The 94300-nt window shown below is 71.7% G+C and carries 95 protein-coding genes and 2 pseudogenes (1 of these 97 cut by a window edge); 19 read left to right on the top strand and 78 right to left on the bottom strand.

Annotated features, from left to right (window positions below; all coding sequences use genetic code 11):
* The 6 genes and pseudogenes from ACFQRI_RS20655 to ACFQRI_RS20630 form a co-directional block, all read left to right on the top strand.
* A pseudogene (locus ACFQRI_RS20655) lies at positions 1 to 151 on the top strand (transaldolase); the annotation flags it as partial.
* Between the two features lie 103 nt (positions 152 to 254).
* Complete coding sequence (locus ACFQRI_RS20650) at positions 255 to 1877, top strand: glucose-6-phosphate isomerase (RefSeq protein ID WP_380671092.1); 1623 nt, start codon at positions 255 to 257, stop codon at positions 1875 to 1877.
* The gene (gene zwf / locus ACFQRI_RS20645) at positions 1874 to 3403 is read left to right on the top strand and encodes a glucose-6-phosphate dehydrogenase (RefSeq protein ID WP_380671090.1); all 1530 of its coding nucleotides are present in this window, start codon (positions 1874 to 1876) and stop codon (positions 3401 to 3403) included. The genes ACFQRI_RS20650 and zwf overlap by 4 nt, the downstream gene beginning before the upstream one ends.
* Complete coding sequence (locus tag ACFQRI_RS20640) at positions 3400 to 4404, top strand: glucose-6-phosphate dehydrogenase assembly protein OpcA (RefSeq protein WP_380671088.1); 1005 nt, start codon at positions 3400 to 3402, stop codon at positions 4402 to 4404. Before zwf ends, ACFQRI_RS20640 begins: the two co-directional genes overlap by 4 nt.
* Complete coding sequence (gene pgl, locus ACFQRI_RS20635; protein WP_380671086.1) at positions 4401 to 5153, top strand: 6-phosphogluconolactonase; 753 nt, start codon at positions 4401 to 4403, stop codon at positions 5151 to 5153. Before ACFQRI_RS20640 ends, pgl begins: the two co-directional genes overlap by 4 nt.
* Before the next feature lie 262 nt (positions 5154 to 5415).
* Entirely contained in the window at positions 5416 to 6546 is a 1131-nt protein-coding gene (locus ACFQRI_RS20630; RefSeq protein WP_380671084.1) for a glycoside hydrolase family 10-like protein, read from the top strand.
* Here the strand turns inward: ACFQRI_RS20630 and tcuA are convergent.
* The 6 genes from tcuA to ACFQRI_RS20600 form a co-directional block, all read right to left on the bottom strand.
* On the bottom strand, positions 6540 to 7988 hold the full coding sequence (gene tcuA, locus ACFQRI_RS20625) for an FAD-dependent tricarballylate dehydrogenase TcuA (RefSeq protein WP_380671082.1): 1449 nt from the start codon (positions 7986 to 7988) through the stop codon (positions 6540 to 6542). The two genes, ACFQRI_RS20630 and tcuA, sit on opposite strands and share 7 nt — an antisense overlap.
* A 107-nt stretch (positions 7989 to 8095) precedes the next feature.
* Positions 8096 to 8761 carry a potassium channel family protein gene (locus ACFQRI_RS20620; RefSeq protein WP_380671080.1) on the bottom strand — a complete coding sequence of 222 codons (666 nt, stop codon included), beginning with the start codon at positions 8759 to 8761 and terminating at the stop codon, positions 8096 to 8098.
* Positions 8754 to 8876: a hypothetical protein gene (locus ACFQRI_RS20615; protein WP_380671078.1), complete on the bottom strand. Its 123-nt coding sequence runs from the start codon at positions 8874 to 8876 to the stop codon at positions 8754 to 8756. The genes ACFQRI_RS20620 and ACFQRI_RS20615 overlap by 8 nt, the downstream gene beginning before the upstream one ends.
* Complete coding sequence (locus tag ACFQRI_RS20610; RefSeq protein WP_380671076.1) at positions 8858 to 10114, bottom strand: TrkH family potassium uptake protein; 1257 nt, start codon at positions 10112 to 10114, stop codon at positions 8858 to 8860. The genes ACFQRI_RS20615 and ACFQRI_RS20610 overlap by 19 nt, the downstream gene beginning before the upstream one ends.
* A 43-nt stretch (positions 10115 to 10157) precedes the next feature.
* On the bottom strand, positions 10158 to 10631 hold the full coding sequence (gene rraA, locus ACFQRI_RS20605; protein ID WP_380671074.1) for a ribonuclease E activity regulator RraA: 474 nt from the start codon (positions 10629 to 10631) through the stop codon (positions 10158 to 10160).
* A 67-nt stretch (positions 10632 to 10698) separates the two neighbouring features.
* A complete protein-coding gene (locus ACFQRI_RS20600; RefSeq protein WP_380671072.1) occupies positions 10699 to 11496 on the bottom strand; it encodes an alpha/beta fold hydrolase in 798 nt (265 codons plus the stop codon).
* Between the two features lie 26 nt (positions 11497 to 11522).
* Between ACFQRI_RS20600 and ACFQRI_RS20595 the strand changes: the two genes are divergently transcribed.
* The gene (locus ACFQRI_RS20595; protein WP_380671070.1) at positions 11523 to 12011 is read left to right on the top strand and encodes a MarR family winged helix-turn-helix transcriptional regulator; all 489 of its coding nucleotides are present in this window, start codon (positions 11523 to 11525) and stop codon (positions 12009 to 12011) included.
* Positions 12012 to 12094: 83 nt separating this feature from the next.
* On the opposite strand, the gene ACFQRI_RS20590 is transcribed toward ACFQRI_RS20595, so the two are convergent.
* From ACFQRI_RS20590 to ACFQRI_RS20540, 11 genes are all read right to left on the bottom strand, one after another.
* Positions 12095 to 12439 (bottom strand): RNA polymerase-binding protein RbpA, encoded by a 345-nt coding sequence (locus tag ACFQRI_RS20590; RefSeq protein WP_380671068.1) that lies wholly within the window; start codon positions 12437 to 12439, stop codon positions 12095 to 12097.
* Positions 12440 to 12493: 54 nt separating this feature from the next.
* Positions 12494 to 12727: a preprotein translocase subunit SecG gene (gene secG / locus ACFQRI_RS20585; RefSeq protein WP_380671067.1), complete on the bottom strand. Its 234-nt coding sequence runs from the start codon at positions 12725 to 12727 to the stop codon at positions 12494 to 12496.
* Between the two features lie 218 nt (positions 12728 to 12945).
* Positions 12946 to 13731: a triose-phosphate isomerase gene (gene tpiA / locus ACFQRI_RS20580; protein WP_380671065.1), complete on the bottom strand. Its 786-nt coding sequence runs from the start codon at positions 13729 to 13731 to the stop codon at positions 12946 to 12948.
* Positions 13731 to 14933, bottom strand: a complete 1203-nt coding sequence (locus tag ACFQRI_RS20575) for a phosphoglycerate kinase (RefSeq protein WP_380671063.1) — start codon at positions 14931 to 14933, stop codon at positions 13731 to 13733. Before ACFQRI_RS20575 ends, tpiA begins: the two co-directional genes overlap by 1 nt.
* A gap of 242 nt (positions 14934 to 15175) precedes the next feature.
* Positions 15176 to 16186: a type I glyceraldehyde-3-phosphate dehydrogenase gene (gap, locus tag ACFQRI_RS20570; RefSeq protein WP_380671061.1), complete on the bottom strand. Its 1011-nt coding sequence runs from the start codon at positions 16184 to 16186 to the stop codon at positions 15176 to 15178.
* A gap of 322 nt (positions 16187 to 16508) precedes the next feature.
* The gene (gene whiA, locus ACFQRI_RS20565; protein WP_380671059.1) at positions 16509 to 17495 is read right to left on the bottom strand and encodes a DNA-binding protein WhiA; all 987 of its coding nucleotides are present in this window, start codon (positions 17493 to 17495) and stop codon (positions 16509 to 16511) included.
* The gene (locus ACFQRI_RS20560) at positions 17486 to 18442 is read right to left on the bottom strand and encodes a gluconeogenesis factor YvcK family protein (protein WP_380671108.1); all 957 of its coding nucleotides are present in this window, start codon (positions 18440 to 18442) and stop codon (positions 17486 to 17488) included. Before ACFQRI_RS20560 ends, whiA begins: the two co-directional genes overlap by 10 nt.
* 8 nt (positions 18443 to 18450) lie before the next feature.
* Positions 18451 to 19329 carry an RNase adapter RapZ gene (gene rapZ, locus ACFQRI_RS20555; protein WP_380671057.1) on the bottom strand — a complete coding sequence of 293 codons (879 nt, stop codon included), beginning with the start codon at positions 19327 to 19329 and terminating at the stop codon, positions 18451 to 18453.
* Positions 19330 to 19331: 2 nt separating this feature from the next.
* Complete coding sequence (gene uvrC / locus ACFQRI_RS20550) at positions 19332 to 21332, bottom strand: excinuclease ABC subunit UvrC (protein ID WP_380671055.1); 2001 nt, start codon at positions 21330 to 21332, stop codon at positions 19332 to 19334.
* A 121-nt stretch (positions 21333 to 21453) separates the two neighbouring features.
* Complete coding sequence (locus ACFQRI_RS20545; RefSeq protein ID WP_380671053.1) at positions 21454 to 22533, bottom strand: glycoside hydrolase family 172 protein; 1080 nt, start codon at positions 22531 to 22533, stop codon at positions 21454 to 21456.
* Between the two features lie 70 nt (positions 22534 to 22603).
* On the bottom strand, positions 22604 to 23626 hold the full coding sequence (locus tag ACFQRI_RS20540) for a beta/alpha barrel domain-containing protein (RefSeq protein WP_380671051.1): 1023 nt from the start codon (positions 23624 to 23626) through the stop codon (positions 22604 to 22606).
* A 130-nt stretch (positions 23627 to 23756) separates the two neighbouring features.
* On the opposite strand from ACFQRI_RS20540, the gene ACFQRI_RS20535 reads away from it, so the two are divergent.
* From ACFQRI_RS20535 to ACFQRI_RS20525, 3 genes are all read left to right on the top strand, one after another.
* The gene (locus tag ACFQRI_RS20535) at positions 23757 to 24512 is read left to right on the top strand and encodes a DeoR/GlpR family DNA-binding transcription regulator (protein ID WP_380671049.1); all 756 of its coding nucleotides are present in this window, start codon (positions 23757 to 23759) and stop codon (positions 24510 to 24512) included.
* Positions 24505 to 25668 (top strand): MFS transporter, encoded by a 1164-nt coding sequence (locus ACFQRI_RS20530; RefSeq protein WP_380671047.1) that lies wholly within the window; start codon positions 24505 to 24507, stop codon positions 25666 to 25668. The genes ACFQRI_RS20535 and ACFQRI_RS20530 overlap by 8 nt, the downstream gene beginning before the upstream one ends.
* A gap of 79 nt (positions 25669 to 25747) precedes the next feature.
* Positions 25748 to 26122: an FKBP-type peptidyl-prolyl cis-trans isomerase gene (locus tag ACFQRI_RS20525; RefSeq protein ID WP_380671045.1), complete on the top strand. Its 375-nt coding sequence runs from the start codon at positions 25748 to 25750 to the stop codon at positions 26120 to 26122.
* A gap of 50 nt (positions 26123 to 26172) precedes the next feature.
* Here ACFQRI_RS20525 and ACFQRI_RS20520 read toward each other — a convergent pair whose 3' ends face one another.
* From ACFQRI_RS20520 to ACFQRI_RS20460, 13 genes are all read right to left on the bottom strand, one after another.
* Positions 26173 to 26607, bottom strand: coding sequence for a PH domain-containing protein (locus tag ACFQRI_RS20520; RefSeq protein ID WP_380671043.1), 435 nt, complete (start codon positions 26605 to 26607; stop codon positions 26173 to 26175).
* Entirely contained in the window at positions 26604 to 27104 is a 501-nt protein-coding gene (gene ribH, locus ACFQRI_RS20515) for a 6,7-dimethyl-8-ribityllumazine synthase (protein WP_380671041.1), read from the bottom strand. Before ribH ends, ACFQRI_RS20520 begins: the two co-directional genes overlap by 4 nt.
* Positions 27101 to 28399, bottom strand: a complete 1299-nt coding sequence (locus ACFQRI_RS20510; RefSeq protein WP_380671039.1) for a bifunctional 3,4-dihydroxy-2-butanone-4-phosphate synthase/GTP cyclohydrolase II — start codon at positions 28397 to 28399, stop codon at positions 27101 to 27103. The genes ribH and ACFQRI_RS20510 overlap by 4 nt, the downstream gene beginning before the upstream one ends.
* Positions 28399 to 29052: a riboflavin synthase gene (locus ACFQRI_RS20505; protein ID WP_380671037.1), complete on the bottom strand. Its 654-nt coding sequence runs from the start codon at positions 29050 to 29052 to the stop codon at positions 28399 to 28401. The genes ACFQRI_RS20510 and ACFQRI_RS20505 overlap by 1 nt, the downstream gene beginning before the upstream one ends.
* Positions 29053 to 29091: 39 nt before the next feature.
* Positions 29092 to 30114, bottom strand: a complete 1023-nt coding sequence (gene ribD / locus ACFQRI_RS20500; RefSeq protein WP_380671035.1) for a bifunctional diaminohydroxyphosphoribosylaminopyrimidine deaminase/5-amino-6-(5-phosphoribosylamino)uracil reductase RibD — start codon at positions 30112 to 30114, stop codon at positions 29092 to 29094.
* A gap of 7 nt (positions 30115 to 30121) precedes the next feature.
* Entirely contained in the window at positions 30122 to 30802 is a 681-nt protein-coding gene (gene rpe, locus ACFQRI_RS20495; protein WP_380671106.1) for a ribulose-phosphate 3-epimerase, read from the bottom strand.
* A gap of 194 nt (positions 30803 to 30996) precedes the next feature.
* Positions 30997 to 32382 (bottom strand): amino acid permease, encoded by a 1386-nt coding sequence (locus ACFQRI_RS20490; RefSeq protein WP_380671033.1) that lies wholly within the window; start codon positions 32380 to 32382, stop codon positions 30997 to 30999.
* 141 nt (positions 32383 to 32523) lie between these two features.
* A complete protein-coding gene (locus tag ACFQRI_RS20485) occupies positions 32524 to 32916 on the bottom strand; it encodes an OsmC family protein (RefSeq protein ID WP_380671031.1) in 393 nt (130 codons plus the stop codon).
* 174 nt (positions 32917 to 33090) lie between these two features.
* Positions 33091 to 34500: an RsmB/NOP family class I SAM-dependent RNA methyltransferase gene (locus ACFQRI_RS20480; RefSeq protein WP_380671029.1), complete on the bottom strand. Its 1410-nt coding sequence runs from the start codon at positions 34498 to 34500 to the stop codon at positions 33091 to 33093.
* Positions 34497 to 35420, bottom strand: coding sequence for a methionyl-tRNA formyltransferase (fmt, locus tag ACFQRI_RS20475; protein WP_380671027.1), 924 nt, complete (start codon positions 35418 to 35420; stop codon positions 34497 to 34499). Before fmt ends, ACFQRI_RS20480 begins: the two co-directional genes overlap by 4 nt.
* Positions 35420 to 35965: a peptide deformylase gene (gene def / locus ACFQRI_RS20470; RefSeq protein ID WP_380671025.1), complete on the bottom strand. Its 546-nt coding sequence runs from the start codon at positions 35963 to 35965 to the stop codon at positions 35420 to 35422. The genes fmt and def overlap by 1 nt, the downstream gene beginning before the upstream one ends.
* 97 nt (positions 35966 to 36062) lie before the next feature.
* Positions 36063 to 37853: a gamma-glutamyltransferase gene (gene ggt / locus ACFQRI_RS20465; protein WP_380671023.1), complete on the bottom strand. Its 1791-nt coding sequence runs from the start codon at positions 37851 to 37853 to the stop codon at positions 36063 to 36065.
* Between the two features lie 237 nt (positions 37854 to 38090).
* The gene (locus ACFQRI_RS20460; RefSeq protein ID WP_380671021.1) at positions 38091 to 39554 is read right to left on the bottom strand and encodes a putative glycoside hydrolase; all 1464 of its coding nucleotides are present in this window, start codon (positions 39552 to 39554) and stop codon (positions 38091 to 38093) included.
* A gap of 282 nt (positions 39555 to 39836) precedes the next feature.
* Between ACFQRI_RS20460 and ACFQRI_RS20455 the strand changes: the two genes are divergently transcribed.
* A complete protein-coding gene (locus tag ACFQRI_RS20455) occupies positions 39837 to 40859 on the top strand; it encodes a polysaccharide deacetylase family protein (RefSeq protein ID WP_380671019.1) in 1023 nt (340 codons plus the stop codon).
* 13 nt (positions 40860 to 40872) lie between these two features.
* On the opposite strand, the gene ACFQRI_RS20450 is transcribed toward ACFQRI_RS20455, so the two are convergent.
* A complete protein-coding gene (locus tag ACFQRI_RS20450) occupies positions 40873 to 42897 on the bottom strand; it encodes a primosomal protein N' (protein WP_380671017.1) in 2025 nt (674 codons plus the stop codon).
* 114 nt (positions 42898 to 43011) lie between these two features.
* On the opposite strand from ACFQRI_RS20450, the gene ACFQRI_RS20445 reads away from it, so the two are divergent.
* Complete coding sequence (locus ACFQRI_RS20445) at positions 43012 to 43467, top strand: tRNA (cytidine(34)-2'-O)-methyltransferase (RefSeq protein ID WP_380671015.1); 456 nt, start codon at positions 43012 to 43014, stop codon at positions 43465 to 43467.
* Here ACFQRI_RS20445 and ACFQRI_RS20440 read toward each other — a convergent pair.
* The 17 genes from ACFQRI_RS20440 to ACFQRI_RS20360 all read right to left on the bottom strand — a co-directional run bounded on the left by ACFQRI_RS20440 (position 43452) and on the right by ACFQRI_RS20360 (position 58957).
* The gene (locus ACFQRI_RS20440; protein WP_380671013.1) at positions 43452 to 44147 is read right to left on the bottom strand and encodes a YwaF family protein; all 696 of its coding nucleotides are present in this window, start codon (positions 44145 to 44147) and stop codon (positions 43452 to 43454) included. The genes ACFQRI_RS20445 and ACFQRI_RS20440 overlap by 16 nt on opposite strands.
* 75 nt (positions 44148 to 44222) lie before the next feature.
* Positions 44223 to 45419 carry a methionine adenosyltransferase gene (gene metK / locus ACFQRI_RS20435; protein ID WP_380671011.1) on the bottom strand — a complete coding sequence of 399 codons (1197 nt, stop codon included), beginning with the start codon at positions 45417 to 45419 and terminating at the stop codon, positions 44223 to 44225.
* A gap of 46 nt (positions 45420 to 45465) precedes the next feature.
* Positions 45466 to 46710 carry a bifunctional phosphopantothenoylcysteine decarboxylase/phosphopantothenate--cysteine ligase CoaBC gene (coaBC, locus tag ACFQRI_RS20430; protein ID WP_380671009.1) on the bottom strand — a complete coding sequence of 415 codons (1245 nt, stop codon included), beginning with the start codon at positions 46708 to 46710 and terminating at the stop codon, positions 45466 to 45468.
* Positions 46707 to 47000, bottom strand: a complete 294-nt coding sequence (gene rpoZ, locus ACFQRI_RS20425; protein ID WP_380671006.1) for a DNA-directed RNA polymerase subunit omega — start codon at positions 46998 to 47000, stop codon at positions 46707 to 46709. Before rpoZ ends, coaBC begins: the two co-directional genes overlap by 4 nt.
* A gap of 70 nt (positions 47001 to 47070) precedes the next feature.
* Positions 47071 to 47679 (bottom strand): guanylate kinase, encoded by a 609-nt coding sequence (gene gmk / locus ACFQRI_RS20420; RefSeq protein ID WP_380671004.1) that lies wholly within the window; start codon positions 47677 to 47679, stop codon positions 47071 to 47073.
* On the bottom strand, positions 47676 to 47993 hold the full coding sequence (gene mihF / locus ACFQRI_RS20415; protein ID WP_344129846.1) for an integration host factor, actinobacterial type: 318 nt from the start codon (positions 47991 to 47993) through the stop codon (positions 47676 to 47678). Before mihF ends, gmk begins: the two co-directional genes overlap by 4 nt.
* Positions 47994 to 48450: 457 nt before the next feature.
* Positions 48451 to 49224: an ESX secretion-associated protein EspG gene (locus ACFQRI_RS20410; RefSeq protein ID WP_380671002.1), complete on the bottom strand. Its 774-nt coding sequence runs from the start codon at positions 49222 to 49224 to the stop codon at positions 48451 to 48453.
* 79 nt (positions 49225 to 49303) lie between these two features.
* On the bottom strand, positions 49304 to 50539 hold the full coding sequence (locus tag ACFQRI_RS20405) for a PPE domain-containing protein (protein ID WP_380671001.1): 1236 nt from the start codon (positions 50537 to 50539) through the stop codon (positions 49304 to 49306).
* Positions 50540 to 50553: 14 nt separating this feature from the next.
* Positions 50554 to 51120, bottom strand: a complete 567-nt coding sequence (locus ACFQRI_RS20400; RefSeq protein WP_380670999.1) for a DUF3558 domain-containing protein — start codon at positions 51118 to 51120, stop codon at positions 50554 to 50556.
* Entirely contained in the window at positions 51117 to 51518 is a 402-nt protein-coding gene (locus ACFQRI_RS20395; protein WP_380670997.1) for a hypothetical protein, read from the bottom strand. Before ACFQRI_RS20395 ends, ACFQRI_RS20400 begins: the two co-directional genes overlap by 4 nt.
* A gap of 475 nt (positions 51519 to 51993) precedes the next feature.
* On the bottom strand, positions 51994 to 53298 hold the full coding sequence (locus tag ACFQRI_RS20390; protein ID WP_380670995.1) for a WXG100 family type VII secretion target: 1305 nt from the start codon (positions 53296 to 53298) through the stop codon (positions 51994 to 51996).
* A gap of 5 nt (positions 53299 to 53303) precedes the next feature.
* Complete coding sequence (locus ACFQRI_RS20385) at positions 53304 to 53600, bottom strand: type VII secretion target (RefSeq protein WP_380670993.1); 297 nt, start codon at positions 53598 to 53600, stop codon at positions 53304 to 53306.
* A 24-nt stretch (positions 53601 to 53624) separates the two neighbouring features.
* Positions 53625 to 54044 carry a YbaB/EbfC family nucleoid-associated protein gene (locus ACFQRI_RS20380; protein ID WP_380670991.1) on the bottom strand — a complete coding sequence of 140 codons (420 nt, stop codon included), beginning with the start codon at positions 54042 to 54044 and terminating at the stop codon, positions 53625 to 53627.
* Between the two features lie 23 nt (positions 54045 to 54067).
* Positions 54068 to 54994: a DUF6346 domain-containing protein gene (locus tag ACFQRI_RS20375; protein ID WP_380670989.1), complete on the bottom strand. Its 927-nt coding sequence runs from the start codon at positions 54992 to 54994 to the stop codon at positions 54068 to 54070.
* 1330 nt (positions 54995 to 56324) lie between these two features.
* Positions 56325 to 56942, bottom strand: a complete 618-nt coding sequence (locus ACFQRI_RS20370) for a hypothetical protein (RefSeq protein ID WP_380670987.1) — start codon at positions 56940 to 56942, stop codon at positions 56325 to 56327.
* A 597-nt stretch (positions 56943 to 57539) separates the two neighbouring features.
* Complete coding sequence (locus tag ACFQRI_RS20365) at positions 57540 to 57887, bottom strand: hypothetical protein (protein WP_380670985.1); 348 nt, start codon at positions 57885 to 57887, stop codon at positions 57540 to 57542.
* Positions 57884 to 58957, bottom strand: a complete 1074-nt coding sequence (locus ACFQRI_RS20360; protein WP_380670983.1) for a serine/threonine-protein kinase — start codon at positions 58955 to 58957, stop codon at positions 57884 to 57886. Before ACFQRI_RS20360 ends, ACFQRI_RS20365 begins: the two co-directional genes overlap by 4 nt.
* Before the next feature lie 248 nt (positions 58958 to 59205).
* Between ACFQRI_RS20360 and ACFQRI_RS20355 the strand changes: the two are divergent.
* Together ACFQRI_RS20355 and ACFQRI_RS20350 are read left to right on the top strand one after the other, a co-directional pair.
* Positions 59206 to 59493: pseudogene (locus tag ACFQRI_RS20355) on the top strand (esterase-like activity of phytase family protein); the annotation flags it as partial.
* Positions 59414 to 59887, top strand: a complete 474-nt coding sequence (locus ACFQRI_RS20350) for an esterase-like activity of phytase family protein (RefSeq protein WP_380670981.1) — start codon at positions 59414 to 59416, stop codon at positions 59885 to 59887. The pseudogene ACFQRI_RS20355 and the gene ACFQRI_RS20350, both read left to right, overlap by 80 nt.
* 148 nt (positions 59888 to 60035) lie before the next feature.
* Here the strand turns inward: ACFQRI_RS20350 and pyrF are convergent, their stop codons facing one another.
* The 7 genes from pyrF to pyrR all read right to left on the bottom strand — a co-directional run bounded on the left by pyrF (position 60036) and on the right by pyrR (position 68845).
* Complete coding sequence (gene pyrF / locus ACFQRI_RS20345) at positions 60036 to 60881, bottom strand: orotidine-5'-phosphate decarboxylase (RefSeq protein ID WP_380670979.1); 846 nt, start codon at positions 60879 to 60881, stop codon at positions 60036 to 60038.
* Positions 60881 to 64195 (bottom strand): carbamoyl-phosphate synthase large subunit, encoded by a 3315-nt coding sequence (gene carB, locus ACFQRI_RS20340; protein WP_380670977.1) that lies wholly within the window; start codon positions 64193 to 64195, stop codon positions 60881 to 60883. The genes pyrF and carB overlap by 1 nt, the downstream gene beginning before the upstream one ends.
* 139 nt (positions 64196 to 64334) lie before the next feature.
* Positions 64335 to 65462 carry a glutamine-hydrolyzing carbamoyl-phosphate synthase small subunit gene (gene carA, locus ACFQRI_RS20335; protein ID WP_380670975.1) on the bottom strand — a complete coding sequence of 376 codons (1128 nt, stop codon included), beginning with the start codon at positions 65460 to 65462 and terminating at the stop codon, positions 64335 to 64337.
* Positions 65459 to 66022: a PH-like domain-containing protein gene (locus ACFQRI_RS20330; protein ID WP_380670973.1), complete on the bottom strand. Its 564-nt coding sequence runs from the start codon at positions 66020 to 66022 to the stop codon at positions 65459 to 65461. Before ACFQRI_RS20330 ends, carA begins: the two co-directional genes overlap by 4 nt.
* Positions 66022 to 67320: a dihydroorotase gene (locus ACFQRI_RS20325; RefSeq protein ID WP_380670971.1), complete on the bottom strand. Its 1299-nt coding sequence runs from the start codon at positions 67318 to 67320 to the stop codon at positions 66022 to 66024. Before ACFQRI_RS20325 ends, ACFQRI_RS20330 begins: the two co-directional genes overlap by 1 nt.
* Positions 67317 to 68249 (bottom strand): aspartate carbamoyltransferase catalytic subunit, encoded by a 933-nt coding sequence (locus tag ACFQRI_RS20320; RefSeq protein WP_380670969.1) that lies wholly within the window; start codon positions 68247 to 68249, stop codon positions 67317 to 67319. Before ACFQRI_RS20320 ends, ACFQRI_RS20325 begins: the two co-directional genes overlap by 4 nt.
* Positions 68249 to 68845, bottom strand: a complete 597-nt coding sequence (gene pyrR, locus ACFQRI_RS20315) for a bifunctional pyr operon transcriptional regulator/uracil phosphoribosyltransferase PyrR (protein ID WP_380670967.1) — start codon at positions 68843 to 68845, stop codon at positions 68249 to 68251. Before pyrR ends, ACFQRI_RS20320 begins: the two co-directional genes overlap by 1 nt.
* 288 nt (positions 68846 to 69133) lie before the next feature.
* On the opposite strand from pyrR, the gene bldD reads away from it, so the two are divergent.
* On the top strand, positions 69134 to 69622 hold the full coding sequence (bldD, locus tag ACFQRI_RS20310; RefSeq protein ID WP_010311046.1) for a transcriptional regulator BldD: 489 nt from the start codon (positions 69134 to 69136) through the stop codon (positions 69620 to 69622).
* 195 nt (positions 69623 to 69817) lie between these two features.
* Here bldD and nusB read toward each other — a convergent pair whose 3' ends face one another.
* The 3 genes from nusB to ACFQRI_RS20295 form a co-directional block, all read right to left on the bottom strand.
* Positions 69818 to 70270 (bottom strand): transcription antitermination factor NusB, encoded by a 453-nt coding sequence (nusB, locus tag ACFQRI_RS20305; protein ID WP_380670965.1) that lies wholly within the window; start codon positions 70268 to 70270, stop codon positions 69818 to 69820.
* A gap of 51 nt (positions 70271 to 70321) precedes the next feature.
* Positions 70322 to 70888 (bottom strand): elongation factor P, encoded by a 567-nt coding sequence (gene efp / locus ACFQRI_RS20300; RefSeq protein ID WP_380670963.1) that lies wholly within the window; start codon positions 70886 to 70888, stop codon positions 70322 to 70324.
* Positions 70889 to 70970: 82 nt separating this feature from the next.
* Positions 70971 to 72077 carry a M24 family metallopeptidase gene (locus ACFQRI_RS20295; RefSeq protein WP_380670961.1) on the bottom strand — a complete coding sequence of 369 codons (1107 nt, stop codon included), beginning with the start codon at positions 72075 to 72077 and terminating at the stop codon, positions 70971 to 70973.
* 119 nt (positions 72078 to 72196) lie between these two features.
* Here ACFQRI_RS20295 and ACFQRI_RS20290 point away from each other — a divergent pair, with 119 nt between their 5' ends.
* Positions 72197 to 72718: a methylated-DNA--[protein]-cysteine S-methyltransferase gene (locus ACFQRI_RS20290; RefSeq protein ID WP_380670959.1), complete on the top strand. Its 522-nt coding sequence runs from the start codon at positions 72197 to 72199 to the stop codon at positions 72716 to 72718.
* Here the strand turns inward: ACFQRI_RS20290 and ACFQRI_RS20285 are convergent.
* The gene (locus ACFQRI_RS20285; protein ID WP_380670957.1) at positions 72650 to 73348 is read right to left on the bottom strand and encodes a spermidine synthase; all 699 of its coding nucleotides are present in this window, start codon (positions 73346 to 73348) and stop codon (positions 72650 to 72652) included. The two genes, ACFQRI_RS20290 and ACFQRI_RS20285, sit on opposite strands and share 69 nt — an antisense overlap.
* 54 nt (positions 73349 to 73402) lie before the next feature.
* Positions 73403 to 74695 (bottom strand): MFS transporter, encoded by a 1293-nt coding sequence (locus tag ACFQRI_RS20280; RefSeq protein WP_380670955.1) that lies wholly within the window; start codon positions 74693 to 74695, stop codon positions 73403 to 73405.
* A 165-nt stretch (positions 74696 to 74860) separates the two neighbouring features.
* On the opposite strand from ACFQRI_RS20280, the gene ACFQRI_RS20275 reads away from it, so the two are divergent.
* Entirely contained in the window at positions 74861 to 75577 is a 717-nt protein-coding gene (locus ACFQRI_RS20275; protein ID WP_380670953.1) for a DUF4232 domain-containing protein, read from the top strand.
* 3 nt (positions 75578 to 75580) lie between these two features.
* Here the strand turns inward: ACFQRI_RS20275 and ACFQRI_RS20270 are convergent, their stop codons facing one another.
* From ACFQRI_RS20270 to ACFQRI_RS20235, 8 genes are all read right to left on the bottom strand, one after another.
* Entirely contained in the window at positions 75581 to 76957 is a 1377-nt protein-coding gene (locus ACFQRI_RS20270; RefSeq protein ID WP_380670951.1) for a glycoside hydrolase family protein, read from the bottom strand.
* Between the two features lie 29 nt (positions 76958 to 76986).
* Positions 76987 to 77421 carry a type II 3-dehydroquinate dehydratase gene (gene aroQ, locus ACFQRI_RS20265; RefSeq protein ID WP_380670949.1) on the bottom strand — a complete coding sequence of 145 codons (435 nt, stop codon included), beginning with the start codon at positions 77419 to 77421 and terminating at the stop codon, positions 76987 to 76989.
* Positions 77418 to 78527, bottom strand: a complete 1110-nt coding sequence (gene aroB / locus ACFQRI_RS20260; RefSeq protein ID WP_380670947.1) for a 3-dehydroquinate synthase — start codon at positions 78525 to 78527, stop codon at positions 77418 to 77420. The genes aroQ and aroB overlap by 4 nt, the downstream gene beginning before the upstream one ends.
* Positions 78528 to 78554: 27 nt before the next feature.
* Positions 78555 to 79061: a shikimate kinase gene (locus tag ACFQRI_RS20255; RefSeq protein ID WP_380670945.1), complete on the bottom strand. Its 507-nt coding sequence runs from the start codon at positions 79059 to 79061 to the stop codon at positions 78555 to 78557.
* Positions 79061 to 80266 carry a chorismate synthase gene (gene aroC, locus ACFQRI_RS20250; protein WP_380670943.1) on the bottom strand — a complete coding sequence of 402 codons (1206 nt, stop codon included), beginning with the start codon at positions 80264 to 80266 and terminating at the stop codon, positions 79061 to 79063. Before aroC ends, ACFQRI_RS20255 begins: the two co-directional genes overlap by 1 nt.
* Positions 80267 to 80338: 72 nt before the next feature.
* Positions 80339 to 80959: a prepilin peptidase gene (locus tag ACFQRI_RS20245; protein ID WP_380670941.1), complete on the bottom strand. Its 621-nt coding sequence runs from the start codon at positions 80957 to 80959 to the stop codon at positions 80339 to 80341.
* A 130-nt stretch (positions 80960 to 81089) separates the two neighbouring features.
* Positions 81090 to 81545: a PTS sugar transporter subunit IIA gene (locus ACFQRI_RS20240; RefSeq protein WP_380670939.1), complete on the bottom strand. Its 456-nt coding sequence runs from the start codon at positions 81543 to 81545 to the stop codon at positions 81090 to 81092.
* On the bottom strand, positions 81542 to 81826 hold the full coding sequence (locus ACFQRI_RS20235; protein ID WP_380671104.1) for a PTS sugar transporter subunit IIB: 285 nt from the start codon (positions 81824 to 81826) through the stop codon (positions 81542 to 81544). Before ACFQRI_RS20235 ends, ACFQRI_RS20240 begins: the two co-directional genes overlap by 4 nt.
* 218 nt (positions 81827 to 82044) lie before the next feature.
* On the opposite strand from ACFQRI_RS20235, the gene ACFQRI_RS20230 reads away from it, so the two are divergent.
* Together ACFQRI_RS20230 and ACFQRI_RS20225 are read left to right on the top strand one after the other, a co-directional pair.
* Positions 82045 to 83307: a PTS transporter subunit EIIC gene (locus ACFQRI_RS20230; protein WP_380670937.1), complete on the top strand. Its 1263-nt coding sequence runs from the start codon at positions 82045 to 82047 to the stop codon at positions 83305 to 83307.
* 34 nt (positions 83308 to 83341) lie between these two features.
* A complete protein-coding gene (locus ACFQRI_RS20225; protein ID WP_380670935.1) occupies positions 83342 to 83605 on the top strand; it encodes an HPr family phosphocarrier protein in 264 nt (87 codons plus the stop codon).
* 71 nt (positions 83606 to 83676) lie between these two features.
* Here the strand turns inward: ACFQRI_RS20225 and ACFQRI_RS20220 are convergent, their stop codons facing one another.
* The 10 genes from ACFQRI_RS20220 to ACFQRI_RS20175 all read right to left on the bottom strand — a co-directional run.
* Entirely contained in the window at positions 83677 to 84657 is a 981-nt protein-coding gene (locus ACFQRI_RS20220; RefSeq protein ID WP_380670933.1) for a glutathione S-transferase family protein, read from the bottom strand.
* Between the two features lie 50 nt (positions 84658 to 84707).
* Positions 84708 to 85562 carry a shikimate dehydrogenase gene (locus tag ACFQRI_RS20215; RefSeq protein ID WP_380670931.1) on the bottom strand — a complete coding sequence of 285 codons (855 nt, stop codon included), beginning with the start codon at positions 85560 to 85562 and terminating at the stop codon, positions 84708 to 84710.
* The gene (mltG, locus tag ACFQRI_RS20210; protein ID WP_380670929.1) at positions 85552 to 86754 is read right to left on the bottom strand and encodes an endolytic transglycosylase MltG; all 1203 of its coding nucleotides are present in this window, start codon (positions 86752 to 86754) and stop codon (positions 85552 to 85554) included. The genes ACFQRI_RS20215 and mltG overlap by 11 nt, the downstream gene beginning before the upstream one ends.
* Positions 86751 to 87224, bottom strand: coding sequence for a Holliday junction resolvase RuvX (gene ruvX, locus ACFQRI_RS20205; RefSeq protein WP_380670927.1), 474 nt, complete (start codon positions 87222 to 87224; stop codon positions 86751 to 86753). Before ruvX ends, mltG begins: the two co-directional genes overlap by 4 nt.
* Positions 87225 to 87226: 2 nt before the next feature.
* Positions 87227 to 89893 (bottom strand): alanine--tRNA ligase, encoded by a 2667-nt coding sequence (alaS, locus tag ACFQRI_RS20200; protein WP_380670925.1) that lies wholly within the window; start codon positions 89891 to 89893, stop codon positions 87227 to 87229.
* An 80-nt stretch (positions 89894 to 89973) separates the two neighbouring features.
* The gene (locus ACFQRI_RS20195) at positions 89974 to 90267 is read right to left on the bottom strand and encodes a hypothetical protein (RefSeq protein WP_380670923.1); all 294 of its coding nucleotides are present in this window, start codon (positions 90265 to 90267) and stop codon (positions 89974 to 89976) included.
* The gene (locus ACFQRI_RS20190) at positions 90264 to 90671 is read right to left on the bottom strand and encodes a DUF948 domain-containing protein (RefSeq protein WP_380670922.1); all 408 of its coding nucleotides are present in this window, start codon (positions 90669 to 90671) and stop codon (positions 90264 to 90266) included. The genes ACFQRI_RS20195 and ACFQRI_RS20190 overlap by 4 nt, the downstream gene beginning before the upstream one ends.
* A 192-nt stretch (positions 90672 to 90863) precedes the next feature.
* Complete coding sequence (locus ACFQRI_RS20185) at positions 90864 to 91829, bottom strand: 2-hydroxyacid dehydrogenase (protein ID WP_380670920.1); 966 nt, start codon at positions 91827 to 91829, stop codon at positions 90864 to 90866.
* Positions 91830 to 91884: 55 nt separating this feature from the next.
* Entirely contained in the window at positions 91885 to 93240 is a 1356-nt protein-coding gene (locus ACFQRI_RS20180; RefSeq protein ID WP_380670918.1) for a replication-associated recombination protein A, read from the bottom strand.
* Between the two features lie 184 nt (positions 93241 to 93424).
* Positions 93425 to 94300: the 3' portion of a SulP family inorganic anion transporter gene (locus tag ACFQRI_RS20175; RefSeq protein ID WP_380670916.1), read on the bottom strand. It continues 624 nt past the right edge of the window; only the last 876 of its 1500 coding nucleotides appear in the window; its start codon lies beyond the right edge, outside the window — the gene reads right to left on this strand; the stop codon is at positions 93425 to 93427.

The following is a 94300-nucleotide window of genomic DNA, read 5'->3' as shown; positions in this document are numbered from 1 at the left end:
GGCCCAGCAGGTCTTCGACCAGCTCCGCGAGGCCGGTATCGACCTCGACGACGTTTTCGCCGTGCTGGAGGCCGACGGAGTCCAGAAGTTCGAGAAGTCCTGGACCGAACTCCTCGACACCGTCGCCCAGCAGCTCGAGCAGGCCGAGTAAGGCCTCGTGGCAGCGCATCCGGGCCGGTGTGGCAGTTCGCCGCACCGGCCCGGATCGGCGAGAATCTGATCGAATCGCATACTCACGAGCCTGAAGGATCTTCATGGCAACCGATGTTTCTGTCCGTATTGCCGATGTGGCGCTGGAGGCCGAGGCTCGGCCGCTGGCCGAGCAACTGGCCGCTGACGCGGTTGCCGGCAAGCTCGCCGCCCAGGACGCCACGCTGTGGGGTCCCGACGCCGAACCGGAATCCTCGATCCGGCTCTCCTGGACGACGCTGCACGAGAGCTCCCGCCCGCTGCTGGCCGAGATCGACGCGCTGCGCGCCGAGCTGGAGGCCGAGGGCCTGGACCGCATCGTGCTCGCCGGCATGGGCGGCTCCTCCCTCGCACCAGAGGTCATCACCGGCACCGCCGGTGTCCCGCTGACGGTCCTCGACACCACCGACCCCGGCCAGGTCGCCGACGCGCTGGCCGGAGACCTGGAGAACACCGTGCTGGTGGTCTCCTCCAAGTCCGGCACCACCGTCGAGACCGACTCCCACCGCCGGATCTTCGAGGCGGCGTTCCGCGCGAACGGAATCGATCCTGTGAGCCGGATCATCGTGGTCACGGATCCGGGATCGCCGATGGAGGCCGCCGCCAAGGACGCCGGCTACCGCAAGGTCTTCACCGCCGACCCGCACGTGGGCGGCCGCTACTCCGCGCTGACCGCCTTCGGCCTGGTCCCGGCCGGACTGGCGGGCGCCGACATCGCCGCGCTGCTCGACGACGCCGCGGCCGCGTTCCCCGCGCTGAAGGCCGACCGGGCCGACAACCCGGCGATCCAGCTGGCCGCCGCGCTCGGCGCCGCGCACGCCAAGGGCGCCGAGAAGGTCGTCTTCGCCGACACCGGGTCGGGCATCGCCGGCTTCGGCGACTGGGTCGAGCAGCTCGTCGCCGAGTCCACCGGCAAGAACGGCACCGGCCTGCTGCCGGTCGTGGTGGACCGCCCCGAGTCGCCGGGCTTCGCCGACGCGGGCGGCGACGCCACCGCCGTCGCGATCGGCCCGGCCACCGACGCCGCGCGCATCGCGACCAACGGCCCGCTGGGCGGCCAGTTCCTGCTGTGGGAGTTCGCCACCGCGCTGGTCGGTCGCCTGCTGGGCATCAACCCCTTCGACCAGCCGGACGTGGAGGCCGCCAAGAAGGCCGCCCGCGCGCTGCTGGACGCGCCCACCGGTGCTCAGCAGTCCGCCCCGGCGCTGACCGAGGGCGCCGTCGAGGTCCACGCGAGCGGTGCGTGGTTCTCCGGTGCGAGCAACCTGGTCGAGGTGCTGCGCGCGTTCACCGGCGCCGCGCCGCAGGCCGGTTACCTCGCGGTGCAGGCCTACCTGGACCGCCTCGACGACGCGTCCGCCGCGGTGCTGCGCACCGAGCTGGCCAAGCGCACCGGGCTGCAGACCACCTTCGGCTGGGGTCCGCGGTTCCTGCACTCCACCGGCCAGTACCACAAGGGCGGCCACCAGAACGGCGCGTTCCTGCAGATCACCGGCGACGCCGAGGAGGATCTGGACGTTCCGGAACGGCCCTACGCGCTGTCCGGGCTGCAGCGCGCGCAGGCGCTGGGTGACGGCCAGGTCCTGGCCGATCACGGGCGCCCCGTGCTGCGGCTGCACCTCACCGATCGCGCGGCCGGACTGGTCCAGCTGGTCAAGGCCGCGCAGGAGCTGGAGGCTCGGCAGTGACTCCCGAATGGCAGAACCCGCTGCGGGATCCGCGGGACAAGCGGCTCCCCCGGATCGCGGGCCCGAGCGGACTGACGATCTTCGGCGTCACGGGTGACCTGTCCCGCAAGAAGCTGATGCCGGCGATCTACGACCTGGCCAACCGCGGTCTGCTGCCGCCCGGCTTCGCGCTGACCGGCTTCGCCCGGCGCGACTGGGCCGACCAGGACTTCGGCCAGGTCGTCTACGACGCGGTCAAGGAGAACGCGCGGACCCCGTTCCACCAGACGGTCTGGGACCGGCTGGCCGAGGGCATCCGGTTCGTGCCGGGCTCCTTCGACGACGACGCGTCGTTCGACCAGCTGGCCTCGACGATCAAGCAGCTCGACACCGAGCGCGGCACGGGCGGCAACCACGCCTTCTACCTGTCGGTGCCGCCCTCGGCGTTCCCGACCGTGCTCAAGCAGCTGTCCCGCTCGGGGCTGACCGAGCCGACCGACGACAACTGGCGGCGCGTGGTCATCGAGAAGCCCTTCGGGCACGACCTGCAGAGCGCCAAGGAGCTCAACCGCATCGTCAACGACGTCTTCCCCGAGGAGTCGGTGTTCCGCATCGACCACTACCTCGGCAAGGAGACGGTGCAGAACATCCTGGCGCTGCGCTTCGCCAACCAGCTGTTCGAGCCGTTGTGGAACGCCCACTACGTCGACCACGTGCAGATCACCATGGCCGAGGACATCGGCCTGGGCGGTCGCGCGGGCTACTACGACGGCATCGGCGCGGCGCGCGACGTCATCCAGAACCACCTGCTGCAGCTGATGGCGCTCACCGCGATGGAGGAGCCGGTCTCCTTCTCGCCGGACGACCTGCGCGCCGAGAAGATCAAGGTGCTCTCGGCGACCAAGCCGGTCGGGCCGTTCGACCAGACCACCGCGCGCGGTCAGTACACCGGCGGCTGGCAGGGCGGTTCCCTGGTGCCGGGCCTGCACGAGGAGGGCGGTTTCGCCTCCGACTCGATCACCGAGACCTACGCGGCGATGACCCTGGAGGTGGAGAGCCGCCGCTGGGCCGGCGTGCCGTTCTACCTGCGCACGGGCAAGCGGCTGGGCCGCAGGGTCACCGAGATCGCGGTGGTGTTCAAGCGGGCCCCGCACCTGCCGTTCGACTCCACCATGACCGAGGAGCTGGGTCAGAACGCCCTGGTCATCCGGGTGCAGCCGGACGAGGGCGTGACCATGCGCTTCGGCTCGAAGGTCCCGGGCACCTCGATGGAGGTGCGCGACGTGACCATGGACTTCGGCTACGGCCACGCCTTCACCGAGTCCTCCCCGGAGGCCTACGAGCGGCTGATCCTGGACGTGCTGCTGGGCGAGCCCTCGCTGTTCCCGGTCAACGAGGAAGTCGAGCTGTCCTGGGAGATCCTGGACCCGGTGCTCAAGCACTGGGAGGCCCGCGGCAAGCCCGAACCGTACAAGGCCGGTACCTGGGGTCCGTCGTCGGCGGACGAGATGCTGGCCCGCACCGGACGCGTCTGGAGGCGACCGTGATCATCGACCTGCCGTCGACCACCACTTCGAACGTCAACAAGAAGCTGGTGGAGCTGCGCGAGTCCGGTGGCGCGGTCGCGCTCGGCCGGGTGCTGACGCTGGTGATCGTCACCAGCGACGGCTCCGAGGTCGAGCAGGCCGTGCAGGCCGCCAACGACGCCAGCAGGGAGCACCCCTGCCGGGTGATCGTGGTCGCCAGCGGTGCGCGCCAGGCGGCGCCCCGGCTGGACGCCCAGATCCGCATCGGCGGTGACGCCGGTGCCTCCGAGGTCGTCGTGCTGCGGCTCTACGGCCCGCTGGCCGACGAGGGCGCCGGCGCGGTCGTGCCGCTGCTGCTGCCGGACGCCCCGGTGGTGGCCTACTGGCCCGGCCAGGCCCCGGAGATCCCGGCCAAGGACCCGATCGGGGCGCTGTCGCACCGCCGGATCACCGACGCCGCGGCCGAGCCGAACCCGATAGCCGCGCTGCACAAGCGGGTGAAGTCCTACGTCGCCGGCGACACCGACCTGGCCTGGACGCGCCTGACGTCCTGGCGGGCGATGCTGTCCTCGGCGATGGACCTGCCGCCGCACGAGGCCGTCACCGCGGCCACCGTGCGGGGTGCTGCGGACTCGCCGTCGACCGACCTGCTGGCCGCCTGGCTGGCGGACTGCCTGAACGTCGAGGTGCTGCGCGAGGACCACCCGCGCGAGGGCTCGGGCATCTACTCGGCGGTGCTGGAGCGGCCGTCGGGCAACATCGAGATCGTCCGCCCGGACGGCAAGGTCGGTTCGCTGACCCAGCCGGGCCAGCCGGACCGGCGGATCGCGCTGCAGCGCCGCGAGATCCGCGACTGCCTGAGCGAGGAGCTGCGGCGCCTCGACCCGGACGAGATCTACGAGGCCACCCTGGGCGGCCTGCACCGGATCTCCCGGGCCGCCGACCGGCCGGAGGCCGAGACCGATGCCGAGCAGCCCGCCGAGCAGGAGGGCGGCGAGGCCGGGAAGGGGAAGAAGTCGTGACCCAGCAGGTGCTGGTGCACCGGGGCGCCGAGGTGCTGGCCGCCGCGGCCGCGGCCCGGCTGATCACCCGGATCGCCGACGCGCAGGCCGCGCGCGGTTCGGCCTCGGTGGTGCTCACCGGTGGCCGCACCGGCATCGGCGTGCTCGAGCAGGTCCGCCGCTCCCCCGCGCTGGACGCGGTGGACTGGTCGGCCGTGGACGTCTACTGGGGCGACGAGCGGTTCCTGCCCTCCGGCGACCCGGAGCGCAACGAGACGCAGGCCCGGCAGGCGCTGCTGGACCACGTCGAGCTCGACCCGAACCGGGTGCACCCGATGGCTCCCTCGGACGGCAAGTTCGGCCAGGACGCCGACGCCGCGGCGGCGCACTACGCGGAGGTGCTGGCGGCGACCGCGGCCGCCGAGACCGACATCGCGGTGCCGCACTTCGACGTGCTGATGCTGGGCGTCGGCGAGGAGGGGCACACCGCCTCGCTGTTCCCGGAGACCCCGTACGTCGCCGAGGAGAGCAAGACGGTGGTGGGCGTGCACGACTGCCCGAAGCCGCCGCCGACCCGGATCTCGCTGACGCTGCCCGCGATCCGGGCGGCGTCCGAGGTGTGGCTGATGACCACCGGCAAGGCGAAGGCCGAGCCGATCGCCGCCGCGCTCGGCGGGGCGAAGCCGGTCGACATCCCCGCGGCGGGCGCCACCGGCCGCGAGCGCACCCTCTGGCTGCTCGACACCGACGCGGCCAGCGACCTGCCGTAACCGGCCACCGGACCGCGGAGGGCCTGGACTCGGAACGCGCGAGTCCAGGCCCTTCGCCGTCCGCGCGGCCTCACCCGGGCGGGCGCCGGCGGAACCGGCGACACCCCCGTTCGGTGAGCAGTTGACGCCAATCCCGCGCGTTGCCGGCCCGCGGGCGAGGTGTTCGCCCTAAGCTCGCGCTCGCCACGACCGCTGCGGCGAAGGGGACGTCATGGGGCCGCGGAAGACGCGCCGAATCGGCAGGTTGGGAGTCGCGCTGGCGATGGCCACCGCGTTGACCGGGCTACTCGCGGGCTCCGGCGCCGCCTCGCCGGAGTCGACCGAGATGCGCGGGGTGTGGATCGCGAGCGTGGCCAACACCGACTGGCCCACCGAGCCCGGCCTGTCCGCGCAGCAGCAGAAGGACGAGTACCGCGAGCTGCTGGACCAGGCCGCGGCCAACGAGATGAACGCGGTGTTCGTGCAGGTCCGCCCCAGCGCCGACGCGTTCTGGCCCTCGCCCCACGAGCCCTGGTCGCGCTACCTCACCGGCGAGCAGGGCGGGGACCCCGGCTACGACCCGATGCGGTTCCTGGTCGACGAGGCGCACGCCCGAGGTCTGCAGTTCCACGCCTGGTTCAACCCCTACCGGATCGGCGACCCGAGCGCGCTGACCCCGGACCACCCGGCCAACCAGCACCCGGAGTGGACCTTCGACTACGACGGCCAGCGCTACTACGACCCGGGCGTGCCGCAGGCGCGCGAGTTCGTCACCAACGCGATCATGGACGCCGTCCAGCGCTACGAGGTCGACGGCGTGCACCTGGACGACTACTTCTACCCCTACCCGGTCGACGGCGCGTCGATCCCCGACGAGCGCACGTTCGAGCTGCACGGCAAGGACTTCGACAACATCGAGGACTGGCGCCGCGACAACGTCAACGACCTGGTGTCCGAACTGGACCGCCGGGTGCACGAGGCGCGGCCGGACGCGCGCTTCGGGATCAGCCCGTTCGGGATCTGGCGCAACGCCTCCAGCGACCCCGCCGGGTCCGACACCAGCGGGCTGGAGTCGTACTCGGCGATCTACGCCGACACCCGCAGGTGGGTGCGCGAGGGCTGGGTGGACTACATCGCCCCGCAGGTCTACTGGCCGATCGGGCACGACTCCGCCGACTACGCCGCGCTGATCCCCTGGTGGTCGCGAACCGTCGCGGGCACCGGAGTGGAGCTCTACATCGGACAGGCCGCCTACAAGATGGGCGAGCAGGGCTGGAGCGACCCGGGACAGCTCAGCAGCCACCTGACCTTCAACGCGCGGCACCAGGTCTCCGGCGACATCTACTTCAGCGCCACCTCCCTGGCCACCAACGCGGCCGAGGCGATCGCCCGGGTCGTGGCCGACCACTACTGAGCCGCGGCGCCCGTTCCAGCGAGCCGGCCGAACACGGCACCGGAGGTCAGCCCGCTGCCGCCGGGGTAGTTGCCGGAGAAGAGCCCGCCGACCATCTCCCCGCAGGCGAACAGCCCGGGGATCGGGCGGCCGCCGGCGTCGAGCGCGCGGGCGCTGGGGTCGACGCGGATGCCGCCGAAGGTGAAGGTGATGCCGCAGCCCACGGCGTAGCCGTAGTAGGGCGGCGTGTCCAGCGCCTGCGCCCAGTTGGACTTGGGCGGGCGCACGCGCGCGGCGCGGCCGTCCTTGACCGCCGGGTCGAAGGGCGCGTCGGTGATGCCGGCGTTGAACTCCGCGACGGTGCGGGCCAGGCCGTCGGGATCGATGCCCAGCCGCGCGGCGAGCTCGTCGAGGGTGTCGGCCCGGGCCCCGGCGATCGGGCGCGAGTCGTACTCCTCGGCGCGCAGCAGCGGACGCGTCTTGGCGTCGAAGAGCTGGAACGCGCGGCCACCGGGCTGGCGCAGGATCTCGGCGCCGTACTTGGCGTAGGTGTAGTTGCGGAAGTCCGCGCCCTCGTCGACGAACCGCTCCCCGGCGTCGTTGACCACCACGCCGATGGGGTAGCTCTGCCGCGTGAGCCGGTTGGTCAGCTCGCGGTCGCCGCCCGCCCGGTCGGCGTCGGCATCCCAGGCGGTGCTGTGGCAGGTCGCGTAGTCGCCGTGCGGCGCAGCTCCGGCCGCGATCGCCAGCTCGATGACCTCACCGGTGTTGGTCGGCGTCCCGCGCACGTGCGCGCGCTCCCACTCGGGGCCGAGGTGGCGGGCGCGCCGCTGCGGGGAAGCCTCGAAACCGCCCGCGGCCAGCACGATCGCGCCGGTCGAGATCCGCTGCTCGCCCCCGGCGGTCCGGTAGGTCACGGCGTCGCGGCGCAGCCCGGAGACCTCGGCGCCGTAGCGGATCTCGACTCCGGCCGCGCGGGCGGCCGCGGTGTGCGCGGCGATCAGCCCCTTGCCGCCGCCGACGGTGCCGACGTGGAGGCCGCCGGAGAACACCCACTTCCCGCCGGAGAGGTAGGCCTGCCGCTCGTACATCAACCGCCAGCGCAGCCCCTTCCCGGCCAGCCACCGCACGGTCTCGGTGGACCGCGCGATCAGCGTCGCGGTCAGCTCCGGATCGCAGCGCCCCGAGGTCACCCGCTCCATGTCGGCGGCGAAGTCCTCGGCGGTGTAGGGCGGGACCACCGAGTGGGCGATCCGCTCGTCGGGCTCGATCAGGTCCAGGATCTCGTCGAGGTCGTCGAGGACGAACCGGAACGCGCCCGCGGTGTAGAACGAGTTCCCACCGGACTCGGCCTCCGGCGCCTTCTCCAGCACCAGCACTCGCGCCCCGCGCTCCGCGGCCGCGTGCGCCGCGCAGAACCCCGCGTTGCCACCACCGACGACCACGACGTCGAAATCGCTCATCTGCCCAACCTAGGCGCCCGAACGCGCGCGGAGCGCCTTCCCCCTTCATCAGCGGTCCCCGAGCTCTTGGCACTCGGGGACCGCTGGAGGCGGAAGGGACGGGGAGGTCACACCCGTTCGGCGAAGCGCTCGACCTGGGTGGTGGTGCCCGCGACGACGAGGATGTCGCCCTCCCCGATCTCGGTGTCGGCGGTGGCGTAGGTGAAGTCCGAGTCGGGGCGCTTGATGCCCACGACGGTGACGCCGTACTTCGAGCGCAGCTTGAGATCGCCCAGCGTGCGGCCGTGCGCCTCGGCGGGCGCGTGCGTCTTGATCAGCGCGTAGTGCTCGGCGAGCTCGATGTAGTCCAGCATCCGGCCGAACACCAGGTGCGCGACCCGCTCGCCCATCTCGTGCTCCGGCAGCACGACGTGGTGCGCGCCGACCCGCTGCAGGATGCGGCCGTGCTGCCTGCTGGTGGCCTTGGCCCAGATGTTGCCGATCTCGAAGTCGGCCAGCAGCGAGGTGGTCAGGATGCTGGCCTCCAGGTCGGTGCCGATGGCCACCACCGCGCGGTGGAACTGGTGCACCCCCAGCTGCTTGAGGCTCTCCCGGTCGGTGGTGTCGGCGACCGCGGTGTGGGTGATCTCGTCGGCGTGCCGCTGCACCACGTTGGGGCGCGAGTCGATGGCCAGCACCTCCGACCCGCGCCGCACGAGCTCGCCGGCCAGCGAGCTGCCGAACCGGCCCAGGCCGATGACCACGATCTGGTTCGCCGCGTCGTTCTTAGCCAACGATCGGTCGCTCCTCAGGTAGTTCGTAGCGCCTGCTGCGCTCCCGCAGCGCGAGCGCCGAGGCGAGGGTGATCGGGCCGAGCCTGCCGATGAACATCAGCCCGACCAGCAGCACCTGTCCGAGCGCGGGCAGGTCCCCGGTGATCCCGTGGACAGCCCGACGGTCGCGAACGCCGAGATGGCCTCGAACATGGTCTGCTCCAGCCCGAAGGGGGTGAGGGCCAGCAGCGCCAGCGTGGCGGCGACCACCGCGCCGACCCCGATCAGCACGATGGTCAGCGCCTGCCGCTGCACGGTGGTGGGCAGCTTGCGACCGAACACGTGCACGCTGGGCTCACCGCGGATCTCGGCGAAGATCACGAAGGCCAGCAGCGCGAAGGTGGTGACCTTGATCCCGCCCGCGGTGCCGGCGCTACCGCCGCCGATGAACATCAGGATGTCCTGCACCAGCAGCGAGCTGTGGTTCATGGCTCCGATGTCGACGCTGTTGAACCCGCCGGAACGCGGCATCAGCGCGGTGAAGAACCCGACCAGCAGCTTCGACGGCCAGGACATCGGTTGCAGCGTCTCCGGGTTGTTCCACTCCGCCACGGTGAGCGCCAACCAGCCCCCGACGATCAGCACACCGGTGGCCAGCAGGGTGACCCGCACGTGCATGTTCATCCGGTGCGGACCGCGCAACCGCCGGAACAGCTCGATCCACACCGGGAAGCCGAGCCCGCCGGCGAACACCGCCAGGCAGATCGGCAGCATCAGCCACGGGTCGGTGGCGTAGCGCATCAGGCTGTCGCTGTGCAGGGCGAAGCCGGCGTTGTTGAACGCCGAGACCGAGTGGAAGAGCCCTTCGTAGAGCGCTCGGCCCAGCGCGAGGTCGTACCCGATGATCAGTCGGCTGGTGAGCATGACCAGCACGACCGACTCGAACACGAAGCTGAGCAGCACGATGCCGCTGACCATCCGCCGCACGTCGCCGATTCCCAGGGCCTTGGTCTCGGCCTGGGCCGTCAGCCGCAGCCGCAGCCCGAAGCGGCGGAACATCAGCAGGCTCAGCGTGGAGGCGACCGTCATGATGCCCAGGCCGCCGAGCTGGATCAGCCCGAGGATGACCACCTCGCCCGCGGTCGACCAGTACGTGGGCGTGTCCACCACGATCAGACCCGTCACGCACACCGCGGAGGTCGAGGTGAACAGCGCGGTGACGAGGTCGGCGCCCTCGCCGGACTCGCTGGAGAAGGGCATCGCCAGCAGGGCGGTGCCGATGCCGATCAGACCCGAGAAGCCGAAGACGATGGGGAGCGCTGGCCGGCGCAGGACGACGGCCAGCGCTCGGTTCAGCCCCGGGTGGACACGCACGAGGAGGAACTGTACTGCGAACTCGTGCGCGATTAACGGTGGGTCACGGTTCAGAAATCACGACTACCCCATCGTGGTCTGCGCAAACGTACTCGCCCGGCACGAACCGGACACCGCCCAGCTCCACCACGTCATCGACCTCACCCTCGCCGGTCTTGGTCGACTTGCGCGGATTGGTCCCCAGCGCCTTGACGCCGAACTCCATCTCGGCGAGCACCGCGGAGTCGCGCACCGCGCCGTTGACGATGATGCCGCTCCAGCCGTTGGACCGGCCGAGCTCGGCGATCAGGTCGCCGACCAGGGCGGTGTGCACCGAACCGGCCCCGTCGATGACCAGCACCGCGCCGTCGCCGGGCTCGGAGAGCACCTTCTTGAGCAGCGCGTTGTCCTGGAAGCAGGTGACGGTGCGGATGCGGCCCTCGAAGGCCACCTTCCCGCCGAGGTCGCGGAACTGCACGTCGCAGCTGCGCACCTCCGGGCCCTCGCGGTCCGCCAGATCAGCCGTCGCCCAAGCCATGGGTATCCTCCCGGTCGTGGTTTGCGCCGGATGCTACCCATCGGTAACAACGGGCGCCACCCCCCGGTCAGCGCAGGAATCCGCGCAGCAGCCGGTTGAACTCGCCCGGTTTCTCCATGCCGGACATGTGCCCGACGCCGGGGATCACCTCCAGCCGGACGTCCGGCATGCCGTCGACCAGCAACCGCGCCATCCGCCACAGGTCGTCGGCCTCCAGCTCGCCGAGCACGACCAGCGTCGGCACGTCGATCTCCGCCAGCCTCGAGCGCACGTCGGCCTCCAGGATGGCCCCGGTCGCGGTGTGGTGCGCCCGGACCGTCGCCGCGAACATCTCGCGGCAGCGCTCGCGGGTGGCGCCGAGGACGTCGCCGGGCCCGCGGTGCGGGCCGTCGACGGCCATGCGCAGCATCGAGGAGATGTACCGGTCGGCGTCCACCGCCTCGATCGCGGCGGCCTGCTCGCGGTGCTCGGCCCGGATGAACGGGTCGTGGAACTCCACCGGCGGCACTCCCGGACCCGCCAGCGCGAGCCGATCCACCCGGTCCGGGTGGCGCAGCGCGAAGGCCAGCGCGGTCGCGCCGCCCATGGAGTTGCCCACCAGCGCCGCCTTCGGGATCTCGAGGTGGTCGAGCACCGCGAGCAGGTCGTCCTCCAGCCGGAAGTCGGCGATCGCCGTGCTGGACCGGCCGTGCGAGCGCGCGTCGTAGCGGACGATCGCGCGCTCGTCGGCGAACTCCACCTGGTCGTCCCACATCTGCGCGCCCAGACCGCCGGCGTGCAGCATCACCACGGGCGACCCGTCGCCGGCGATCTCGGCGCGGATCTCGCCATCGGCGACCGGGATCCCGACCTGCTCCAGCTCCATGACAACCAAAGTGTCATAATGACACCATGGTTGACAAGTCTGATCCGCTTCCGCCCGACGAGCTGGGCCCGCGGCTCGCCGAGGTCTACGCCGTCGTCGGACCGCTCTACCGGCGCGCCGCGCGCGTGGTCGAGCAGCAGACCCCCAGCACCGGGCTCTCGGTGGGCGTGCGCGCCGTCCTGGAACGCCTGGAACTGGCAGGCGTCCCGGAAACCGTTCCGCAGATCGCCCGGAACCTGGAGCTGAGCAGGCAGTTCGTGCAGCGCATGGTGAACGAATCGCTCGAACGCGGCTTCGTCGAGCTCGACACCAACCCGGCGCACCGGCGATCCTCGCTGGTCCGGCTGACCGAGCCGGGCCTGGCGGCGATCCGCGCGGTGCAGGCCGGCGAGCACGAGGCGATGGGAGCGGTCGCCGGTGGCATCACCGGCGCCGAGGTGGACACGACGCTGCGCGTGCTCCAGCAGATGCTGACCGCGCTGGAACGACGAGAACCGGGCCAGGATTCCTCCTGACCCGGTTCTCCCGAGCGGCGCGGCCGCTCCTCAGCTTCCCCCACCTGCACCGACGAACGAGGTGCCCACCGGCGGCAGAGCTCTCAGCGACCCTTGCGCTCGCGGAGCTTCGCCAGCGCCTCGTCCAGGATCGCCATGCCGTCCTCGTCGCTGCGGCGCTCCTTGACGTAGGCCAAGTGGCTCTTGAACGGCTCGTTGCGCCGGGCGGCGGGCGGGTTGTCCTGATCCTGCCCGGCCGGCAACCCGCAGCGCGGGCAGTCCCACTCCTCCGGGACCTCCGCGTCCAGCGCGAAGGACGGCGTGCTGTGGTGCCCGTTCGAGCACCAGTAGTCGACCCGCTTGCGCGGGGCCGATTCCCCCCGTTCCGCTTCGCCTACCGTGGGGCCGGAGCCCACACGAGTGCCGCGAATGGCGTTACCACCAGTCATCCATCCTCACCCACCAAGCGGCCGAGGTCGTCGACCGGCCCGTGCGCCGGTCGATCAACCGATCTTGATCAACAGGCCGACCGCCACGATGCAGATGACCCACAAGGCCAGGACGAACAACGTCATCCGGTCGAGGTTCTTCTCCGCCACGCTGGAGCCGGCCAGGTTGGACTGCACACCGCCGCCGAACAGCGAGGAGAGTCCGCCGCCCTTGGCCTTGTGCAGCAGCACCAGCAGCACCAGCAGGACACTCGTCACGATCAACATGATCTGCAGGAAAAGATTCATTTCTTCCTCGTTCGCACAGCGGTTCGCAACACAGCGTACCGGCCCGCCGACCCCCAGTTGACCAGTGCACCGATTTCCGTAGCCAACGTTCTCACACCCCGACCTCGGCAATTCCCGCGGGCGAGTTCCGGCCACCGGCGAAGCATCGGGACTTCCGAGCGCAGAATCACCTGAAAGCACTACGCGTGCGGGGCGCCGCAGCGCCCCGCACGCGCGCGTCACGGCAGCGGGCCGCCCGCGGCCATCGCGGAGAGCTTGGCGAACTCGTCCCCGTTCAGGCTCGCGCCGCCCACCAGGGCGCCGTCGACGTCGGTCTGACCGACCAGCTCGCCGATGTTGCTGGACTTGACCGAGCCGCCGTAGAGCACGCGCACCTCGTCGGCGATCTCCTTGCCGTACTTCTCGTCGAGCGCACCGCGCACCGCCGCGCAGACCTCCTGCGCGTCGGCCGCGGTGGCCACCTTGCCGGTGCCGATGGCCCACACCGGCTCGTAGGCGATCACGACGTCGCGCACCTGCTCGGCCTTGAGCCCCTTGAGCCCGTCGATGACCTGGGTGGTGCAGTGCTCCACGTGCCCGCCGGCCTCGCGCACCGAGAGGTCCTCGCCGACGCACAGGATCGGCGACATCTCGTTCTTGAGCACCTGCCGGACCTTCTTGTTGACCAGCTCGTCGGTCTCGCCGTGGTGCTCGCGCCGCTCGGAGTGGCCCACGGTGACGTAGCTGCAGCCGAGCTTGGCCAGCATCGGCGCGGAGACCTCGCCGGTGTAGGCGCCCGAGTCGTGCACCGAGACGTCCTGCGCGCCGTGCTTGATGCGCAGCTTGTCGCCGTCGACCAGCGTCTGCACGCTGCGGATGTCGGTGAACGGCGGCAGCACGGCCACCTCGACCTTGCTGAAGTACTTCTCCGGCAGTGCGAAGGCCAGCTTCTGCACCAGAGCGATGGCCTCGAGGTGGTTGAGGTTCATCTTCCAGTTGCCCGCGATCAGGGTCTGTCGAGCCATCAGGACCTGCCCTCCAGAACCGTCACGCCCGGCAGGTCCTTGCCCTCGAGGAACTCGAGGGAGGCGCCACCACCGGTGGAGATGTGCGAGAAGCCGTCCTCGGGCAGGCCCAGGGTGCGCACGGCGGCCGCGGAGTCACCGCCGCCGACGACGCTGAACGCGTCGCCGTCGACGATGGCCTGCGCGACGGCCTTGGTGCCCTCGGCGAAGGCCGGGAACTCGAACACGCCGGCCGGGCCGTTCCAGAACACCGTGCTGGCCGTGGCCAGGGTCTCGGCGAACAGCTCGCGGCTGCGCGGGCCGATGTCCAGGCCCATCAGGTCCGACGGGATGGCGTCGGCCTCGACGACCTGCGGCTCGGCGTCGGCGGCGAAGCGGTCCGCGGCGACCACGTCGACCGGCAGCACGAGCTTGTCGCCTGCGTCGGCCAGCAGCTGCTTGGTGTTGTCGATCTGGTCCTCCTGCAGCAGCGAGGTGCCCACGTCGTGGCCCTGCGCGGCCAGGAAGGTGTAGGCCATGCCGCCGCCGATGACCAGCTTGTCGACCTTGGGCAGCAGCGCCTTGATCACGCCGAGCTTGTCGGAGACCTTGGAGCCGCCGAGCACGACGACGTAGGGGCGCTGGGGGTCACCGGTGAGGGTGCGCAGCACCTCCACCTCCGCCAGCACCAGGCCGCCCGCGTAGTTGGGCAGCTTCCGGGCGACGTCGTAGACCGAGGCCTGCTTGCGGTGCACCACGCCGAAGCCGTCGGAGACGAACGCCGCGTCCTCGCCGACCAGGGCGGCGAGCTCGGCGGCCAGCGCCTCGCGCTCGGCGTCGTCCTTGCTGGTCTCGCGGGCGTCGAAGCGCACGTTCTCCAGCACCGCGACCTGGCCGTCGGACAGGCCGGCGACGGTGGACTTCGCGGACTCGCCGACCAGGTCCCCGGCCAGCGCGACCTCGGTGCCCAGCAGCTCGCCGAGCCTGCGCGCCACCGGCGCCAGCGAGAACTGCGGGTCCGGCGCGCCCTTCGGACGGCCCAGGTGCGCGGTCACCACGACCTGCGCACCGGCCTCGGCGAGCTTCTGGATGGTCGGCAACGAGGCGCGGACCCGGCCGTCGTCGGTGATGGTCTCGCCGTCCAGCGGCACGTTGAGGTCCGCGCGCACCAGCACGCGCCGACCGGAAACGCCCTCGGACAGCAGATCGTCGAGGTTCTTCACGCTCTGCTCCTACGTGAGAGGGGAAGACCCGCACGAGTCACGCGTGCTGCAGCGGATCGTGCGGGTCTCATTGCTTCTTCGGTTCGCCCCTCGCAGCCGGCACCGCCGCGGGTTCTCAGACGCCCTCCGGGGAGGACAGCCGTAGCGCCGTGCATCGGTCATGCATCAGTCCCGGATCCCGGAGCCGGAGGGCGTCTGAGGTTCCGCTACCCGCACCGCTTCGCGAACCGACCGGGGAAGGCTTACGCCAGCTTCTCGCCGACCAGGGCGGTGAGGTCGGCGAGCCGGTTGGAGTACCCCCACTCGTTGTCGTACCAACCGACGATCTTGACCTGGTTGCCGATGACCTTGGTCAGCGGCGCGTCGAAGACCGTGGAGTGCGGGTCGGTGACGATGTCGCTGGAGACGATGGGGTCCTCGCTGTACTTGAGGATGCCCTTGAGCCGGCCCTCGCCCGCGGCGGTCTTGAAGGCCTCGTTGACCGCCTCGGCGGTGACCTCCTGGCGCACGGTGGCGGTCAGGTCGGTGACCGAGCCGGTCGGGGTCGGCACGCGCATGGCGTAGCCGTCGAGCTTGCCGTTGAGCTCCGGCAGCACCAGGCCGATGGCCTTGGCCGCACCGGTGGAGGTCGGCACCACGTTGACCGCGGCGGCGCGGGCGCGGCGCAGGTCCTTGTGCGGGCCGTCCTGCAGGTTCTGGTCGGCGGTGTAGGCGTGCACCGTGGTCATCAGGCCCTGCTCGATGCCGAAGGCGTCGTTGAGCACCTTGGCCATCGGCGCCAGGCAGTTCGTGGTGCAGGAGGCGTTGGAGATGATGGTCTGCGTGCCGTCGTACTTGTCGTCGTTGGCACCCAGCACCACCGTCAGGTCCTCGCCCTTGGCCGGGGCGGAGATGATGACCTTCTTGGCCCCGCCCTCGTCGACGTGCTTGCGCGCGTCGGCGGCGTTGGTGAAGAAGCCGGTGGACTCGACCACGACGTCCACGCCCAGGTCGCCCCACGGAAGCTTGCCCGGGTCCTTCTCGGCGAGGATCTTGATGAGCTTGCCGCCCACCTCGATGCCCTCGTCGGTGACCTTGACCTCCTGGTCGAGGCGGCCCAGGATGCTGTCGTACTTCAGCAGGTGCGCCATGGTCGCGAGATCGCCCAGGTCGTTGGCGGCCACGATCTCGATGTCGTGATCGCTGGCGAGCGCCGCGCGCCAGAAGTTCCGCCCGATCCGACCGAAGCCGTTGATGCCTACGCGAACGGTCACGCCGATCTCTCCTCGTGACTGACCCGACCGACGACATCGGCGGGTGAGTTGATGGTCTCGGGGCTCACCCTATCGCCCGGCGAGCGGTCCGCGCGGGGCCCGGCACGAGCGCTGACGGGGTGAAGCCGACCCGATCCTACTCACCGGCGGCGGAATGTCGATGGATTCGGGGTCTTGCCTGATCAGAAAGCCTGAATCGTGCACGCCCAGAGGGGTCCGATCAGGTGATCGACTTCATCTTCACCGGTTCGGCGAGCCCTGGCGGTTCGGCCCATAACCGCACGCCTCGTGGCGTGCGGTTATGGGCCGAACCGCCAGGGCTTCACGCCTCGGCTTCGAGCATCTCCGCGGTGACGGCGGACTCGGTGTCGGGCAGGCCGAGCTCGCGGGCGCGCTTGTCGGCCATCGCCAGCAGCCGGCGGATCCGCCCGGCCACGGCGTCCTTGGTCATCGGCGGGTCGGCCAGCTGGCCGAGCTCCTCCAGCGAGGCCTGCCGGTTGGCCAGTCGCAGCCGCCCGGCCAGGGTGAGGTGCTCCGGCGCGTTGGGCCCCAGCAGCTCCAGCGCCCGCTCGACGCGCGCGGCCGCGGCCACCGCCGCGCGGGCGGACCGGCGCAGGTTGGCGTCGTCGAAGTTGGCCAGCCGATTGGCGGTGGCCCGCACCTCGCGGCGCATCCGGCGCTCCTCCCAGGACAGCACGCTGGAGTGCGAGCCGAGCCGGGTCAGCAGCGCGCCGATGGCGTCGCCGTCGCGCACCACCACGCGATCGGCGCCGCGCACCTCGCGCGACTTGGCCGACACCCCGATCCGCCGGGCCGCGCCGACCAGCGCCAGCGCCGCCTCCGGACCGGGGCAGGTGACCTCCAGGGAGGACGACCGCCCGGGCTCGGTCAGCGAGCCGTGCGCCAGGAACGCACCGCGCCAGGCCGCCTCGGAGTCGCAGGCCCCGCCGGAGACCACGTGCGCGGGCAGCCCGCGCACCGGACGTCCGCGCGGGTCGAGCAGCCCGGTCTGGCGGGCCAGGCTCTCGCCGTCCTTGACCACGCGCACCACGTAGCGGGTGCCCTTGCGCAGCCCGCCCGAGGTGATCACGTGCACGTCGGAGTGGTGGCCGAACAGGTCGTGGATCTCCTTGCGCAGCCGCCGCGCGGTGGAGCCGCTGTCCAGCTCGGCCTCTATCACGACTCGGCCGGCGACGATGTGCAGTCCGCCGGCGAAACGCAGCAACGACGAGACCTCCGCCCGCCGGCAGCACGTCTTGCTCACCGGCAGCCGGCTCAGTTCGTCCTTGACCGCCGCGGTCATCGCCACTGGTCAGTCCTCCTCTCCAGTGCGGCCTGCAGGCTCGCCGCTAGTGCCTGCGGGTCGTGTCGTCCCGCTACCCCGGGATCCGCGATCGTGTCCAGCAGTGTTCGCGCACCCATCCCGGCGGCGGCCGCGCGCAGCCGGTCCGGCGTGGGCACGGAGTCCGCGTCCGCCAGCACCGCGTCGACCCGCAGCCGGGGTGCGTGCTGCGAGAGTACGTCTAGATGTTGTTCGGGCGAGAAGCCCGCTGTCTCCCCCGGTTGGGGGATCAGGTTGAGCACGACGACCCGCTGCGCCGACGTGCCCACCAAGGCCTCGTGCAGCTCCGGGACCAGCAGGTGAGGCAGCACGCTGGTGAACCAGGAGCCGGGCCCCAGGAGCACCAGGTCGGCCTCCTCGACGGCCCGCACGGCCTCCGCGCAGGCGGCCGGCGGCTCGGTGCCGTTGGCGTGCAACCGCACCTGTTTCACCCGACCGGGTGTACTGGCGATGGCGACCTGCCCGCGAATGGTCCGCACGGCCTCCGGATCCGAGTCCAACCCGACCACGTCGGCGGCCATGTCCAGCGGTACGGTGGACATCGGCAGCACCCGCCCGCGCACCCCCAGCAACCGGCAGGCGCGGTCGAGCACCTCGACCGGGTCGCCCAGCACCTCCAGCAAGCCGGCCATCAGCAGGTTGCCCACCGCGTGCCCGGCCAGCGCACCGCTGCCGCCGAAGCGGTGCTCGAACACCGTGGCCCACAGCCTGCCGTCGGCGTCCGAGTCGGACAGCGCGGCCAGCGCCTTGCGCAGGTCGCCGGGCGGCAGCAACCCGAGCTCGCGGCGCAGCCTGCCCGAGGAACCTCCGTCGTCGGCGACGGTGACCACCGCCGTGACGTCGTCGGTGAGCCGCCGCAGGGCGGCCAGGCTGGCCTGCAGGCCGTGCCCGCCGCCCAGGGCGACCGCGCGCAGCGGGCCCGTCACTCGCGCCCCAGGTCCCGGTGGACCGTCTTGACCATCATCCCGTCGTCCTCGGCGAGCCTGCGGGCCAGCTCCTCGACCAGCGCGACGCTGCGGTGCTTGCCGCCGGTGCAGCCCAGCGCCAGCGTCAGGTAGCGCTTCCCCTCGCGGTGGTAGCCCGCGCCGACCAGGCGCAGCAGCTGGTGGTAGTTCTGCAGGAACTCGTCGGCGCCCTCCTGGCCGAGCACGTAGTTGCGCACCTCCTCGTCGAGGCCGTTGAACTCGCGCAGCTCGGGGATCCAGAACGGGTTGGGCAGGAACCGGCAGTCCATCACCAGGTCGGCGTCCATCGGGAGCCCGTACTTGTAGCCGAAGGACAGCACGGTCACCCGGGTGCGGGTGCTGGCCTCGGTGCCGAAGGCGTCCTCGATCTTGGAGCGCAGCTGGTGCACCGACAGCCCGCTGGTGTCCACGATCAGGTCGGCCTCGGAGCGCAGCCGGGACAGCAGCGAGCGCTCCGCGGCGATGCCGTCGGCCAGCCTGCCCTCGCCCTGCAGCGGGTGCCCGCGCCGGACCTGCTCGAAGCGGCGGATGAGCTCCTCGTCGGTGGCCTCCAGGAACAGCACCCTCGGCTTGTAGCCGCGGGCGTCGAGGTCCTTGATCACCGAGCCGAGGTCCTCGGTGAAGGCGCGGCTGCGCACGTCCATGACCACCGCCACGCGGGTGATCTGGCCGCTGGAGCTGGCCCCGAGCTCGACCATGGTGGCGATCAGCTCGGGCGGCAGGTTGTCCACCACGAACCAGCCCAGGTCCTCCAGGCACTTGGCCGCGGTGGAGCGGCCCGCTCCGGACAGGCCGCTGACGACCGCGACCTCGATGCCCGAATGCTCGTCAGTCACTGCTAACCCCTTGTCGTGTTCTCGGCGGAGTCGGCTCCCTGCCCCGGCTCCGCCTGTCCCCCGTCGCCCCCGGCCCCGTGCAGGGCCTCGTGGACGATCTCCGCCGTGCGACGGCCGATCCCCTTGACCGCGGCGATGTCTTCGACCGTGGCCTGGCGGAGCTTCTTCACCGAGCCGAAGTGCTTGAGCAGCGCCGCGCGCCGAGTCTCGCCGAGCCCGGGGATCCCGTCCAATGTGGAGCTTGTCATGCGCTTGCCACGCTTCTGCCGGTGGTAGCTGATCGCGAACCGGTGCGCCTCGTCGCGGACCCGCTGCAGCAGGTACAGCGCCTCGCTGGTGCGCGGCAGGATCACCGGGTCGGGGTCGGCGGGCAGCCAGACCTCCTCGAGCCGCTTGGCCAGGCCGACGACCGCGACGTCGGTGACGCCCATCTCGGTGAGCGCGTCGGACGCGGCGTTGGCCTGCGGCGCTCCCCCGTCGATGACCAGCAGGTTCGGCGGGTAGGCGAACTTGCGCGGGCGCCCGGTCTCCGGGTCGGTGCCCTGCTCGGCGTCCCCGCCCTCGGCGCTCTCCTGCCGGGTCTCGCTGAGGTAGCGGGCGAAGCGGCGGCGCACCACCTCGTCGATGGAGCCCACGTCGCCGCCCTCGGCGCCCTCGCGCACCTCGAAGCGGCGGTACTCGGACTTGCGCGGCACGCCGTCCTCGAAGACCACCAGCGAGGCCACCACGTCGCTGCCCTGCACGTGGCTGACGTCGATGCACTCGATGCGCAAGGGCGCCTCGTCGAGCTCCAGGGACTCCTGCAGCTCCTGCAGCGCGGCCGACCTGGCGGTCAGGTCGCCGGCGCGGCGCAGCTTGTACTGCTGGAAGGCCTCCTTGGCGTTGCGCTCCACGGTCTCCATCAGCGCGCGCTTGTCACCGCGCTGCGGCACCCGCAAGCTCACCCGGCTGCCGCGCAGCTCGCCGAGCCATCCCGCGATCGTGTCGGCGTCCTCGGGCAGCTGCGGGACCAGCACCTCGCGCGGCACCGGGCTGCCGCCCGCGTCGGCCTGGTCGGCCAGGGCTGCCTGCTCGCCGTAGAACTGGGTGAGGAACTGCTCGGTGAGCGCGGAGGTGTCGGTGTCCTCGACCTTGTCGATGACCCAACCGCGCTGGCCGCGCACCCGGCCGCCGCGGATGTGGAACACCTGCACCGCCGCGGCCAGCTCGTCCTCGGCGAACGCGGCCACGTCGGCGTCGGTGCCGTCGCCGAGGACCACGGCCTGCTTCTCCATCGCGCGGCGCAGCGCTTCGAGGTCGTCGCGCAGCCGGGCGGCGCGCTCGAACTCCAGCTCGGCGGAGGCCTCCTGCATCTGCTTGTCGAGCTTGCGCATCAGCTGGTCGGTCTGGCCCGCCAGGAAGTCGCAGAAGTCGTCGACGATGCTGCGGTGCTCCTCGGCGCTGACCCGGCCCACGCAGGGCGCGGCGCACTTGCCGATGTAGCCCAGCAGGCAGGGCCGCCCGATCTGCGAGTGCCGCTTGAACACCCCGTTCGAGCAGGTGCGCGCGGGGAACACCCGCAGCAGCAGGTCGAGGGTCTCGCGGATGGCCCAGGCGTGCGCGTACGGGCCGAAGTAGCGCACGCCGCGCTTGCGCGGGCCGCGGTAGACGAACAGCCGCGGGTGCTCCTCGTGGAGCGTCACGGCGAGCACCGGGTACGACTTGTCGTCGCGGTAGCGGACGTTGAACCTCGGGTCGTACTCCTTGATCCAGGAGTACTCCAGCTGCAGCGCCTCGACCTCGGTGCCCACCACGGTCCACTTCACGCCGGTGGCGGTGGTGACCATCTGCCGGGTGCGCGGGTGCAGCCCGGCCAGGTCGGCGAAGTACGAGGACAGCCTGCTGCGCAGGCTCTTCGCCTTCCCGACGTAGATCACGCGCCCGTTGGCGTCGTGGAAGCGGTAGACGCCCGGGGCGTCCGGGATCGTCCCTGGTGCAGGTCGGTAAGTGGACGGATCGGCCACGCCCCCACCCTACGTCCGCGGCCGGACGACCCCCGACGCGCGGGTGGCCTACGGCTTCGCCGGGACCCCCGGACGAAGCGGGCGCGATCGCGCGATGGTTCCGGGTGGAACCGCGCGGGGGTCACAGGGGACGCGGGATCCTCTCGGCCACCGGGGCGAGCGTGACCGGCAGCGCCGGGAGGGTCTGGTACCAGTAGGCCACCGAGGACACGTCGTCGCGGCGCTTGTTGGCGTGCCCGTGCTCGATCGTGGCCCGGATGGACCGCTCGAAGACGATCGGGTCCTCGACGTGGAAGCGGTAGTAGGACACCTGGCCGCTCCAGTTCTCCCCGCCCGCCAGCGTCAGCCCGTGGTAGGGCGCCTGGTAGGGCTGGGTGGGGCACCAGGCGGTGTTGAAGTAGTCCTCGGTGCCGGTCCCGTGCAGCCGCGGGGGCCAGGGCTCGCCGTCGATGAAGAACATGTCGTCGCCCTCGCCGTACCAGTTCCACTCGCCGGTCTCGCGCAGGTTCTGCACGTTGAGCACGGTGCCCACGTAGTGCCCGCGCCCCTCGGCCTCCAGCAGCACGAAGTTGCCCGCGCCGTCGGTGTTGCTCCCGCCGTGCAAGTACTCGTGGTTGGACTGGTCGCCCTGCTCGATCCCGTCGGTGGGGTTCTGCCGCCGCCACTGCGCGTGGAAGTAGGCCAGCTCCGGGTCCGGTTCGGGGTAGGTCTCGTAGTCGACGTAGAAGTAGAACGTCACCGGCTTGACGCTCATCTCGCTGACCAGCTCGATCCGCGCGCGCCCCGCGAAGGGCATCGCGAACCAGCAGTTGAAGCCCTTGCCGTCCTGCGGGCTCATCTGCAGCGGCGCCGAGGAGTGGTTGAGCGAGCGGGCGTGCCCGACGCCGAAGAAGTCCCCGAGCGGCACCAGCACCGCGGCGTGCGGCTGGTCGTCCCAGGTGATCCGCAGCACCAGCCTGCGCAGGTGGTCGGCCTCGACCTCGGGAGGGCGGCCGGCGTGATCGAGCGCGACCGTGCACCAGATGTGCGTGATCACCCCGGGGCCCGGGATGTCGGCGAGCGTCCGGGCCTCACCGGGCCGGATGCGCACGTTGTCGGCGTTGCCGCCGGTGCGGTCCCAGCTCGACACCCGCCCTCGGCGGGTCGCGCGCAGGCGCGGCAGATCGCGCAGGCTGCTCCCGAAATCCCCGTACCCGGCCAAGGCGGCCTCCCCAGCGGCAGACGACGGCGTCCACTCCGATCACCTGTCTACCACCGGGCGGCAGCGCCCGTCAGCGGGCCGGCGGGGTGTAGCGCTCGACGCGCTGCAGCACCTTCCGGATCCGCACGCCGTGCAGCGGCGAGAGCGCGTACCCGGGGTAGCTGGCGAACCAGCTGGCGCTGCCCAGGCTGACCGCGTCGGCCCCGGCCCAGAAGTACTCGCGGCAGTCGTCGAAGTTGCGGATGCCGCCGGTGGCGATGATCGGCAGCGTCACGCCCGCGTCGCGCAGCTCCTTGACCACGCGCAGCCCGATCGGCTTGATCGCCTTGCCGGACAGCCCGCCGAAACCGTTCTTGAGCAGCGGCGTCCCGGTCTCCGGGTCCAGCCGCAGGCCCTTGACGGTGTTGATGGCGGTCAGCGCGGACACCCCGTGCTGGGCGGCCAGCCGGGCGTGCGCGAGGTAGTCGTAGTCCGGGCTGAGCTTGAGGATCACCGGGTGGTTGCTGCGCGGCACCGCCTCGGCCAGCACGTCCTCGATGATCTGGTTGAAGTCGAAGTTGACGTTGTGGCAGGAGACGTTGAACTCCACCGCGGCGATCTCGCCGGCGGGAACCGCGGCGTTGACCTTGTCCACCAGCGTCACGAACTCCTCGGCGGAGAAGCCGCCGACGGAGATGATGGTGTTCTGCTCGCGGGTGCGCGGGTAGTAGTCGCGCAGGTAGGCGTCGATGCCGACGTTGCACCAGCCGAAGGCGTTGAGCCAACCGCCGTCGACCTGCCGCAGGGCCTGGCCGTAGCGCTTGAGCAGGCCGGGCAGCTCGCTGAGGGCCCAGTCGTCGCGGGTGGTGAAGTGCCCCTCGCGCGGCTCGACGGTCACGGTGCGGGTGGTGATCGCGCCGAAGCGCTCCAGCGGCACGAAGTTCGAGATCGGGCTCATCCCGTAGGCCATCACCTTGGCGTTGGACACCCCGTAGCCCAGCAGGCTCGACGAGGTCACCAGCCGGTTGCGCAGCCGGATGTCCCCGAGCCGCACCCCGGTCTCGTCCGACACGTCCCGCACCACGCGGAGGTTGCGCTCCTGGGCCAAACTCACGATCTCCTCCTACCCGCAGACCACCTCCCATTGTCCCCCACCGGGCCGGCCCTCCCCATGCGGGCTCACCCACACCGGAGGGGACCCGCACCCCTTGCGCTTCGAACAGCGATCTTGTTCGATTGAACGCGTGGACAGTTCGCAACGCACCAGAACAATCATCGAGCAACTGCGCCAGGCCGAGCGCGTCGGCGTCGCCGAGCTCGCCGCGGCGACCGGCTGCTCGGAGATGACCATCCGCCGCGACCTGGACCAGCTGGCCGAGGAGGGCCTGCTGCGCAGGGTGCGCGGCGGCGCGGTGAGCTTCCTGCGCGGCCAGTCGGCGCCGTTCTCGGTGCGCGAGCGCGACGCGATCGAGGTCAAGCGGCGGCTGGCCGCGGAGGTCGACGCCCTCATCGCCGACGACGAGTCGGTGATCCTCGACAGCGGAACCACGAACCTGGAGGTCGCGCGGCTGCTGGCGCAGCGCAGGCTCACCGCGGTTCCGCTGGACATGCACGCGGCCAACGCGCTGAGCAACGCCCCCGAGGTCGACCTGCTGCTGCCCGGCGGCAGGGCCAAGCCGGGCGAGCTGTCGTTCACCGGCCACCTGGCCGAGGCCACGCTGCGCGCGCTGCGGGTGGACACCGCGGTGATCGGCGTGTGCGGCCTGTCGGCCGAGCGCGGCCTGACCGCCCACGACCTGGAGGAGGTTCCGATCAAGAAGACGGCGGTGTCGGCCACGCAGCGGGTCATCGCGCCCTGTCACGGCGCGAAGTTCGCCCGCACCGGGCTGGGCTTCGTCTGCCCCGTGACCGACCTGGACGTGGTGATCACCGACGACAGCGCACCCGAGGAGCAGGTCACCGCGTTGCGGGCGGCCGGGGTCGAGGTGCGCGTTGTCTGAGGCGCTCGTCGAGAACACCGAGGTCGAACGCCGGGCCCGCTGGGGAGTCACCGGGTACTTCGTGGCCACCGGGGCCGCGCTGGGCACCTGGACGGCCCGGATCCCGGCGGTGAAGCAGGACCTCGAACTCACCGACGCGCAGGTCACGATCGGCCTGTTCGCGATCGCGGTCGGTTCGGTGCTGGCCATGCAGGTCGTCGGGCACCTCTCGGACCGCTTCGGCAGCGCGCGGGTGATGGGTCCGGCCGGTCTGCTGATGGCCGGCAGCCTGCTGCTGCCGGGGTTCGCCGGAACGCTCCCGGTGCTGGTGGGCGGGCTGCTGGTGTTCGGCGCCGGCCACGGCACGGTCGACGTGGCGATGAACAGCCACGCGCTGCAGGTGCAGCGGCGCTACTCGCGGCCGATCGTGATCACCTTCCACGCCCTGTTCAGCGTCGGCGGCCTGCTCGGCTCCGGGATCGGCGCGCTGGCCGCGCAGCTGGGGGTGCCGGTGCCCTGGCACTTCGCGCTGGTCGCCGCCGCGCTGGCGGCGCTGGTGACCGCCTCGCGCCGGGTGCTGCTCCCCGCCGAGACCAGCGCCGCGGAGCGGGCCGGCGGCCGTCCCCGCGGGATCTCCCCGGCCATCCTGCTGCTGGGGATCGTGGCCTTCAGCTGCTCGCTCGGCGAGGGCGCGATGGCCGACTGGTCCCCGCTGTACCTGCACGACGTGCTGCTGACCAGCCCGGCGGTGGCCGCGGTGGGCTACGCGGTGTTCTCCACGGCGATGGCGGTCTGCCGCTTCCTCGGCGATCACCTGGTCGCCCGCTTCGGCCCGGTGGCGCTGGTGCGCACCTGCGGACTGGTCGCCGGCACCGGCATGGGGCTGGGCCTGCTGCTGCACCACCCGGCGGCCGCCATCGCCGGGTTCGCGCTGTTCGGGATGGGGCTGTCCTGCATCATCCCGCAGGTCTTCAGCGCGGCGGGCAGTCGCGACCCGGAGCGCAGCGGGCGGGACCTCGCCCAGGTCAGCACGCTCGGCTACGGCGGGCTGCTGGCCGGCCCGGTGGTCATCGGGCTCGTCGCGCACTGGACCGGTCTCACCGCGGGCCTGGCCGTCCCGGCCGCGCTGGCGCTGCTGGCCGCGCTCGCGGCGCCGCTGGTGCGACCCGCCCGGTGATCGGCGGGTCCCGTCGCGCGCGGCGAAGCGCGCCGACCACAATGGCCGGTGACCGAGCACCGAAACGAGGAGTGGATTCGTGAACACCGAGAAGCCCGTCGTCGAGGCCCCGTCCGGCGAGCCGCCGGCCGACCTGGTGATCGAGGACCTGGAGATCGGCGACGGCGCGGAGGCCAAGGCCGGGGACACCGTCGCGGTGCACTACGTGGGCGTGTCGCACTCCACCGGCGCCGAGTTCGACGCCAGCTGGAACCGCGGCCAGCCGCTGCGCCTGCAGCTGGGCTCGGGCATGGTCATCGAAGGCTGGGACCGCGGGCTGCAGGGCATGCGCGTCGGCGGCACCCGCAAGCTGTCCATCCCGCCGCAGCTGGCCTACGGCGACCGCGGCGCGGCAGGCGTCATCAAGCCGGGCGAGACCCTGGTCTTCGTCTGCGACCTGGTCGCGGCGGAGTAGCAGTTTCGGGCCGGGAACCCCGTCCGCGGAGGGGTTCCCGGCCCGAACCGTCACGCCTCGACCTGCCTGCGGAGCTCGCGGAGCTCCCGCATCGCCACCACGGCGTGCTGCCCGTCGGTGGCCTGGATGGCCATGATCGGCACGTACTCGTCGTGGGCCATCTCGACCCGCGCCCACGGAGCGCCGTCCGGGAAGGTGATCCCCTCGACCTGGTCCCAGGACAGGCGCGTGGTGCCGATGATGTTGCGCACTTCCAGCCCGTCGGCGTCGGCGCGCAGCCGCGGCCGGGCGAGCAGCAGCGCACCGGCGGCCAGCAGCACGCCCAGCAGCCCCATCGCCACCTGGTCGGACACCGAGAAGTACACCCCGGTCGGCGTGTTGCGCAGCAGCACCGCCACCACCGCGAACACGACGACCAGCACGACCGCGACCGGATAGGCCGTCCGGCGGAGCTTGACCGGCTTGGCCACCACCTGGGCGCTCACAGGAACCCCTGCTGCCCGTCGTAGTCGCCGCGCAGCTCGCGCAGCGTCAGCGCGGTCTCCAGCGCCGCCGCGGTCGCCTCGAAGCCCTTGTCCTCGACCGAGTCCTCGAAGCCGGCACGAGCCAGCGCCTGGTCCATGTCGTCGCAGGTCAGCACGCCGTTGCCGACCGCGGTGGACTCGTCCAGCGAAACCCGGGTCAGCCCCTGGGTCACCGAGTCGCACACGTACTCGAAGTGCGGGGTGCCGCCGCGCACGACCACGCCCAGCGCCACCACCGCGTCGTGGCCGTGCGCCAGCTGCTGGCAGACCACCGGCAGCTCGACCGAGCCCGGCACGCGCGCGATGGTCGGCTCGGCGATGCCGGCCTGCCTGGCCGCCTCGACCGCCCGGGCGAGCATCTGGTCGACCAACCGCTCGTGCCAGCGGATCGCGGCGATGCCCAGCCGCAGTCCACCCGCCTCGGGCACGCTGACCCGCGGCCTTCCTTCGCCACTCATGCCGTCACTCCCGTGTCACCGCTGATCGACGAGTCCTCGCCGTCGTCGAGATTGTCCAGCACGTGGCCCATCCGGTCGCGCTTGGTCCGCAGGTAGCGGATGTTCTCCGGGTTGGGCCGGATCGGCAGCGGAACCCGGTCGACGATGCGCAGGCCGTAGCCCTCCAGGCCGACCCGCTTGGCCGGGTTGTTGGTCAGCAGCCGCATCGACTTGATCCCCAGGTCGCAGAGGATCTGCGCGCCCTGCCCGTAGTCCCGGCTGTCCACCGGCAGGTTGAGCTCGACGTTCGCGTCGACGGTGTCCGAGCCGTTGTCCTGCAGCTGGTAGGCCTGCAGCTTGTGGATCAAGCCGATGCCGCGGCCCTCGTGGCCGCGCATGTAGAGCACCACGCCGCGCCCGGCCTCGGCGACCTTGGCCATGGCCGCGTCCAGCTGCGGCCCGCAGTCGCAGCGCAGCGAGCCCAGCACGTCGCCGGTGAGGCATTCGGAGTGCACCCGCACCAGGATGTCCTCGCCGTCGCCGATGTCGCCGTAGACCATCGCGAGGTGCTCGATGCCGTCGAGGGTGCTGTCGTAGCCGACGGTGCGGAACTCGCCGTGCACGGTGGGGATGCGGGCCTCGGCCACCCGCACCACCTGCTTCTCGAACCGGCGGCGGTAGGTGATCAGGTCGGCGATGGTGATCAGCGCCAGGTCGTGCTCGTCGGCGAAGACCTCCAGCTCGTCGCGCTGGGCCATGTCGCCCTCGGACTTCTGGCTGACGATCTCGCACAGCGCACCCGCGGGGCGCAGCCCGGCGAGCCGGGCGAGGTCGACGGAGGCCTCGGTGTGCCCGGGGCGGCGCAGCACGCCGCCGTCGCGGGCCCGCAGCGGCACCACGTGCCCCGGGCGGGTGAGGTCCTCGGGCTCGGCGTCCTCGCGCGCGAGGACCTGCAGCGTCCTGGCGCGGTCGGCGGCCGAGATGCCGGTGCTCACGCCCTCGGCGGCGTCCACGGTGACCGTGTAGGCGGTGCCCTTGCGGTCCTGGTTGCTGTGGTACATGGGCGGCAGGTTGAGCCGGTCGCAGTCGTCACCGGGCATGCCGACGCAGATGTAGCCCGAGGTGTAGCGGACCATGAAGGCCACCAGCTCCGGCGTGGCCTTCTCCGCGGCGAAGATCAGGTCGCCCTCGTTCTCGCGATCCTCGTCGTCGACGACGATGACCGGGCGCCCGGCCGCGATGTCGGCCAGCGCGCGCTCGATGCTGTCGAACTTTTTCGTGGTCACCGTCTCCGACACCTCGTCCTCGGGGTTCATCAGCGCGCCTCCCTGCTGCCGCCATTGTCCTCCGAACCGGCGGTGGCACCACGGCCGGCGCCGCCCAGCTGCGCTGCGGAGAGCCGTTCCAGGTGCTTGGCCAGCACGTCCACCTCGATGTTCACTTCGTCACCCGGGCCCTTGCGGCCCAGGGTGGTCAGCTCCTTGGTGGTGGGGATCAGCGCGACGGAGAACCGCGCCGGCTCGCCGTCGACGACCTCGGCCACCGTCAGCGACACGCCGTCGACGGTGATCGAGCCCTTCTCCACCAGGTAGTGCGCGAGGTGCCCGGGCAGCTCGACGGAGGTCAGGTCGCCACCGGTGTCGCGCAGCACGCCGGTGCCGTCCACGTGCCCCTGCACGATGTGCCCGCCGAGGCGGTCTCCCAGCGCCATCGCCCGCTCGAGGTTGACCCGCTCACCAGCGGCGACCTGCTTGAGGGAGGAGCGGCGCAGGCTCTCGGCGACCACGTCGACGGTGAACTCGCCCTCGGCGGCGGTGACCACGGTCAGGCACACGCCGTTGACCGCGATCGAGTCGCCGTGCTTGGCGTCGCCGGTGACCACCGGCCCGGCGATGGTCAGCCGAGCGCCGTCCTCCAGCGGCTCCACGGCCCGGACGGTTCCGAGTTCCTCGACGATCCCGGTGAACAACTGCTGCCTCCTACTTCCCGGCCGGGCGCTGCCGGCGTCTCACCGGTCACGCGGGACCGCGCTGATGCGCAGGTCCGGGCCACTCATCGTCGTATCTTCGATCCACAACCGCCACGCCTGCGAGATGCTTCCCACGCCCGCGTCGCCGAGCGCGGCCGGACCGGAGCCCAGCAGCACCGGCGCGACGTAGGCCAGCACCCGGTCGACCCGGCCTGCCGCCCAGAAGGCCCCGGCCAGGGTGGGGCCGCCTTCGAGCAGCACGTCGACGGCGCCCCGCTCGGCCAGCGACCGCAGGACCGCGTCCGGGTCGCCACCGGGCAGCCGGAGCGTCTCGGCGGCGTCGTCGAGCACCCGCGCCGTCGCGGGCAGCTCGCGATCGCCCACCACCACCCGCAGCGGCTGCTTCGCGCGCAGGTTCCCGTCCGGATCGCGGGCGGTCAGCTGCGCGTCGTCGACGAGCACCGTGCCCGTCCCGACGACGATGGCGTCCATCGCGGCCCGCACGCGGTGCACCTCGGCGCGCGAGGCCGCCGAGCTGATCCACTTGCTGGTGCCGTCGGCGGCCGCCGAACGACCGTCCAATGTGGCCGCGTACTTCCAGGTTACATGCGGACGTCCGGTGTGGACGAAGTGCAACCACGCGCGCAGCGCACCCTTTTCGACCTCCTCGGCCAGCAGGCCGCCGCGAACCGCCACGCCCCGGGCGCGCAGCTCGTCGGCGCCGCCCGCCGCTTGCGGGTTGGGATCGGAGACCGCGTGCACCACCTCGGCGATCCCCGCCTCGCTCAGCGCCTGCGCGCACGCGGGCGTGCGGCCGGTGTGCGCGCAGGGCTCCAGGGTGACCACCGCGGTCCCCCCGCGGGCGCGCTCCCCCGCCTCGCGCAGCGCCACCACCTCGGCGTGCGGTCCGCCCGGCGGCTGCGTGGCGCCCACCCCGACGACGCGGCCCTCGGCGTCGAGCACGACGCAGCCCACCGGCGGGTTGGGGCTGGTCGTGCCGCGCACGTCCTCGCCGGCCGCGATGGCCGCGCGCATCGCCCGATCCACGACGTCGGCGGCCATGGCGCGATCAGCCGTGCGCGGCGTTGAAGGCCGGAGCCGCCTGGTCGCGCAGCGCCTGCACGGCCTTGGCCGGGTCCTCGGCGTTGTAGACGGCCGAGCCGGCCACGAAGCAGTCCACGCCGGACTCGGCGGCCTGCTCGATGGTGTCGGCGTTGATGCCGCCGTCGATCTCGACCAGGAGCTTGAGGTGCCCGGTGTCGACGAGCTCGCGGGCCTTGCGGGCCTTGGGCAGCACCTCGGACATGAACTTCTGGCCGCCGAAGCCGGGCTCGACCGACATGACCAGCAGGGTGTCGTAGTGCTTGAGCACCTCGAGGTAGTCGTCGAGGTCGGTGCCCGGCTTGATCGACAGGCCGGCCTTGGCCCCGGCGGCGCGCAGGTCCTTGGCGATGGCGATCGGATCGGCGGCGGCCTCGGCGTGCACCGTGACGTTGTGCGCGCCGGCCTCGGCGTAGCCGATGGCCCAGCGGTCCGGGTTCTCGATCATCAGGTGGCAGTCGATCGGGATCTCGGTGGTCTTGAGGATCGACTCCACGACGGGCAGGCCGAGGGTCAGGTTCGGCACGAAGTGCGCGTCCATCACGTCGACGTGCAACCAGTCGGCCCGCTTGCCGGGCTCACCGCCGACGGCGTTGATCTCGTCGGCGAGCCGGGCGAAGTCGGCGGACAGGATGGAGGGCGCGATCATCGGCTGGTTCGACACATGCGGGAGTCTAAATCCCGCGGGCGCGCGTCGACGCCCCAGGCCTCCTCGTCAAGCCCCCACCGGCGTGAGACGCCCGCGGCGACCCGTTCGCGCAGGGCACGCCCACTCCCGCCCCACTTGCTCGGTCAAGCGCGAGCCACCCGCCCGCCCCGCCCCGGCTCCGCCGCCGCGGGGCCTCACGCGCGCTTGCGGCGGTGGATGGCGAAGTAGGCCCCGCAGAGGATCAGCAGGAACGGCACGCCCGCCTTCCAGGCGGTGTTGAACTGCTCGGTGAACGGCGTGGTGAGCAGCACCGCGGCGATGAACAGCAGGGCGAGCACCGTGGTCACCGGGGCGCCGGGCAGCCGCACCGGCGAGGGCGGCAGGCCCTCGGCCGCGCGGCGGCGGCGGAAGGCGATCTGCGCCGCGAAGATCAGCATCCACACGACCAGCGCGCCGAACAGGGCCAGCCCGATGAGGATCGGGAACGCCGTCTCCTCGGCGAAGTAGGCGATCGCGGCGGCCAGCGCCAGCCCCACCGCCGACAGGCCCAGCGCGCGGCGCGGCACGCCGTTGGCGCTGAGCCCGGCGAAGAACCTCGGCGCCAGCCCGTCGACGGCCAGCGAGTGGGTCATCCGAGCGGTCAGGTACAGGTTCGTGTTCATCGCCGACAGCGCCGCGGTGAGCACCACGAAGTTCATGATCCCGGCCGCGGCGGGGATGCCGACCAGGCTGAACAGCCGCACGAACGGGCTCGCGGTGACCGCCTCGGAGCCGGAGACCTGGTTCCACGGCAGGATCGAGACGATCACCAGCATGCCCAGCACGTAGAACAGCGCCAGCCGCAGCACGGTGTTGCGCGCGGCGCGCGGCACGTCGCGGCCCGGGTTCTTCGACTCGGCCGCGGTCAGCGAGACCGCCTCGGTGCCCAGGTAGGAGAAGGTGACCACGGTCAGCGCCAGCCACACCGCGCCGAGGCCGTTGGGCAGGAAGCCGCCGTGCTCGGTCAGCGCGCCGACGCCGGCCGGGTCACGCCCGGGCAGGCCGAAGATCATGTAGACCACGCCCAGGCCGATGAACACCACGATGGTGACGACCTTGATCATGGCGAACCAGTACTCGAACTCGCCGAAGAAGCGCACCGCGGCGAGGTTGACCGCCAGCATCACCACCGAGAAGCCCAGCACGGGCGCCCACAGCGGGACTTGCGGGTACCAGAACTGCAGGTAGAGCCCGGCTGCGATGACCTCGCTGCCGATGTTGACCACCTGCGCGGCCCAGTAGATCCAGCGGGAGACGAAGCCGGGCAGCCCGCCGAGGTACTCGCGGATCACCGCGCCGAAGCCACCGGCCTCGGGGTGCACCACCATCATCTCGGCCAGGGCGAACGCCAGGGCCAGCGCGGCGAGCGCGGCCACCGCGTAGGCGATGATCACCGCGGGCCCGGCGATCGAGATCGCCAGTCCGGAACCGAGGAACAGCCCGGTCCCGATCGCACCGCCGATGGCGATCATGCCGACCTGACGTCCGGACAGCGCACGCCGCAACCCGGACTCCACCGGCGCGAGCTCCTCCTGCACCACTGGGGTCTCCTCCCGCTAGCACTCGACCCGGAACCCGAGCACCCTACGACGGCGGAAGTCCTCCTCGGGAGCCGGTTCGCAGTTCGGCCGGAAAGCGCTTGTCCCGAGGGGTGCGCGGCTCCCGGCCGAGCCGCGAGGTGCTCACCGGGGCAGCGTGAGCTCGATCGGCGTGGACTCCTCCACGGAGCGGGAGACGGTGCAGTACTTGGCGATGGCGCGCTCGACGGCGTCGACGAGCTTGTCGCGATCGTCCTCGGGGACGGCCGAGAGGTCGACGTCGAACGCCGCCTGGATCGCCGCGAACTTGTGCTTGTCCTCCGGGGTCTTCGTCCGGTCGGCCCGCACGGTCAGCGGGGCGTCCTCGCCGAGCCGCCGGATCAGCAGGTTCTCGCTGGTCACCGCGGAGCACCCGGCAACCGCGGCCAGCAGCAGCTCACCCGGGGTGAACGCGCCCTCGGCACCGTCGCGGCCGATCTCCACCGAAGCCCCGCGCTCGTTGGTCGCCACGAACCGGTGCTCGCCGGACCGCGTCACCTCAACCGGAGTACCCGACATCACAACCACCCAACATCAACGATGTAGAACGTCCCACTTCACCCAACCATCCGAGGCGCCCCGAGTGGAGACGCACCCTGGGATCCTTCCTTCATCAGAAGTCCACGGGCCCACCCGAGCCTCTCGATGAAAAAGGGGAACCCGTCCGCGAGCTCAGACCCGCAGCAGGGCGCAGTACATGGCGTCGGTGCCGTGGCGGTGCGGCCAGAGCTGGACGCCCGGCCCGTCGCCCAGGTCCGGGACGTCCGGGAAGTGCTCGCGCGCGTCGAGCTGGGTGACGCCGGTGCGCCGGACGACGTCGGCGACCACGCCCTCGGTCTCCGGCAGGTGCGGCGAGCACACCACGTAGGCGACCACGCCGCCGGGACGGGTCAGCCCGATCGCCGAGGTCAGCAGCTCGCGCTGCAGCCGGGTCAGGTCGCCGACGTCCTCCGGGCCGCGCCGCCAGCGGGCCTCGGGCCTGCGCCGCAGCGCGCCGAGACCGGTGCACGGCGCGTCGACCAGCACCCGGTCGAAACCGGGCTCCAGGCCGGGCTCGCGCCCGTCTCCGACGTGCACCTCGACCGACAGCCCTTCGGTGGCCTTGCGGACGAGCTCGGCGCGGTGCTTGGCCTGCTCGACCGCGTCGAGCGTCCCGCCGTCGAGGGTCACCAGCGAACCCAGCAGGGCGGCCTTGCCGCCCGGGCCGGCGCACAGGTCCAGCCAGCGCAGGTCGGAGCCCTCCACCGCCGGACGGGTCAGCGCGAGGCTGACCAGCTGGCTGCCCTCGTCCTGCACCGAGGCGAAGCCCTCCTGCACCGGCTCCAGGTCCCCGGGGTCGCCCGCACCGGCCTCCAGGCGCACGCCGTAGGGCGAGTACGGCGCCGGGTCTCCCCCGGTGATCGCCGCGAGCTCGTCGGAGCTGATCTCCCCCGGGCGCGCGGTGAGGTGCACCGCGGGCCGCGCGTCGTCGGCGGCCAGGGCGTCCTCCAGCTCGTCGAGCCCGAGCGCGTCGGCGAAGGCCTGCGCGATCCAGCGCGGGTGCGCGTGCTTCATCGCCAGGTAGCCGACGGGGTCCTTCGAGCGGTCCGGAGCGACCTTGTCGACCCACTCGGCCTCGTCCAGCTCGGCCACCCGCCGCATCACGGCGTTGGCGAAACCGGACACCTTGGAACCGTTCTCGAAGCGGACGATGTCCACAGTCGACGTCACCGCGGCGTGCGCGGGGATGCGGGTGCGCAGCAGCTGATAGGCCCCGACGCGCAGCGCGTCGAGCAGCTTCGGGTCCAGTTCGGACAGCGGCCGGTTGCTGCACTCGTCGATCACCGCGTCCAGCAGCCCCCGCGCGCGGCAGGCGCCGTAGGTCAGCTCGGTGGCCAGACCGGCGTCGCGACCGCTGATCCGGCGCTGCTTGAGCAGCGGCGGCAGGGCGAGGTTGGCGTAGGCGTCGCGCTCGCGAACGGCGCGCAGCGTTTCCACCGCGACCAGCCGCACCGGGTCGACGTCGACCGGGCGCGGGGTGGACTTGCGTTGCGGCGGACGGGCCTTCGGCGGGCGGTTCGGCCGCCGGCGGCGATCGTTCACTTGAGTGCTTCTCCTCGCTCGATGTGGGTGCCGCGAGCCCAGTCGGTGGCGCGCATGCGCTTCTTGCCCGCCGCCTGCACCTCGCCCAGCGCGACGGCGGTGGTGCCGGTGCCGACCAGCACGCGCTTCTTCTGGACCTCGATCTCGCCGGCCGGCAGCTGCTCGTCGGTGATGCTCACCGGGCCGAGCTTGAACCGCTCCTCCCCCAGGAGCGCCCAAGCGCCCGGGTCCGGGCTGACCGAGCGGATCAGCCGGTCCACGCCCACCGCGGGCGCGGTGAAGTCGACCTTGGCGTCCTCGACGGTGACCTTCGGCGCGTAGCTGACGCCCTCGGCGGGCTGCTCCTGGGCGACCACCGCGCCGTCCTCGATGCCGTCGAGGGTGGCCACCATCAGCTGCGCCCCGGACGCCGAGAGCCGGTCGAGCAGCTCGCCGGCGGTGTCGGTGCCCCGGATCTCCTCGGTGACCACGCCGAAGACCGGCCCGGCGTCGAGCTCGGGAACGATGCGGAAGGTGGAGGCGCCGGTGATCTCGTCGCCGTGCCGGATCGCGGACTGCACCGGGGCGGCCCCGCGCCAGGCGGGCAGCAGCGAGAAGTGCAGGTTGATCCAGCCGTGCTCGGGGATGGCCAGCGCCTGCTCGCGGAGCAGCGCGCCGTAGGCCACCACCGGGCAGCAGTCGGGCCCGATCTCGGCCAGCCGCGCCAGGAACTCCGGGTCGGAGGCCTTGGCCGGGGTGAGCACCTCGATGCCGTGCTCGTCGGCGAGCGCACCGACGGGAGAGCGCACCAGCTTGCGCCCGCGTCCGGCCGGTGCGTCCGGCCGGGTGACCACGGCCGCGACCTCGTGCCGCTCGGAGTCGATCAGCGCCTGCAGCGCGGGCACCGCGGGGGCGGGCGTGCCTGCGAAGACCACGCGCATCAGCGGCCCCCGAACAGCGGGTGCGGGTTCTGCTTGATCACCGGGGCCGCTCCGTCGAACCACTCGGCGGCGCGGATCTCGCGCATCGCGGCCTTGCGCGTCTCCTCGTCGAGGCGGTCGACGAACAGCACGCCGTCGAGGTGGTCGGTCTCGTGCTGGATGCAGCGGGCCAGCAGATCGGTGCCCTCGACCTCGATGGGCTCGCCGTGCACGTTCCAGCCCGTGGCCACCACGTGCTGCGAGCGCAAGCAGTCCCAGGACAGCCCAGGGATGGACAGGCAGCCCTCGGGCCCGAGCTGGTCCTCGCCGCCGACCCGGGTCCAGGTCGGGTTGACGATGTGCCCGGCGAAGCCGTCGCAGTGGTAGGTGAACACCCGCAGGCCCACGCCCAGCTGCGGCGCGGCCAGACCGGCGCCGCCCTGGTCCTCCATGGTGTCCCAGAGGTCCTGGACGAGGGTGCGCAGCTCCTTGTCGAAGTCGACCACCTCGTCGGCCTTGGTGCGCAGTACTGGGTCGCCGAAGAGTCTGATCGGCTGGACGGTCACGTGTGCTCCCTGGGATGTCGACTGCTGCGGGGCGACCCGACGAGTCTAGAGGTCAGCCCGGCCAGGTCGCCGCACCGGCGGTCAGGGGCACCGGCGGTCAGGGGGTGGGCACCACCACCCCAGCCGATCCGCCGCCGCGCCGCTCCGGCTCGGCGGCGGCCACCCAGCGCCCGTCAGGCAGCAGTTCGACACCGGTGGCCGCGCCGATCTCGGACGCGGTGCCGAACCGGTGGCCCAGCCGCTTCAGCTCGTCGGCCTCCGGCTGGGCGAGGAACCCCGGTTCGGCGTCGGTCTCCTCGCCGTTGCGCTGCGAGGCGCGCGGTTCGGCGATGGCTTGCGCCAGGGTCATGCCGCGGTCGACGCGTCCCGTGAGCACCTGCAGCGCGGTGGTGATGATCGTGGAACCACCGGGGCTGCCCACGGCCACGAAGGGCTTGCCGTCGCGCAGCACGATGGTGGGGCTCATCGAGGAGCGCGGGCGCTTGCCCGGCCCGGGCAGGTTCGGGTCCGGCTCGCCGGGCGTGTTCGGGGTGAACGAGAAGTCGGTGAGCTCGTTGTTGAGCAGGAAGCCCCGACCGGGCACCACCATCCCGCTGCCGCCGGTCTGCTCGATGGTCAGCGTGTAGGACACCACGTTCCCGTAGGCGTCGGCGGTGGTCAGGTGCGTGGTGTTCGGGCCCTCGTAGGGCTCGCGGGCACCGCTGGTGCGCGGGGTGCAGTCCTGCGGGGCGTGCGGATCGCCTGCTGCGACCGGGGTGGGCAGCACGGCGTCGTCGCGGATGAGGCACTCGCGGGAGGCGGCGAACTCGTCGCCGGTGAGCTCCGCGGTGGGCACCTCGGAGAAGGCGGGGTCGCCGACCCAGCGGTTGCGGTCGGCGAAGGCGATCTTCGAGGACTCCAGGTAGCGGTGCAGGTAGGCGGCTTCATCCGCGGCGGCGAGGTCGGTGCGTTCGAGGATGTTGAGCGCCTCGCCGACGGTGGTGCCGCCGGAGGACGCCGGCGCCTGGCCGTAGACGTCGTAGCCGCGGTAGCCGACGTGGGTGGGTTCGAGGTCCAGCGCGCGGTAGTCGGCGAGGTCCCCGGTGGTCATCTCACCGGGGCGGACGTCGCGCTCGGCGGCCGGGTCGACCGGCGGGTCGGTGACGGTGCGCGCGATGTCCCCGGCGGTGGCACCGCGGTAGATCTCGTCGGTTCCCCGGCGCGCCATCGCGCGGTAGGTGTCGGCGAGATCGGGGTTGCGCAGCACGCTGCCGACCTCGGGTGGCTTGCCGCCCGGCAGGAACAGCTCGCGGGTGGCCGGGAAGTCGGCGAAGCGCTCCGCGTTGTCGGCGGTCTGGTCGTGGAAGGTCTGGTCGACCACGAAGCCCTCGCGGGCGAGCTCCTCGGCGGGTTCGAGCACGTCGGCGAGGGACTTGTGGCCCCAGCGGTCCAGGGCCCGCTGCCAGGTGGCCGGCGTCCCGGGGACCCCGACACCGAGCCCGCTGGTGACCGCCTCGTCGAAGGGCAGCGGATCGCCGTTCTCGTCCAGGAGGAGATCCTCGCCGGCGGCCTTCGGCGCGGTCTCGCGGCCGTCGATGGTCTCGACCTCCCCGCTCGCGGCGTCGTAGTGCACGAAGAAGCCACCGCCGCCGATCCCCGCGGAGTACGGCTCGGTCACCCCGAGCGCGGCCGCGGTCGCCACGGCCGCGTCGGTCGCGGTGCCGCCGCGCCGGAGCACGTCGAGCCCGATCCGGGTGGCGTCCGGATCAACGCTGGAAACCGCCCCGCCGTACCCCACGGCCACGGGCTCCTTCGCGGGTGGCTCCGCACCGGACGCGGCGGGCGCCAGCGGGCCCAGCAGCCCCAGCGCGGCGAGAAGCCCCACACCGACCCGAAACCTGCGCGCCACTGCCGCTCACCTCCGGAAGATCACCGATGCGCTTCACTCTGCCCACCCGCGCACCTGGCCGCAATTGGCCATCCGGCCATTCTTCGGCCCGGACCCCGCTTCCCCGGCTCTTCGCGGTGGGTTCGCCGGGCGGGGCCGTCGGAGGGCGGGGCCGGGTGGTTCGTCTCCCCCGACGAGACGAACCTCCCGGCCCCACCGGGCCCGCGGGTACCGCAGAAGACCCGCGGGAGCTTCGGATCAGCCGGCGCCGGGAACCAGCGCGGCCTCGTGGTAGCGGCAGTTGGGCGCCCAGAGCAGGAACGAGTTCATGCCGTTGCTGGCCGCCGCGTCGATCTGCGCCCGGACCTCGGCAGCACCGTATCCCACGCCGAGGCTGAAGTCCTGCAGCCACGGGATGATCTGCACGTCGGTGCCCTCGACCTGCTGGCCGAACGCCGCCAGCGAGCGCTGCACGATGTCGAAGGGCTGCGAGTTCGGGTCCGGCACGCCGAACTCGCCCTGCGCCCAGTGCGAGGGGTAGACCATCGGCGCGATGTAGTCGACGTACTTGGCCATCTGCGGGATGTCCTGGGCGATCTCGGTCGGCCGGTCCACGGCGATGCCGAACACCGACGCGCCCAGCAGCGCTCCGCTGGAGCGCACCGCCGCCTGGGTCTCCTTGAGGAACCCGGCGATCCCCTGCTCCGGGGTGCCCCGAAGGTTCGGGATGCGCATCTGCTCGATGTGCCCGTCCGGACGGCGCACGTAGTCGTAGAGGATGTCGTCGAAGCCCAGGCGCGCGGCCTCGGTGGCGATGTCGACGTTGTACTGGCGCACCACCGGGTCGGCGAAGTTGGTGAACGCGTACGAGCCGTAACCGCCCTGCCAGGGCTGGCCGCTCGCGTCCTGGATGACGCGCTCGGGGTGCCCGCTCTCCCAGGACGCCTTGCCCAGGATCGGGTCCTTGAACGCCACCAGCCTGCCGACCACCCGCACGCCCATGGAGTGCAGCTGGTCGAGGGCCTCGCGGGCGTCGTAGTAGTTCTTCACCGCGCCGATCCGGTTGGCCATCGGCACCTGGGAGTCGTAGACGACCTCGCCGCTCTCGTCCTTGAGGTCGAGCTCGACCGTGTCGATCTTGCCCTGCCGGGCCATCTCCAGCACCGGTTCGCGCAGCGCGTCGCTGGTCCAGGCCAGCCCGGTCATGTGCACCGCGCGCATCCCCGGGTGCTTGGTGTGCACGGTCATGACCTTCTCGGCGCGGTTGCCCGCCGCGTCGGTGGCCACCACGCGCACCTCGCGCTCGGGCCGGTCGACGCGAACCCGGAACGCCCCGTCGCGCCCGGTTTCGACCTCCTCGCCCGCGACCCGCACCGACTCGGCGCCCTCGGCGGAACCGCTCACGTCGACCGGCTGGTTCGGCGACTCCGGGCGGAGCGAGTCCGCGACCTGCAGTCGCGGCGGCGTGGAGTCCACTGTGAACTTCCGGGTGGTGGAGTCTGAACCGAGCCAGGACGGGGTGCGCGGCGTCTCGACGGTCAGCTCGTGCTGGCCTTCGCCGAGCCCGATCGCGGTGATGCGCAGGCCGCCCGGCGCCTTGCGCGGTTCGACCTCCTTGCCGTCCAGGGTGATCGTCGCGTCGCTCACCCCCCGCACACCGATCTCGGCATTCGGGGTGACCGGTTGCGCCACCCCGGTGACATGAACGTCCTCTGTGGACATGAATCGTAACGCTAGGAAACCGAGGACCAGGACCAGAGCAGTACCCGCTCCGATCGCGACGGATTTGGCCGTGATGCGAGAGCGCGCTGCTGCGGCATCCGACATCGCTTTCGCCTCCCCGACTTAAGGCGAACCCGCGCGGTGCACGAATTTCGTTGCTGGACAAGTGCATCCGGAGCGCTCAGCACGTCCGGAACACCACCTTCGCAGCCGGTTCGGGCTAGATCAATTGGCCAGTTGGAGTATCCCGTCGCCGTGGCTGGATCTATACCGTTGGTTCCGATGCTGCTTTCCAGAGCCGTGATTCGCGCCGCAGCCCTCGCCGGACTGCTGGCCGCCGCCGCGTGCAGCGCACCGGCCACCCCCGGCGAGCCGCCCGGCCCGCCGCCACCGCCGAAGCCCGCTCCACCGCCCCCGCCACCGGATCCGGCCGAGGTCGGCGCCAACGAGCTCGGGGACGTCCCGGTTCTGATGTACCACCGGATCACACCCGCTCCGACCAGCGTTTACGACCGCACGCCCGAGGAGTTCCGCGCCGAGCTGGAGCGGCTCGCCGACGAGGGCTACGTGCCGGTGACCGCCACCGAGTACGCCACCGGGAAGATCGACATCCCGGCCGGCAAGCACCCCGTGGTGCTCACCTTCGACGACGGTTCCGCGTCTCAGTTCACTTTGGACCCAGCGGGCGAACCGGCCCCGAACACCGCGATCGGGATCCTGCTCTCCGTCGCCCGGAAGCACCCGGATTTCCGGCCCACCGCAACGCTCTACGTGTTCGACCCGCCCTTCGAGGAGCCGGGCGGGCGTCACACCCTCACCTGGTTGCACGAACGCGGATTCGAGATCGGTAACCACACGGTCGACCACCCGAACCTGGGCGGCGAGTCGGCCACCGAGGTCCAGCGCGAGATCGCGGGCATGCAGCGGATCATCAACGAGGCGCTGCCGGGCGTGCCGGTCGACTCGCTCGCGCTGCCGCTGGGCGCGCACCCCGACGACGAGGCGCTCGCCGCCGACGGCTCGGCCGACGGGACCACCTACCACCACTCCAGCGTGATGCTGGTGGGCTCCAACCCGGCGCCGTCGCCGTTCACCGCGGACTTCGACCCGACGGCGGTCCCGCGCATCCGCTCCCAAGGCCCCACCGGCGAAGGCGCCGACTACGGCTCGACGAAGTGGCTGGACGAGCTCGCGGCCAACCCGGGGACCCGCTACACCTCCGACGGGGACCCGGCCAAGATCTCGGCCCCGCGCTCGGCGACCGCCGAACCGGCCCCCGACCTGCCCGACCTCGTCCGCTACTGAGCCGGGCGGGCGCCTACAGCATCTCCAACGGGTCCAGGCGGACCTGGAGCTCGGTGGCCTTGCGGGCGGCGCGGACGGCTTGAGCGGCGTGCAGCGAATCCGCCAGCGCACGCCCCTCCGAGCGGTCCACCCGAACGATCAACCGCTCCCGCTCGGAGTTGCCGTCCTCGTCGACCTCCCCGAGCGGCACCGGCCCCAGCACCTCCGCGGTCGAGGGCAGGTCGGCCGAATCCAACAACGCCTCGATCGCCTCCGGCGTGCCGTCCACGGCCGCGACCCGCCGGGCGGGCGGAAAACCGAGCTCGGCCCGCTCGGCCAGCTCCATCGAGGCGAACCAGGCCGGATCCCACCGCACCAGCGCCTGCACCGGCTGCAGCGAGGACTCGGCCATCACGACCACGCGCCCGCCCTCGCGCGCCGGCCGCACCAGCGCCGCCGCGTGGAACCACTTGCGCAGCGCCTGCTCGGCGGCGCGCAGCTCGGGCCGTCCGAGCAGGGTGCGCCCGTCGAGCAGCAGCGCCGCCCCGTAACCGCCTTCGGCCACCGGCTCGGCGCCGGGCGTGCACACCACCAGCGAGGGCGTCCCCGGAACGCTGGCCAGCACTTCGCCCGCCCCCGAGGTGCGCACCGGAACGCCGCTGAAGGCCCGCCCCATCTCCTCGGCGGTGCGCCCGGCGCCGACGCTGATGGCGCGCAGCCGCCGCGAGCCGCACTCCGGGCACTTGAACGCGGCCTCGGTGGCCCCGCACCACTTGCACGCGGCGGGTTTCGGCGCGCCCGCCTCGGTACCGCCGGGCAGCGACAGCGGTCCGGCGCAGCGCCGGCACCGCGCCCGCTCGCGGCAGTCCCCGCAGGCCAGCGCGGGCACGTAGCCGCGGCGCGGGACCTGCACGAGAACCGGCGCGCCCGCCTTCAGCGCCGCGCGCGCGGCCTCGAAGCCCACCGAGGGCAGCCGCGCGGCGCGCGCGGCCGGATCGCGGGCGATCTGGGTGTCGTCCTCGCCGATCGCGGTCACCCGGGGCGCGGCCTCGCGGACCTGGGTGCGATGCGCGACGAGCTCGTGCGCCCAACCCGATTCGACCAGCAGCGCGGCTTCGGCCGTGCGCGCGAACCCGCCGACGACCAGCGCCGCACCGGTGGTGTGCGCGCGCTGGGTGAGCACGTCGCGGGTGTGCGGGTAGGGCGTGTTCGGATAGCTGTGCAGGTCGTCGCCGTCGTCCCAGACCACCGCCAGCCCCAGGTCGCGCACCGGCGCGAACATCGCCGCCCGGGTCCCGATGACCACCCGCGCGGCCCCGCGCAGCGCGGCGAGCCAGCGCTTGTAGCGCTTCTCCGGAGCGGTGTCGGCGGCCAGCGCGACCACGGAATCGCCCACCAGCAACCGGCAGGCGTCCTCCAACCGCTGCAGGTCGCGGTGGTCGGGCACCACGAGGAGCGCTCCGCGCCCGGCAGCCGCGGTGGTGGCCGCGGCCTCGGCCAGCCGCATCGGCCAGTCCTCGCCTGGCAGCGCCTGCCACACCGCCCGCGCGGACCGCCCCGCGTGCACGGCGTCGAGGAAGGACCGCGCGTGCTGGTATCGCTGCCACCCCTCGGCGTCGGGCCGCTGCGGGGGCGGCCCCGGCTCGGTCGGCGCCGACTTCTCCGCGCGCGCGTGCCGGGGAGGGATGGCCAGCCGAACCACGTCGGCGAGCATCCCGCCGTAGCGCGCGGCCACCGCGCGGGCTTGCGTCAGCAGCTCCGGCGTGAGCACCGGCTCGGGCGAGGGCACGCGCTCCACCCAGGCGAGATTGCCCTGGTAGTCGGTGGTCTCGCGCCGCTCCAGCAGATACCCGTCGACGAGCTTGCCGCGGAAGCGCACCCGCACCCGGCAACCGGGCACCGCATCGGCGTCGAGGCGTTCGGGGATCTTGTAGTCGAAGGGCCGGTCCAGGTGCACCGGCAGCGCCACGTCCACGAGCACCCGCGCGATCGGCAGATTCGCCGCGGCGGCCGTGTCGCTCTGCTCACCCTTCTTCTTCCGGGGCTGTGCACCTGCCATGCCCCTTCTCTACCACGCCTCGCGCGGTCCGCCGGCGCCCAGCCAACGCGGACCGGCGCGTCGGCCGATCCGGCCCCGGATCTCGACGCACCGGCGGTGTGAAAAAATTTTCCGGTGTTCCACGTCGTCTTCTTCCGACCAGAGATCCCGGGGAACGCGGGCAACGCGATCCGGATGGCGGCGGGGTCGGGTGCCGCGCTGCACCTGATCGAGCCGCTGGGGTTCTCGGTGGAGGATTCGAAGCTGCGGCGCGCCGGGCTGGACTACCACGACCGCGCTGCCCTGCACGTCCACCCGGACCTGCCCTCGGCGTGGGAGGCGATCGGGCCGGAGCGGATCATCGCGTTCACCGCGAACACCGAGCGCTCGTTCGCCGACGTGGAATACCGGCCGGGTGACGTGCTGCTGTTCGGCCCGGAGTCGGTCGGGCTGCCCGAGGACGTGCTCGCCGAGGCGCAGCTGCACGTGCGGATCCCGATGCTGCCGGGCATCCGCTCGATGAACCTGGCCAACTCGGCCGCGGTCGCGGTCTACGAGGCCTGGCGCCAGCAGGGCTACGCGCTGCCCTGACGGCGGGTCCACGGCCAGGTCAGCAGCGCCCAGGCGGACATGCCCACCACCAGCTCGACGGCCAGGTACCAGGGCCAGCCGCCCATCAGGTCCAGCAGCGAGGGGTTGTCCGGCTTGCTGCTCACGAACCCGTAGTTGGTGCCGAAGCGCGCGTTGAACGCCAGCATCGCCAGGCCCCACAGCACGGTCACCGCGACCGCCAGCCGGTAGCCGCGCCAGTCCGGCCGCAGGCCGACTCCCCAGGTCAGGAAGGCGGCGCTCCAGATCACCAGCAGGTGCTGCCCCCAGAACTCGACGAAGTCCAGGTGCGGGAAGTCCGGCGAGTCCAGCGCGGGGGTGATCATCGCCTGCGGGGTCAGCGTCAGGCCCCAGAAGTACAGCAGGGCGTGCGGCGAGCGGCCGCGCGTCCACAGCGCCCAGGCAGCGACCGCCCAGGCCAGGTCGCACAGGTGCAGCGGCAGGGAGTGGGTGATCTCCCACTGCCCGGGGGTGAGCCGGTAGGCGAGCAGCGGCAGGTTGAACCCGAGCACGACCAGCGCGAACGCCCGGCACCACCGGTCGGTGCTCGCCGCGCCCAGGCGGCGGCCGAGCACGGCCAGCACCACCGAGCCGCCCACGATCAGCGCCATCAGCGCCCAGTGCGACGGCCCGTAGGGCACGAACCGGTCAACCGGCTCCATCGCCCCAGGGTAAGCGGCATCCGCGCGAAGAGGGGCACCCCGACCACCGGCCGGGGCACCCCTGAAGTCGCGGGCTCAGGCGCCTGCGGCCGCCTTGAGGGCCTCCGCGCGGTCGGTGCTCTCCCACGGCAGGTCCAGGTCCGGACGGCCGAAGTGGCCGTAGGCCGCGGTTCCGGCGTAGATCGGACGCAGCAGGTCCAGGTCGCGGATGATCGCCGCGGGGCGCAGGTCGAAGACCTCGTTGATCGCGGCCTGGATGCGCTCCGGGTCGGCGGTCTCGGTGCCGAAGGTCTCCACGAACAGGCCGACCGGGGCGGCCTTGCCGATCGCGTAGGCGACCTGCACCTCGACCCTCTTGGCCAGGCCCGCGGCCACCACGTTCTTGGCCACCCAGCGAGTCGCGTAGGCCGCCGAGCGGTCCACCTTCGACGGGTCCTTGCCCGAGAAGGCGCCACCGCCGTGGCGGGCCATGCCGCCGTAGGTGTCGACGATGATCTTGCGTCCGGTCAGACCGGCGTCGCCCATCGGGCCACCCACGACGAAGCGGCCGGTCGGGTTGATCAGCAGCCGCGTCGCGGAGGTGTCCAGGTCGAGCGCGGAGACCTCGGGGTCGACGATCTTGTCCTGGACGTCGACCGACAGCATCGCGTCGAGGTCGATGTCGGCGGCGTGCTGGGTGGACAGCACCACGGTGTCCAGCCGCACCGGCTTGTCGCCGTCGTACTCGATGGTGACCTGCGTCTTGCCGTCGGGCCGCAGGTAGGGCAGCACGCCGTCGTTGCGGACCTTGGTCAGCCTGCGGGACAGGCGGTGGGCCAGCGCGATCGGCAGCGGCATCAGCTCGGGCGTGTCGTCGCAGGCGTAGCCGAACATCAGGCCCTGGTCACCGGCGCCCTGCTTGGCGATCTCGTCGATGACGCCCTCGACCCGCGACTCGTGGGCGGTGTCCACGCCCTGGGCGATGTCGGGCGACTGGGAGCCGATCGACACGCTCACCCCGCAGGAGTTGCCGTCGAAGCCCTTCGCCGAGGAGTCGTAGCCGATCTCGAGGATCTTGTCCCGCACGATGGTGGGGATGTCGGCGTAGGCCTCGGTGGTGACCTCACCGGCGACGTGCACCTGGCCGGTGGTCACCAGGGTCTCGACGGCGACGCGCGAGCGGGGGTCCTGCTCGAGCAACGAGTCCAGGATCGAATCACTGATCGCGTCACAGATCTTGTCGGGGTGGCCCTCGGTCACCGACTCACTGGTGAACAACCGCTGCTGGCTCACGACACTCCTCGAACATAAGGCGGCTTTCCGCTGGCCAACCCTACTGTCAGCCCAGCCGCCGCTTCACAGCATCCCACAGAGTGGACGCCAGCAGGGACTTGGAGCCGTGCGGGATGGTGGCCTCGGTCCCGTCGTCGCCGAGCAGCCAGCCCGCGTTGTCCTCGACCTCGAACGCGCGACCGTCGCCCACCGCGTTGACCACCAGCAGCTCGCAGCCCTTGCGGGCGAGCTTGGCCCGGCCGTACTCCAGCGGCGAGGACGACGGGTCACCGGTCTCGGCCGCGAACCCGGCGATCAGCGAGGCGGAGAGCTCCCCGGCGGCGCGCGACTCGACCAGCTCGGCGAGGATGTCCGGGTTCTTGGCCAGCCGGACCGGGTCGGGCTCGGCGTCCGATTTCTTGATCTTGTGACCGGCCTGCTCGGCGACCTTGAAGTCGGCCACGGCCGCGGCCATCACCACCGCATCGGCGCCGTCGGCCTCGGCCAGCATGACCGAGCGCATCTCCTCGGCGGTGCCGGTGCGGATCAACCGGACCCCGGCGGGCGTGACCAGCTCCGCGGTGTGCCCGGCGACCAAGGTGACCTCGGCACCCCGGTGCGCGGCCACCCGCGCGAGCGCGTAGCCCTGCCTGCCGGACGACCGGTTGCCCAGGTAGCGCACCGGGTCCAGCGGCTCGCGAGTGCCACCCGCGGAGATCACCACGCGGCGGCCGTCCAAGTCGCGCGGCAGGGCGTCGCGGGAGGTCAGCAGCAGGCGCGCCAGGTCGACGATCTCAGCGGGGTCGGGCAGCCGCCCCTTGCCGGTGTCGGCGCCGGTCAGCCGCCCGCTGTCGGGCTCGGCGACCACGACGCCGTCGGAGCGCAGCGCGGCCACGTTGCGCTGGGTCGCCGGGTGCTCCCACATCTCGGTGTGCATCGCCGGGACCATCAGGACCGGGCACCGCGCGGTCAGCAGCGTGGAGGTGAGCAGGTCGTCGGCCTGCCCGTTGGCCGCGCGGGCCACGAGGTCAGCGGTGGCGGGCGCGACGAGCACCAGGTCGGCCTCCTGGCCGAGCCGCACGTGCGGCACCTCGTGCACGTCGGAGAACACGCCGGTCTCGACCGGCTGGCCGGACAGCGCCTCGAAGGTCGCCGCCCCGACGAACCGCAGCGCGGCCTCGGTGGGCACCACCCGGACGCGGTGGCCGGTCTCGGTCAGCCGGCGCAGCACCTCGCACGCCTTGTAGGCGGCGACGCCACCGCTGACGCCGAGGACCACCCGCGGGCGGTCCTCGGTCGAACCCTGCGTCACTCGCCTTCGGTGTGCTCGAGCACGCCGGCGTGGATCTCGCGCAGCGCGATCGACAGCGGCTTCTCCCGCGGACCCGGCTCGACCAGCGGGCCGACGTACTCGAGCAGGCCCTCGCCGAGCTGCGCGTAGTAGTCGTTGATCTGGCGGGCGCGCTTGGCCGAGTAGACCACCAGGGCGTACTTCGAGCTGACCTGCTCGAGCAGGTCGTCGATCGGCGGGTGGGTGATGCCCTCGACGGTGTCGGTCGACGGGCTGCTGTTGAGCGCAGCCAGAGCGCTGGGGGTGCTCACAGTTGTGGCTCCTGAGTCTCGTGGATGTCCTGGGGGCGCGGTTAGGGCACGGGGACGGACCCCGGGCGCATCACTGCTCGCGGCCGAGAATCAATTCTAGCAATTCGCTGGTCGCGGACTGCAGGTCGGCGTTGACGACCGTCGCGTCGAACTCGGGTTCGGCGGCGAGCTCCTCGCGCGCGGCGGTCAACCGCTTCTCCACGACGTCGGCGGGCTCGGTGCCGCGGCCGGTGAGCCGGTCGACCAGCTCCTCCCAGGACGGCGGCAGCAGCATCACCAGCTGCGCGTCCGGCCAGGCCCGGCGCACCTGGCGCGCGCCCTGCAGTTCGATCTCCAGCACGGCCGGCCGACCCTCTTCGATCGCCTTCTCCACCGGCCTGCGCGGCGTGCCGTAGAAGTTGCCCGCGTACTGGGCGTACTCGAGCATCTCGCCGTCGGCGATCATGCGCTCGAACTCCGGGACGGACACGAAGTGGTACTGCACCCCGTCGATCTCACCGGGCCGAGCCGCGCGAGTGGTCGCCGAGACGCTGAAGTAGACCTCCGAGGCGGGCTCCTGCGCGCGCAGCGCGTCGAGGACGCTGGACTTGCCAACGCCGGAGGGGCCGGAAACGACGGTGAGCCGAGGCTCGCCCGTGCGGGCGGTCCTCGGCTCAGCGCCGGACTTCGCGTCGATCACTCGCCGCTGAACTCGGTGAGCAGCGCCTTGCGCTGCCGCTCGCCCAGCCCGCGCAGACGACGGCTGTTGGCGATCTCCAGCCGCTCCATGATCTGCTGCGCACGGACCTTGCCGACACCGGGCAGGGCCTCCAGCAGGGCCGAGACCTTCATCTTGCCCAGGGTCTCGTCGTTGTCGGCGGTGTCCAGGACCTCCGCCAGCGTGGTTCCGCCTCGCTTGAGGCGCTCCTTGAGCTCAGCTCGGGCGCGACGGGCGGCAGCCGCCTTTTCCAGAGCTGCTGCCCGCTGCTCCTCAGTCAGCTGGGGAAGGGCCACCATGTCCTCCGTGATGTGGGGTTTCTCTTGATCGGTGCGGGCGACGGTACCGAGTCCTCGTGGACGGCCGTCCACGGGGGTCCCGATTTGCGAGGCGGTTTCACCCCGGCCCCGGCACCCTGGCCCTGATTTCTACCCGCACGAGGGGTGTACGAGCACCGGGCCTGCAGCAAGTCCTATCAACAAAGCCGCTGAAGTGCACTAATCTCGGCAAAAAACTTCAAAAGTGTCCGATTTCCGCACGGTTGAGCGCCACCGGGTCCGTCCGCGCAGGTCACGACGACGTGAAAAAGGTCCCACCGTCACCGCTTGCGGGAGCACCAGTTAAGATGATCATGGTCTCGCACAACTTCCGCGATGCGGAACTCGGAGGGGTGGAAGATCACGGAAAAGCATGCTGACCTGCGCATGAGCAACGGGGCCGCCGGAACCGGCGACCCCGTCACGTGACGTTTCTTCAGAAGGCCTTCAGCAGGTCCTGCACCCGCGCGCTCATCCGCGGCTTGTCGATCGGCGCGATGGTCGTCCACGCCTCGGCGCTGCGCTGGCTGTTCTCGATGAAGTACCAGCCGCGCGCGTTGGCGAAGAAGTTGGTGACCAGCGGCGCCCGGTGCCGCTTGCCCGCTCCGTCGATCACGGCCGCGCCGACCTGCGCGTACGCGGTGCGCGCTCCCCCGGCCATGTCGACCAGCGCCTTCGCGTCGTCGCGCCGGATCCCCTGCCGCACAAGGTTTTCCGCCATCGCCCGGTCGTCGCTGCCGGCGGCCTTGGCGGCGGCTTCCATCGCCGCGCTGCGCAGCGAAACGCCCTTGCCCGGGCCGGCCTTGACGTCGTCGGGCAGCACGCTGAGCGCCGCGCGGGCCATCGAGTCCGCGGTGAGCGCCTGCAGCCGCACGGTGTCGCCCTCCAGCACGGCCAGCGTGCCGCGGTCGCGGATGCAGGCCGCCAGCGCGGCCACGACGCGCTGCCCCTCGGGGGTGCGCTGCCGGAAGTTGACGTCGAAGGCCCGGTCGTAGCGCGCCAGCGGCAGGAAGAGGGCCTCGATGTCCTCCTGCCGCATGTCGTTGTCGAACCCGAGCGCGGAGAGCTCGTCGCGAGCCCGCGCCTGCACCTGGCGGCGCTCGGGCTCCAGGACCCCGTCGGGCAGCACGTTGAGCACCAGCGGCTTCGTGCCGAGGTTGAAGTGCTCCCACGCCTCGTGGAACGCCTGCGCCGACAACTCGATCTTCACTGCTCGCCCCCAGCCATCAAGCGTGGGCGGCGCCGAACCGGCGCCGCCCACGAGGTGATCCGAACCGTTCACGCGTCGCTTACTCGCCGAACACGGGCGGAGCCACCCTCGGCAGGTCCTCGTCGAAGACCCCCTGGTCACCGACCAGGTAGTCGGGGGTCTCGTGCTCCGCGTCGTCCTCGCCCTCCTGGCCACGCCCGCGCGCACCGGCACCGGCCATCCCGGCACCACGCCCACCGGCACCACCAGCGGCAGCACCGGACGCGGTCGCCCCGGAAGCCCCGCCGAGACCACCGAGGCCCGCACGACCACCAGCGCCCATCCCGGGCCCACCGGCACGGCCGGCACCACCAGCACCGCCCGCACCGAGCCCGCGGCCAGCACCAGCGCCAGCACCGCGACCGGCACCACCGGAACCGCCCCGAGCACCACCGGAGCCGGCCCCGGGCCGCCCCGCACCCGGCACACCGGCACCGCCACCGGGATGCCCCGGCGTGCCCGGCCGACCGCCGGTCCCGGAGCTGCTCCCAGCACCACCGCTACCGCCACCGGAACCGGGCACGTTCGCCCAAGCGGACCCGGACCCGGCGGGCGATCCGCCACCGGAACCAGCCCCGCCGTAGCCGGCACCACCGGAGCCACCGACGGCGCCAGCCCCGGCCCCGGCACCACCGGCCCAAGCGCTGGACGTCGAGGACGGAGACGACGACGGCGACTGCACCCCACCAACGGTCGGGTGCGCCGAGCCGGACGCGTCCGGGTTGTGCACGGCGATCTCCGGCGGCTTCTCGAAGGTCGGCGCGCTTTCGACGTTGGACTGGGTCGTCTCCTGGTAGGTGTTGAACGCCTGGACAGCTTCCTGACGCAGCTTCTCGTTGTGCGCCTTGGCGTCCTCGGCGTCCGTCGAGCCGGTCCAGAAGCTGTCCCAGCCCTCCTCGAACCAGCTGTCGTCCGGAACGGCCTGCTCCTCGCCCTTGCCCGGGATCGAGTCCTGGACCTTCTTGAACGCCTCCCCCTGCGCGGTCATCTGCTGGGACTGAAGTTTGGCCTGGTCCGCCGTCACCTCGGTCCACAGCACGACCGGCAGAGCTTGGTTCTGCATGGCTTCACCGGACTTCGACTGCATCACGGCTCCGGCCTGTTTGAGCTTGTCTTCGAGCTCGCCCTTCAGCTTGCGAAGAAGCTCGTCCTCGGCGTCCCACAAGGAGGCGGCGTCGTACCGAACTTCAGAACCGCCACCGTTCTGCACCCACTGGCGCATCTGCGCCAGCTGAGCACCTTCGAAGCTGGCAGGTGGGAGGTGTCGTTCAGTCATCTCCTCTTACCCCCTCAAGCGTTCGGGAGATTCTGAATGGCGGCCTTGGCGAAGTCCTGCCCCTTCTGACAGAGGTCCACACCGGGGTCGTCCGGGCTCGTCTGGAGGATGTTGACGAGCAGGTAGCCCTGGTCAGCAACGTCCGAGTAGATGATGCAACCGGACGACTCCTTGAAGATCGCCGTCGGGTAACCGTCGATGTCAGCGGTTGCCGTGGGTTCCTCGTTCATGGCGAGCTGATCGCTGTACGTACCGTCGTCGGCGGCGGCGACGAACACGCCCCAACCGGTCGTGCCGGCCTCGCTCGCCTGGTACTGACAACCCGGGTTGCCGTTCGACACCCGTTCGCGCGGCGGCAGAACCGCCCCCAGCTGGCGCCACTGCTGCTCCGAGACGATCGAGCACTTGTCGGCGACGTCGATCGACTTGGCGGGAGCGCTGCGCGCCGAGGAGGGCTCCCCGGCAGATGTCTCGGCTCCGCCCTGGGGCGGTGGAGCTGGAGACTCCTCCGGGGTGCCACCGCAAGCCGCAGCGACGGAACCGAGCACGGCCACACCGGCCACAAGAGCCTTACGCTTCACGCTTTCCCTCCACCGAAGCTGTCGGCGCTGTCCTGATCGTTCGTGCGCCACTGCCGGGTGTTGCCTTCCAGCGCAGCAGCCGCATCCTCCAACACCTTCGCGAGCTTGAGGTAGTTCTCCACGTACCCGTTGCCATCGCCAGAGCCGACCGTCCCGAACACCTTGGTGCTGCCCAGGCTGACCGGATCCTTACCAGGCGTTTTCACGTTGGCCAGCTCCTGAACGTCCATCGAGCGGTCGAACAGCATCTTCGACTTCTCGCGGAAGAACGCGGCGATCTCGTCGACCTTGTCGGGATCAACGGTCATCGAACCGACGTCGTTCTGCGCGCTCGCGAGCGCGGCCTTGTCCAAGACGCGGTCGATCGTCTCGTAAAGATTGCCGAAGAAGCTGGTCACGCCGCGACCCCCTCGTTGCTCACGCTGAACTCCCCACGTCCACGCGCCGTCGCAGCGAGGGCGACGGACATCCACTTGCCAGCGGGGCAAACGTTAGCGCAACGGGCCGACGCATAGGGCGACCTTGGACAAAACCGACTAGGCCGTGCGAGTGAAATGGATCTCAGAACCGGGCCGCGCGGTGGCCACTAGTTGATCTTTCGCTCAAAATGCCCCCTCCGGAGATCTGCGCCGAAGGCGGACCAGGCCAGCGAGCTGTTCCGGCCGCGGAGAACTCGGCGAGCGCCCGGCACGCCGCTTCCGCGCCGGCCCGGGCCCAACACCCGGCGCCTACCGCCGCACCTCCCAGCAGCCCTGAGCGGCGGAGACGAGCGCGACGGAAGGAGTTCCAGAACCCGCCGGCTAACCGCGACCCGGCCGACGCGTGCTGGTGAGGTCGCAGCACCGCATGCCGCGACCTCACCAGCCGAAATCGTCAATTGCTCCCGGAGTCCGGGAGAGAACCAGACCAGCCCTGCATACCGGGTTCGCCCGACCCCTGGCTGCGGCCACTGCCGACGTCGTAGTACCCACCAGAGTCGGAATCGTTGTTCTGCTCGTGATACTGAGCCGCACCTAGCGCACCTCGAAGCCTTGCGCTCTCAGGGTTGGTCACGTTAGCGAGCCGATCCATTTCGTCGTGGTAGCGGCCCCGGTACCCCACGTTCTCGGCAGCTTCCTGCGCTCGCTTGCCCACGCCCTCGGCCACCGCCTGGCCCGCTTCATCGGCGTTGTTCATCCAGCGCAAGCCGGTGCCTGCCAAGTTCTCCGAACCACGCCCGATGCTGGCTGCCGCTTCCGAAGTACGACCGGCCGCTGCCGCCACGCCGTCCGAGGCGCGTGCCGTTCCGGTCGCGGCCGAGCCCAGAGCGTCCGCGCCAGCTGAAACCTTGCTACCGGCCGACAGCATGTCCCCGGCGGCAGCAGGGGCAGTCGAGGCGGCCTTGGTACCTGCGGTTGTCAGATCTGCACCGACCTTGGCACCCACCTGGGCCATGTCGTCGAGCACGCGGGCCAACAGGGCACCGGCCTTGCCGAGCTTGGCGAGCAGTTGGCTGATCTTCGCGGTGATCTTGGAGATCGTCATACCGATGCGCCCGGCGGCGTAGGCGAGGTAGCCGGCCACCGTGGCACCAAAGCTGACCACCGAACCGGCGAGCGCAGCGAGAGCGCCCTTGACCAGTTCGGCGACGATCGCGGCGATGATGTCGCGGACGATCGCCCGGCAGGTGGCGACCATCGTTCCCGCAGTCGCGATCACTGATGAGGCGTTGCCCGCGCTCAGCGCCATGCCCTGCAGACCCTCGGTGTATTCCTGGACCTGCTTGGTATAGGCGTCCTTGGCCGGACCCGACCAGCCGCTCGTCTGCTGGTCGGCCTGACTCGGGAACTCGTCCGCGAGCGCTTGCAGGTCTTCCTTGATGGCCTTCCAGGTATCAGCACCTGCCGCGATAGCGGGAGGGTCACCGGCGAGGAAATCCAGCAGTTCACGCAGCGGCGCCAAGTGCTCCATCAACCATCCGACGCCCGCTGCCAATGCGGTGCCGACCGGGTCGATCACCGTCACCAGGCCGTCGAGAGCGAGCACCCCGGCACTGGCGGCGAAGTCTCCCCAGTCTTGGGTGTTCACCGCGTTCACGGTCGCGCGGATCGAGTCCAGCGGCCCGGCGCCGGCGGTGAGCTTGCTTGAAGACCAACTGGGGGACGTCAGTTCCCCGGTGTCGACGAACATCGAAGACATCGGGCTCACCACTCAATCTTGGCCAGGCAAGCGGCCTGGTTGTCGTCCTCGGCGGTATAGGCGTCGGCGCAGTCGCTGACGGCCTGGCGGAGCTTGTCGGTGCGCTCGGAGAACGTCTGCAACTGCTGGACGGCCTGCTCCGAGGTTTCCCGCGCCTGGGAGGCGAACATCTGCCCCACCAGTCCGAAGGAATCCGCGCCGAAGCTCACGCCATCGCCCTTTTCAGCGGCGTCGGAGATCTTCCCGGCGAGATCGGACAGGTAGTTCGCGTGCGAGCTCAACGCCTGCGGCGTGACGGACATGTGCGTCATCGTCGGGTCTCCTGATCAGCGAAGGAACGACTGCGGTGGCTCGTCGTCAAAGTCGTCGTCTGCGGGCCGCCGGGACTGGTCGGTCGCGGCGTCGGGGTCGGCGGGCAGCTGCGAGCGCAGGAATTCGAGCCCGTCGCTTCCGGCCACCGGCTCGACCGCTTCCACCACGCGACCGGCGACCTTGGCCTGCGCCTGCCCGGCGAGCTGCAGGATCGCGGCCTTCAGGCGTTCCGGCCCGCGGCTGAGCGCCTGCTTGTCGATGTGCAGGTCCTTGAGCGCACCGTTGGCGCTGACCGTCACCGATACCGAACCGTCCGGCTCGGCCGCGGTTTCGGCCATGTCCTGCAAGTTCTGCTGGACCTCCTGGGACTGCCGCACCATCTCGTCGGCGCGTTCCTGCATCGCCGCCAACCACTGCTCTGGAGACTGCTCCACTACGACCCCCTACTCGTTCGCTGCTACGACGCAGCGGAGTTCCGAACGGTTCCGTCGAATCGTGCGCGATGCCGGTTCGTCACCAAGACCATCCTCTGGCCAAAAGCGACCAGTGCCAGCGGAATCGCCACAGCCCCTAGAACCCCGAGCCAGTTGCCGAAACCCACGACTACGCCCAGCACAACTCCTGCCGCCCCGACGCCACGGAGCCACTTGGCCACGCGCGCGAGCTTCTCCCGCCGCTCAGGCGAAAGCACGGGCGGCTCACCAAGCCCCTGGCGCCGCCGATTGATCGCCACGCCGAGCGCCACGGCGAGCGCGCAATATCCGAGCAAGATCGTGATGACAGCCATGCCGGGCAGCACTGCCGGAGCGGCCGTCGCAAGCCCACCGGCGATCAGCAGGCCCCACCCGAGCGGCAGCATCGCCGGCTCCCACAACTGCATTCGAGTCCGCTCGCGCCGCCGCGTCCACTGATCGGCGAACACCGATTGAAGTCGAGGAAGCTCCACGCCCATCAGCACGGCCCCGAACAGGGGCATCGTGACCGCCCACCCGAAACCGGCGAACGGCTTCGCCCTTTCGACCGTGATCATGTGCCCGGAATTGTCGACCTCACGCCAGGCCACCGGAGCCGGCTCGGTCCGGTTCCGCGGGGTCAGGTCGGAGCTGGTGAACGAAGAGGTGTCCTTGCTTCCGTCGGACCACGTGATTTCCGCATCGCACTGCCAATACCAGCCGAGCCCGGAACGACTGACCGGCCCCACGCGCTCGCAATCCGTGGCGATGGCAGTCCCCGTCTTCGCCACAACACCGTCCGAGGCCAGGGCACCCGAGACCACGAAGACCGTGTAGAGCACCAGCGCGAACACGAGCCGCACCAAGACCTGACACACGTAGTAGACGAAACGTCCCGGACCGCTCCTGCCCGACTTCTCAACCGCCGACACGGCCCACCTTCCCCTGGAACGGGCGAGTCACCGCGGAACGGTGACCAACGCAGCATCGCGGCCAGCGCGGTACTCCAAGGGCAGGCCGCGGTTCAACACTCGCGGGAGCGACTCGGCACATCCGTTGGAAGCAGTTCACCGCTTGCGCCCCTTGGCCGAGGCGAAAACCCAAACGATCGAACCTATCACCATGGCAACCACCGCATACGCCCCGTATTCCGGCCACTGAACGACGACAAACGCCAGCACCAGCACCCACGCGATCGAAACCAGTCCAGATCGCCAATCTCGATAACCCGGGCGCCTGGGCCTCTTCTCCGGCTTGCCTTCACCCAGCACAGGCCAACTCTCCTCGGCACGCGACGCTGACACGAACGGCCCCGAACCTAGCAGCCGGCAGTTGCCGCATTTCTTCCTTTCGCGATTGTCCTGGGTCGGATACGTCACCGGGCAAAAGCACGCGGTAACGGCCCCTGACGCTCAGCGACCTGCTGACAACCAGCACGAGCCTAATTGCCGCTTCGCTTGCTGACCGTCATCAGCCTGTACGCGGCGAAACAGACGAACAAGATCACGATGACGGGTGCGGTGCTGGGATGGCTGAGGTAGAGGGCACCAGCCACGATCAGCAGCGGAAGACCGAACAAGAGCGTACGGAGGCCTTCCCTCGCCCTGCCCCGAGGGTCCAGGTAGTCCCACTTCGACGACACGGCTCCACGCCTCCTCGAAACAAACCGCTGCGCAACCGCGCCGAAGTTAGCAACTGCCTGAGCTCCCGCAGGCTCGATGCGGCGAACCAGCAGCCGCACCGCTAGATGCCCAACCAAGCGCATGTGCCACCTCATGAGATCCGCGTGCTGAACTTCCGCCACAGCGCTTCTGCCGCTGGCGAGCCCAGTTGAGCTCAGCTGCGGAAGTCTCCGTCTTGGGACAAACCGGCCAGCAACTCGGAGAGCGCAAGGTCATCCGCGAGTTCCCTGGGCACCTCAGTCCGCCTTCTTCGCCGTCGGAACGAGCCTGAGCATCAAGCTGCCGTGCCTGCTGACATCGCCGGTGCAATTGAACCCCATTGGCCACGGCGATCTCCTTGATCATGTGATCAGAGAGCGTGTGGGCGCTCCACACCGTGACCTCGATGTGTCCATCGCACGTCCACGAACCGGCCAACCCGCGCTGCACCGACGCAGCACCCCGTCCCGTGCTTTGGAAGCGCGCAAACGCACGCCTCAGCATTGGCGGCTCTCGCCGCCCGGCCCTTGCACGCGTCAAACCGCCTCTCGCGTCCGACGACACACGGAACCACACCGGGCTCGTTGACGATCCGCGGAGCTCACGCCAGCCCGGCGAAGAGGGCGCCGCCGAAGGTCAGGCCCACGAGGGCGCCTGCCGCGACCTGGGCCGGCGTGTGGTCTCCGAGGTGGACTCGGGACCAGGAGATCGCGGCGACCGCCAGCAGCAGCGCCCAGGCCGCCGGGCCGTGCAGGACCGCGAGGGTGGCTACCGCGCCCGCGGCCACCGCGGCGTGCATGCTGATCTTCCAGCGCGCTGTGATCGCGCCGGTGACCAGCAGCGCGGCGATCATGGAGATGTCCAGCGCGATCAGCAGCCAGGGTGCCCCGAGCGCCACCAGCAGCACCAATCCGACCGCGCTCATCCCGATCAGGGCGATGAAGGGGACCAGCCGGCCGGCGCGGTCGCGCGCGTGGTGGCCGTCCCAGCGTCCGGTGCGCGCGCCCCAGACCATCACGCCCATCGGCAGGATGCTGCTGGTCAGCGCCACCAGAAGTCCCCAGCCCAGCGCTGCGCCGACGTGGTGGGTCGCCTGCCGGGCGACCGCGACCGGCAGCACCAGCACGATCACCCACGGGGCGCCCACCTCGCTGAGCAGCCGCGCGAACCGATCCGTCCCCGACCGCCGACCAGCAGTCGGCGTGACCTCAGCGCTCATGATCCCCCAGCCGTGCGAACGTGCCCGCGCAGTTTCACATGCCCGGGATCCGCGGCGCGCTCAGGCCTTCCGCCACCTCGCGGCCGCGTTGCCCGTGACGATCGAGACGCCGCCGCCGGCTCGGCGCAGCGGCACAGCTTGTCCACGACCTCCTCCGGCTCGTCCAGGTAGCCGAGCACGCCGTGGCGCAGCACCGCGGCGAAGCGCTCGCCGCGCACCGCCGCCTCGGCGTCCGTCCTCCCCGCCACCGCGCAGCGAGGTCACCCGCTGCCTCGCCTCCGCCGGAAGGTGATCGAGCGAACCCTGTCCAGCATCGCTTCCGAGGGATCGAGCAGCGCGACCTCGTAACCGGCGGTCGCCAGCGGGAACGACCGGTGGCCCGCTCCCCCGCCGACGTCGAGCACGCGCGCCGGGGGTCCGGCAGGTGCTCCAGGAGCTGGTGGTGCCCGCCCAGGTGCGCGCGCGGCCCTTCGCCGAGGCGTGGGCCCGGTCGACGAACTGATCGGCCGACCCGGCCCAGGCGTCGCCCGTGCGCTCGACAGCACCGCGGCTGCGCGAGGGCTCCTCAGCGGCACTCCTCGCCCCGCCGGGCACCAGCTACCCGTGGTCCTTGGCCTTGCGGCTCGGCTCCGGGCTCACCGTCACCGTCACCCGGGCTCGGGCGGGTTGGGGGATCGTGCGCACGTCCTCGGCCACCCGGTCGGCGGCGACCATGATCTGGCCAGCGGCCTCGGAATCCAGGTCTCCGCTGGACACCGCTGCGGCGATCTCGCGGTGCAGGCTCGTCAGCGCGACCTCGGCACCGGCCCGATCATGGGACATCGCAGCGGTTTTCAGCTCGGCCACCCGCGCGTGGAGCTGCTGGCGGACCTTCGGCTGCATCGACTCGCCCGCGCACCCGGCCGCCGCGAGCAGCACCAGAGCGGCCGGCAGCAGGCGGATCACTGCTGCACCGCCCTCTCCAGGTTCGCGATGTCCACCGGCAACCGCTCCACGCCCGGCGGCCCCTGGACCGGCGGGAGCTCCTCGACCTCGCCCTCCGGCCACAGCGCGACCAGCAGCGACGCCAGCGCGACCAGCACGGCCAGGCTCGCCGCGATCGGCACCACCGGGCGCTTCGGGCTCGGCTGCGCGACCGGCAGCGATCCCGTCGGCGGGCGCTGCGGCGCGCGCGGTCGCGGGACCACCGGCGGCGGGAGGGGCTGGATCGGGCGCAGCACCTCGGTGGTCCGGCCGTTGAGCAGGTCGCCTGCTTGCTCGGCGGTGATGCGGCGCGACGGGTCGGTGGTCAGCATCGCCTGCAACCCGCGGCGCAGCCGCGACGGGATCGCCTGCGGGACCTGCGGCGGGCGCACCAACCGGGCCGCGGCGGCGTTCGGACCTCCCGGGTACTCGACGCGGGCGGTCACGCACTCCAGCAGCACCAGCCCCAGGGAGTAGACGTCGGCGGCGAAACCCACCTCGCCCGCCGAGACCTGCTCCGGGGCCATGTAGGTGGTGGTGCCCACGACCTGGCCGGAGCCGGTGAGCCTGCCCGCGGCGTCGGCCAGCCGGGAGACGCCGAAATCGGCCAGGAACGCGCGGGCGTCGTTCCCGATCAGCACGTTGGTCGGTTTGACGTCGCGGTGCACGATCTCGTTGTCGTGCACGTGGGCGAGGGTGTCGGCGAGCTTGCCGCCGATGTCGGCGACGTGCTCGGGGTCCATCGGCCCCTGATCCACCGCGTCGGCCAGCGTGCCGCCCTCGACCAACTGCATGATCAGGAACAGCTCGTCCTCATCGGCGCTGAAGTCGTGCACGGTGACCAGACCGGGGTGGCTCAAGCCGGCCAGGATGCGGGCCTCCTCGGCGAAGCGCCGCCGGCCCAGCTCGTCCGAGGACGACCGGAAGACCTTCGCCGCGACGACCCGCTGCAGGCGGGTGTCCATCGCCCGGTGCACGTCGGCCATCCCACCGCTGCCCAAGCGCGACCCGAGCCGGTACCGACCGCCCAGCAGCACAGCAACGTCGGTCATCAACCCTCCGAACCCGTCACCCGCATAACCCTATCGGGCTACACCATCCCCGTGAACGACCTGCCGGACCTCGGGTGATCACGCTCAACCGGATCTTTACCGACGGGTGATGCCCCCGGGGCGGGAACCGGACAGGACTGCGACGCGCAGGTGAATCCCGGGCCGATCAGCGGGAACCACCTCGTCCCGGAACCGGATCATGGGATCGTTGAAGCGGTTCGTGCTCCTATCCAGCTGGGGACGGTCGGATGGACATCGTGTTCAGGTTCAAGGCGCAGGAAGACGACGACCGCTCGCACGACGATCTCCAGCTGCTCTACCGGCACCTGCTCGACGACGCCGAACTCCGGCCGCACGCCGAAATCGATGCGCGAAGCTGCCGCTCCCGGACAGCTCGGCGCCGCCGAGGCGGCGCGCAACGCGGACGCACCATCGAAGCGCTCGCCGCCACCCCGGATGGCCGCTACCTCTACGCGGGATGGGAAGCGCCGCTCGACGGCGATGGCGACCACGCGGGGCGCAACCGGATACGAATCCAGCGCTACCGCGGAGAACCCGGCGGGAACTGCGTCCCCCGATCAGCAGTACGCCTACCAGACCGCTCCCGGGCTCTACCTCGCGGAGCTCGCGGTGGTCGACAAGGACCGGCTGGTCGCGCTGGAGCGGCAGTACGTCGAAGGTTCGGGCAACACCGTTCGCGTTTCCGAGCTGATGCTCAGCGACGACAAGGACGTCACCGGAACCGCCTCGCTGGCCAACGAACCCGCGTTCTCGTTCGTGCACAGCGCGGAACTGCTCGCCCTCGGCGACTGCCCGGCCGGGACGCCCGGCGCGGTGCCGCACCACCAACGACAGCCGAACCCGCTGCTGGACAACGTCGAGGGGATGGCGCTCGGACCGAGGGACCCGGACGGCTCCCGGCTGATGTAGCTGGTCAGCGATGACAACCGGAGCGGCGTGCAGATCACCCGGCTGTACTCCCTGCGCGTTCGCCTGCCGGAGCGATGCGCGCCCCTCGAGCGGAGGAGTCCCCGACGCGGCGGGCGCGTCGGGGACTCCTCCGTGCTGCGGCCGGGGCTCAGGGGTTGAGCATCAGGGCCAGGTCGTGCTTGATCCTCGTGGCGGCCTCGCGGAGGCCGTTCGGGCCGTGGCGCAGGACGTCCCGGCTGGTCGTGGGCAGGACGTTGGGCAGCGCCCTGCCGAAGACCGCCTTGAGGTCCTTGAGCGTGGCGCCCTGGGCGCCCAGGCCGGGGGCCAGGATCGGGCCGTTGAGGCTGGAGAAGTCCAGCTCGCCCGGGGGGATCGTGGCGCCCGCGACCACGCCCACGTGCCCCAGCGGGGCCTTGCCCCGGTTGCTCTCGGCCGCCGAGTCCACGATGGACTGGGCGATCGAGTCGCCGCTGCCGTGCACCGACTGCTGCAGGCCGGCGCCCTCCGGGTTGGAGGTGCGGGCCAGCACGAACACGCCCCGCCCGTTCTGCTCGGCGATGCCGATGGCCGGGGCCAGCGAGCCGTAGCCCAGGTACGGCGAGACCGTGATGGCGTCGGCCGAGACCGGGGAGTGCTCGTCGAGGTAGGCCATCGCGTAGGCGGTCATCGTCGAGCCGATGTCGCCGCGCTTGACGTCCAGCAGCACCAGCGCGCCGGCGGACTGGGCCTCGCGCATCACGCGCTCCAGCACCGCCACGCCCGCCGAGCCGTAGCACTCGAAGAACGCCGACTGCGGTTTGAGCACCGCGACCTCACCGGCCAGGGCCTCCACCGCGGTCATCGCGAAGCGCTCCACCGAGCCCGGGGTCTCGTCGAGACCCCAGGCGTGCAGCAGCGACGGGTGCGGATCGATGCCCACGCACAGCGGGCCGCGCTCGGCGACCCCGGCCGCGAGCCGCTCGCCGAACCCGGCGCGCAGCGGGTCTTGGACCATCACTCACCACCTTGACGCAGGGCCGCCTGCAGCGCCTGCAGCGGCCGGACCCCGATGTTGCCACCGATGGCCGCCTCGATGCCCTGCACCGCCGCGGCCGCGCCCTGCACCGTGGTGATGCAGGGGATGTCGCGGGAGACCGCGGCCGTGCGGATCTCGTAGCCGTCCACCCGCGGACCCGGGTTGCCGTAGGGGGTGTTGATGACCATGTCGACCTCGCCGGACTTGATCAGCTCGACGATGTCGCGGTGCCCGTCGGAGGACTCGGTGTGCTTTCCGACCACCGTGGACGGAATCCCGTTGCGGTGCAGCACCTCGGAAGTACCCGTGGTGGCCAGGATTTCGAACCCGAGGTCGGCCAGCCGCTTGACCGGGAAGACCAGCGAGCGCTTGTCCTTGTTGGCCACCGAGACGAACACCTTGCCCGAGGTCGGCAGCGAACCGTAGGCACCGGCCTGGGACTTGGCGAAGGCCTGGCCGAACGAGGTGTCCAGGCCCATGACCTCACCGGTGGACTTCATCTCCGGCCCGAGCAGCGAGTCCACGCCCACGCCCTCGCGGGTGCGGAAGCGGTGGAAGGGCAGCACGGCCTCCTTGACCGCCACCGGCGCGTCGATCGGCAGGTCCGCCCCGTCGCCCTCGGCGGGAAGCAGGCCCTCGGCGCGCAGGTCGGCGATCTTGGCGCCGAGCATGATCCGAGCCGCGGCCTTGGCCAGCGGGGCGGCGGCCGCCTTGGACACGAACGGCACCGTGCGCGAGGCGCGCGGGTTGGCCTCCAGCACGTAGAGCACGTCGTCCTTGAGCGCGTACTGCACGTTGAGCAGGCCCGACACGCCGATGCCCTTGGCGATCGCCTCGGTGGAGCGGCGCACCTTCTCGATGTCCTGGCGGCCCAGGGTGATCGGCGGCAGCGCGCAGGCCGAGTCGCCGGAGTGGATGCCGGCCTCCTCGATGTGCTCCATCACGCCGCCGAGGTAGATGTCGGTGCCGTCGCAGAGCGCGTCGACGTCGATCTCGATCGCGTCGTCGAGGAAGTTGTCCACCAGCACCGGGTGCTCCGGGGTGACCTCGGTGGCCCGGGCGATGTAGTTCTCCAGCGAGGGCTCGTCGTAGACGATCTCCATGCCGCGCCCGCCCAGCACGTAGGACGGCCGCACCAGCACCGGGTAGCCGATCTCGTCGGCGATGCGCTTGGCGCCCTCGAACGAGGTGGCGGTGCCGTACTTCGGCGCGGGCAGCCCGGCGCCGGCGAGCACGTCGCCGAACGCGCCGCGCTCCTCGGCCAGGTGGATGGCCTCCGGCGTGGTTCCCACCACCGGCACGCCCGCGTCCGACAACCGCTTGGCCAGGCCCAGCGGGGTCTGGCCGCCCAGCTGCACGATCACCCCGGCCACGTCGCCCGAGCGCTGCTCGGAGTGCACGACCTCCAGGACGTCCTCGAAGGTCAGCGGCTCGAAGTAGAGCCGGTCGGAGGTGTCGTAGTCGGTGGAGACGGTCTCCGGGTTGCAGTTGACCATCACCGTCTCGTACCCCGCCTCGCGCAGCGCCATCGCGGCGTGCACGCAGGAGTAGTCGAACTCGATGCCCTGGCCGATGCGGTTCGGTCCGGACCCGAGGATGATCACCTTCTGCTTGTCCCGCTGCTCGGTGACCTCGGACTCGGCCGCCGGGTCGGACTCGTAGGCCGAGTAGTGGTACGGGGTCTTGGCGGCGAACTCGGCCGCGCAGGTGTCGACCGTCTTGTACACCGGCCGCACGTCCAGGCGGTGGCGCAGCGCGCGCACCCCGTCCTCACCGGCCAGCTCCGGCCGGATCGCGGCGATCTGCTTGTCCGACAGGCCGGCCCGCTTGCACCGGCGCAGCAGCGCGGCGTCGAGCACCGGCGCGTCGACCAGCTCGGCGCGCAGCTCCACCCACGCCGCGATCTGGTCGACGAACCACGGGTCGATCCCGGAGGCCTCGTGCACCTGCTCCACGGTCGCACCCAGCCGCAGCGCGCGCTCGACGGTGTACAGCCGGCCGTCGTGTGCGGTGCGCAGGGCCTGCAGGGCGGACTCCGCGGTGGCGCCCTCGGGATCCGGCCGGGTCCAGAAGCCGGTGGACTTGGTCTCCATCGAGCGCAGGGCCTTGCCCATGGCCTCGGAGAAGCTGCGGCCCACCGACATCGCCTCGCCGACGCTCTTCATCGTCGTGGTCAGCTCGGTGTCGGCGCCCGGGAACTTCTCGAAGGCGAACCGCGGCACCTTGACCACGACGTAGTCGAGCGTGGGCTCGAAGCTCGCCGGGGTCTCGCCGGTGATGTCGTTCTGGATCTCGTCGAGCCGGTAGCCCACGGCCAGCTTCGCGGCGATCTTGGCGATCGGGAACCCGGTGGCCTTCGAGGCCAGCGCCGAGGAGCGCGACACCCGCGGGTTCATCTCGATGACGACCATCCGGCCGGTGCGCGGGTTGAAGGCGAACTGGATGTTGCAGCCGCCGGTGTCCACCCCGACCTCGCGCAGCACGTCCAGGCCGACGTTGCGCATGTGCTGGTACTCGCGGTCGGTGAGCGTCATCGACGGGGCCACGGTCACCGAATCGCCGGTGTGCACGCCCATCGGGTCGACGTTCTCGATCGAGCAGATGACGACCGCGTTGTCGGCGTTGTCGCGCATCAGCTCGAGCTCGTACTCCTTCCAGCCGAGCACGCTCTCCTCGATGAGCACCTCGTGCACCGGGGACTCGGCCAGCCCGAAGGAGGCCATCCGCTCGAGCTCCTCCTCGGTGTGCGCCATGCCGGAGCCGAGCCCGCCCATGGTGAAGCTGGGGCGGATGACCACCGGCAGGCCGCAGCGCTCGACGAACGAGCGCACCTCGTCCATCGAGTTGCACACCTTGGACTCGGGCACCTCGCCGCCGACCGAGCGCACGATGTCCTTGAACATCTGCCGGTCCTCGCCGCGCTGGATCGCGTCGACGTCGGCGCCGATGAGCTCCACGCCGTACTTCTCCAGCACCCCGCGCTCGTGCAGCGCGATCGCCGTGTTCAGGGCGGTCTGTCCGCCCAGCGTCGCCAGGATCGCGTCCGGGCGCTCGGCGTCGATCACCTTCTCCACGAACTCCGGGGTGATCGGCTCGATGTAGGTGGCATCGGCGAACTCGGGATCGGTCATGATCGTGGCCGGGTTGGAGTTCACCAGCGAGACGCGGATGCCCTCTTCCCGCAGCACCCGGCACGCCTGCGTGCCGGAGTAGTCGAACTCGCACGCCTGGCCGATGACGATCGGCCCGGAACCGATGACCAGAACGTGCTCGATGTCGGTCCTCTTGGGCATCAGCGCAGTACCGCCTCTCCGCGATTCACAGTGGTGGTGACGTTGGGCGGCACACCTCGTCCCGAGGTCGCCGCAGGTTGCTCGACGTCACGCTCCTCTGAGGGTCCGTTGTGTACGACTCGGCTCGGCACAACGCAGTTCATGACTTGCTCGATTCCGACATGAGGTCCACGAAACGATCGAACAGCGGCGCGGCGTCGTGCGGACCCGCAGCCGCTTCGGGGTGGTACTGGACGGAGAACGCCGGAGCGTTCAGCAGGCGCAGGCCCTCGACGGCGCCGTCGTTGGCGCAGTGGTGGGACACCACCGCGCGGCCGAAGTCGGTGTCGAACTCCTCGCCGGGCTCGCCCTCGACGGCGAAGCCGTGGTTCTGCGCGGTGATCGCGACCCGTCCGGTCTCGTGGTCGATGACCGGGATGTTGATCCCGCGGTGGCCGTAGCGCAGCTTGTAGGTGCCGCGGCCCAGCGCGCGACCGAGCACCTGGTTGCCGAAGCAGATGCCGAACAGCGGGAGCTTCCGGTCCAGGGCCTGGCGGGTCAGCTCGACCTGCGCGCCGGTGGTGGCCGGGTCGCCGGGGCCGTTGGACAGGAACAGCCCGTCCGGGGAGACCGACAGGATCTCGTCCATGGTCGAGGTCAGCGGCAGCACGTGGATCTCGATGCCGCGCTCGGCCATCATCCGCGGCGTGTTCGCCTTGATGCCCATGTCCAGGGCGACCACGGTGAAGCGCTTCTCGCCCGCCGCCGGGATCACGTAGGGGTCGGCGGTGGTGACGTCACCGGCCAGCGAGGCGCCGACCATCTCGTCGCCCGCCCGGACCGCCTGGACCATCTGCTCGTCGGTGCCCAGCTCGGGCCCGGAGAAGATGCCGCCGCGCATGGCGCCCAGCTCGCGGACGTGCCGGGTCAGCGTGCGGGTGTCGATGCCGGAGATCCCGACGATCTCCTGCCGGTCGAGCTCGTCGTCCAGGCTGCGGGTGGCGCGCCAGTTCGACGCGCGGCGCGCGGGCTCGCGCACCGCGTAGCCGGCCACCCAGATGCGGCTGGACTCGTCGTCCTCGTCGTTCCAGCCGGTGTTGCCGATCTGCGGTGCGGTCTGCACCACGATCTGGCGGTGGTACGAGGGGTCGGTCAGCGTTTCCTGATAACCGGTCATGCCGGTGGTGAACACGACCTCACCGAGGGTCCTGCCCACCTTGCCGTAGGCCTCCCCGCGGAAGATCCGGCCGTCCTCCAGCACCAGCGCGGCCGGGTTGTGCGCGGTCATTTCTCCTCCTGCCGCGAATCGCGTTCGCGAGTCGTCTCGGTTCGGGCTTCGCTGCGCGCGACGTCGTCGGCGGGCGCCAGGGCGCGGATCGCCTCGACCCATCCGGTCTGGGCCTGCTTGTCGTCGCCGCGGAAGCCGGTGTCCAGCAAGTGATCGCCGAGCCGCCAGGTCACCACCACCAGGCCCGCTCCTGGAACGACCTTGTTCGCCAGCTTGTGGTCCAGGCGGGCGTCGACCACCGACTCAGCGGGGATCCACAGCGCGCTCGCGCCGTCTCGCTCGATGAGCACACCCCGGTCGTGCAGCCGAGCGGTGCCGTTGGCGCGATGCCCGATGTCGCCCACCGCGACGCGGTCCTGCCAGTCATCGGCCTTGGTGGTGCCGACGTACATGCCGGTCTCGGCGGGCAGGGCCTCCTCGCCGGGTTCGGCGGGCGGGGTCGGGAACGCGGGCAGCTCGGCGCTCTGTCGTCGGGCCCGGGCCAGCCAGCCGCGGCGCATCCCGAAGAAGACCAGGGCCGCCAGCGCGGCTATCGCCAGCACCCACAGCGTGCGTTCCATCAGCGCCTCACCTTGCCCTCGTGCGCCGTGACCTGGCCGCGCAGCAGCGTGGCGACCACCCGTCCGGGCAGGCGCATGCCCTCGAAGGGCGAGTTCTGGCCCAGGCTGGCGAGCTCGGCGGCGCGCACGGTCCACTCGGCCTCCGGGTCGACCAGGGCGAGGTTGGCCGGCTCGCCCTCGGCGATCGGGCGGCCCTGGCCGGTCAGCCCGGCGATCTCGGCGGGCCGCTCGGACATCACCCTGGCGACGCCGCGCCAGTCCAGCAGGCCGGAGCGCACCATCGTGCGGGTCACGATGGCCAGGGCCGTCTGCAGGCCGAGCATGCCGGGCTTGGCCGTGGACCACTCGCAGTCCTTGTCCTGCGCGGCGTGCGGCGCGTGGTCGGTGGCCACGCAGTCCACGGTGCCGTCGGCCAGCGCGCGGCGCAGCGCCTCGGCGTCGGCGTCGGTGCGCAGCGGCGGGTTGACCTTGTTGACCGGGTCGTAGGTGCTCAACCGCTCGTCGGTCAGCAGCAGGTGGTGCGGGGTGACCTCGGCCGAGACCTGCCCGGCCGCCTCGCGGGACTTCCACCAGCGCAGGATCTCGGCGGTGCCCTCGGTCGAGACGTGGCAGACGTGCAGCGAGCCCCCGGTGTGCCCGGCAAGCAGGCAGTCGCGGGCGACGATGGACTCCTCGGCGGGCGCGGGCCAGCCGGCCAGGCCCAGCCGAGCGGCGTTGTCGCCCTCGTGCGCCTGCGCGCCCGCGGTGAGCCGCGGTTCCTCGGCGTGCTGGGCGACCAGCCCGCCGAAGGAGCGGGTGTACTCCAGCGCGCGGCGCATGATCAGGGGATCGTGCACGCACTTGCCGTCGTCGGAGAACACGCGGACCTCGGCCGCGGAGTGCCGCATGGTGCCCAGCTCGGCGAGCTTCTCGCCGCCCAGGCCGACGGTGACCGCCCCGACCGGGTGCACGTCGACCAGGCCGACCTCCCGGCCCCGGCGCCACACGTGCTCGGTGATCACGGCGTTGTCGGCCACCGGATCGGTGTTGGCCATCGCGAACACCGCCGTGTAGCCGCCCAGGGCCGCGGCCATCGAACCGGTCTCGACGGTCTCGGCGTCCTCGCGCCCCGGCTCGCGCAGGTGCGTGTGCAGGTCCACGAAGCCGGGCAGCAGGACCTTGCCGCCACCGTCGACGATCTCGTCGGCGTCGGCCTGCGGGCTCGCGCCGATCTCGACGATCGTCTCGCCCTCGATGAGCACGTCGACCGGCTCACCCTCCCCGTAGGGCCGAACCCCGTTGAGCAACACCCGGGTCATGCCGCGATCTCCTCTCCGGCCAGCAGGTGGTAGAGCACCGCCATCCGCACGTGCACGCCGTTGCCGACCTGCTGGGTGATGGCGGCGCGGTCGGAATCGGCCACCGACGGCGCGATCTCCATGCCGCGCAGCATCGGGCCCGGGTGCAGCACGACGGCGTGCTCGGGCAGCTTGGCCAGCCGCGCCTCGTTGAGGCCGTAGGCGATCGAGTACTCGCGCGCCGACGGGAAGAACCCGCCGTGCATCCGCTCGGCCTGCACGCGCAGCAGCATCACCGCGTCCAGCTTCGGCAGCTCGGCGTCCAGGTCGTGCCGGACCCCCGCGCCCCAGCGCTCGACCCCGGTGGGCACCAGCGTCGGCGGCGCGACGAGCACGACCTCGGCGCCCAGGGTGCGCAGCAGGTGCACGTTGGAGCGGGCCACCCGGCTGTGCAGCACGTCGCCGACGATGCCGATGCGGCGCCCGGCGATCTCGCCGAGGCGCTCGCGCAGGGTCGCGGCGTCCAGCAGCGCCTGGGTGGGGTGCTCGTGCATCCCGTCACCGGCGTTGACGACCTGGGTGCCCTCGTCCTCGAGCCAGCCGGCCAGGCGGTGCGCGGCGCCGGAGGCCGGGTGGCGGATGATCACGCAGTCCGCGCCCGCGGCCGACAGGGTCAGGGCGGTGTCGCGCAGCGACTCCCCCTTGCCGACCGAGGAGCTCGACGCCGAGACGTTGATCACGTCGGCGCTCATCCACTTCCCGGCGACCTCGAAGGACACCCGGGTCCGGGTGGAGTTCTCGTAGAACAGCGTCACCACGGTGCGCCCGCGCAACGTGGGCAGCTTCTTCACCTCGCGCCCCAGCAGCGTCTGCTTGAGCGTGTCGGCGGTGTCGAGCACGGCCGAGGCGGTCCCGGCGTCCAGGTCCTCGGCGGACAGCAGGTGGCGCATCACACGTCCTCCCTGGACTCGGGCCGGTCGATGACCACGCGGTCGGCCCCGTCGGTCTCGGCCAGGCGCACCGCCACGTCCTCGCTGCGCGAGGTCGGGATGTTCTTGCCCACGTAGTCGGCGCGGATGGGCAGCTCGCGGTGCCCGCGGTCGACCAGCACCGCCAGCTGCACGGCCCGGGGGCGACCCTGGTCCCGCAGGGCGTCGAGGGCGGCGCGCACGGTGCGGCCGGAGAAGAGCACGTCGTCGACCAGCACGACCAGCTTGCCGTCGATGCCGCCCGGCGGGAGGCTGGTCGGCTCCAGCGGCCGGTTGGGCCGTTTGCGCAGGTCGTCGCGGAACAGGGTGATGTCGAGGGTTCCGGTGGTCACCGAAACGCCGCTGAAGTCGGCGATCTTGTCAGCCAACCGGGTGGCCAGCGGAGTCCCCCTGGTGGGGACGCCCAGCAGCACCACGCTGTCGTCGCCGGTGTCCAGCGCGGTCTTCTCGATGATCTGATGGGCGATTCGGGCGATCGTGCGCGCAACGTCACCGGCGGAGAGCAGCTCCCGCTGCCCCGCCGGGTCCGCCGCGTCCGCCTGATGGCGTGACGCCACGGTTCGACCTCCTTCCCCGCCTCACTGGACGGGTCCTTAAAGGATGGTGTGTGACCTGCCCCGCAATCGCGGCTCCGGTCAGGATCGCGGATCGCGGCGCTGACCAGTACGCTATCAGTGCTGAGAGGTCAATCGACCGGGTGGTGTGTTGGTGCTCGCCACATTCGCGTCCAAGACCAACTTGACCTGGTGACGCTCACGAGCGAAGATTACTCTCCGTATCGATCTGAGCTTTGCTCCCCGGTCGGCACTATCGGCTGACGGGGCGAACGAACGGAGAAACGCCACATGGGCGACTACGCCAAGGCGCTGGGCAGCAAACTCCGCGCCATCCGCCAGCAGCAGGGTCTGTCGCTGCACGGCGTCGAGCAGAAGTCTGGCGGACGGTGGAAGGCCGTGGTCGTCGGTTCCTACGAGCGAGGCGACCGAGCGGTGACCGTGCAGAAGCTGGCCGAGCTGGCCGACTTCTACGGGGTTCCGGTCGCGGAACTGCTGCCGGAGGGCCGCGTGCCCTCCGGTGCCGAGCCGGCGACCAAGGTTGTCATCAACCTGGAGCGGCTGCAGCAGCTTCCCGCGGAGAAGGTGGGCCCGCTGGCCCGCTACGCGGCGACGATCCAGAGCCAGCGCGGTGACTACAACGGCAAGGTGCTGTCCATCCGCACCGAGGACCTGCGATCCCTGGCGATCATCTACGACATGACGCCGGGCGAGCTCACCGAGCAGCTCATCGACTGGGGCGTGCTTCCCCCGGAGGCGCGTCCGGCCCGCGAGGAGTGAGAACTCCCACAACGGCCCGCGGGGCGCCCGGCGACGCCGGGCGCCCCTACCCGGGCGTCGAGGCGGGCTGACTTCTTTCATCAGAAGTCCATCGGCGGAAGCCGGGACTTCTGATGAAAGAAGTCAGGCCGCGCCGGCGTCGCTCCGCGCGAAGGGCCCCCGCCTGGTGGCGGGGGCCCTCGTCGTGTCACCGGGTCAGTCGACCGGTTGCTGCTCCTCGGCCTTGATCGTCTTGCGCAGCCTCGAGGCGATGTTGGACATGCGGCCCAGCACGCCGTTGACGAACCGCGGCGAGTCGTCGGTGGACAGCGAGCGCGCCAGCTCCACGGCCTCGTCGACGGCCACCACCGGCGGCACGTCCTCGGCGCACCACAGGAGCTCGTAGACCCCCAGGCGCAGGACGGCGCGGTCCACCACCGGCAGCCGGTCCAGCGTCCAGCCCTCGAGGTGCTGGGAGAGCACCTCGTCGATGCGCTCCTGGTGCTCGCGGACGCCCTCGACGAGCTTGACCGCGTACTCGTGCACCGGCGGCACCTCGGGCTCGCCGACGCGGTCGGCCAGCAGCGTCACCGGGTCGGCGTCCCGCTGGTCGGCTTCGTACAGGAAATCGATCGCGCGCTTGCGCGCCTTGCTTCGCGCACCCGCCACGTCACAACCTCTTTTCGACCGGAGGGCGTGCCGCAGCCGCGGGGCACGCGCTCATTTGGAGTTGACGCGGCTGAGGTACCGGCCGTCGCGCGGGTCGACCTTCACCTTGTCGCCGGTGTTGAGGAACAGCGGGACCTGGACCTCGGCGCCGGTCTCCAGAGTGGCGGGCTTGGTGCCACCGGTGGAGCGATCGCCCTGCACGCCCGGGTCGGTGTGCTCGACGACGAGCTCGACCGAGGCCGGCAGCTCGACGTAGAGCGGCTCGCCCTCGTGCCGGGCCACGACCACCTCGCTGTTCTCCAGCATGAACTTCGCGGCGTCCCCGACGATGTCGGCCGACACGGCGACCTGGTCGTAGGTGTCGGGCTCCATGAACACGAAGTCCGAGCCGTCGTTGTAGAGGTAGGTCATCTCCCGGCGGTCGACGTTCGCGGTGTCGACCTTCACTCCGGCGTTGAACGTCTTGTCCACCACCTTGCCGGAGAGGACGTTCTTCAGGGTGGTGCGCACGAAGGCGCCGCCCTTGCCCGGCTTGACGTGCTGGAAGTTGACGACGGACCACAGCTGGCCGTCGAGGTTGAGCACCAGTCCGTTCTTCAGGTCGTTCGTGGTGGCCACGTGGGGGTTCTCCTGTGGTGATGGCTCGGGTGTTGCCGGACCGAAAGCGGGTCCCGGCTCGTGCGGGCGCACTGGTCGTGCGTCAGACTTCGACGAGCTCCTTGGCCGTCAAGGTGAGGAGCTCCGGCGCGCTGGAGCGCACGACCAGGGTGTCCTCGATGCGGACCCCGCCCTGCCCCGGCAGGTAGACGCCGGGCTCGACGGTGACCGCCATCCCGTCGGCGATTCTACCGTCCCCTCGCTGGGACAACGCGGGTGCCTCGTGGATCTCCAGGCCGACGCCGTGCCCGAGCCCGTGCAGGAAGCGCTCGCCGTGACCGGCGTCGGCGATCACCTGTCGCGCCGCGGCGTCCACCTCGCGCACCTCGGTGCCGACCTGCACCGCGGCGCGCCCGGCGGCCTGCGCGGCGCGCACCAGCTCGTAGATCTCGCGCTGCCAGTCGGCCGCCTTGCCCAGCACGACGGTGCGGGTCATGTCCGAGTGGTAGCCGTCGACGAGCGCGCCGAAGTCCATCTTCACGAAGTCGCCCGCGGCCAGCACCGCGTCGGTGGGCCGGTGGTGCGGCACCGCCGAGTTCGCCCCGGTGGCCACGATCGTGTCGAACGAGGGGCCGGCCGCGCCGTGGTCGAGCATCCGGGCCTCCAGCTCGCGGGCCACCTCCAGCTCGGTGCGCCCCGGCCGCAGCCCGCCGTGCTCGACGAGTTCGGCCAGCGCGCGATCGGCGGCGGCGCAGGCCATCCGCAGGGCGTCGACCTCGGTCTCGTCCTTGATCAGCCGCAGCGCCTCCACCAGGCCGGGCGCGCGCACCAGCTCGGTCGAGCCCGCCTCGCCCGCGAGCGCGTCGCGGCCGTCGACGGTGACGTGCTGGCTCTCGAACCCGACGCGGTCACCACCACCGGCCTCGCCGAGCCGCTTGGCCAGCGCCAGGTCGCTGGCCCGGTCGATGACGCGCTCCAGATCGGGCACCTGCGCCTCGGCCTGGGTGAGGTAGCGGCCGTCGGTGCAGAAGACGGTGCGGCGCTCGGCGCCGGGCTCGTCGGCGGCGTGCACCAGCAGCGCGGCGTTCGACCCGGTGAAGCCGGTGAGGTAGCGGATGTTGAGCAGATCCGTCACCAGGATCGCGTCCAGCTCCTGCTCCCGCAGGTGGCCGCGCAGTGCGTCTCGTCGGTGGGCGTGCGTGTCGGACATGCTGGGCAGCCTAACCCGGAGAACGGCGGACCGACCTGGCTCGCCGACCGCATTGCGCAAAGCCGCCACCGGCTTCGCGCAGGTCAAGCGCTGTCGGTGCGGGCCGCTAGGGTTGCCGCGTGGAACTGACGTGGAGCTCGGTCTCCGGTCCGGTCGGCGAGATCACCGTGGTGGCCGGGCCGCGCGGCGTGCGGGCGGTGGCCTTCGACGGCCCCGGCGAGGTGCTGCCGGAGCATCCCGGCGCGGAGCCCGGTGGGCTGGCCGCCGAGGCGGCCGGGCAGCTCGGGGAGTACTTCGCGCGCGAGCGCACCGAGTTCGACCTGCCCGTCGACTGGGACCAGCTCGACGGGCTGCGGGCGCACGTGCTGCGCACCCTGGTCGACCTGGTGCCCTACGGGCGGACGGTGAGCTACAAGGAGCTCGCCGAGCTGGCCGGGCGACCCGAGGCCACCCGCGCGGTCGGCTCGATCATGGGGTCCAACCCGGTGCCGCTGATCGTGCCCTGCCACCGGGTGCTGGCCAGCGGCGGCGGGCTGGGCGGCTTCGGGCCGGGCGTCCCGGCCAAGCGTCGGCTACTGGTGCTCGAAGGAGTCCTCGAACCCAGCCTGCTCGAACTCGACCTGCTTGCGGGAGACGAATAGGTGGTAGGTGGTCTCCCGCCGGCCCAGGGAGACCGGGATCGCGAGCTCGGCGCACTCGCCGAACACCTCGCGCATCGCGGCCAGCAGCGGCTCCGAGGTGTCGGCCGACCAGACCGCGAGCGTGCCGCCCGGCGCGAGCGCGCCCGCGCAGCGGCGCAGGAACGCTGCCTCGTACAGCGCCGAGTTGTCCTCGTAGACCAGGAAGTCCGGGCCGTTGTCGACGTCGAGCAGCAGCACGTCGCAGGGCTCCTGCTCGCCGAGCACCTCGGCGACGTCGCCCGCGCTCACCCGCGTGCGCGGGTCCTGCAGCGCCTCGGCGGTGTCCGGCACCAGGCCGCGGCGGTGCCAGTCGATGAGGTCGGGCTCGATCTCGACCACGTGCGCCTCGGCGACGCGCTCGTCGGCCAGCACCTCGCGCAGGGTGAACCCCAGCCCCAGCCCGCCGATCAGCACGCGCAGCCGGTCGCGCTCGACCGCGCGCAGCGTCTCGGCGGCCAGCAGCCGCTCGGTCTCGGTGTGCTCGGTGTCCATCACGAACACGCCGTTGACGCGCAGCTCCAGCGCGCCGTCGCGGCGCTGCAGGACCAGCTCGCCGCGCTCGCTGGCGGCACGGGCGATGACCTCGGGCATAGCTCCCGACGCTACCGGAGCCGCTCCCCGGCCCGACCGCAGGTCGCGCGATCATCAGCGGCCCGTGCGCACGGCCTCCGGCGGCGCCGCAGGGCTCGGTGTGGCGCGGGGGATCGACGCGCTGAAGAGCGCGGCCAGGGCGCACAGCAGGCCCGCCGCGTACCAGGCCGGGGCGTAGTCGCCGAAGTGGTCGCGGACCAGGCCGGCGATGCCCGCGATGGCGGCCGCGCCGATCTGGTGGGAGGCGAACACCCAGCCGAACACCACCGAGGCCCTGGCCCCGAAGTGCTCCCGGCACAGGGCCATGGTCGGCGGCACCGTGGCCACCCAGTCCAGGCCGTAGAACACCACGAACAGCACCATGTCCGGCCCCGCGACCGGCCCGAACAGCTGCGGCAGCACGAACAGCGAGGCTCCGCGCAGCACGTAGTAGGCCACCAGAAGCACCCGCGGGTTGATCTTGTCGGTGAGCCATCCCGAGGCCACGGTGCCCACCACGTCGAACACGCCGATGATCGCCAGCAGGCTCGCGGCCGTGGTCGGCGGCATCCCGTGGTCCTGCGCGGCCGGCACGAAGTGGGTGTTGACCAGACCGTTGGTGCTGGCACCGCAGATCGCGAAGCTCCCGGCCAGCAACCAGAACACCGGCCTGCGCGCGGCCTCGCGCAGCGCGCCGATCGCCAGCAGCGCCGGATTCCCGCGCTGCGGCGCGACTTCCGGCTCGTCACCGGTGGCGCCGTAGGCGGACACCCCCAGATCGCGGGGGTATTCGCGCATCACCAGCGCGACCAGCGCGGCCACCAGCAGCGCGGCCGCGGCGATGACCAGCGAGGCGGCTCGCCAGCCGAAGCGCTCGGCCAGAACCGCGGCCAGCGGCAGGAAGACCAGCTGCCCGGTGGCGCTCGCCGCGGTCAGCAGGCCGCTGACCAGACCGCGCCGGGCCACGAACCAGCGATCCACGATGGTCGACACGAACGCCAGCGCCATCGAGCCGGTGCCCAGGCCGATCAGCAGCCCCCAGCAGACGATCAGCTGCCAGGAGGCGGTCATCAGCACCGTCAGCCCGCTGCCCGCCGCGACCAGCACCAGCGCCGCGGTGGTCACCCGGCGCACGCCGAACCGCGCCATCAGGGCCGCCGCGAACGGCGCGGTGACCCCGAACAGGAGCAGGTTCAGCGAGACCGCGGTCGAGATCAGCCCGTGCGACCAGCCGAACTCCTCGTACAGCGGATCCATCAGCACGCCCGGGGCCGAGCGGAAGGCGGCGGCGCCGAACAGGGCGACGAAGGACACGGCGGCGATCCACCAGGCGGGGTGCATCCGGCGTGCGGCAGCAGGGCTCATCATGACCTCGACCTTCGCGGCCCGAGGCGGGCGACGGCCAGTGGCCGGGAGGCCAACGTTCGCCAGGATCGGGCCACCGACCGCCCGACCGACGCAACCTCGCGGCGGGCCAGGCGTCCAACGGACGGCTTCTTCTGATCGAGGCTCTGGTTCTACTGAGGGGACGCGATGAGTGGCAACAGGATTCTGGTGGGTGCGGCAGCGGCGCTGCTGACCGTCGGGCTGGGGGCCTGCGGGACGGGCGGCGCGAACTCGGCAGGCGGCACCGGTGCGGTTCCGCAGGCGCCGCAGCGGATGACGCCGATCGACACGCCGCAGGCACAACCGCAGCCGCAGCAACAGCAGCAGGGCGCCCCGGCCCCCGCCGACGAGGACTCCGCCGAGGCGCCCGCCCCCGAGAGCGCCGAGCAGCCCGAGGACGACGCGCAGCCGAGCCCCCGCGACACCACCTGCGAGGTGGGCGAGCTGGAGCTCTCGCTGCGCTACCAGGGGTCGGGCGCGGGCTCGCAGCACCAGGCGCTGGTGTTCACCAACAGCGGGGACCGGACCTGCGAGGTGCAGGGCTTCCCCGGGGTGTCCTACGTGGCCGGGTCGGACGGCCACCAGGTCGGCGCCGCCGCCTTCCGCACCGGCAGCAAGGGCGCGGCGATCTCGCTGGCGCCCGGACAGCGGGCCTCGGCGCCGCTGGAGCTGACCAACGTGGACAACTACGACGCCGCGACCTGCGAACCGACCCCGGCCAAGGGGCTGCGCGTCTACCCGCCGCACTCCTACGACTCGGTGTTCGTGCCGATGAGCGACGCCCAGGGCTGCGCGGCCGAGGACATCCCCGGGCACCAGCTCACGGTCAAGACCCTCGAGCGCGGGGTCCCCACCGGGCCGTGAGGTCTACCGGCCCAGGCGCCGCATCCAGCGGAGCGCGGTCACGTCGGTGATCCGGGATCCGTTGGCCGCCACCGCATCCGGCGGGACGGCGTGCAGCCGTCCCCGGCTGTCCAGCAGGCCGACCTCGCCCGAGGGCGAGCGCAGCGCGGGAGCCCCGGCGCGGATCTCCGCGACGACGGGGAGGCGTTCCACCGCCGACGGGCTGTCCGGCAGCACGGCGGTGGCCATCCGCTCGGCGACCGAGCGGCGCTCCACGCGCAGCCGTCGCCCGTCCGCGATGACGTCCACGGTGCGCACGTCGTTGGGCACCGCGAAGCCCTCCAGAGCGCGCGCCGCATCGCGCGGGTCCGCGCACGCGTTGGCGTCGACCACGTCCACCCCGTAGTGCCGGATGTCGGTCGGTGCGGGTGCGAGCGCGGTCGCGCGCAGCACGTCCAGCGGCACCCGGCCGCACGGATCGGTCGGGTCCACCGGGAGGTGGCCGGAGGCGTCGCGCACCAGCCCCGGGCCTTCCCGCCACGGTCCCGGGACCGTCACCGGCGAGTAGGGGTGGTGGGTGAAATCCCGGTCCCAGAAGGTGATCTGGGTTCCGCGGTCGGTCTGGTGGGCGATGGCGAAGGCGCCCAGCGCGGGCGACCACGCCCAGTCCGCGCTGAACGCGTCGACCACCGAGCGGGAGCGCTGCCGGGCGTCCGGGACGAAGCCCCGCGCGGTCAGCTCCTGCACGCCGGTGCGGAATTCGGGATCGCGCGAACGGATCACGAACTGCCCGGCGCCGTTCCACCCCGCGCCCGGCGCTGTGGTGTCGGTGAACATCAGGTAGAACCAGCCGTCCAGGTGCACCGCGGAGGGCTGACCGGCCCCGTAGGTGTTGGCCCGGTGCTGCCGCCCCGATGCGGTCGCGATCGGCTCGCCGCCGCGGCGCCACGCCAGGCCGTCGGGGCTGGTGGCCGCGCCGATCGCGTTGCCGTGGTCGTGCTCCCCGGCCGCGCCGGTGTAGTACAGGTGGAACTCACCGCCCGCGCGCAGCACCGAGGGGTCGCAGGTGTGCATCCCGTCGAAAGCACCCGGCGCGCCGGAGAACACCGGAACCGCGCGGCCGAAGGAGTCCGGCGACGTGCCGGCGGCCGACAGGATGTCGTCGCCGGCCGGGCCGATGCCGGGCAGCTGGCTGCACCACCAGGCGCGGTACCCGCCGTCGATCGCGAGCACCGAGGGACCGTAGTTGTACGGCGCCGCCGGACCGCCGTCGAGCACCACCCCGGCACCACCGCGCTCACCGACCAGCCGCAGCGACGCCGGCGAGGGCACGGGGCGGGTCGGTTCCCGCTCCGGCGATCCCGGCACCGCGCACCCGGAGGCGGTCAGCACGACCAGCACGGCGCGAAGGCCGGTGCGTAATCGACCCACTAGTCCCCCGCGTTCTCGGCCACCCAGCGAATCGCCAGCGGGTACCCGGCAACGCCGAGCCCGCAGATCACCGCGGTCGAGATGTCCGACAGGCAGCTGGTGTGCCGGAAGGACTCGCGCTTGTGCACGTTGGAGATGTGCAGCTCGATCAGCTCGGCGCGCAGCTGCGCGGCCGCGTCGCGCACGGCGACCGAGTAGTGCGTCCACGCACCGGCGTTGAGCACCACCGGCCAGGACTCGTCGGCGGCCTCGTGCAGCCAGCCGACCATCTCGCCCTCGTGGTCGGTCTGGCGCACCTCCACCTCGACGCCCAGGTCGGTTCCCGCCGCCTCGCACATCGCGACCAGGTCGGCGTAGGTGGTGCTGCCGTACACCGACGGCTCGCGGCTGCCGAGGCGCCCGAGGTTCGGGCCGTTGAGCACGAGGACCTTCACAGCATGACCCCCGTGTCCGGCTTGGCCTCGCCGCCGGTCAGCGCCGAGTAGGCGGCGGCGATCAGCGACGGGTCCGGGCCCTCCAGGCGGCCGATCTTGGCGAGCCCGTCGAGCACCACGAAGCGGATCACGCCTTTGCGGTTCTTCTTGTCGGATTTCATGCCCTCCATCAGCGAACCCAGCGCGTCCGGGTCGTAGCTGGTGGGCAGGCCGAGCAGGTCGAGGACGGCCTTGTGCCGGTCAGCGGTCTCGTCGTCGAGGCGGCCGGCCGCGCGAGCGAGCTCGGCGGCGAAGACCAGGCCGACGCTGACCGCGGCGCCGTGCCGCCAGCGGTAGCGCTCCCGCTTCTCGATGGCGTGGGCCAGGGTGTGCCCGTAGTTGAGCATCTCGCGCAGGTGCGACTCCTTGAGGTCCTCGCCCACCACGTCGGCCTTGACCTGCACGGACCGCCGGATCAGGTCGGCCAGCACCTCGCCGGTGGGGTCGACGGCGGCCTCCGGGTCCTGCTCGATGATGCGCAGGATCTCCGGGTCGGCGATGAAACCGGCCTTGACCACCTCGGCCATCCCGGCCAGCAGCTCGTTGTGCGGCAGACCTTCCAGGATCGCCAGGTCGGCCAGCACCAGGCTCGGCTCGTGGAAGAACCCGACCAGGTTCTTGCCCGCCTCGGTGTTGATGCCGGTCTTGCCGCCGATCGCGGCGTCGACCATGCCCAGCAGCGTGGTGGGCACCTGCACGACCCGCACGCCGCGCATCCAGGTGCCCGCGACGAAACCGCCCAGGTCGGTCACCGCACCGCCGCCGAAGGCGACCACGACGCCATCGCGGTCCATGCCGATCTTGCCGAGCACCTCCCAGCAGAACCCGGCGACCTGCAGCGTCTTGCCGTCCTCGGCGTCCGGGATCTCCACGCGGTGCGCGTCGATGCCCGCCTCGGTCAGCTCCTCGCGCACCGCCTCGACCGTGGTGGTCAGGGTCGGTTGGTGGACCAGGGCGACGCTGGAGGCGTCCCGCAGGTGGTCGACCAGCTCGCCGAGCAGACCACGGCCGACGACCACGTCGTAGGGCTGCTGGCCGTTCACGCTGATCCGAACCGGCTCGGTCATCGTCCGTCCCTTCGGTTTTGGTCGTGTTCAGTTGGCGAGTTCGTCGACGACCCGATCGACGACCTCGGCGGGGCTCAGCTCGTCGGTGGCGACCTCGACCGCGGCGACCGAGCGGTAGACCGGAAGGCGCTCGTCGAGCAGGGCCTTGAACGTGGCGCGCGGGTTGACCCCGGCCAGCAGCGGGCGCGCCACCGACAGCCCGGTGCGGCGGGCTCCCTCGGCCACGCCCACCGACAGGAACACCACGGCGTGCCCGGCCAGGTTGGCCCGGGTGCGTTCGGAGAGCACCGCGCCGCCGCCCAGGGCGAGGACGCCGTCGTGCTCGCGCAGCGCGGTCTCCACGGCCTCCTCCTCCAGCTTGCGGAAGGCCGGTTCGCCGTCAGCGGTGAAGATGTCGGCGATGGCGCGCCCCTCGCGCTCGACCACGTCGGCGTCGGTGTCGCGGAAGGGCACCCGGAGGCGGTCGGCCAGCAGCTCGCCGATGGTCGTCTTGCCCGCACCGGGCGGGCCGACCACGACCGCGCGCGGAGCCATCAGCGCACCTGCCGCTTCTCGGCGCGCTCCCGCAGCCCGGCGAGGTAGCCCTCGGCGTTGCGGCGGGTCTCCGGCAGCGAGTCCCCGCCGAACTTCTCCAGCGCGGCCTCGGCCAGCACCAGCGCGACCATCGTCTCGGCGACCACCGCGGCGCGCGGCACGGCGGTGATGTCCGAGCGCTGGTGCATCGCCTGCGCCGGCTCGCCGGTGTGCATGTCCACGGTGGCCAGCGCGCGGGGCAGGCTGGAGATCGGCTTCTTGGCGGCGCGCACGATCAGCGGCTCGCCGTTGGTGATGCCGCCCTCCAGGCCACCGGCGCGGTTGCTGGCCCGGCGCACCCAGTTCACGCCCTCGTCCGGGTAGATCTCGTCGTGCGCGGCGCTGCCCCTGCGGTGCGCGTTGGCGAAGCCCTCGCCGATCTCGACGCCCTTGATCGCCTGGATGCTCATCAGCGCGCCGGCCAGCCGGGCGTCGAGCTTGCGGTCCCAGTGCACGTGCGAGCCGATGCCCGGGGGCAGGTTGTAGGCGATGACCTCGACGACGCCGCCGAGCGTGTCGCCGTCCTTCTTGGCCGCGTCGACCTCGGCCATCATCCGCTCGGTGGCGTCCTCGCCGAAGGCGCGCACCGGGTTCTCGTCGATGGCGGCCAGGTCGTCCGGACCGGGCAGCGCCTCCCCGGTGGCGTCCACACCGCCGAGGCTGACCACGTGGCTGACGATCTCCACGCCGAGCAGCTGGCGCAGGAACTGCCGCGCGACGGTGCCCACCGCGACGCGGGAGGCGGTCTCGCGCGCGCTGGCGCGCTCCAGCACCGGGCGGGCCTCGTCGAAGCCGTACTTCTGCATGCCCGCGAGGTCTGCGTGACCGGGGCGCGGGCGGGTCAGCGGCTCGTTGCGGGCCAGCCCGGCCAGCACGTCCTCGTCGACCGGGTCGGCGGCCATGACCTGTTCCCACTTGGGCCACTCGGTGTTGCCGATGCGCACCGCGATCGGGCCGCCCTGGGTGCGGCCGTGCCGCACACCGCCGATGATCTCCAGCTCGTCGGCCTCGAAGTTCATCCGCGGGCTGCGGCCGAAGCCGAGCTTGCGCCGCTCCAGCTGGGTCGCGATGTCGGTCGAGGACACCTCGACTCCCGACACCATGCCCTCCAGCACCGCCACGAGGGCGGGGCCGTGCGATTCTCCAGCGGTCATCCAGCGCAACACACCATAGATCCTGCCACGTTCTATCTGGTGGGAAGCACCCTGGGCACGGCCAACGACCCGGCTCGCGCGCGGCTACGGCCCGGCCAGCGCGACCAACCAGGACGGCAGCAGCATCGCCGGGCCGTGCGGGACGGCTCCCGCGCGCCGCCACGCGGCCGCGACCAGCGTCGACGCGGCGGCCACCGCCAGCACGCCGAGCACCGCGGGCAGCGAGACCGCACCGACGAGCGCGCCCAGCGGCCCGGCGAGCTTGACGTCCCCCGGACCCATCGCGCCCGGCAGCACCAGCCGGACGGCGAGGTAGCTCCCGGCGAACAGCGCCACGCCCGCCAGCGCGGCCAGCGGGACGCGCGGTTCGTGCGCGGCGGCCGGGACCAGCAGCGCGGCCGCCGCCGGGTAGGCGGGCAAGGTGAGCGCGTCCGGGAGGCGCGCGGCGCGCAGGTCGCAGGCGGTGAGCAGGGTGGCCAGCCAGGCCAGCGCCAGCGGCACCCCGGCCCACCACCAGGGCATCCCGGCCTCGACCCGCAGCGCGACCGCGCCCCAGGCGGCGCCCACGGCCACCGCGCACCACGTCCTGGGCACCAGCGCGCCCCGGCGCAGCCGGCGCACCAGCGCTCCCCCGCCCCACCCGGCCAACGCCCCGCAGCAGATCCAGATCACCATGCCGAGCACCCTGCCCACCGCACCCGGCATCCCCGCGAACCACACACCCCGGCGAGTCGGGGCGCGGGTCCCTTTTCTCATCAGAAGTCCCGGAGCGCTGCGCTCCGGGACTTCTGATGAGAAAGGGACCGGGCACCCACCGCGCCGGCGGGTGGCCGGGTCAGGTGTCGAGGGTGAACAGGGGGTCTCCGGGGAGGACCTGGGTGTCCTCCCGGAAGTCGCTGAGCGACTCCGGGGCCGCCTCCAGAGCCACGACCGGGCAGATCGAGGAGTAGCCGAGCTCCTCCACCTCGGTGGGGTTCCAGGTGACGATCCGCTGCCCCGCCTCGACCTGGTCGCCCTTGGCCGCGTGCAGCTCGAAGCCCTCGCCATGCAGCTTGACCGTGTCGATGCCCAGGTGCACCAGGACGGAGGCGCCGTCCCGGCCGGTCACGACGAACGCGTGCGGGTGCAGCGTGGCGATCTTGCCCGCGATCGGCGCGACCGCCGCCGAACTCCCTCCCGTGGGCTTCACGGCGATGCCCGGGCCGACCATGGCCTGCGAGAACACCGGATCCGGCACGTCGGCGAGGGGCGCGGTCAGACCGGCCACCGGGCTACCGATCTCGGCGCTCACATGAGGTCCTCGATGTCGCCGGCCAGCGTGTCCGCCTCCGGGCCAACCACGACCTGCACCACCGAGCCCTGCACCATCACCCCGTGCGCGCCCGCGTTCTTCAACGCCGCCTCGTCGATCTTCGAACCGTCCTCGACCTCGCAGCGCAGCCGCGTGATGCACGGCTCGATCTCCACCACGTTGTCCCCGCCGCCGAGCGCGGCCAGGATCGCGGAGGCCTTGTCCTGAGCCACCGGTGCTCCCTTCGTCCTTGCGTCGCGGACCGACCGCGACCTGACGATCTTGCGTCAGGTGGTGTCGATGCGGCAACGAAAACCCGGCCGTCTTGACACTCGTTCACGTGACGGCGCATTGTTCGCCAGAACTGGTTTAGACCGCACAGTACCAACCCGTTGCACCGGGTTTCACCCGACTCGACGGCGATTTTCGGCCACCACCGTGGTACGGGCGGGGTTCGTGGGAAAACGTGGGATCGCAAATCCGATCAGGAGGTAACCGGATGAGTTCCACCGCCGCCGCGGCGAAGGGGAACAGCAGGGGCTTCGCGCTGCTGCAGCGGCTCGGCCGGAGCCTGATGCTCCCCATCGCCGTGCTGCCCGCCGCCGCGCTGCTGGCCCGGCTCGGCCAGCCCGACCTGCTCGGCGACGAGGGGCTCTCCTCGGTCGTGCCGTGGCTGCAACCGGTCGCCGACATCATCGGCGCGGCGGGCAACTCGCTGTTCGACTACCTGCCGCTGCTGTTCGCCATCGGCGTGTCCATCGGCTTCGCCAAGAAGGCCGACGGATCCACCGCGCTGTCAGCGGCGGTCGGCTACCTGGTGCTGCACGCGGTGCTGTTCGAGCTGACCGGGACCGAGGCCGACGAGTCGTTCAACAAGGGCCCCTACGGCGTGCTCGGCGGCATCGTGGCCGGCCTGGTCGCGGCCTGGTTGTGGCAGCGCTACCACCGCATCAAGCTGCCGGACTACCTCGGCTTCTTCGGCGGGCGCCGGTTCGTGCCGATCGTGACCGCGGTGTCCATGGTCGTCATCGGCGTGATCATGGGCCTGCTCTTCCCGCTGTTCGACGCGGCGCTGACCGCCTTCAGCAACGCGGTCACCCAGCAGGCGGTCATCGGCGGCGGTGTCTACGGCCTGGTCAACCGGCTGCTGCTGCCCTTCGGCCTGCACCACATCCCGAACAACGTCGTGTGGTTCCTCTTCGGCGACTACCACGGGCAGAAGGGCGACATCGCGCGGTTCTTCGAGGGCGACCCGACCGCGGGCACCTTCATGACAGGGTTCTTCCCGATCTTCATGTTCGCCCTGCCCGCCGCGGCGCTGGCCATCTGGCACTCGGCCAAGCCCGAGCAGCGCAAGGTCGTCGGCGGCGTGATGCTCTCGGTGGCGCTGACCTCGTTCCTGACCGGCATCACCGAGCCGCTGGAGTTCTCGTTCATCTTCGTGGCCTGGCCGCTGCTGCTGATCCACGCGGTCCTTACCGGCACCTCGCTCGCGCTGGTCAACGCCCTCGACATCCACAGCGGTTTCGGCTTCTCCGCCGGGTTCATCGACTACGTGCTCAACTTCGGCATCTCGCAGAACTCGCTGTGGCTGATCCCGATCGGCCTGGTCTACGCGGTGATCTACTACGTCACCTTCCGCTTCGTCATCACCAGGTGGAACCTGCGCACCCCGGGTCGCGAGGAGGACGAGGCGGACGCGGTCGGGGCCGGTGCGGATAATGCCGGTGATGATGCCGCGCCGGGTTCCGGCACGTCCTGAGGGCCGCCGGCCCATCCCTGGATGAAGGAGCAGCATGTTCGAACGACGCGTCACCGTGGCCAGCAAGGTCGGGCTGCACGCCCGCCCCGCGGCGCTGCTGGCCAAGACAGCAGCGGCGCAACCAGTGACCATCACCATCCGCAAGGACGGCGCGGAACCGGTCGAGGCCGGCAGCATCCTCGGCCTGATGACCCTAGGCGCCGAGCACGGCGACGAGGTGGTGCTGGCCGCCGAGGGCGAGGGCGCCGAAGCCGCGCTCGACGAGGTCGCCGAGCTGGTGAGCTCCGAGCTCGACTAGGTTCTCGTCATCAGCAGTCCCCGTGCGCGGAGAGCGCTCGGGACTCCTGGTGGGAAGAGGCTCTCCCGCGCTCACGCGGCGGCGGGCACCCGCTCGGACTCCGGTGGAGGTCCGGGCGGGGTGCCCCGGCCGAAGGGCCAGCCGCCGAGGCGTTCCCGGCCGTGCGGCTCCAGCAGCCAGGACAGGTCCGGGCCCGCGGGCACGATCCCGCTGGGGTTCAGGAAGCGGTGCACCACGTAGTAGTGCTCCTTGATCTGCGGGAAGTGGATCGTGTCGCCGAAACCGGGCGTCTGGAACAGGTCCCGCGTGTAGTCCCGCAGCACCGGCAGCTCGGCGAGCTTGTGCCGGTTGCACTTGAAGTGCCCGTGGTAGACCGCGTCGAAGCGCACCAGCGTCGGGAACAGGTGCACGTCGGCCTCGGTGATCGTGTCCCCCACCAGGTAGCGCTGCTCGGCGAGCCGCTCGGAGAGCTGGTCCAGCCGGGCGAACAGCTTCGCGTGCGCCTTCTCGTAGGCCTGCTGGTCCCCGGCCATGCCCGCCTTGTAGACGCCGTTGTTGACGTCGTGGAACACCGCGTCGTTGACCTCGTCGATCTCGGCGCGCAGGTCCGGCGGGTACAGCTCGGGCGCGCCCCGGCGGTGGTGCTCGCGCCACTCGGTGGTGAAGTCCAGCGTGATCTGCGGGAAGTCGTTGGTGACCACCTGCCCGGTGGGGATGTCCACGATCGCGGGCACCGTGATCCCGCGGTCGTAGTCCGGGTAGCGGGCCAGGAACGCCTCCTGCAGCCGCTCGATGCCCAGCACCGGGTCCACCCCGCCGGGGTCGAGGTCGAAGCGCCAGCTGCGCTCGTCGTGGGTGGGCCCGGCGATGCCCATGGACAGCACCGGCTCCAGGCCCAGCAGCCGCCGCACGATCACCGAGCGGTTCGCCCACGGGCAGGCCCTGGCGACCACCAGCCGGTAGCGCCCGGGTTCCACCGGGTAGCCGTCCCGGCCGTCGGCGGTGATGCGCGTGGGGATGTAGTTCATGTCCCGCTTGAATTCACCGGCCATCCCCCGATGCTCCCCGCACTCCCGGCGACCCCGCCAGCGCAAGCGCGGTTTCAGCCGAGAGCGCCCGCCAGCGGGTGGCCGGTGGCTTCGGCGAGGGCGTCGCGCATGGCCTCGCGGGGGGCAGGTCGACCGGTGAAGTGCTCGACCTGCCCGAAGGCCTGGTGCAGGAGCATGTCGAGGCCGGTGGCCAGCCGGCCGCCCTCGGCGGCCACCGCCTCGGCCAGCGGCGTGGGCCACGGGTGGTAGACGACGTCCAGCAGGCAGCGGGCCTTGGCCAGCTCGCCGGCCCGCTCGTCCAGCGCACCCGCGGGCAGCGTGGAGACGACCACGTCGTGGCTGGCCACCGCGTCGGCGAGCGCGATCGCGTCGAGCCGGTCCACCCGCACCCGCAGGCCCACCCGCTCGGCGGTGCGCACCGCCTCGGTCGCGCGCGCGGGCTCGCGCACCGCCAGCGCGACCTCGGTGAGGCCGAGCTCCGCGAAGGCGGCCAGGGACGCGGCGGCGGTACCGCCCGCGCCCAGGACCAGCCCGCTGCTGCCACCGCTGAAACCACCCGCGCCGCGCAGCGCCCCGGTCACGCCGGAGACGTCGGTGCAGTCGGCGAACCAGGAACCGCCGGGCCGGTGCACCAGCGTGTTGGCCGCGCCCACGGCCTCCGCGCGGGTGCTGACCTCGTCGGCGAAGCGCAGCGCGGCGCGCTTGCCCGGCATGGTCACCGACAGCCCGACCCACTCCGGGCCGAGACCGGACGCGAAGGTCACCAGTTCCTCCGCGTCGGCCTCGACCCGCTCGTAGGTCCAACCGGTCAGGCCCAGCGCGGCGAAGGCCGCGCCGTGCAGCACCGGCGACAGCGAGTGCTCGACCGGCTTGCCGAGCACCGCCGCCTTGCTCGCCTCAGTACGCACCGTTCTCCTGCGCCTGCTTGATGAACGCGTCGTGCTCGGCCTGCGTCTTGCCGAAGCAGGACGTCCCGTCCTTCTGGCACTTCACGAAGTACTTCCAGTCGCCCTCGGCCGGACGCTCGGCGGCCTGCAGCGCCTCCTTGCTGACCGTGGAGATCGGCGTCGGCGGCAGCCCGTAGTTCAGGTAGGTGTTGTACGGACCGGGGCGCTCGCGGTCCTCCGGGGCGGTCAGCAGCGCGGGCTTGTCCAGCGGGTAGTTGATCGTGGAGTCCATGCCCAGCCGCATCTGCGGCGGCGCGAGCCGGTTCTCGATCACCCGGGCCACCTTCGGGAAGTCCTTGGTGATGCCCTCGCTCTGCACGATCGACCCGATGACCAGCATCTCGTAGGGCGAGTGCTCGGTGCCCTCCGCCGCCTGCGGCAGGCCCGCGGCCTGCATCTGCGCGGCGGAGCGGGTCAGCACCTCGCGCAGCACGTCCTCGGCCGCAGCACCCGGCTTGACGTCGTAGATGCCCGGCATGATCAGGCCTTCCAGCCTGCGCTTCGGGTCGGCCTGCGAGGCCGGTTCGACCGCCCACTCCGGCACGCCCAGCGAGGCGAGGTCGGCCGTGGCCGCCGCCTCGTGCATCTGCTCGGAGGTCGTGCAGTCGTTCTTGTTCTTGGTGCAGGTGGCATCGGCCAGCATGGTCAGGATGCCCGGGGTCTTCTTGCCGTCGGGAGCCAGCTGGTCGTCCAGCCGCATGCCGCCGCGGACCTCGACCCGGCCGACCTTGGCGTCCGCCGAGAGGATGCGCTCGACCGCGGCCTTGCCGGACATCTGCTTGCGCATCATGTAGTAGCCGGGCTGGATGCTGTTGATCTGCTTGTTCTCCGCCGCGGCGGCGATGAAGGCGCTGGTGCTGGCCACCACGTCCTTCTCGCTCATCGAGGAGCCGATCTCGCTGACCGTCTCCCCCGCCTTGACCTCGATGACCGCGGTGCCGGTGCCCGCGCCCTCGTAGTCGTCGTAGGAGCCGATCTGCATGATCTGCATCGCTCCGTAGCCCACGCCGCCGCCGACCAGCAGCAGCACGAACAGGCCTGCCAGCGCGGTCACCCAGCGACGCCGCTTGCGGCGGCGGAAGCGCTCGGGGTCCGGGCGGCGTCGTCGGTGCTCGCCCGGTTCGTCCGCGAACAGTCCGAGGTCGTCGGTCACGGGAGTTCCTCTCGTGTCGTCTGCCCCCGCCCGTCCAAATATGCCTGCAGGATCTCCACGGCTGCCGCCTGGTCGACCACCGCGCGCTGCTTCTTCCCCTTGACACCGCGCTTGGACAGCTTCCTGGCGGCCGTCACGGTGGTCAGCCGCTCGTCGTGGAACCGCACCGGCACCGGTGCGATCAGTTCGGCAAGGGCATCCCCATAACCTTGCGCGATCTCGGCGGAGGAGCCGTGCCGGCCGCCCAGCGTCTTGGGCAGGCCGATCACGACCTCCACCACGTCGTGCTCCGCGACGAGGGCGGCGAGCTGCTTGACGTCGCGGCCGCCCTCCACGTCGCGCGGCAGCGTCTCCAGCGGCGTGGCCAGCATCGGCGCGGGGTCGCTGAGCGCGACGCCGACCCGGACCTGACCGACGTCGACCCCGATGCGACGTCCGGGCCCCGGATCCGCCTGCCGGTGCTCGGTCACGCTCAGGCCACCGCCTGCTCGACGCCCTTGCGCAGCGCGCCGACCGCTGCGGTGATGCCCGCCGGGTTCGAGCCGCCGCCCTGGGCCATGTCCGGCTTGCCGCCCCCGCGGCCGCCGACCTGCTCGGCGAAGGACGGCACCAGCTTGCCCGCCGCGAGGCCGGAGTCGCGGGCGGCCTCGTTGGTGCCCACCACGAAGCTGACCTTGCCCTCGTCGGCCGAGAACAGCGCGACCACCGCCGGGCGCGAGCCCAGGCGGCCGCGCACCTCGCCGGCCAGGGCGCGCAGCGAGCCGCCGTCGACCCCGTCCGGGACCTGCTCGGCGACCACGGTCACGCCGTGCACGTCGGTGGCCTTGTCGGCCAGCTCGCCCGCGGAGTTGAGCACCTGCGCGGTGCGCAGCTGGGCCAGCTCCTTCTCGGCGTTGCGCAGCCGGGCGACCACGCCCTGGATGCGGTCGGGCAGGTCGTCGGCGGGCACCTTGAACTGCTCGGCGAGCTGGTTGACCAGCATGTGCTCCTTGCTGATGTGCCGCATGGCGTCCATGCCCACCAGCGCCTCGACGCGGTGCACGCCGGTGCCCACCGAGGAGTCCGAGACCAGCTTGACCACGCCGAGCTTGCCGATGCGCGGCACGTGCGTGCCGCCGCACAGCTCGCGGGAGTAGTCGCCCATGTCGACCACCCGGACCTGGTCGCCGTACTTCTCGCCGAACAGCGCCATCGCGCCGAGCTCCATGGCCCGGTCCATCGTGGTGGTGTAGGCGTCGACCTCGACGTCGGTCTGCAGGTAGTCGTTGACCTCCTCCTCGACCCCGGCGAGCACGTCGGCGTCCACGGCCGAGGGAGCGGTGAAGTCGAAGCGCATCCGGCCCGGCGAGTTCAGCGAGCCCGCCTGCGCGGCGCGCTTGCCGTAGGCGCTGCGCACCGCGGCGTGCACGAGGTGCGTCGCGGAGTGCGAGCGCTCGATGGACTCGCGGCGGTTGCGGTCCACGGCGGTCTCCAGCGTGGTGTCCACGCCCAGCTCGCCCTCCAGGACCTTGCCCTTGTGCACGAACAGGCCCGGAACCGCGCGCTGCACGTCGTTGACCTCGACCGACACGCCGGGGCCGACCAGCTTGCCGGTGTCGGCGATCTGTCCACCGCCCTCGGCGTAGAACGGGGTGCGGTCGAGCACCAGCTCGACCTCGGTCCCGGCCGCGGCGCGGGTCGCGGGCTGGCCGCCGACCAGCAGGCCCAGCACCCGGCTGTGCGACTGCAGGTCGGTGTAGCCGATGAACTCGGTGGTGCCGTGCTGGTCGAGCAGCGTGCGGTAGGTCGACAGGTCGCCGTGCCCGGTCTTGCGGGACTTGGCGTCCTCCTTGGCCCGGCGGCGCTGCTCGGACATCAGGTCCCGGAAGCCCTGCTCGTCGACCGACAGCCCCTGCTCGGCGGCCATCTCGAGGGTCAGGTCGATCGGGAAGCCGTAGGTGTCGTGCAGCTGGAAGGCCTTGTCCCCGGCCAGCGTCTCGCCACCGGTCTTCTTGGTCTCGGCCACCGCGACGTCGAAGATCTTCGAACCGGCGGTCAGCGTGGCGAGGAAGGCCTCCTCCTCGTTGCGCATGACCGACTCGATGCGGTCGAACTCGCCGACCAGCTCCGGGTAGGTCGGCGCCATCGCGTCGCGCACCACGCGGGCGAACTCGGCCAGCACCGGCTGCTGCACGCCCAGCAGGCGCACCGAGCGCACGATGCGGCGCAGCAGGCGGCGCAGCACGTAGCCGCGCGCCTCGTTGCCCGGGGTCACGCCGTCGCCGACGAGCAGCACGCCGGAGCGGGCGTGGTCGGCGATGACGCGGAAGCGCACGTCGTCTTCCTCGTTGTCGCCGTAGCGACGGCCGGAGAGCTCCTCGGCCTTGGCGATCACCGGGCGGACCAGGTCGGTCTCGTAGACGTTCTCCACGCCCTGCAGCAGGCAGGCCACGCGCTCGACGCCCATGCCGGTGTCGATGTTCTTGGTGGGCAGCTCACCGATCGGCGGGTGGCCCTCCTTGGGCGCCAGCTCGCCCCTGATGTCCTGCATGAACACCAGGTTCCAGATCTCGATGTAGCGGTCCTCGTCGACGACCGGGCCGCCCTCGGCGCCGTAGGCCGGGCCGCGGTCGTAGTAGATCTCCGAGCAGGGACCGCCGGGGCCAGGCACGCCCATGTCCCAGTAGTTGTCCTCCGGCCCGCGGGTCTGGATCCGCTCGGCGGGGATCCCGGTGACCTTCTGCCACAGCGCCGCGGCCTCTTCGTCCTTCTCGAAGACGGTGACCCACAGCCGGTCCGGGTCGAAGCCGAAGCCGCCGTCGTCCTGGGAGTTGGTCAGCAGCTCCCAGGCGTTGGCCATGGCGCCTTCTTTGAAGTAGTCGCCGAAGGAGAAGTTGCCGGCCATCTGGAAGAAGGTGTTGTGCCGGGTGGTCTTGCCGACCTCGTCGATGTCCCCGGTGCGCACGCACTTCTGGATGCTGGTCGCGCGCGGGTACGGGGCCGGGGCCTCGCCGAGGAAGTAGGGCTTGAACTGGACCATGCCCGCGTTGACGAACAGCAGGGTCGGGTCGTCGAGGATCAGCGAGGCGCTGGGCACGACGGTGTGACCGCGGCCGCGGAAGTGCTCGGTGAACCGGCGGATGATCTCGTGGGTCTGCACTGGGAGTCCTTGGGAATTGCGTTGTCAGCGGTCGGACGGCACGGCGGCGGACCTGCCGGAGGGCGCGTGGAGCGCCCGCGTCAGCGGCCCGCCCGGCGAGCTCGCCGTGCTTCGGAGTCGGCCTCCGCGTCGAACCGGCGGACCTGCACCGCGTCCGGGTTGCGGACCACGTCCTGCAGTTCGCCTTCCCGCTCCTGCATTCCGGCGCGCACCTCGGCGCCGAACGAACCGACGGCGCCGGCCAGCTCCCGGACCGCTCCGCCGACCTGCTCTGCCATGCCGGTCGGGGTCGCCTTCTTCGTGGTCTCGTTGACCTTGCGGGTCAACGCTACCCCTGCCGCGACCCCGGCGCCGAACCAGAACATGCGCTTCACTGGCGCACCCCTTTGTTCTTGCGGCGGAAGTGCCGCCCCTTGGGCTCCTGCTTCCGCTTGCGTCGGGCCTTGAGCGCCTTGCTCACCCCGTAGGAAAACGCTGCGGTCTTCACCAGCGGGCCACCCAGTGTAGCTGTGAACAGCGAGGACAACGCCGAGACGTTGCCGCTGATGGTCTTGGCGTTGGCGGTGATGCCGTCGACGCGCTCCAGCTGGGTGTTGACGTGCGTGATCGTGGAGTTCGCGCCGGTGAAGATCGGGTCGGTGTTCTCCTGCGCCTTGCGGATCGCGTTGGTCGTCTCGTCCAGCGTCCGGCCGAGCTTGATCAACGGGACCGCCAGCAGCACGACCAGCAGCACGAACGCTCCGGCGATGATCAGCGCGGCGATCTGCGTGGGCGTCACGTGCCCTCCCGAATGTCCACGTCATTTCCGTTCAGGCCGAGCCGCTCGCTCGCCTGTTGATCGAGCGCCAGGTTACCCGTGCGGGGCACGGCGGCACGCACCCGGTCCGGAGGGCGAACGGCGACGTCGTGCTCCTGGTCACCGCGGGTGGAACCCGCCTTCCAGGAGGTATCGATCAGGTGAAGCTCAAGATCACTTCTCGACCGCGGTGAGCGCCGGGTGACCGCCGAGCACGGCGGCGACGTTGCGCGCGGCCAGCTCGGCCATCGCGGTGCGGGTCTCGGTGGTCGCCGACCCAAGGTGCGGGGCCATCGCGACGTTGTCCAGCTCCAGCAGCGCCGGCTCGACCTCGGGCTCGTTCTCGAAGACGTCCAGCGCCGCGCCCGCGATCACGCCCTCGCGCAGCGCCGCGGCCAGCGCCCTCTCGTCGACGACCGGGCCGCGGCTGGTGTTGACCAGCACCGCGGTGGACTTCATCGAGCGCAGCGCGTCCTCGTCGATGAGGTGGCGGGTCCGCTCGGTCAGCGGGCAGTGCAGCGACACGACGTCGGCGGTGCGCAGCAGCTCCTCCTGGGACAGGAACTGCGCGTCGAGCTCGGCCTCCACCTCGGCCGGGGCCTGGCGGCGCCCGGAGTAGGCGATGCGCATGCCGAAGGCCCGCGCGCGCCGGGCCAGCGCGCGACCGATGCCGCCCAGGCCGATGATCCCCAGCGTCTTGCCCTGCAGGCCGGTGCCCAGCATGAACCCGAGGTGGAAGTTCCACGGCGTGCGGGAGCGCAGCAGCCGCTCGCCCTCGCCGAGCCTGCGTGTGACCACCAGCAGCAGCCCGAAGGCCAGGTCGGCGGTGGCCTCGGTGAGCACCCCTGGCGTGTTGGTGACGGTGACGCCCCGCGAGGTCACCGCGGGCACGTCGACGTTGTCGTAGCCGACGGCCACGTTGGCCACCACTTCCAGCTGCGGGCCCGCGGCGTCGACCAACTCCGCGTCGATCCGGTCGTGCAGCATCGCCACCACGCCGTGCGCGCCGCGCACCGCCTCGTGCAGCTCCTCGCGGGTCAGCGGCCGGTCCTGGGTGCGCACCTCGACCTCGGCCACCTCGCGCAGCACCGCGACAGCGGCCTCCGGCACGGCCCTGGTGACCACAACCCGCTTGCCCACGACAACCTCCGATCTCGAATGAACTCGGCGCAACCTACCGCCCCGAACGGGGCGATCAGTCCTCGCCGCGCGTGATGTTGCGCAGCTTCGGGACGCGCTCGTGCAGGGCGCGCTCGGCGCCCCGGGGAGTCGGCTCGTAGTAGTCCCGCCCGACCAGCGAGTCCGGCGGGTACTGCTGGGTCAGCACGCCCTCCGGGCGGTCGTGCGGGTACAGGTAGCCCTTGGCGTTGCCGAGCTTCTGCGCACCCGAGTAGTGCCCGTCGCGCAGGTGCGGCGGCACGGGCCCGCCCCGACCGGCCCGCACGTCGCCCATCGCCGCGTCGATGGCGGTGTTGACCGCGTTGGACTTCGGCGCGGTGGCCAGGTGGATGGTCGCCTGGGCCAGCGCGAGACGCCCCTCGGGCATGCCGATGAGCTGCACGGCGTTCGCGGCGGCCACCGCCGCCTGCAGCGCGGTGGGATCGGCCATGCCGACGTCCTCGCTGGCGTGCACGACCAGGCGGCGGGCGATGAACCGCGGGTCCTCCCCGGCCTCGACCATCCGCGCCAGGTAGTGCAGCGCGGCGTCGACGTCGGAGCCGCGGATGGACTTGATGAACGCGCTGGCCACGTCGTAGTGCTGGTCGCCGCCCTTGTCGTAGAGCACGGCCGCGCGGTCCACGGTGGCCTCGACGGTGGCCAGCTCGATGACCTCGCCGCCGGTCGAGGCGGCCGACTCGGCGGCGGCCTCCAGCGCGGTCAGCGCGCGGCGGGCATCGCCCTCGGCCAGCGCGACGAGGTGGTCCTCGGCGTCCTCCGACAGGCGCACCGCGCCGCCCAGGCCGCGCTCCTCGTCGATCGCCCGGCGCAGCAGCCCGCGGATGTCGTCGTCGTCGAGGCTGCGCAGCTGCAGCACCAGCGAGCGGGACAGCAGCGGGGCCACCACCGAGAAGTACGGGTTCTCCGTGGTCGCGGCCACCAGCAGCACGGTGCGGTCCTCGACCGCGCCCAGCAGCGCGTCCTGCTGGGTCTTGGAGAACCGGTGCACCTCGTCGATGAACAGCACGGTGGCCTCGCCGCTGCGGCCGAGCCGCTTGCGCGCCTCGTCGATGACCCCGCGCACCTCCTTGACGCCGGAGGACAGCGCGGACAGCGCGGCGAACCGGCGCCCGGTGGCCTGCGAGACCAGGTTGGCCAACGTCGTCTTGCCGGTCCCCGGCGGCCCGTAGAGCAGCACCGAAGCCGGCGCCGCGCCCTCGACCAGCCGCCGCAGCGGCGCGCCCGCGGCGAGCAGGTGCTGCTGCCCGACGACCTCGTCCAACGAGCGCGGTCGCATCCGAACCGCCAGCGGCGCGTTCTCGGCCAGCTTCTCCCCGGCCCGCTGCTCGGTCTCGGCGCCGAACAACCCCTCGTCGAACAACCCATCGCTCACACCACGACGCTACCGCCCGCCCCGGACACCCCCACCCACCCGCTCCCGCCCCGACCGCCGAATTCCCTCGTTTTCGACCAGGCGAATTCGAGGGTTCTTGACCGTGGCGGGGTGGGGTCGCGCGCGACGAGCCCCGGCTCCGCGGAGAAGCCGGGGCTCGGTCGGGGCGATCTCGCAGGTGGTGTCAGCCCGCCTTGGCGGGCATGGCCACCTCGACGGTGCCGTTGTTCTTGCGGTGCTCGGCGATCCAGTTCTCGACCGCCTGGTGGCAGGCCCGGTCCAGGTGGCGGACCGTGCTCAGGTCGAGGTGGACGTGCTTGTTGCTGGGCAGGTTCTCCAGGTGCTCCAGCAACCGCGGGAGCCGCAGGAAGGTGGCGTTGCCGCCCAGCTCCACGTGGACGTGCTCGTCGGCGTGCTCGGCGCGCACGTGCAGGCGGGAGACCTCGACGGCGGTCTTGACCACCGCGACGGCCAGGCCCGCCAGGGTGCCGACGAGCAGGTCGGTGCCCAGGATCATCACCGCGGTGAAGGCCACGATCGCGGCCTCCGAGCGGTTCTCCCTGGCCAGCTGGACCAACGACTTGAGCTCCAGCAGCTTCCAGCCCGCCTGCAGCAGCAGCGCGGCCAGCACGGCCAGCGGGATGAACCCGAGCACGCCGGGCAGGGCGACCACGAACAGCAGCAGCCACACGCCGTGCAGCACGCGGGAGGCCTTCGTCTTGGCCCCGGCCTGCACGTTGGTCGCGCTGCGCACGATGACCGCGGTCATCGGCAGGGCGCCGAAGACACCGCAGATCGAGTTGCCCGCGCCCTGGGCGACGAGCTCCTTGTTGAACTGCGTCTTCGGGCTGTCGTGCATCCGGTCGACGGCCGCGGCGCTGAACAGGCTCTCCGCGGAGGCGATCAGCGCGAAGGTGATCATCGAGCCGATCACCGCCAGGTTGATCTCGCCGAAGGCGGCGACGGTCGGGATGTTGATGGCCCCCAGCAGGGAGCCGACCTCGACCTTCTCGACCGGCAGGTCGAACGCGAAGGCCGCGGCGCTGGTGACCACGACCGC

It is taken from the genome of Saccharopolyspora griseoalba (assembly GCF_042665275.1).
In the GTDB taxonomy this organism is placed as follows: domain Bacteria; phylum Actinomycetota; class Actinomycetes; order Mycobacteriales; family Pseudonocardiaceae; genus Saccharopolyspora; species Saccharopolyspora griseoalba.
The sequence above is the reverse complement of the archived record's forward strand: the minus strand, read 5'-3'. Positions and strand labels throughout refer to the sequence as shown.

Bases quoted from the DNA above. Each gene is read 5' to 3' on its own strand.
- ACFQRI_RS20650 (WP_380671092.1), top strand. From the start codon at position 255: ATGGCAACCGATGTTTCTGTCCGTATTGCCGATGTGGCGCTGGAGGCC.
- ACFQRI_RS20630 (WP_380671084.1), top strand. From the start codon at position 5,416: ATGGCCACCGCGTTGACCGGGCTACTCGCGGGCTCCGGCGCCGCCTCG.
- tcuA (WP_380671082.1), bottom strand. From the start codon at position 7,988: ATGAGCGATTTCGACGTCGTGGTCGTCGGTGGTGGCAACGCGGGGTTC.
- rraA (WP_380671074.1), bottom strand. From the start codon at position 10,631: ATGGCTTGGGCGACGGCTGATCTGGCGGACCGCGAGGGCCCGGAGGTG.
- ACFQRI_RS20600 (WP_380671072.1), bottom strand. From the start codon at position 11,496: ATGGAGCTGGAGCAGGTCGGGATCCCGGTCGCCGATGGCGAGATCCGC.
- ACFQRI_RS20595 (WP_380671070.1), top strand. From the start codon at position 11,523: ATGGTTGACAAGTCTGATCCGCTTCCGCCCGACGAGCTGGGCCCGCGG.
- ACFQRI_RS20590 (WP_380671068.1), bottom strand. From the start codon at position 12,439: ATGACTGGTGGTAACGCCATTCGCGGCACTCGTGTGGGCTCCGGCCCC.
- secG (WP_380671067.1), bottom strand. From the start codon at position 12,727: ATGAATCTTTTCCTGCAGATCATGTTGATCGTGACGAGTGTCCTGCTG.
- tpiA (WP_380671065.1), bottom strand. From the start codon at position 13,731: ATGGCTCGACAGACCCTGATCGCGGGCAACTGGAAGATGAACCTCAAC.
- ribH (WP_380671041.1), bottom strand. From the start codon at position 27,104: ATGAGTGGCGAAGGAAGGCCGCGGGTCAGCGTGCCCGAGGCGGGTGGA.
- ACFQRI_RS20510 (WP_380671039.1), bottom strand. From the start codon at position 28,399: ATGAACCCCGAGGACGAGGTGTCGGAGACGGTGACCACGAAAAAGTTC.
- ribD (WP_380671035.1), bottom strand. From the start codon at position 30,114: ATGGCCGCCGACGTCGTGGATCGGGCGATGCGCGCGGCCATCGCGGCC.
- rpe (WP_380671106.1), bottom strand. From the start codon at position 30,802: ATGATCGCGCCCTCCATCCTGTCCGCCGACTTCGCCCGGCTCGCCGAC.
- fmt (WP_380671027.1), bottom strand. From the start codon at position 35,420: ATGCGCGTGGTCTTCGCAGGCACGCCCGCCCCCGCGGTGCCCGCGCTG.
- ACFQRI_RS20460 (WP_380671021.1), bottom strand. From the start codon at position 39,554: ATGTCCACAGAGGACGTTCATGTCACCGGGGTGGCGCAACCGGTCACC.
- ACFQRI_RS20455 (WP_380671019.1), top strand. From the start codon at position 39,837: ATGCTGCTTTCCAGAGCCGTGATTCGCGCCGCAGCCCTCGCCGGACTG.
- ACFQRI_RS20450 (WP_380671017.1), bottom strand. From the start codon at position 42,897: ATGGCAGGTGCACAGCCCCGGAAGAAGAAGGGTGAGCAGAGCGACACG.
- ACFQRI_RS20440 (WP_380671013.1), bottom strand. From the start codon at position 44,147: ATGGAGCCGGTTGACCGGTTCGTGCCCTACGGGCCGTCGCACTGGGCG.
- ACFQRI_RS20405 (WP_380671001.1), bottom strand. From the start codon at position 50,539: ATGACTGAACGACACCTCCCACCTGCCAGCTTCGAAGGTGCTCAGCTG.
- ACFQRI_RS20390 (WP_380670995.1), bottom strand. From the start codon at position 53,298: ATGTCTTCGATGTTCGTCGACACCGGGGAACTGACGTCCCCCAGTTGG.
- ACFQRI_RS20385 (WP_380670993.1), bottom strand. From the start codon at position 53,600: ATGTCCGTCACGCCGCAGGCGTTGAGCTCGCACGCGAACTACCTGTCC.
- ACFQRI_RS20370 (WP_380670987.1), bottom strand. From the start codon at position 56,942: ATGAGCGCTGAGGTCACGCCGACTGCTGGTCGGCGGTCGGGGACGGAT.
- ACFQRI_RS20360 (WP_380670983.1), bottom strand. From the start codon at position 58,957: ATGACCGACGTTGCTGTGCTGCTGGGCGGTCGGTACCGGCTCGGGTCG.
- ACFQRI_RS20350 (WP_380670981.1), top strand. From the start codon at position 59,414: ATGGCCGCTACCTCTACGCGGGATGGGAAGCGCCGCTCGACGGCGATG.
- pyrF (WP_380670979.1), bottom strand. From the start codon at position 60,881: ATGGTCCAAGACCCGCTGCGCGCCGGGTTCGGCGAGCGGCTCGCGGCC.
- carB (WP_380670977.1), bottom strand. From the start codon at position 64,195: ATGCCCAAGAGGACCGACATCGAGCACGTTCTGGTCATCGGTTCCGGG.
- carA (WP_380670975.1), bottom strand. From the start codon at position 65,462: ATGACCGCGCACAACCCGGCCGCGCTGGTGCTGGAGGACGGCCGGATC.
- ACFQRI_RS20330 (WP_380670973.1), bottom strand. From the start codon at position 66,022: ATGGAACGCACGCTGTGGGTGCTGGCGATAGCCGCGCTGGCGGCCCTG.
- ACFQRI_RS20325 (WP_380670971.1), bottom strand. From the start codon at position 67,320: ATGACCCGGGTGTTGCTCAACGGGGTTCGGCCCTACGGGGAGGGTGAG.
- ACFQRI_RS20320 (WP_380670969.1), bottom strand. From the start codon at position 68,249: ATGCGCCACCTGCTGTCCGCCGAGGACCTGGACGCCGGGACCGCCTCG.
- bldD (WP_010311046.1), top strand. From the start codon at position 69,134: ATGGGCGACTACGCCAAGGCGCTGGGCAGCAAACTCCGCGCCATCCGC.
- ACFQRI_RS20295 (WP_380670961.1), bottom strand. From the start codon at position 72,077: ATGTCCGACACGCACGCCCACCGACGAGACGCACTGCGCGGCCACCTG.
- ACFQRI_RS20285 (WP_380670957.1), bottom strand. From the start codon at position 73,348: ATGCCCGAGGTCATCGCCCGTGCCGCCAGCGAGCGCGGCGAGCTGGTC.
- ACFQRI_RS20280 (WP_380670955.1), bottom strand. From the start codon at position 74,695: ATGATGAGCCCTGCTGCCGCACGCCGGATGCACCCCGCCTGGTGGATC.
- ACFQRI_RS20275 (WP_380670953.1), top strand. From the start codon at position 74,861: ATGAGTGGCAACAGGATTCTGGTGGGTGCGGCAGCGGCGCTGCTGACC.
- aroB (WP_380670947.1), bottom strand. From the start codon at position 78,527: ATGACCGAGCCGGTTCGGATCAGCGTGAACGGCCAGCAGCCCTACGAC.
- ACFQRI_RS20255 (WP_380670945.1), bottom strand. From the start codon at position 79,061: ATGGCTCCGCGCGCGGTCGTGGTCGGCCCGCCCGGTGCGGGCAAGACG.
- ACFQRI_RS20245 (WP_380670941.1), bottom strand. From the start codon at position 80,959: ATGCCGGGTGCGGTGGGCAGGGTGCTCGGCATGGTGATCTGGATCTGC.
- ACFQRI_RS20230 (WP_380670937.1), top strand. From the start codon at position 82,045: ATGAGTTCCACCGCCGCCGCGGCGAAGGGGAACAGCAGGGGCTTCGCG.
- ACFQRI_RS20225 (WP_380670935.1), top strand. From the start codon at position 83,342: ATGTTCGAACGACGCGTCACCGTGGCCAGCAAGGTCGGGCTGCACGCC.
- ACFQRI_RS20220 (WP_380670933.1), bottom strand. From the start codon at position 84,657: ATGGCCGGTGAATTCAAGCGGGACATGAACTACATCCCCACGCGCATC.